Source organism: Ferdinandcohnia sp. QZ13 (assembly GCF_031324165.1).
In the GTDB taxonomy this organism is placed as follows: Bacteria; Bacillota; Bacilli; order Bacillales; family Bacillaceae_L; genus Ferdinandcohnia.
This window is the reverse complement of record NZ_JAVIVW010000015.1, coordinates 815,001-930,343: the sequence shown is the minus strand read 5'-3', so window position 1 is coordinate 930,343 and position 115,343 is coordinate 815,001. Positions and strand designations below refer to the sequence as shown.

Annotated in this window: 117 protein-coding genes, 1 tRNA gene, 2 rRNA genes, 2 pseudogenes and 3 riboswitches (2 of these 125 cut by a window edge); of the genes and pseudogenes, 80 read left to right on the top strand and 42 right to left on the bottom strand. The window is 38.2% G+C overall.

From position 1 onward, the window contains the following. The 24 genes from RGU12_RS18385 to RGU12_RS18270 form a co-directional block, all read left to right on the top strand. Positions 1-248: the end of a 3-hydroxyacyl-CoA dehydrogenase/enoyl-CoA hydratase family protein gene (locus RGU12_RS18385; RefSeq protein WP_309537315.1), read on the top strand. It extends 2,137 nt beyond the left edge of the window; the window shows 248 of its 2,385 coding nt (coding positions 2,138-2,385); the start codon falls outside the window, past its left edge; it ends in the stop codon at positions 246-248. 69 nt (positions 249-317) lie between these two features. Continuing rightward, a complete protein-coding gene (locus tag RGU12_RS18380; RefSeq protein ID WP_309537314.1) occupies positions 318-1,496 on the top strand; it encodes an acetyl-CoA C-acetyltransferase in 1,179 nt (392 codons plus the stop codon). A gap of 60 nt (positions 1,497-1,556) precedes the next feature. Then, positions 1,557-3,341 (top strand): acyl-CoA dehydrogenase FadE, encoded by a 1,785-nt coding sequence (locus RGU12_RS18375; protein WP_309537313.1) that lies wholly within the window; start codon positions 1,557-1,559, stop codon positions 3,339-3,341. A gap of 161 nt (positions 3,342-3,502) precedes the next feature. Next, the gene (locus RGU12_RS18370) at positions 3,503-3,862 is read left to right on the top strand and encodes an arsenate reductase family protein (RefSeq protein ID WP_309537312.1); all 360 of its coding nucleotides are present in this window, start codon (positions 3,503-3,505) and stop codon (positions 3,860-3,862) included. Positions 3,863-3,961: 99 nt separating this feature from the next. Then, complete coding sequence (gene gcvH / locus RGU12_RS18365) at positions 3,962-4,345, top strand: glycine cleavage system protein GcvH (RefSeq protein ID WP_116352922.1); 384 nt, start codon at positions 3,962-3,964, stop codon at positions 4,343-4,345. Between the two features lie 144 nt (positions 4,346-4,489). Beyond that, positions 4,490-4,735, top strand: coding sequence for a YusG family protein (locus tag RGU12_RS18360; protein ID WP_309537311.1), 246 nt, complete (start codon positions 4,490-4,492; stop codon positions 4,733-4,735). 153 nt (positions 4,736-4,888) lie between these two features. Then, entirely contained in the window at positions 4,889-5,239 is a 351-nt protein-coding gene (locus RGU12_RS18355) for a toprim domain-containing protein (protein WP_116352924.1), read from the top strand. Between the two features lie 83 nt (positions 5,240-5,322). Beyond that, complete coding sequence (locus tag RGU12_RS18350; RefSeq protein WP_309537310.1) at positions 5,323-5,628, top strand: thioredoxin family protein; 306 nt, start codon at positions 5,323-5,325, stop codon at positions 5,626-5,628. A gap of 95 nt (positions 5,629-5,723) precedes the next feature. Next, complete coding sequence (locus RGU12_RS18345) at positions 5,724-7,001, top strand: MFS transporter (RefSeq protein WP_309537309.1); 1,278 nt, start codon at positions 5,724-5,726, stop codon at positions 6,999-7,001. Between the two features lie 186 nt (positions 7,002-7,187). After that, a riboswitch (SAM riboswitch) is annotated at positions 7,188-7,289 on the top strand. A 297-nt stretch (positions 7,290-7,586) separates the two neighbouring features. Beyond that, positions 7,587-8,909, top strand: a complete 1,323-nt coding sequence (locus RGU12_RS18340) for an O-acetylhomoserine aminocarboxypropyltransferase/cysteine synthase family protein (protein WP_309537308.1) — start codon at positions 7,587-7,589, stop codon at positions 8,907-8,909. Between the two features lie 109 nt (positions 8,910-9,018). Then, positions 9,019-9,127, top strand: a riboswitch (SAM riboswitch). 125 nt (positions 9,128-9,252) lie between these two features. Continuing rightward, a complete protein-coding gene (locus RGU12_RS18335; protein WP_309537307.1) occupies positions 9,253-10,278 on the top strand; it encodes a methionine ABC transporter ATP-binding protein in 1,026 nt (341 codons plus the stop codon). Further along, positions 10,271-10,975, top strand: coding sequence for a methionine ABC transporter permease (locus RGU12_RS18330; protein ID WP_309537306.1), 705 nt, complete (start codon positions 10,271-10,273; stop codon positions 10,973-10,975). The genes RGU12_RS18335 and RGU12_RS18330 overlap by 8 nt, the downstream gene beginning before the upstream one ends. A 14-nt stretch (positions 10,976-10,989) precedes the next feature. Continuing rightward, positions 10,990-11,832, top strand: a complete 843-nt coding sequence (locus RGU12_RS18325) for a MetQ/NlpA family ABC transporter substrate-binding protein (protein WP_309537305.1) — start codon at positions 10,990-10,992, stop codon at positions 11,830-11,832. Between the two features lie 279 nt (positions 11,833-12,111). Further along, positions 12,112-12,252, top strand: a complete 141-nt coding sequence (locus RGU12_RS18320; protein WP_309537304.1) for a YuzK family famiily protein — start codon at positions 12,112-12,114, stop codon at positions 12,250-12,252. 397 nt (positions 12,253-12,649) lie between these two features. Then, entirely contained in the window at positions 12,650-13,435 is a 786-nt protein-coding gene (sufC, locus tag RGU12_RS18315; protein WP_116352931.1) for a Fe-S cluster assembly ATPase SufC, read from the top strand. A gap of 17 nt (positions 13,436-13,452) precedes the next feature. Next, complete coding sequence (gene sufD, locus RGU12_RS18310; protein WP_309537303.1) at positions 13,453-14,760, top strand: Fe-S cluster assembly protein SufD; 1,308 nt, start codon at positions 13,453-13,455, stop codon at positions 14,758-14,760. Further along, positions 14,760-15,980, top strand: a complete 1,221-nt coding sequence (locus tag RGU12_RS18305; RefSeq protein ID WP_309537302.1) for a cysteine desulfurase — start codon at positions 14,760-14,762, stop codon at positions 15,978-15,980. Before sufD ends, RGU12_RS18305 begins: the two co-directional genes overlap by 1 nt. After that, positions 15,970-16,416 (top strand): Fe-S cluster assembly sulfur transfer protein SufU, encoded by a 447-nt coding sequence (sufU, locus tag RGU12_RS18300; RefSeq protein ID WP_309537301.1) that lies wholly within the window; start codon positions 15,970-15,972, stop codon positions 16,414-16,416. The genes RGU12_RS18305 and sufU overlap by 11 nt, the downstream gene beginning before the upstream one ends. Positions 16,417-16,472: 56 nt before the next feature. Further along, positions 16,473-17,870, top strand: a complete 1,398-nt coding sequence (gene sufB, locus RGU12_RS18295) for a Fe-S cluster assembly protein SufB (RefSeq protein ID WP_309537300.1) — start codon at positions 16,473-16,475, stop codon at positions 17,868-17,870. 576 nt (positions 17,871-18,446) lie between these two features. Further along, a complete protein-coding gene (locus RGU12_RS18290) occupies positions 18,447-19,682 on the top strand; it encodes an ABC transporter substrate-binding protein (protein ID WP_309537299.1) in 1,236 nt (411 codons plus the stop codon). Positions 19,683-20,100: 418 nt separating this feature from the next. Then, entirely contained in the window at positions 20,101-20,961 is an 861-nt protein-coding gene (locus RGU12_RS18285) for a branched-chain amino acid ABC transporter permease (protein ID WP_309537298.1), read from the top strand. Beyond that, entirely contained in the window at positions 20,962-21,954 is a 993-nt protein-coding gene (locus tag RGU12_RS18280; RefSeq protein WP_116352938.1) for a branched-chain amino acid ABC transporter permease, read from the top strand. Beyond that, on the top strand, positions 21,951-22,706 hold the full coding sequence (locus tag RGU12_RS18275; RefSeq protein ID WP_309537297.1) for an ABC transporter ATP-binding protein: 756 nt from the start codon (positions 21,951-21,953) through the stop codon (positions 22,704-22,706). Before RGU12_RS18280 ends, RGU12_RS18275 begins: the two co-directional genes overlap by 4 nt. Next, on the top strand, positions 22,699-23,409 hold the full coding sequence (locus tag RGU12_RS18270) for an ABC transporter ATP-binding protein (protein WP_116352940.1): 711 nt from the start codon (positions 22,699-22,701) through the stop codon (positions 23,407-23,409). The genes RGU12_RS18275 and RGU12_RS18270 overlap by 8 nt, the downstream gene beginning before the upstream one ends. Positions 23,410-23,516: 107 nt before the next feature. On the opposite strand, the gene RGU12_RS18265 is transcribed toward RGU12_RS18270, so the two are convergent. Next, a complete protein-coding gene (locus RGU12_RS18265) occupies positions 23,517-23,639 on the bottom strand; it encodes a hypothetical protein (RefSeq protein WP_309537296.1) in 123 nt (40 codons plus the stop codon). 35 nt (positions 23,640-23,674) lie between these two features. After that, positions 23,675-24,469 carry an IclR family transcriptional regulator gene (locus RGU12_RS18260; RefSeq protein WP_116352941.1) on the bottom strand — a complete coding sequence of 265 codons (795 nt, stop codon included), beginning with the start codon at positions 24,467-24,469 and terminating at the stop codon, positions 23,675-23,677. 531 nt (positions 24,470-25,000) lie between these two features. Between RGU12_RS18260 and RGU12_RS18255 the strand changes: the two genes are divergently transcribed. From RGU12_RS18255 to RGU12_RS18215, 9 genes are all read left to right on the top strand, one after another. After that, on the top strand, positions 25,001-25,999 hold the full coding sequence (locus tag RGU12_RS18255; protein WP_309537295.1) for a VOC family protein: 999 nt from the start codon (positions 25,001-25,003) through the stop codon (positions 25,997-25,999). Positions 26,000-26,041: 42 nt separating this feature from the next. After that, a complete protein-coding gene (locus RGU12_RS18250) occupies positions 26,042-27,058 on the top strand; it encodes an amidohydrolase family protein (RefSeq protein WP_309537294.1) in 1,017 nt (338 codons plus the stop codon). A gap of 298 nt (positions 27,059-27,356) precedes the next feature. Continuing rightward, positions 27,357-28,205 (top strand): DUF72 domain-containing protein, encoded by an 849-nt coding sequence (locus RGU12_RS18245; RefSeq protein ID WP_309537293.1) that lies wholly within the window; start codon positions 27,357-27,359, stop codon positions 28,203-28,205. A 39-nt stretch (positions 28,206-28,244) separates the two neighbouring features. Further along, positions 28,245-29,648, top strand: coding sequence for a bifunctional metallophosphatase/5'-nucleotidase (locus tag RGU12_RS18240; RefSeq protein WP_309537292.1), 1,404 nt, complete (start codon positions 28,245-28,247; stop codon positions 29,646-29,648). A 110-nt stretch (positions 29,649-29,758) separates the two neighbouring features. Next, positions 29,759-30,061 carry a YunC family protein gene (locus RGU12_RS18235; protein ID WP_309537291.1) on the top strand — a complete coding sequence of 101 codons (303 nt, stop codon included), beginning with the start codon at positions 29,759-29,761 and terminating at the stop codon, positions 30,059-30,061. A 171-nt stretch (positions 30,062-30,232) separates the two neighbouring features. Beyond that, positions 30,233-30,946: a sporulation protein YunB gene (yunB, locus tag RGU12_RS18230; protein ID WP_309537290.1), complete on the top strand. Its 714-nt coding sequence runs from the start codon at positions 30,233-30,235 to the stop codon at positions 30,944-30,946. A 92-nt stretch (positions 30,947-31,038) separates the two neighbouring features. After that, positions 31,039-31,222, top strand: a riboswitch (Lysine riboswitch). A 139-nt stretch (positions 31,223-31,361) separates the two neighbouring features. Beyond that, positions 31,362-32,945 (top strand): Na+/H+ antiporter NhaC family protein, encoded by a 1,584-nt coding sequence (locus tag RGU12_RS18225; protein WP_309537289.1) that lies wholly within the window; start codon positions 31,362-31,364, stop codon positions 32,943-32,945. 249 nt (positions 32,946-33,194) lie between these two features. Beyond that, entirely contained in the window at positions 33,195-34,736 is a 1,542-nt protein-coding gene (locus RGU12_RS18220) for a sodium-dependent transporter (protein WP_309537288.1), read from the top strand. Further along, entirely contained in the window at positions 34,733-34,849 is a 117-nt protein-coding gene (locus tag RGU12_RS18215) for a MetS family NSS transporter small subunit (protein ID WP_116352958.1), read from the top strand. The genes RGU12_RS18220 and RGU12_RS18215 overlap by 4 nt, the downstream gene beginning before the upstream one ends. A gap of 375 nt (positions 34,850-35,224) precedes the next feature. Here RGU12_RS18215 and RGU12_RS18210 read toward each other — a convergent pair whose 3' ends face one another. Further along, complete coding sequence (locus RGU12_RS18210) at positions 35,225-36,160, bottom strand: M23 family metallopeptidase (protein WP_309538286.1); 936 nt, start codon at positions 36,158-36,160, stop codon at positions 35,225-35,227. A 298-nt stretch (positions 36,161-36,458) separates the two neighbouring features. Here RGU12_RS18210 and lipA point away from each other — a divergent pair, with 298 nt between their 5' ends. After that, positions 36,459-37,361, top strand: a complete 903-nt coding sequence (gene lipA / locus RGU12_RS18205; protein ID WP_309537287.1) for a lipoyl synthase — start codon at positions 36,459-36,461, stop codon at positions 37,359-37,361. Positions 37,362-37,582: 221 nt separating this feature from the next. Here lipA and RGU12_RS18200 read toward each other — a convergent pair. Beyond that, positions 37,583-38,227, bottom strand: a pseudogene (locus tag RGU12_RS18200) (YhcN/YlaJ family sporulation lipoprotein); the annotation flags it as partial. 107 nt (positions 38,228-38,334) lie between these two features. Between RGU12_RS18200 and RGU12_RS18195 the strand changes: the two are divergent. Then, on the top strand, positions 38,335-38,622 hold the full coding sequence (locus tag RGU12_RS18195; RefSeq protein ID WP_309537285.1) for a YutD family protein: 288 nt from the start codon (positions 38,335-38,337) through the stop codon (positions 38,620-38,622). A gap of 25 nt (positions 38,623-38,647) precedes the next feature. Here RGU12_RS18195 and RGU12_RS18190 read toward each other — a convergent pair whose 3' ends face one another. Next, positions 38,648-38,878: a cytosolic protein gene (locus RGU12_RS18190; protein ID WP_309538285.1), complete on the bottom strand. Its 231-nt coding sequence runs from the start codon at positions 38,876-38,878 to the stop codon at positions 38,648-38,650. 112 nt (positions 38,879-38,990) lie between these two features. Beyond that, positions 38,991-39,257 carry a DUF3055 domain-containing protein gene (locus RGU12_RS18185; protein WP_116352962.1) on the bottom strand — a complete coding sequence of 89 codons (267 nt, stop codon included), beginning with the start codon at positions 39,255-39,257 and terminating at the stop codon, positions 38,991-38,993. A gap of 157 nt (positions 39,258-39,414) precedes the next feature. On the opposite strand from RGU12_RS18185, the gene hepT reads away from it, so the two are divergent. Together hepT and nucF are read left to right on the top strand one after the other, a co-directional pair. Beyond that, complete coding sequence (gene hepT, locus RGU12_RS18180) at positions 39,415-39,852, top strand: type VII toxin-antitoxin system HepT family RNase toxin (RefSeq protein WP_309537284.1); 438 nt, start codon at positions 39,415-39,417, stop codon at positions 39,850-39,852. An 18-nt stretch (positions 39,853-39,870) separates the two neighbouring features. Next, positions 39,871-40,641 carry a 5' nucleotidase NucF gene (gene nucF / locus RGU12_RS18175; RefSeq protein ID WP_309537283.1) on the top strand — a complete coding sequence of 257 codons (771 nt, stop codon included), beginning with the start codon at positions 39,871-39,873 and terminating at the stop codon, positions 40,639-40,641. A gap of 23 nt (positions 40,642-40,664) precedes the next feature. Here the strand turns inward: nucF and RGU12_RS18170 are convergent, their stop codons facing one another. Both RGU12_RS18170 and RGU12_RS18165 read right to left on the bottom strand, forming a co-directional pair. Next, positions 40,665-40,874 (bottom strand): hypothetical protein, encoded by a 210-nt coding sequence (locus RGU12_RS18170; protein ID WP_309537282.1) that lies wholly within the window; start codon positions 40,872-40,874, stop codon positions 40,665-40,667. Positions 40,875-40,968: 94 nt separating this feature from the next. After that, the gene (locus RGU12_RS18165) at positions 40,969-41,469 is read right to left on the bottom strand and encodes a phosphatidylglycerophosphatase A family protein (RefSeq protein WP_309537281.1); all 501 of its coding nucleotides are present in this window, start codon (positions 41,467-41,469) and stop codon (positions 40,969-40,971) included. Positions 41,470-41,609: 140 nt separating this feature from the next. Between RGU12_RS18165 and yutH the strand changes: the two genes are divergently transcribed. From yutH to thrB, 5 genes are all read left to right on the top strand, one after another. Further along, positions 41,610-42,623: a spore coat putative kinase YutH gene (gene yutH, locus RGU12_RS18160; RefSeq protein WP_309537280.1), complete on the top strand. Its 1,014-nt coding sequence runs from the start codon at positions 41,610-41,612 to the stop codon at positions 42,621-42,623. Positions 42,624-42,667: 44 nt separating this feature from the next. Further along, on the top strand, positions 42,668-43,657 hold the full coding sequence (locus tag RGU12_RS18155) for a 2-hydroxyacid dehydrogenase (protein ID WP_309537279.1): 990 nt from the start codon (positions 42,668-42,670) through the stop codon (positions 43,655-43,657). A gap of 226 nt (positions 43,658-43,883) precedes the next feature. Beyond that, positions 43,884-45,182, top strand: coding sequence for a homoserine dehydrogenase (locus tag RGU12_RS18150; RefSeq protein ID WP_309537278.1), 1,299 nt, complete (start codon positions 43,884-43,886; stop codon positions 45,180-45,182). Then, positions 45,179-46,246: a threonine synthase gene (thrC, locus tag RGU12_RS18145; protein WP_309537277.1), complete on the top strand. Its 1,068-nt coding sequence runs from the start codon at positions 45,179-45,181 to the stop codon at positions 46,244-46,246. Before RGU12_RS18150 ends, thrC begins: the two co-directional genes overlap by 4 nt. Then, positions 46,236-47,153: a homoserine kinase gene (thrB, locus tag RGU12_RS18140; RefSeq protein ID WP_309537276.1), complete on the top strand. Its 918-nt coding sequence runs from the start codon at positions 46,236-46,238 to the stop codon at positions 47,151-47,153. The genes thrC and thrB overlap by 11 nt, the downstream gene beginning before the upstream one ends. Positions 47,154-47,259: 106 nt before the next feature. Here the strand turns inward: thrB and RGU12_RS18135 are convergent. Next, a pseudogene (locus RGU12_RS18135) lies at positions 47,260-47,481 on the bottom strand (NifU family protein); the annotation flags it as partial. A 215-nt stretch (positions 47,482-47,696) separates the two neighbouring features. On the opposite strand from RGU12_RS18135, the gene RGU12_RS18130 reads away from it, so the two are divergent. Further along, the gene (locus tag RGU12_RS18130; protein ID WP_309537275.1) at positions 47,697-48,026 is read left to right on the top strand and encodes a YuzD family protein; all 330 of its coding nucleotides are present in this window, start codon (positions 47,697-47,699) and stop codon (positions 48,024-48,026) included. A gap of 779 nt (positions 48,027-48,805) precedes the next feature. Here the strand turns inward: RGU12_RS18130 and RGU12_RS18125 are convergent. After that, positions 48,806-49,873 carry an NAD(P)/FAD-dependent oxidoreductase gene (locus RGU12_RS18125; protein WP_309537274.1) on the bottom strand — a complete coding sequence of 356 codons (1,068 nt, stop codon included), beginning with the start codon at positions 49,871-49,873 and terminating at the stop codon, positions 48,806-48,808. Positions 49,874-50,072: 199 nt separating this feature from the next. Here RGU12_RS18125 and RGU12_RS18120 point away from each other — a divergent pair, with 199 nt between their 5' ends. The 5 genes from RGU12_RS18120 to spsC all read left to right on the top strand — a co-directional run bounded on the left by RGU12_RS18120 (position 50,073) and on the right by spsC (position 53,981). Continuing rightward, on the top strand, positions 50,073-50,309 hold the full coding sequence (locus RGU12_RS18120; protein WP_116352975.1) for a YuzB family protein: 237 nt from the start codon (positions 50,073-50,075) through the stop codon (positions 50,307-50,309). A gap of 249 nt (positions 50,310-50,558) precedes the next feature. After that, positions 50,559-50,924 carry a HesB/IscA family protein gene (locus tag RGU12_RS18115; RefSeq protein ID WP_309537273.1) on the top strand — a complete coding sequence of 122 codons (366 nt, stop codon included), beginning with the start codon at positions 50,559-50,561 and terminating at the stop codon, positions 50,922-50,924. Between the two features lie 342 nt (positions 50,925-51,266). Then, a complete protein-coding gene (locus RGU12_RS18110) occupies positions 51,267-52,493 on the top strand; it encodes an NAD(P)/FAD-dependent oxidoreductase (RefSeq protein ID WP_309537272.1) in 1,227 nt (408 codons plus the stop codon). A gap of 321 nt (positions 52,494-52,814) precedes the next feature. Further along, entirely contained in the window at positions 52,815-53,141 is a 327-nt protein-coding gene (locus RGU12_RS18105) for a YuiB family protein (RefSeq protein WP_309537271.1), read from the top strand. 156 nt (positions 53,142-53,297) lie between these two features. Then, complete coding sequence (gene spsC, locus RGU12_RS18100) at positions 53,298-53,981, top strand: stationary phase survival protein SpsC (protein ID WP_396232393.1); 684 nt, start codon at positions 53,298-53,300, stop codon at positions 53,979-53,981. Positions 53,982-54,012: 31 nt separating this feature from the next. On the opposite strand, the gene RGU12_RS18095 is transcribed toward spsC, so the two are convergent. Next, the gene (locus RGU12_RS18095) at positions 54,013-54,483 is read right to left on the bottom strand and encodes a divergent PAP2 family protein (protein ID WP_309537270.1); all 471 of its coding nucleotides are present in this window, start codon (positions 54,481-54,483) and stop codon (positions 54,013-54,015) included. Positions 54,484-54,680: 197 nt separating this feature from the next. On the opposite strand from RGU12_RS18095, the gene RGU12_RS18090 reads away from it, so the two are divergent. Further along, the gene (locus tag RGU12_RS18090; protein WP_309537269.1) at positions 54,681-56,189 is read left to right on the top strand and encodes a leucyl aminopeptidase; all 1,509 of its coding nucleotides are present in this window, start codon (positions 54,681-54,683) and stop codon (positions 56,187-56,189) included. A 183-nt stretch (positions 56,190-56,372) separates the two neighbouring features. After that, complete coding sequence (locus RGU12_RS18085; RefSeq protein ID WP_309537268.1) at positions 56,373-57,710, top strand: Na+/H+ antiporter family protein; 1,338 nt, start codon at positions 56,373-56,375, stop codon at positions 57,708-57,710. 40 nt (positions 57,711-57,750) lie between these two features. On the opposite strand, the gene RGU12_RS18080 is transcribed toward RGU12_RS18085, so the two are convergent. After that, positions 57,751-58,362 (bottom strand): biotin transporter BioY, encoded by a 612-nt coding sequence (locus RGU12_RS18080; protein ID WP_309537267.1) that lies wholly within the window; start codon positions 58,360-58,362, stop codon positions 57,751-57,753. Positions 58,363-58,662: 300 nt separating this feature from the next. Between RGU12_RS18080 and RGU12_RS18075 the strand changes: the two genes are divergently transcribed. Then, positions 58,663-59,430: a sulfite exporter TauE/SafE family protein gene (locus RGU12_RS18075; RefSeq protein ID WP_309537266.1), complete on the top strand. Its 768-nt coding sequence runs from the start codon at positions 58,663-58,665 to the stop codon at positions 59,428-59,430. A 108-nt stretch (positions 59,431-59,538) separates the two neighbouring features. Continuing rightward, positions 59,539-59,997: a helix-turn-helix transcriptional regulator gene (locus RGU12_RS18070; RefSeq protein WP_309537265.1), complete on the top strand. Its 459-nt coding sequence runs from the start codon at positions 59,539-59,541 to the stop codon at positions 59,995-59,997. 144 nt (positions 59,998-60,141) lie between these two features. Here the strand turns inward: RGU12_RS18070 and RGU12_RS18065 are convergent, their stop codons facing one another. From RGU12_RS18065 to RGU12_RS18055, 3 genes are all read right to left on the bottom strand, one after another. Continuing rightward, the gene (locus RGU12_RS18065) at positions 60,142-60,303 is read right to left on the bottom strand and encodes a hypothetical protein (RefSeq protein ID WP_309537264.1); all 162 of its coding nucleotides are present in this window, start codon (positions 60,301-60,303) and stop codon (positions 60,142-60,144) included. Positions 60,304-60,413: 110 nt separating this feature from the next. Next, positions 60,414-60,845: a YuzC family spore coat inner layer protein gene (locus RGU12_RS18060; protein WP_309537263.1), complete on the bottom strand. Its 432-nt coding sequence runs from the start codon at positions 60,843-60,845 to the stop codon at positions 60,414-60,416. 80 nt (positions 60,846-60,925) lie between these two features. After that, positions 60,926-61,780: an oxidoreductase gene (locus tag RGU12_RS18055; protein ID WP_309537262.1), complete on the bottom strand. Its 855-nt coding sequence runs from the start codon at positions 61,778-61,780 to the stop codon at positions 60,926-60,928. 106 nt (positions 61,781-61,886) lie between these two features. On the opposite strand from RGU12_RS18055, the gene RGU12_RS18050 reads away from it, so the two are divergent. The 3 genes from RGU12_RS18050 to RGU12_RS18040 are packed head-to-tail and all read left to right on the top strand — an operon-like array spanning position 61,887 to position 63,973. After that, positions 61,887-62,489: a DedA family protein gene (locus RGU12_RS18050; RefSeq protein WP_309537261.1), complete on the top strand. Its 603-nt coding sequence runs from the start codon at positions 61,887-61,889 to the stop codon at positions 62,487-62,489. Between the two features lie 15 nt (positions 62,490-62,504). Continuing rightward, positions 62,505-63,566: a PQQ-dependent sugar dehydrogenase gene (locus RGU12_RS18045; RefSeq protein ID WP_309537260.1), complete on the top strand. Its 1,062-nt coding sequence runs from the start codon at positions 62,505-62,507 to the stop codon at positions 63,564-63,566. Between the two features lie 23 nt (positions 63,567-63,589). After that, complete coding sequence (locus RGU12_RS18040; RefSeq protein WP_309537259.1) at positions 63,590-63,973, top strand: hotdog fold thioesterase; 384 nt, start codon at positions 63,590-63,592, stop codon at positions 63,971-63,973. Positions 63,974-64,007: 34 nt separating this feature from the next. Here the strand turns inward: RGU12_RS18040 and mnhG are convergent, their stop codons facing one another. The 7 genes from mnhG to RGU12_RS18005 are packed head-to-tail and all read right to left on the bottom strand — an operon-like array spanning position 64,008 to position 69,765. After that, a complete protein-coding gene (mnhG, locus tag RGU12_RS18035) occupies positions 64,008-64,373 on the bottom strand; it encodes a monovalent cation/H(+) antiporter subunit G (protein ID WP_136381305.1) in 366 nt (121 codons plus the stop codon). Further along, positions 64,357-64,641, bottom strand: a complete 285-nt coding sequence (locus tag RGU12_RS18030) for a Na(+)/H(+) antiporter subunit F1 (RefSeq protein ID WP_309537258.1) — start codon at positions 64,639-64,641, stop codon at positions 64,357-64,359. The genes mnhG and RGU12_RS18030 overlap by 17 nt, the downstream gene beginning before the upstream one ends. Then, positions 64,641-65,117, bottom strand: coding sequence for a Na+/H+ antiporter subunit E (locus RGU12_RS18025; RefSeq protein ID WP_309537257.1), 477 nt, complete (start codon positions 65,115-65,117; stop codon positions 64,641-64,643). Before RGU12_RS18025 ends, RGU12_RS18030 begins: the two co-directional genes overlap by 1 nt. 5 nt (positions 65,118-65,122) lie before the next feature. Then, positions 65,123-66,604, bottom strand: a complete 1,482-nt coding sequence (locus RGU12_RS18020; RefSeq protein WP_309537256.1) for a Na+/H+ antiporter subunit D — start codon at positions 66,602-66,604, stop codon at positions 65,123-65,125. Beyond that, positions 66,597-66,938 carry a Na(+)/H(+) antiporter subunit C gene (locus RGU12_RS18015; protein ID WP_116352994.1) on the bottom strand — a complete coding sequence of 114 codons (342 nt, stop codon included), beginning with the start codon at positions 66,936-66,938 and terminating at the stop codon, positions 66,597-66,599. The genes RGU12_RS18020 and RGU12_RS18015 overlap by 8 nt, the downstream gene beginning before the upstream one ends. Continuing rightward, positions 66,938-67,363, bottom strand: a complete 426-nt coding sequence (locus tag RGU12_RS18010) for a Na(+)/H(+) antiporter subunit B (protein ID WP_116352995.1) — start codon at positions 67,361-67,363, stop codon at positions 66,938-66,940. The genes RGU12_RS18015 and RGU12_RS18010 overlap by 1 nt, the downstream gene beginning before the upstream one ends. Next, positions 67,360-69,765, bottom strand: coding sequence for a Na+/H+ antiporter subunit A (locus tag RGU12_RS18005; RefSeq protein WP_309537255.1), 2,406 nt, complete (start codon positions 69,763-69,765; stop codon positions 67,360-67,362). Before RGU12_RS18005 ends, RGU12_RS18010 begins: the two co-directional genes overlap by 4 nt. A gap of 257 nt (positions 69,766-70,022) precedes the next feature. Here RGU12_RS18005 and RGU12_RS18000 point away from each other — a divergent pair, with 257 nt between their 5' ends. Then, entirely contained in the window at positions 70,023-70,241 is a 219-nt protein-coding gene (locus RGU12_RS18000) for a hypothetical protein (protein WP_309537254.1), read from the top strand. Positions 70,242-70,272: 31 nt separating this feature from the next. Here the strand turns inward: RGU12_RS18000 and RGU12_RS17995 are convergent, their stop codons facing one another. Continuing rightward, positions 70,273-70,842, bottom strand: coding sequence for a hypothetical protein (locus RGU12_RS17995; protein ID WP_309537253.1), 570 nt, complete (start codon positions 70,840-70,842; stop codon positions 70,273-70,275). A gap of 420 nt (positions 70,843-71,262) precedes the next feature. On the opposite strand from RGU12_RS17995, the gene RGU12_RS17990 reads away from it, so the two are divergent. Further along, positions 71,263-71,820: a DUF5366 family protein gene (locus tag RGU12_RS17990; RefSeq protein ID WP_309537252.1), complete on the top strand. Its 558-nt coding sequence runs from the start codon at positions 71,263-71,265 to the stop codon at positions 71,818-71,820. 15 nt (positions 71,821-71,835) lie between these two features. On the opposite strand, the gene RGU12_RS17985 is transcribed toward RGU12_RS17990, so the two are convergent. Both RGU12_RS17985 and RGU12_RS17980 read right to left on the bottom strand, forming a co-directional pair. Then, positions 71,836-73,701, bottom strand: coding sequence for a transglycosylase domain-containing protein (locus RGU12_RS17985; protein WP_309537251.1), 1,866 nt, complete (start codon positions 73,699-73,701; stop codon positions 71,836-71,838). 69 nt (positions 73,702-73,770) lie between these two features. Beyond that, entirely contained in the window at positions 73,771-74,952 is a 1,182-nt protein-coding gene (locus RGU12_RS17980) for an MFS transporter (RefSeq protein WP_309538283.1), read from the bottom strand. Positions 74,953-75,202: 250 nt separating this feature from the next. On the opposite strand from RGU12_RS17980, the gene kapD reads away from it, so the two are divergent. Further along, positions 75,203-75,826 carry a 3'-5' exonuclease KapD gene (gene kapD / locus RGU12_RS17975; RefSeq protein WP_309537250.1) on the top strand — a complete coding sequence of 208 codons (624 nt, stop codon included), beginning with the start codon at positions 75,203-75,205 and terminating at the stop codon, positions 75,824-75,826. Between the two features lie 129 nt (positions 75,827-75,955). Next, complete coding sequence (locus RGU12_RS17970; protein ID WP_309537249.1) at positions 75,956-77,278, top strand: C40 family peptidase; 1,323 nt, start codon at positions 75,956-75,958, stop codon at positions 77,276-77,278. 471 nt (positions 77,279-77,749) lie between these two features. Here the strand turns inward: RGU12_RS17970 and kapB are convergent, their stop codons facing one another. Continuing rightward, positions 77,750-78,169, bottom strand: coding sequence for a kinase-associated lipoprotein KapB (gene kapB / locus RGU12_RS17965; RefSeq protein WP_309537248.1), 420 nt, complete (start codon positions 78,167-78,169; stop codon positions 77,750-77,752). 168 nt (positions 78,170-78,337) lie between these two features. Between kapB and RGU12_RS17960 the strand changes: the two genes are divergently transcribed. Together RGU12_RS17960 and RGU12_RS17955 are read left to right on the top strand one after the other, a co-directional pair. Further along, positions 78,338-78,547: a hypothetical protein gene (locus tag RGU12_RS17960; protein ID WP_309537247.1), complete on the top strand. Its 210-nt coding sequence runs from the start codon at positions 78,338-78,340 to the stop codon at positions 78,545-78,547. Between the two features lie 16 nt (positions 78,548-78,563). Then, positions 78,564-78,824, top strand: a complete 261-nt coding sequence (locus RGU12_RS17955; protein WP_309537246.1) for a DUF1871 family protein — start codon at positions 78,564-78,566, stop codon at positions 78,822-78,824. Positions 78,825-79,295: 471 nt separating this feature from the next. Here RGU12_RS17955 and RGU12_RS17950 read toward each other — a convergent pair whose 3' ends face one another. Continuing rightward, on the bottom strand, positions 79,296-80,099 hold the full coding sequence (locus tag RGU12_RS17950; protein WP_309537245.1) for an alpha/beta fold hydrolase: 804 nt from the start codon (positions 80,097-80,099) through the stop codon (positions 79,296-79,298). A 166-nt stretch (positions 80,100-80,265) separates the two neighbouring features. Here RGU12_RS17950 and RGU12_RS17945 point away from each other — a divergent pair, with 166 nt between their 5' ends. The 5 genes from RGU12_RS17945 (at position 80,266) to RGU12_RS17925 (ending at position 85,770) form a co-directional block, all read left to right on the top strand. Continuing rightward, the gene (locus RGU12_RS17945; protein ID WP_116353006.1) at positions 80,266-80,766 is read left to right on the top strand and encodes an Lrp/AsnC family transcriptional regulator; all 501 of its coding nucleotides are present in this window, start codon (positions 80,266-80,268) and stop codon (positions 80,764-80,766) included. Further along, positions 80,763-81,932 carry an aminotransferase gene (locus RGU12_RS17940; RefSeq protein WP_309537244.1) on the top strand — a complete coding sequence of 390 codons (1,170 nt, stop codon included), beginning with the start codon at positions 80,763-80,765 and terminating at the stop codon, positions 81,930-81,932. Before RGU12_RS17945 ends, RGU12_RS17940 begins: the two co-directional genes overlap by 4 nt. Positions 81,933-82,380: 448 nt before the next feature. Beyond that, a complete protein-coding gene (yugI, locus tag RGU12_RS17935; RefSeq protein WP_116353008.1) occupies positions 82,381-82,767 on the top strand; it encodes a S1 domain-containing post-transcriptional regulator GSP13 in 387 nt (128 codons plus the stop codon). A gap of 133 nt (positions 82,768-82,900) precedes the next feature. After that, entirely contained in the window at positions 82,901-84,064 is a 1,164-nt protein-coding gene (locus RGU12_RS17930; protein WP_309537243.1) for an iron-containing alcohol dehydrogenase, read from the top strand. A 359-nt stretch (positions 84,065-84,423) separates the two neighbouring features. Beyond that, entirely contained in the window at positions 84,424-85,770 is a 1,347-nt protein-coding gene (locus RGU12_RS17925; protein ID WP_309537242.1) for a glucose-6-phosphate isomerase, read from the top strand. A 43-nt stretch (positions 85,771-85,813) separates the two neighbouring features. On the opposite strand, the gene RGU12_RS17920 is transcribed toward RGU12_RS17925, so the two are convergent. After that, positions 85,814-86,806 (bottom strand): potassium channel family protein, encoded by a 993-nt coding sequence (locus RGU12_RS17920; RefSeq protein ID WP_309537241.1) that lies wholly within the window; start codon positions 86,804-86,806, stop codon positions 85,814-85,816. 39 nt (positions 86,807-86,845) lie between these two features. Beyond that, positions 86,846-87,094, bottom strand: a complete 249-nt coding sequence (locus RGU12_RS17915) for an atypical membrane-integrating protein (Mistic protein) (RefSeq protein WP_116353012.1) — start codon at positions 87,092-87,094, stop codon at positions 86,846-86,848. Positions 87,095-87,219: 125 nt separating this feature from the next. Here RGU12_RS17915 and RGU12_RS17910 point away from each other — a divergent pair, with 125 nt between their 5' ends. The 3 genes from RGU12_RS17910 to RGU12_RS17900 all read left to right on the top strand — a co-directional run bounded on the left by RGU12_RS17910 (position 87,220) and on the right by RGU12_RS17900 (position 88,850). After that, complete coding sequence (locus RGU12_RS17910; protein WP_309537240.1) at positions 87,220-87,399, top strand: H-type small acid-soluble spore protein; 180 nt, start codon at positions 87,220-87,222, stop codon at positions 87,397-87,399. Between the two features lie 467 nt (positions 87,400-87,866). Further along, positions 87,867-88,025 (top strand): DUF2639 domain-containing protein, encoded by a 159-nt coding sequence (locus tag RGU12_RS17905; RefSeq protein ID WP_116353013.1) that lies wholly within the window; start codon positions 87,867-87,869, stop codon positions 88,023-88,025. A 102-nt stretch (positions 88,026-88,127) separates the two neighbouring features. Beyond that, on the top strand, positions 88,128-88,850 hold the full coding sequence (locus RGU12_RS17900) for a CBS domain-containing protein (RefSeq protein ID WP_116353014.1): 723 nt from the start codon (positions 88,128-88,130) through the stop codon (positions 88,848-88,850). A 355-nt stretch (positions 88,851-89,205) separates the two neighbouring features. Here the strand turns inward: RGU12_RS17900 and RGU12_RS17895 are convergent, their stop codons facing one another. After that, positions 89,206-89,850, bottom strand: coding sequence for a VTT domain-containing protein (locus tag RGU12_RS17895; protein ID WP_396232392.1), 645 nt, complete (start codon positions 89,848-89,850; stop codon positions 89,206-89,208). 212 nt (positions 89,851-90,062) lie between these two features. On the opposite strand from RGU12_RS17895, the gene mprF reads away from it, so the two are divergent. Beyond that, a complete protein-coding gene (gene mprF / locus RGU12_RS17890; RefSeq protein ID WP_309537238.1) occupies positions 90,063-92,609 on the top strand; it encodes a bifunctional lysylphosphatidylglycerol flippase/synthetase MprF in 2,547 nt (848 codons plus the stop codon). A gap of 104 nt (positions 92,610-92,713) precedes the next feature. Here the strand turns inward: mprF and RGU12_RS17885 are convergent, their stop codons facing one another. After that, positions 92,714-93,181 carry a CD3072 family TudS-related putative desulfidase gene (locus RGU12_RS17885; RefSeq protein ID WP_309537237.1) on the bottom strand — a complete coding sequence of 156 codons (468 nt, stop codon included), beginning with the start codon at positions 93,179-93,181 and terminating at the stop codon, positions 92,714-92,716. Next, a complete protein-coding gene (locus RGU12_RS17880; protein WP_309538282.1) occupies positions 93,171-93,725 on the bottom strand; it encodes a CD3073 family putative ECF transporter S component in 555 nt (184 codons plus the stop codon). Before RGU12_RS17880 ends, RGU12_RS17885 begins: the two co-directional genes overlap by 11 nt. Positions 93,726-93,912: 187 nt before the next feature. On the opposite strand from RGU12_RS17880, the gene RGU12_RS17875 reads away from it, so the two are divergent. Next, positions 93,913-94,251, top strand: coding sequence for a DsrE family protein (locus tag RGU12_RS17875; RefSeq protein ID WP_309537236.1), 339 nt, complete (start codon positions 93,913-93,915; stop codon positions 94,249-94,251). Between the two features lie 92 nt (positions 94,252-94,343). On the opposite strand, the gene RGU12_RS17870 is transcribed toward RGU12_RS17875, so the two are convergent. The 3 genes from RGU12_RS17870 to RGU12_RS17860 form a co-directional block, all read right to left on the bottom strand. Continuing rightward, entirely contained in the window at positions 94,344-95,024 is a 681-nt protein-coding gene (locus RGU12_RS17870) for an SIMPL domain-containing protein (protein ID WP_309537235.1), read from the bottom strand. Between the two features lie 97 nt (positions 95,025-95,121). Beyond that, positions 95,122-95,886 carry a CPBP family intramembrane glutamic endopeptidase gene (locus RGU12_RS17865; protein WP_309537234.1) on the bottom strand — a complete coding sequence of 255 codons (765 nt, stop codon included), beginning with the start codon at positions 95,884-95,886 and terminating at the stop codon, positions 95,122-95,124. 106 nt (positions 95,887-95,992) lie between these two features. Then, on the bottom strand, positions 95,993-96,721 hold the full coding sequence (locus tag RGU12_RS17860) for a glucosaminidase domain-containing protein (RefSeq protein WP_309537233.1): 729 nt from the start codon (positions 96,719-96,721) through the stop codon (positions 95,993-95,995). Positions 96,722-96,973: 252 nt separating this feature from the next. Between RGU12_RS17860 and RGU12_RS17855 the strand changes: the two genes are divergently transcribed. The 3 genes from RGU12_RS17855 to RGU12_RS17845 all read left to right on the top strand — a co-directional run bounded on the left by RGU12_RS17855 (position 96,974) and on the right by RGU12_RS17845 (position 99,055). Then, positions 96,974-97,495 (top strand): GNAT family N-acetyltransferase, encoded by a 522-nt coding sequence (locus RGU12_RS17855; protein ID WP_116353022.1) that lies wholly within the window; start codon positions 96,974-96,976, stop codon positions 97,493-97,495. Positions 97,496-97,630: 135 nt separating this feature from the next. Continuing rightward, positions 97,631-98,365, top strand: coding sequence for an NUDIX domain-containing protein (locus tag RGU12_RS17850; RefSeq protein WP_309537232.1), 735 nt, complete (start codon positions 97,631-97,633; stop codon positions 98,363-98,365). 75 nt (positions 98,366-98,440) lie between these two features. Further along, the gene (locus RGU12_RS17845) at positions 98,441-99,055 is read left to right on the top strand and encodes a YitT family protein (protein WP_309537231.1); all 615 of its coding nucleotides are present in this window, start codon (positions 98,441-98,443) and stop codon (positions 99,053-99,055) included. Between the two features lie 234 nt (positions 99,056-99,289). Here RGU12_RS17845 and RGU12_RS17840 read toward each other — a convergent pair whose 3' ends face one another. From RGU12_RS17840 to RGU12_RS17830, 3 genes are all read right to left on the bottom strand, one after another. Continuing rightward, a complete protein-coding gene (locus RGU12_RS17840; protein ID WP_116353025.1) occupies positions 99,290-100,774 on the bottom strand; it encodes an aldehyde dehydrogenase family protein in 1,485 nt (494 codons plus the stop codon). 228 nt (positions 100,775-101,002) lie between these two features. Then, positions 101,003-102,136, bottom strand: a complete 1,134-nt coding sequence (locus RGU12_RS17835) for a thermonuclease family protein (protein WP_309537230.1) — start codon at positions 102,134-102,136, stop codon at positions 101,003-101,005. Positions 102,137-102,267: 131 nt separating this feature from the next. Further along, positions 102,268-102,339 (bottom strand) — tRNA-Ala (locus RGU12_RS17830). A 185-nt stretch (positions 102,340-102,524) separates the two neighbouring features. Between RGU12_RS17830 and plsY the strand changes: the two genes are divergently transcribed. The 4 genes from plsY to RGU12_RS17810 all read left to right on the top strand — a co-directional run bounded on the left by plsY (position 102,525) and on the right by RGU12_RS17810 (position 107,694). Then, entirely contained in the window at positions 102,525-103,094 is a 570-nt protein-coding gene (gene plsY, locus RGU12_RS17825) for a glycerol-3-phosphate 1-O-acyltransferase PlsY (protein ID WP_309537229.1), read from the top strand. A 16-nt stretch (positions 103,095-103,110) separates the two neighbouring features. After that, on the top strand, positions 103,111-104,709 hold the full coding sequence (locus tag RGU12_RS17820; protein ID WP_309537228.1) for an aminotransferase class V-fold PLP-dependent enzyme: 1,599 nt from the start codon (positions 103,111-103,113) through the stop codon (positions 104,707-104,709). A gap of 92 nt (positions 104,710-104,801) precedes the next feature. Continuing rightward, positions 104,802-106,700 carry a beta-propeller domain-containing protein gene (locus RGU12_RS17815; RefSeq protein ID WP_309537227.1) on the top strand — a complete coding sequence of 633 codons (1,899 nt, stop codon included), beginning with the start codon at positions 104,802-104,804 and terminating at the stop codon, positions 106,698-106,700. Between the two features lie 82 nt (positions 106,701-106,782). After that, positions 106,783-107,694, top strand: a complete 912-nt coding sequence (locus RGU12_RS17810) for a DMT family transporter (protein ID WP_309537226.1) — start codon at positions 106,783-106,785, stop codon at positions 107,692-107,694. Between the two features lie 44 nt (positions 107,695-107,738). Here RGU12_RS17810 and RGU12_RS17805 read toward each other — a convergent pair whose 3' ends face one another. The 4 genes from RGU12_RS17805 to RGU12_RS17790 form a co-directional block, all read right to left on the bottom strand. After that, complete coding sequence (locus RGU12_RS17805) at positions 107,739-108,695, bottom strand: processed acidic surface protein (RefSeq protein WP_309537225.1); 957 nt, start codon at positions 108,693-108,695, stop codon at positions 107,739-107,741. Between the two features lie 160 nt (positions 108,696-108,855). After that, on the bottom strand, positions 108,856-109,470 hold the full coding sequence (locus RGU12_RS17800; protein WP_309537224.1) for a hypothetical protein: 615 nt from the start codon (positions 109,468-109,470) through the stop codon (positions 108,856-108,858). Then, positions 109,448-109,993, bottom strand: a complete 546-nt coding sequence (locus RGU12_RS17795) for an RNA polymerase sigma factor (RefSeq protein ID WP_309537223.1) — start codon at positions 109,991-109,993, stop codon at positions 109,448-109,450. Before RGU12_RS17795 ends, RGU12_RS17800 begins: the two co-directional genes overlap by 23 nt. 136 nt (positions 109,994-110,129) lie before the next feature. Further along, a complete protein-coding gene (locus tag RGU12_RS17790; protein ID WP_116353034.1) occupies positions 110,130-110,327 on the bottom strand; it encodes a hypothetical protein in 198 nt (65 codons plus the stop codon). 446 nt (positions 110,328-110,773) lie between these two features. On the opposite strand from RGU12_RS17790, the gene RGU12_RS17785 reads away from it, so the two are divergent. Both RGU12_RS17785 and RGU12_RS17780 read left to right on the top strand, forming a co-directional pair. Then, positions 110,774-112,325, top strand: a 16S ribosomal RNA gene (locus RGU12_RS17785). Positions 112,326-112,733: 408 nt separating this feature from the next. After that, positions 112,734-115,343 (top strand): 23S ribosomal RNA (locus RGU12_RS17780) (it continues 322 nt past the right edge of the window). Together the 16S and 23S rRNA genes form the textbook arrangement of a ribosomal RNA operon.

Here is a 115,343-nt window from a genome sequence, read left to right as displayed (position 1 = left end):
GCTATGCAACCCTCCTTTTAGGTGCACAAGCAATGAAATATTCAGGCTATATTTCAGATCATGATCTTAAGATTGCGAAGAAGCTTGCATGGGTTATAGCAGGTGGAAATGTTCCATATGGTACCGAGGTTGATGAGCAATACTTACTTGACTTAGAACGTGAAGCATTCCTAAGCCTTGTTGGTGAACCAAAGACACAGCAAAGAATGCAACACATGCTAGTAAAAGGAAAACCGTTACGTAACTAAACCCACATGCTTGAAGGAGATTGAAATCTTCAATCTCCTGCTGCGGTTAAAAAGTTAGGAGGGAATATATTGAGAGAAGCAGTCATCGTTGCCGGAGCGAGAACCCCGGTTGGAAAAGCGAAAAAAGGAACTCTTGCAAATGTAAGACCGGATGATTTAGGAGCATTGGTTGTTAAAGAAACATTAAAGCGTGCAGGGAATTATGAAGGAAATATTGATGATTTAATTATAGGATGTGCCATGCCTGAGGCAGAACAAGGCTTAAATATGGCACGAAATATTGGAGCATTAGCAGGACTACCGCATACAGTTCCAGCAATCACTGTGAATCGTTATTGTTCTTCAGGACTCCAATCAATTGCCTATGCTGCAGAAAAAATTATGCTCGGTCACTCCGATACAGCCATTGCGGGTGGAGCAGAGTCGATGAGTTTAGTCCCAATGATGGGGCATGTGGTTCGCCCCAATGCAAAGCTTGCCGAAACAGCACCTGAATACTATATGGGGATGGGTCACACTGCTGAACAAGTTGCGGTCAAGTATGGTGTTAGCCGTGAAGACCAAGATGCTTTTGCAGTAAGAAGTCACCAAAAAGCTGCAGCTGCTATTAAGGCAGGTAAATTTGTAGATGAGATTGTTCCAGTGGACGTTACTCTTCGACAAGTTGGTTCCAATCATAAATTGGTAGAAAAGCATGTTCAATTCTCACAGGATGAAGGGGTACGTGAAGATACGAATCTTGAAGTATTAGCAAAATTAAGACCAGCATTTTCAGTAACTGGTTCAGTTACTGCAGGTAATGCATCACAAACGAGTGATGGTGCAGCAGCAGTAATGGTGATGGATCGTGAAAAAGCGACTAGCTTAGGATTAACACCATTCGTGAAATTTAGATCGTTTGCTGTAGCAGGGGTACCACCTGAAGTAATGGGAATCGGTCCAGTAGCAGCTATTCCAAAAGCTCTTAAAATGGCAGGTCTTGAGCTTTCTGATATTGGCTTATTTGAATTAAACGAGGCCTTTGCATCACAATCACTTCAAGTAATTCGTGAACTTGGCCTTAATGAAGAGATCGTAAATGTAAATGGAGGTGCGATTGCACTTGGGCATCCACTTGGGTGCACAGGAGCAAAATTAACACTTACATTAATGCATGAAATGAAACGCCGCAACGTACAATTTGGTGTGGTCACGATGTGTATCGGTGGCGGAATGGGAGCAGCCGGAGTCTTTGAATTATTAGCATAAGGATAGTGGCTAACCATATCATGGTTAGCCTCCAATGAATACTTTTTAGGGGGAAACAATATGTCAAATGCAACTGATAAAGTCGTTTTAGGTGGAGGCTTTTTAATCGAAGAACTCGAAGCAGACCGTGTCTTTACACCTGAAGATTTCAAAGATGAACATAAAATGATTGCAAAAACAACAGAGGACTATGTAGCAAACGAGGTTCTTCCACAGATTGAACATCTTGAAAATCATGAGTTTGATCGTTCGGTAACATTATTAAAAAGCGCAGGCGAGCTTGGTCTTTTAGGAGTAGACGTACCAGAAGAGTATGGCGGGCTAGGACTAGACAAAGTAAGCTCTGCATTAATTGCTGAAAAAATGGCAAGAGCTGGAGGATTCTCTATTTCTCACGGAGCACATGTTGGTATTGGCTCTCTACCAATTGTTCTTTTTGGAAATGAAGAGCAAAAGCAAAAGTACCTACCTAAATTAGCAAGTGGTGAGTTACTTGCAGCTTACGCGTTAACAGAGCCGGGATCAGGTTCTGATGCGCTAGGTGCAAAAACAACTGCTAAATTAAATGCAGAAGGTACTCATTATGTACTAAATGGTGAAAAACAATGGATTACGAACGCCGGTTTTGCGGATGTGTTCGTTGTATATGCAAAAATTGACGGTGATAAATTCTCAGCATTTATTGTAGAACGCGAATTTCCTGGAGTATCAACTGGTGCGGAAGAAAAGAAAATGGGAATCAAAAGTTCATCCACTCGTACATTGATTCTTGAGGATGCACAGGTCCCAGTTGAAAATCTTTTAGGTGAAGTGGGCAGAGGACACGTGATTGCATTTAACATCCTAAACATTGGACGTTATAAGCTAGGTGTAGGTGCAGTTGGTGGCGCTAAGAGTGCATTCGAGCTTGCAGTTAAATATGCAAATCAACGTCAGCAATTCAAAACGCCAATCTCAAAATTCGGATTAATTCAAGAAAAATTGGCGAACATGGCAGCAAAAATTTATGCGGCTGAATCTAGTGTGTATCGTACGGTCGGGTACTTTGAAGATCGCATGGGTCAATTATCAGACGAAGAAGTAAAGAATGGTAAAGAAGTAGCGAAGTCAATTGCCGAATATGCAATTGAATGTTCAATCAATAAATTTTTCAATACAGAAGTATTAGATTATGTTGTGGATGAAGGTGTTCAAATCCACGGTGGATATGGATTCATGCAGGAATATGAGATCGAAAGAGCATACCGTGATTCACGTATTAACCGAATTTTCGAAGGTACAAATGAAATTAACCGTTTACTTGTTCCTGGAACGTTTCTTCGTAAAGCATTAAAAGGAGAATTACCATTACTTGAAAAAGCAACACAGCTTCAAGAAGAACTTATGATGCTAATGCCTGAAGAAGTGGGCGAAGGCGTTCTAGAACAAGAGAAGTACCTTGTTCGTAATGCGAAGAAGGTAGGATTAATGATTGCTGGACTTGCTGCCCAAAAATTCGCTCCAAAGCTTGAAAAAGAGCAAGAAATTCTTGCGAATATTGCAGATATCGCAGCAAATGTTTATGCGATGGAATCAGTCGTTCTTCGCACGGAAAAAGCAATCAAAAAATCAGGTGAGGATAAGAATCAGCAAAAGATCCTTTATACACAAGTATTTGTTCAAGAAGCATTTAATGAAATTGAGGCACATGCAAAAGAAACTCTTGTTGCGACAGAAGAAGGTGATGTATTACGCATGATGAGATCGGCATTGCGTAAATTAACTCGCTTTACTCCTGTAAATGTGATTGCGAAGAAACGAGAAATTGCAGCAACCCTAATCGAGGCTGAAAAATACACAGTATAATTACAAGTACCAAGAAGCTCCTTTTTAGAAGGAGCTTTTTTTCTTCTTTTTTTTGCAGGATAAACTGGAATTAAGTCGAAATTAATCAGTGGAACATTGAAAGGTTTTTCATTCAAAATTTAATATGTTAAAATATTCTTGATAGATAAGGTGGTGAGAATATGGCATTAACATTTTATTGGTATCCGAAATGTGGAACTTGTCGTAAAGCAAAAAAGTGGTTAGAGGAGCATCAGGTTGCCTTTGAGGAAATACATATTGTAGAGAATCCACCTTCAAAAGAGCAATTAAAAGAAATGTACCAAAACAGTGGATTAGAATTAAAGAAATTCTTTAATACAAGTGGTCAAAAATACCGCGAACTTGGGTTGAAGGATAAAATCAGTTCTGCATCAGAGGATGAATTGCTAGACCTGCTTGCATCAGATGGAATGCTTATAAAACGCCCACTTACTACGGATGGAAATAAGGTAACAGTTGGATTTAATGAAGCGAATTTTGAAGCGAATTGGACAAATTAAATCGGATGAAAGCCTTTTTAAGGTCTTTTACATAAACACTTGTTGAGCAATTTCAACAAAAATGTATTTCATAAAATCGAATTAAATGGAGGGTACAAAATGAGCACACCTAAAGATTTACGTTATTCTGAAGAACATGAATGGGTGAAAGTTGAAGGGGATAAAGTACGTATCGGAATTACAGATTTTGCACAGTCTGAATTAGGAGATATCGTATTCGTTGAACTACCAGAGGTTGGCGACGAAATCCAAGCAGACGAGCCGTTCGGTAGTGTTGAGTCAGTTAAAACGGTATCTGAGCTTTATGCACCAATTAGTGGGAAAGTTGTTGAAATCAACGAAGACCTTGATGATAGTCCAGAATTCGTAAACGAATCTCCATATGAGAAAGCATGGATGATTGTTATTGAACCTGCAAATGCTGGAGATGTAGAGAACCTAATGACAGCCGAGCAGTACGAAGAAATGATAAAAGAAGACTAATTCAAAACGCGAGAGCCAGTAAAGGAGCATTCCTAACCTGGCTCTTTTTCAATTGTAACTAACTTATTGAGAATAATACCAAGCCGAATGAAGTTCTTCTTAATGGACATTCTAAAATTAAATACCAAGGGAAGGGTGTTTATTATGGTATTGAAACATACTCGAATTGATGTGACTGATCGAGTAATTGGAAAGCTTGGAAATAACGGAATGAATCTATTTGTTGAAAAAGAACCTATAGGTAAAATTCGCTTTACGAACGAAGGAGCTCAATTTGAGTTAAACCAGGGATATGAGCAAGAAGAGAGTAAAATTTTCACTTATGCAGATGTTCCTACTTCCCCAGATATGAAATATGTTGATTGTGACGATGAAAATGGATGGTGTTGAAGACAGTGGATACCCACTGTCTTTTTTTCCACAACTTTTTCAGTATTTATCACCAAAATGAATCTTCACGATAAAATGAAGGAAAAGCAGTTATATACATCGAATAGAAGGAATAGGCAGAAAAATGTACACTTGAAATAAGGTGATGAAATGGTGGCTTTTGACGATTTAGAAAAAGTAATCATTGTCGAGGGAAGAACAGACAAAAAGAAGATTGAAACGGTTGTAAATGAACCAGTTGAAATCATTTGTACGAATGGAACGATAAGTATTTCGAAACTTGATGAGTTGATTGAACATTTATTTAATAAAGATGTTTATATTTTAGTGGATGCCGACAGTGCTGGGGATAAACTAAGGAAACAGTTTAAACGGGAATTCCCTGAAGCACGGCATTTGTTTATCGATAAAACGTATCGAGAGGTTGCGACAGCACCCGAACATCATATTGCAACCGTACTTCTTTCAGCAAATATTGATGTTCACGCAGAATTTTTATTGTAAGTAGTTAAAGCTTTTCATCATATGTCTTTTCAAAAATCATGTTACAATAAGAGATAATTAAGAAAATAAAGGTTGTAGTAGACATGAAAGAATGGCAAGAGCAAGACATTGACTTCAAACTCACCAATAAGCATGAGTTTTGGCTTTATTTATATACACCGATGTGTGGAACATGCCAAGTGGCATCAAAAATGATAAAGGTAGTTGATGAAATACTGCCACACGTAACCATTGGAAAAAGCGACCTCAATTATTTACCTCAAAAAGCAATGGAATGGCAAATCGAGAGTGTCCCTTGTTTACTGCATATGAAAGATGAGAAAGTGATAGAAAAATACTATGCATTCCACTCGGTTCCCTATTTGCTTGAAATAGTTTCAAAAGACTGAACAACGCGTGATATTTCGCGTTGTTTTTTATTGCAATTTTTTAGAAAAGTTGTATGATATTTAGGGAATCGAAATATTCAAACATGGGAGTGCATATGAGCAACATAGTGACAGAATGGAAAACACAATACAAATCATACAATCAAAATATTAAACTATTTATTTTAGCGACCATTTTTACACAGCTTGGCATGGGTATGTTCACCATCATGTATAACTTTTATGTGCGTGAACTGGGGTATTCTGAACAAACAAATGGAACTATTATCGCTATGACAGCTTTGGCATCGGCAATTATTCTAGTCCCCGCAGGTCTAATGAGTGATAAATTAGGCAGAAAAAAAGTGATGGTGCTGGGTGTTGCTGTTTCAACAATAGCCTTCTTTGCTAGAAGTATATTAGATGCTGAACAGCTACTGATTGCGACGGCATTTTTAACGGGATTGTCGACGGCTTTTATCCAGGTTTCCGGTGTCCCATGGTTAGCCGAAAACTCGTCATCTTCACAAAGAGTACATCTTTTTAGCTTTCATTCGGCAATCATGATGATTGCTCAGGTTGTTGGAAACATTGCAGGTGGGGCATTGTCAGACACCTTCCAATTTGTTTTTCATATGAGCGGACTCTGGAGTGTAAGAATTACGCTTTTAATTGCAACGGTCATCTATGTTGCAGGTATTTTACCAATCATTAAAATGAATGAACAACGTAGACAACAATCAGAAATGAAAAAAGTAGAATCCATTGGTCAAAAATTAAAAGCAAATAAATCGCAAATCAAATTAATTGCTATGTTTGCCTTCGCACAAATGATCATTGGGTTCGGTTCCGGATTAGTCATTCCTTATCTGAATTTGTATTTTGCGGATCGCTTTCTAGCAAGCAATACAATAATCGGATTGATTCTCTCATTGGGACAAGCGGCAACTGCTATTGCAATGATTATTGGTCCCATTATTGTGAGTAAGGTTGGAGAGGTTCGTGCAGTGGTGTATTTGCAGTTATCCTCGCTTCCATTCCTTTTGTTAACCGGGTATACAGAAAATCTTTACATAGCAGCCATTGCATTTTTATTTAGGCAAGCATTAATGAATGCGGGTAACCCGATACAAGCATCTCTTGTTATGGGACGAGTGAACGATTCAATGAAGGGTCTTGCTAATTCAGTGAACCAAATGGTGTTTTCATTAGGATGGGCACTAATGGGGCCAGTATCGACGTCGATTGTAATGATGCATGGAGCTTATTGGGGCTATGCTTATGTGTTTACAATTACGTCAGTCTTGTATTTAATCGGGTCGCTATATTTCCTACTTGTATTCAGTAGAAAGTCCTTTCGTAATGAGAAGAAACAAGTAGCAAAAATATCGTAATATGTCATATTTCCCGGGAAAAAAGAAGTAAATAAACGATATGTGTTTAAATTTGTTCCATATATGTGTCGAAATAAAACACGAAATTTCAAATTGCTCATTTTTTCTAAAAATTCTTATTGACATATTTTAGAATAAGAGTTAGCATGATATTAACTTGTTAAAGTAATAAATTTCATATTTAAAATCTTATCTAGAGTGGTGGAGGGAATGGCCCTATGAAGCCCGGCAACCGGTAATTTACACGGTGCTAATTCCAACAGGCATTTTTTGTCTGAAAGATAAGAAGAGATATCGTACATACACCTCTTCTTATCGAAGAGGTTTTTATTTTGGCTATTTTCGTAACTTAGTTGTTTTTGGATATGATTGTGCGAAGGGAAATAGTACCTATTGGCCTTCATGTGATTTCAGCGGATAGTACGAGATGCCAGCGGGCGGGAATAGCGAGCCAAGCGAGGAGGCTTGCGAATCGCCCGCGGAAAGCGAGTACCAGGAGCGAAAAATCAACCTATGTTTTAAAAACAACAATCTTTTAGAAATAAGCCTATATTTTTTATAAACAAAACAGAGGGAGAGATTCAAATGAGTGAGAAACAAAAAAACTATAGACCAGAGACAATCGCAGTCCATGGAGGTCTTGAAGCAGATCCTGTAACAGGGGCTAGAGCGGTACCAATCTATCAATCTAATGCGTTTAAATTTAATACAACTGAACATGCAGCAAATCTATTTGGGCTAAAGGAAAATGGTTATATTTATACTCGAATTCATAACCCAACAACAACTGTTTTTGAAGAAAGAGTAGCACAATTAGAGGGTGGAGTTGGTGCATTAGCTGTTTCTAGTGGGATGGCCGCGATAACAACAGCTATTCTAAATATTGCTGGTGCAGGAGATGAGATTGTATCTGCTTCTACACTTTATGGTGGAACGTATAACTTATTCGCAAACACACTACCTAAATATGGAATTAAGACGCACTTAGTAGAACCTACTAATCCGGAAAACTTCCGTCAAGCCATAACGCCAAATACAAAGGCGATTTTTGCTGAAACAATTGGAAATCCAAGCTTGGATATTCTTGATATTGAAGCAGTAGCAAATATTGCTCATGAAGCAGGAATTCCATTAATTATTGACAATACATTCGCCACACCTTATCTATGTCGTCCAATTGAGCATGGAGCTGATATTGTTGTTCATTCTGCTACTAAGTGGTTACTAGGTAATGGAACAACAATGGGAGGTATTATTGTTGACGGTGGTAAATTTGATTGGAATTCACCAAAATTCCCTGGATTTACAACACCAGATCCTAGCTATCATGATTTAGTGTTTGCTGATGCTTTAGGACCCGTAGCTTATATCATTAAAGCCAGAGTCCAACTTCTTCGTGATTTAGGTCCAGCTTTAAGTCCTTTTAATTCATTCCAATTTAACCTAGGTCTTGAAACATTACACGTTCGTATGAAAGAGCATATTGCAAATACGAAAAAAGTTGTTTCATATCTTAAAAACCATCCTGGGGTTGAATGGGTACTGTATCCTGGTGAGGACGATCACCCGAACAAACAATTAGCTGATAAATACTTACCAAAAGGTGCAGGTTCAGTCATAGTATTTGGTATCAAAGGTGGAAGAGAAGCGGGTGAGAAGCTAATTAATAATGTTGAGCTTTGGTCACATGTTGCAAACGTAGGTGACGCTAAGAGTTTAATTATTCATCCAGCAAGCACAACACACCAGCAATTAAGTCCGGAAGATTTAAAGTTGTCTGGCGTGTCAGAAGACTTAGTTCGCTTATCTGTTGGAATCGAAAATATTGAAGATATTTTAGAAGATTTAGAGCAAGCCATTAAAGCAGCAAATGGAACAAGTTCAGTTTCACCATTGCCTACAGCTTAAGCTTTACTTTGGTACATTAGTCACAACTTTTTCATTGACACCTTAAATGACAGATGATAATATAAGTCTCGTGTTATTTAGGACGATATAAAATGTAAATATATGATGACTCTTATTTAGAGCGGTGGAGGGATGTGCCCGATGAAACCCAGCAACCGTCAACATATTTGTTGAAAAGGTGCCAATTCACACAAAGCTAAAGCTTTGGAAGATGAGAGGAAGGAATTACTGAATTGTGCCTTTCTGCTCGCTTGTGCAGAAAGGCTTTTTCAATTATTTGCGTTAATTATTTACTATATCGCATAAACTAAACATAGTTTTCTGGAATAGAAGGTGTGACTACGTGATAACACTAAAAAAAGTGTCAAAGATATATAAAACAAAAGCCAATTCTGTTACGGCTGTTAATGATATTGATTTAGAGATCAATGAAGGTGAAATTTTTGGTATCATCGGCTATAGTGGAGCAGGAAAAAGCTCACTTATTCGTTTGCTGAACGGACTTGAAACGCCAACTGAAGGAACAGTTTCAGTTGCCGGTCATGATATCACTTCCATTAAAGGAAAATCGTTGCGTGATGCGCGTAAAGAAATAAGCATGATTTTCCAACATTTCAACCTTTTATGGTCGCGAACCGTGAGAGAAAATATTTCATTTCCCCTTGAAATTGCAAAAGTCCCAAAAGCCAAACGGGATGAACGAGTTACAGAACTTATTAAGTTGGTTGGTTTAGAAGGAAGAGAAGTTGCATATCCTTCACAGCTTAGTGGTGGTCAAAAGCAAAGGGTAGGAATTGCACGAGCACTCGCTAACAATCCAAAGGTTTTGCTTTGTGATGAAGCAACATCTGCGTTGGACCCACAAACAACTGACTCGATATTGGACTTGCTTGTCGATATCAATGAACGTTTAGGGTTAACGATTGTGTTAATAACACATGAAATGCATGTTATACGTAAAATCTGTCACCGTGTTGCCGTGATGGAAAATGGAAGGATTGTTGAGAAAGGCCGAGTTCTGGATGTATTTAAAAAGCCACAAGCTCATATAACAAAACGTTTCGTGCAACAAGTGACAGAGCCTGAAGAAACAAAAGAAATGATTGAGCATTTGCTTGAACGTTATCCAAATGGAAGAGTGGTTCAACTCACTTTTGTTGGGGAAGATGCTGAAAAACCATTGATAACTACTTTAATCCGAGACTTTAAAATAGAAGTGAATATTTTACAAGGAAAGATTTCACAAACCCAAAATGGCTCTTATGGTACATTATTTATTCATCTTGCTGGTGAACTGAATGAAGTCACTTCAGCCATTGAATTTATTCGGGAACAACGAGTAGAAGCTGAGGTGATTGAAAATGCTTGAACAATTCCAAGAGCTTCTTAAGTGGGAAAAACAGGTTAAAGATTATCAAGCATTGAATTGGGGAAATCTCTGGGAAGCAACCCAAGAGACCTTATATATGACCGGGATTTCGGTGCTTGCAACCTTTATAATTGGTCTATTTTTAGGCTTGGTTCTCTTTTTAACGGATAAAGGGAATGCGTGGGAAAATTCTGTGGTAAATCGAATTGTATCTGCACTTGTTAATATTTTTCGATCCATACCATTTATAATTCTTATTGTATTATTAATACCTTTTACGAAAATTGTAATGGGGTCAATGCTAGGACCTAATGCCGCATTACCATCTTTAATTATAGGTTCCGCACCGTTTTACGCAAGAATGGTTGAAATTGCTTTGCGTGAGATAGATAAAGGTGTAATTGAGGCTTCTCATTCTATGGGAGCAACTAACTCGACTATTATTTTTAAAGTATTAATTCCAGAATCCCTACCAGCCTTAATATCAGGGATTACAGTTACTGCGATTTCATTAGTAGGCTTCACTGCGATGGCCGGTGTTATTGGTGCTGGTGGATTAGGTCATTTTGCTTATCTATATGGTTTCCAAAGTAACAAACCAGTCATTACATTTATTGCCACTATTGCGATATTAATTTTGGTATTTATCATTCAATTTGTGGGTGATTACTTTACAAAACAAACAGACAAGAGATAACAGGAGGAACACAAATGAAAAAATTATTGTTTGTATTATTAATTGGACTACTAACCCTTACATTAGCTGCTTGTGGATCAAGTGATGAGTCAAACGAAGGTGGCGACACAAAAAATGCAGAAGGCAATAAAGAATTAGTCGTTGGTGCATCAGCAGTTCCACATGCCGAAGTACTTGAACAAGCAAAACCTTTATTAAAGGAAAAGGGAATTGACCTTAAAATTGAAGTGTTTACAGATTACATTTTGCCGAACGTAGCACTTCATGAAAAAGAACTTGATGCAAACTACTTTCAAACACCAGGTTATTTAGAGTTACAATTAGAGGAAAATCCAGATTTTGATTTTGTAAGTGTTGGAGAAATTCATAAAGAGCCAATTGGAGTTTATTCTAAAGAATATAAAAGTTTAAAAGAGCTTCCTGATGGAGCAAAAATTATCATGAGCAACTCATTCAGTGACCATGGTCGTATTTTACCGATTTTTGAAAGAGAAGGTGTCATCAAACTTAAAGAGGGTGTTGGTAACCAAGCAAGGGTTGAAGATATTGTCGAAAATCCAAAAAATCTAGATTTCTCAACATTGATTGAAGCAAAGCTTCTTGCAACTTCATTTGAAAATGGTGAAGGCGACGCGGTTGTAATTAACACAAACTATGCACTTGAGGGTGGCGTAAATATCGCGGAGGACGGCATTGCCTTTGAAGGAGATGATGTGGTCCCTGCAAACTTAGTCGTTGTTAACAAAGGTGACGAAAACCGCGATGAAATTAAGGCATTAGTTGAAGTATTGAAATCTGAAGAAATTCAGAAATTCATTGAAGAAAAATATGCTGGTGCGGTTACTACAGTAAAATAATTTTTGAAAAAAGCTTGCCAATTGGTAAGCTTTTTTCAATTCTTGAATATTCGGGAGGAATACAAAGGAATCTGCCTTAATTCTTTATCTCGTGTTTATCATAAACCCAAACAGCTAAATAAGAATGGGTAGCTTAAAATACTGCGTTTTCTCGTCATTGTGGTAAAAAATTGGTAGTGTTACCATTGTAACTGTGTTAACATAACACGACAAAAAAGAAGGGATTGGTTCATTATCAATCGAATCCGTTTAAATTATACGGGCGAAATGGAAAAGGCAATGCATCAGGCACATGGAATTGGTTATGAGGACTACTGTCGAAAGTTCAAGGAACGTTTACGGGTCGAGAAAAACCGTGAACAAGAATATAAACAAGGTCGAATGATTGTAGCTCAACTTGACCGAAAAGTTCATTTTTAAATAGATAATCGGACGAAGAACCCAGTGCCCAACACTGGGTTTTCATATAGAATGAATTCACTAAATGAGTGAAAAATAAACCAAGGGGTAAAAGCGAAAGCGGTAATCCCCTTCTTCCTTACATATCTTATTAATTTATGTTATCTTAATGATGGACAAGTTTTAAGGAAGAAACATCTTACTTAAGGACTTATTATCATTCTCAAAAAATGATTGAAATTCATAATCAATAATCAATCATCTCATTATCAAAAATGTAATCTTATTCCCAATGTGTAAAGGTTGATAACACTTTGAATTTGTTATAAGATTGTAATGAGAATAAAATGAGAATAGAGTTTTGACGTTATTTGTCAATTCTATACAAAATATTTTTTGTCTAATGGAGGTAGTAGTTATGGCAGGATCTACTTTAGTAATAAAAGATCTTCATGTCGAAATCGAAGGCAAGGAGATTTTAAAGGGAGTAAACCTTGAAATAAAAGGCGGAGAAATTCACGCAATCATGGGACCGAATGGTACAGGTAAATCAACATTATCATCTGCAATCATGGGTCATCCTAAATATGAGGTTACAAGTGGTAGCGTTACTTTAGATGGAGAAGATGTATTAGAAATGGAAGTTGATGAGCGTGCACGTGCTGGTCTTTTCTTAGCCATGCAATATCCAAGTGAAATCAGTGGTGTTACAAATGCTGACTTCCTTCGTTCTGCTATTAATGCACGTCGCGAAGAAGGCGATGAAATCTCACTAATGAAATTCATCCGTACGATGGATAAAAACATGGAGTTCTTAGAGATGGATCCTGATATGGCTCAACGTTATCTAAACGAGGGCTTCTCAGGTGGAGAGAAGAAACGTAATGAAATCCTACAATTAATGATGATACAGCCTAAAATTGCAATCCTTGATGAGATTGATTCAGGGCTTGACATTGATGCATTGAAGGTTGTTTCTAAAGGAATCAATGAAATGCGCGGAGAAGAGTTTGGTTGCTTAATCATCACTCACTACCAACGCTTACTTAACTATATTACACCAGATAAAGTACATGTTATGATGCAGGGACGTATTGTAAAATCTGGTGGTCCAGAGCTTGCACAACGTCTAGAAGCAGAAGGATATGATTGGATCAAGAAAGAACTAGGAATTGAAGATGAAACTGTAGATCAAGAAGCGTAAGCGTTAGGAGGATTATTATGACAATCGATACGAAATTACCATTTGATAAAGATTATGTCAGAGGTTTTTCGTCTTCTCTTGGTGAACCAAGTTGGCTACAGGATCTTCGCTTACAGGCTCTTGAAAAAGCAGAAGACCTTCCAATGCCAAGACCAGATAAAACAAAAATTGATAAATGGAACTTTACACAATTTGCAAATCATGTTGTAGAAAGTACTCCATATCAATCAATTGACGAATTACCTGAAGAAATTAAATCTTTAATTCATGTTGAAGAAGAAAAGAATATATATATTCAACGTAACAATACACCAGCGTTTATATCTCTTACTGAGGATGTGAAAGCAAGTGGCGTTATTTTCACAGATATTCATACAGCTGCTCGTGAACACGGTGAACTTCTTCAAAAATACTTTATGACAGAAGCTGTTAAGGTTGACGAACATCGCCTTACTGCATTACATGCTGCATTAGTAAATGGTGGTGCATTCGTTTACGTACCTAAAAATGTTGAAGTATCCGTTCCAATTCATGCTGTATTTATTCAAGAAAATGGTGACGCGGCTACTTTTAACCATGTAATTGTTGTGGCAGAAGATAATAGTTCCGTTACTTATGTCGAAAACTATATTTCAACAACAGACTCTGCTAATACAGTTGTAAATATTGTATCTGAGGTAATTACAGGTGCAAATGCGAAAGTAACCTATGGTGCTGTTGATGCTTTAGCTACTGGAAATACAACTTATGTTACTCGTCGCGGAGTAATCGGTCGTGATAGCAAAATTGAATGGGCTCTTGGGCTCATGAATGATGGTGATACGATCTCAGAAAACATCACGAATTTAGTTGGTGATGGTTCGTTAGCGGATACGAAGACAGTAGTTGTTGGACGTGGTGAACAAAAACAAAACTTCACTACAAGAATTACACACTATGGTAAAAATTCAGAAGGATATATTTTAAAACATGGTGTTATGAAAGACAGCGCCAGCTCGATCTTTAACGGTATTGGGCATATTGAACATGGTGCTTCCAAATCAAATGCAGAACAAGAATCAAGAGTATTGATGCTTAGCGAAAAAGCTCGTGGAGATGCAAACCCAATTTTACTTATTGACGAAGATGATGTAACAGCAGGTCACGCTGCATCTGTTGGTAGGGTTGACCCAGTACAATTATATTATTTAATGAGCCGTGGTATTCCGCAGAAGGAAGCTGAGCGCTTAGTTATCCATGGTTTCCTTGCACCAGTTGTAAATCAACTTCCTATTGAAGGTGTTAAAAAGCAACTAGTTGAGGTAATCGAAAGGAAAGTAAGATAATGAATATCCAAGATATTCGTTCCATGTTCCCTATCTTAGATCAAGAAGTAAATGGAAAGCCACTTGTCTATTTGGACAGTGCTGCTACATCTCAAAAACCAGTTCAGGTTATTGAAACGATGGATCGCTACTATCGAGAATATAATTCGAATGTACACCGCGGGGTTCATACCCTTGGAACAAAAGCAACTGATGCTTATGAAAATGCGCGCGAAAAGGTTCGTAAATTCATCAATGCATCCTCTATTCAAGAAATTATTTTTACCCGGGGAACCACAACTGCAATGAATACAATTGCAGAAAGCTATGGGCGTGATAATCTAAAAGAGGGTGATGAAATTGTCATCACCTACATGGAACACCATGCCAATATTATTCCTTGGCAGCAAATTGCAAAACGCACTGGTGCAAAATTGAAATACATTCCTTTACAAGAGGATGGCTCAATTGATTTGAAGGATGTTGAAGCCACTGTTACAAATCAAACGAAGATTGTATCAGTCACAATGGTTTCGAACGTTTTAGGAGCAATCAATCCTATTAAAGAAATTACCGAAATTGCACATCGAAACGGAGCAATCATGGTTGTTGATGGTGCACAAGCTGCTCCTCATATGAAAATTGACGTGAGAGATCTAGATTGTGACTTTCTTGCTTTTTCAGGTCATAAAATGTGTGGACCAACTGGCATCGGTGTTTTATACGGAAAGAAAGCTTTACTCGAAAAAATGGAGCCAGTTGAAACTGGCGGTGAAATGATCGATTTCGTTGACCTTTACGAATCGACATGGAAAGAGCTTCCTTGGAAATTTGAAGCTGGAACACCAATCATCGCTGGAGCAATTGGATTAGGTGCTGCAATTGACTTTTTAGAGGATATTGGTCTTGATCAAATCCAAGAGCATGAGCATAATCTAGCAAATTATGCAATGGAACGATTGTCTCAAGTTGAGGGTCTAACGATTTATGGACCTAAACATCGTGCAGGACTCGTCACCTTCAATATTGATGATGTTCATCCACATGATGTTGCAACAGTCTTAGATGCAGATGGTATCGCGGTAAGAGCAGGGCATCACTGTGCGCAGCCTTTAATGAAATGGTTGAAGGTATCAGCTACAGCTCGTGCAAGTTTTTACCTCTACAATACAGAGCAAGAAATTGATAAACTAGTTGAAGGACTCATAAAAACAAAGGAGTATTTCAGCAATGGATTATAACATAAATCTTGATACCTTGTACCGACAGGTGATAATGGATCATTATAAAAAGCCGAGAAATCGTGGAGTTATTCAAGAGGGTGCATTAACAATCGACATGAACAACCCAACCTGTGGAGACCGTATTCATCTTACTTTAAAAGTGGATGATGGGATTGTTCAAGACGCAAAATACGATGGTGAGGGATGTTCGATCTCTATGTCATCCGCATCCATGATGACTCAAGCGATTAAAGGTAAAAAAATTGAAGATGCATTAAAGATGTCACAAATCTTCTCAGAAATGATGCTTGGAAATGAATATGATGAAAGCATTGATTTAGGAGACATTGAAGCACTTCAGGGCGTTTCAAAATTCCCAGCACGTATAAAATGTGCAACCTTAGCTTGGAAAGCAATGGAAAAGGGATTTAAGAACGAGCAAAATGAATCGTAAGTGACCCCTCGTAGATTTATTTCGAAAGTCACTTACAGAGAATGGAGTGAAGTAGAATGGCAAAGAAAATGCCTGAAATTGGCGATTATAAATATGGCTTTGCAGATAAAGACGTTTCCATCTTCCGTTCAAAACGTGGTTTAACAAAAGAAATTGTTGAAGAAATTTCCCGCATGAAGGAAGAGCCACAATGGATGTTAGACTTCCGTCTTAAATCCTTAGAGCATTTCTACAGCAAACCAATGCCACAATGGGGTGGAGACTTAAATAGCTTAAACTTTGATGAGATTACGTATTACGTAAAACCATCTGAGAAATCTGAAAAGTCTTGGGATGAAGTACCAGAAGAAATCAAAGCTACTTTTGATAAATTAGGTATTCCTGAAGCTGAACAAAAATACCTTGCTGGTGTTTCTGCTCAGTACGAATCAGAGGTTGTTTACCATAACATGAAGGAAGACCTTGAAGCTCTTGGAATCGTATTTAAGGATACAGATTCAGCTCTTAAAGAAAATGAAGATATTTTCCGTGAGCATTGGGCAACTGTAATTCCTCCAACTGATAACAAGTTCGCTGCATTGAACTCAGCTGTTTGGTCTGGTGGCTCATTCATCTACGTACCACCTGGTGTCAAAGTTGATACACCACTTCAAGCTTACTTCCGTATCAACTCTGAAAACATGGGTCAATTTGAGCGTACATTGATCATCGTTGATGAAGGTGCAAGCGTACACTATGTTGAAGGTTGTACAGCACCTGTTTACACAACAAACTCACTTCACAGTGCGGTAGTTGAGATTATTGTTAAAAAAGATGCGTATTGCCGTTATACGACCATTCAAAACTGGGCAAACAATGTTTACAACTTAGTTACAAAACGTACTGTTGTTGAAGAAAATGGAACAATGGAATGGATTGATGGTAATATCGGTTCTAGGTTAACTATGAAATACCCAGCATGTATCCTTAAAGGTGAAGGAGCTCGTGGTATGACACTTTCTATCGCGATCGCTGGTAAAGGCCAACACCAGGATGCTGGTGCAAAAATGCTGCATCTTGCGCCAAATACGACATCATCGATTGTCTCGAAATCAATTGCAAAACATGGCGGTAAAGTAACTTACCGTGGTGTTGTCCACTTTGGTCGAAGAGCAGAAGGTGCGCGTTCAAACATCGAATGTGATACATTAATTATGGATAATCAATCTACTTCTGATACAATTCCATATAATGAAATTTTAAATGATAATATTTCATTAGAGCACGAAGCAAAGGTATCAAAAGTATCTGAAGAACAATTATTCTATCTAATGAGCCGTGGTATTTCAGAACAAGAAGCGACTGAAATGATTGTAATGGGCTTCATCGAGCCATTTACAAAAGAGCTTCCAATGGAATACGCTGTTGAAATGAACCGTCTTATCAAGTTTGAAATGGAAGGTTCTATCGGATAACAAACACGTTCCACAAGGCAAGGGGAAACCCTTGCTTTTTTGTAAGATAGTATAAATTTTTGGGTCTACCACGGTCATTTGGACTGTGGATTTTTTTATGGAATGGAAAATTTATTTGCTGCATGGATTTATTAACCGGTGTTGCAGGTTGATCTTGTACCAGTTATTAAAGAACCGCATTGATAGTATTTTTGATTTTTGCCGGATTATCGTTTCATTTATTCTAGTAAGTAAACCTGACCTGTTTTTTATTTTACCCAGCCTTTGCTAGAGTTGCGGACTGATAGAACAAGGAAATTGCTATAGAAATTTGAAAAATCACCTTTAATATCAAGGTGGTTTTTTAATTTTTTTTATAAAAAAAAATTAATAAGTTGCGTATAGCGGAACAAGGGTGTTGCAGTAGGAACAAAGTCAGATTAACATCGAGTTAGATAGAAAAATCAGAACATTTCGAGAAAGGTGTTGAAAGCAAAAAGGAGGTATTGTCATATTTCATAAAACAAACATGTAAGCGTTTTAAAAGGTAGTTTTGAAATAGTAACCAATTTTAAATCACATAAGGGGGAATTGAAAATGGAGAAAAAGAAAACGAACTCAAAATGGAAATTAATTTGCCTGCTCCTTGTAACAATGATGCTTTTTGTTGCAGGCTGCGGAGGGGAAAAACAAAAATCTACCTCAACTGGGGAGAAACCTCAATCAACGGAAGGAGAAACAATTAAAATTGGTTTTGTCCTTTCCTTTACAGGTCCATTGGCACCATTATCCGACAGTATTAAAGAAGGGTTCGAACTATATTTAGAGGAACATGGTGGAAAATTAGGCGGTAAAAATGTAGAGCTTAAATTTGAAGATGACGAAGGAAATCCACAAGTTGGTTTAAGAAAATATCGCCAATTAGTTCATAGTGAAAAAGTAGACCTTCTAGTTGGAACAACTAACTCATCTATCGCTCTTGCATTACGTGATGAAGTAAATAAAGACCAAATTCCAATGATTATACCAAACGCAGCAGCAGATGATCTTAACTGGGGTAAAAAGAGTGATTATGTATACCGTGTATCTTGGTCTAACTGGCAAAATGGATACGCTCTTGGAGAGTATGTAGCAGAAAATGTTGGTAAAAAAGCGGTTATTATGGGTTCAGATTTCCCTGCTGGTATTGAAGTGTTAAGATCCTTTAAGGCTGCCTATGAAGAAGCGGGCGGTGAAGTAATAAAAGAACTTTATCCGAAATTAGGGACAAATGACTTTTCTACTTATTTACAGGAAGCATCTAGTCTGGAGCCAGATGTAATCTATTCCTTCTTTGCTGGTAGTGACGGTATTCGTTATATTCAACAATACAAGGAATTTGGTTTAAAAGATAAAATACCAATGTCTGGAACATTAGAGTTTGGTGATTTACTAATGTTAGAGCCTACTGGAGATGGTTCGGAAGGATATCTTGCTGGAACAGTATACTCACCTTGGTTGGAGAATGATTTAAACAAAAAATTTGTTGAAGCTTATGAAAAGAAATACGGAAAGCTTCCAAATACGTTCTCTGTTAATGGATATGACTCAGCAACTGTTATTGACAAAGCTCTAACTGCAGCAGGCAGCGTAGAAGCAGAAAAGTTAATCAAAGAATTACCAGGTATTTCTTATGATAGTCCACGCGGACCAAGTACAATTGATGAAAAAACGCATAACATTATTCAGAATATCTATATTACAAAAAATGTGATGAAAGATGGAAAACTTGTTCCTGAGGTAATTGAAACAAAAGAAAAAGTAACAATGCCGGAAACATCACCATTTGAATAATGGTTACTAAAAAATTCCGATAAACTAAATAAATGGGGCTGTCCAAAAAGACAACCCCATTTATTCATTAAGTCTGTTTTCGTAAACTTTGTTGTTTTTTGATATCAATGTACGAAGGGATTAGTAATTATTATCCTCCCAGTGATTTCAGCGGATGGTACGAGATCCTCGAAAATGCAGGCATTTTCTTCGTGCGGTGAAGTTTCAAGGAAGCAAACTCAACGTCCTGCGGGAATAGCGAGCCAAGCAAGACCCCGCAGTGAGGTACGAGCAAGGAGGCTTGCGGATCGCCCGCGGAAAGCGAGTACCAGGAGCGGAAATCACCCTATGTTTTAAAAACAACAATCTTTTAGATATAAGCCTTCATTAAAAAACTGATTATTCTACTACATTTTTAAAGGAAGAGAGGGGAGAGTCCTTGGATATAATTCTAGTTCAACTTATAACAGGTATTGCATATGGAATGCTGTACTTTATGATTGCAGCAGGGCTAACGATTATTCTAGGCGTTATGAATGTTGTCAATCTATCTCATGGAGCACTATTTATGCTAGGATCCTATTTGGCCTTTACCTTTATCAGCAATGGGATTAACTTTTGGTTTGCACTACTATTATCCGCTATTTCAGTAGGGATATTTGGTTTTATCCTTGAAAAAGTATTAATCAAACGTGTTTATGGAAAAGTGCTGCAGCAGGTGTTGCTGACATTTGGTTTAATGCTAGTTATTGCAGACTCAGTTAAGTGGATTTGGGGAACAGAAATGCAATTAATTCCAGCACCTGCATTTCTTAATATGTCCATCCCAATTGGGGATATGGCATTCCCGGTATTTCGTTTATTTGTTGTATTTGTTGGTATTTTATTAGCCGTTTTACTATGGTATTTAGAAGCAAAGACACGTGTAGGGGCAGTCATTCGTGCAGGGGTAGATGACCGCGCAATGGTTAGTGCTCTTGGTATTAATGTAGGATTTGTATTTACAGGTGTATTTATCTTTGGAGCAGCCTTAGCTGGATTTAGTGGTGTATTAGGTGGACCACTTTTAGGTATGTATACAGGAATGGATGCTGAGATCCTTATCACATCCTTAATAGTTGTTGTTATAGGTGGTTTAGGTTCATGGAAGGGATCGTTTATTGGTGCATTAATTATTGGGGTATTAGAAATATTTGGAAAAGTTTGGTTCCCATCCCTATCCATGCTCATTGTATTCTTAATCATGATGGTTATATTAATCATTCGCCCTCAAGGTCTATTTGGAAGAGAGGTGGCATAATTGAAGAAAAATATTCTTTATGCTGTATTACTTCTCCTCGTCGTTTTCATAGTGCCGCAAGTACTTTCTGATTTTGGAACGAATTTAACAACTGAAATTTTTATTATGGCAATGTTCGCCATGAGTTTGGGCTTAATTATGGGTTATGCTGGTCTAGATTCGTTAGGGCATGCTGCCTTTTTTGGAATTGGTGCCTATTCTGTTGCATTAATCGGGCAGTTTGTGACTAATACGTATTTAATCATTATTATCGCGGTTCTAATCGCTGGATTGCTTGCATTGATTACTGGGGCAGTATTTATTCGTACTTCTCAATTCTATTTTCTTATGATTACGCTTGCCTTTAGCCAATTAATATTTACTCTATTTTGGCAAATGAAGGATATAACAGGTGGAGCGGATGGGATGACTGTTTCCGCTATTATGAATCTGGGGTTTGGTGACATATTTGATCCGCAAACGATGTATTATGTGATGGGAATTATTTTTGTCGCTGTCTTTATTTTACTAAGATTATTCGTTGAATCTCCAGCAGGAAAAATCACGAAAGGCGTCATGGAAAATGAAGGACGTATGAGGGCACTTGGCTATGACGTTCGTGTTTATAAACTATTAGCCTATACCCTTTCTGGAGCATTAGCAGGGTTTGCTGGATCACTTTATTCCTTCTATAACGTTTTCGTCTCTCCAGAGTTATCTGGTTGGCTGTTCTCTGGTCAAGTAATGATCATGGTTATCATTGGGGGCGTAGGAACATTGCTTGGACCTGCGATTGGAGCAGGTGTATTCATCTTTCTACAAAACTTTATCAGTACCTATACGGAAAGATGGCCATTGATTTTGGGTGCCATTCTCATCTTCCTTGTCCTACTTGGAAAAGGCGGAGTCATCCAGTGGTTGAAATTAGGTGTCGATATGATTTTTAAAAGAAAACCCAAAAATAATCAGGTTTCCTCTACTAATCAATCAGAAAAGGAGGAGGTTATCAGTTGAGCTTACTAAAAGTAGATAAAATCAATAAATCATTTGGAACCCTACAAGTACTACATGATGTATCATTGGAAGTAGAGCCAGGCGAACGCCATGTTATCATTGGTCCAAATGGTGCTGGGAAAACAACTCTTTTTAATTCTATTACAAACCATCTTCCGATTACTTCGGGAACGGTGCATTTTGAAGGGAAAGATATTACAAATCTTCCTGCCCATAGATTAGTTCATTTGGGGATGTCACGAACATTTCAAAAGAATAATTTATTTGGTGATTTAACGGTGGAAGAAAATATTCATCTTGCCTTGGCAGCCAGGAAAAAATATCGTCATGATATATGGTTTTCCCTAACTAGTCGTTCTGATATAAAAAAAGAAACAAATGAGATATTAGAAGAATGGAAGATAACTCATCGCCGTGATGTAAAAATAAACAATTTATCCTATGGGGAACAACGTTTACTAGAAGTACTATTGGCGATGGCTAGTAAACCAAAGCTTCTTTTATTAGATGAACCAACATCAGGAATGTCTCCAGCAGAAACAACTCAAACTTCTGAGATGATTCAAAGACTGCCACGCTCGATGGCGTTAGTAGTAATTGAACATGATATGGACGTAGTCTTTGCGATTGCAGATCGAATTACTGTACTTCATCATGGCGAGCCAATTTTAACTGGTGCTCCTGAAGAAGTTAGAAATAGCGAAATGGTAAAGGAAATTTACTTCGGTGGAGGGGCGAAAAAACATGCTTGAGTTACAAGATGTTCATTCCTATTATGGAACAAGTCATATCCTTCAAGGGGTTACATTTAACGTGCCAGAGGGAAAATGTGTCGCACTTTTGGGGCGAAATGGAGCAGGAAAAACAACAACGATTCATACTATATCTGGTCTCGTCAAATCAAAACGCGGTACCATCACTTTTAAAGATAAACAAGTACAAGCATTACCAACACACCAAATTACTCGTCATGGCATTGGCTTAGTACCACAAGGAAGAAGAATATTTCCTTCCCTCACCATTAAAGAAAATTTAACGATGCCTGCTCGGAAAGGAAAAGGAAATAGTAAAGCAGTAAACTGGGATATCGATAAGGTTTATGAACTATTCCCAATTCTTAAGGAACGCGAAAATAATATGGGTACGCAGCTATCAGGTGGACAGCAACAAATGCTGGCAATTGGACGGGCATTGATGACTAATCCGCAGTTTCTTTTAATGGATGAGCCATCTGAAGGACTCGCCCCGGTTATTATTGATCAAGTGGGTGAGATTGTGAGTAGGCTAAAAGAGACCGGACTTTCGATATTAATGGTTGAGCAAAATATTTCACTTGCCTGCCAGGTAGCGGATGAGATCTTAATCATGAACAAGGGTACGATTGTTTGGAATGGTACACCAGATGAATTGTTAGAAAATAAGGACATTCAGCATAAATATTTGGGAGTTTCGTAGCTTCCACAAAAGGTAGACTCAATCTTGAGTCTACCTTTTGAATAATGTATTCCTTATTTCTTCGAAGACAATAATCATAGATCCTTATATATTGGACAGAATGTCGACTAAAAACTTAAATAGATACCACAATCAACATCTTCTATAGAAAATTGGCGAGTACTGGCTTTACCAATTCCTCCACTGCCTCCTGGAATAGACGCTTTATTACCAACTAACTGCAAATCCATAAAGCACCCCTATAGATAAGAGACGTTCTATAAATCTACCTGATCTCAAGAAACCGCTTATCATATCCTAATCGTTCAGATGCTTCATTGCTTGCATTCACAACTTTTTTTGCAATATCAGGTACCTTATAGTCTGGCATACGTTGAAGAGGCCCAACTACATTTATAGCAGAGACCACTTTCCCTGTATAATCACGGATAGGTGCTGACACGGATCTTGTTCCTTCGGTTAATTCCTCAGTACTGATTGCATATCCTCTTTCTCGGATTACCTGCATTTCTTTCCGCAACTCATCGGGATCTGTAATACTTTTGCTTGTATAAGCATGCAGCCCACGTTCGATTACCTTTTCGACAAGATTACTTTCATTATAAGCAAGTAGGACTTTCCCTGAGCTCGTGCAGTAAGCAGGGTTTTTTCTTCCAAGATGGGTAAGGATTCGAACTGGATGACTGCATTCCTCCTTATGAATATAGATTGTATCCGTACCATCCAGAATGGATAAATGTGCGGTTTCCCCGGTATCGTTCACTAATTTATGTAGCAGGGGGGCTGCTTCTTTATGAATTTCCAAGTGATTCGTAACAATCCCACCTAATGTTAATACGGATAGTCCAAGTTTGTACTTTCCAGTGCTTTTTTCTTTTACTACAAAACCTTCATGGGCTAGTGTAGTAAGCAACCGACTTACTGTGCTTTTCGCTAGACCGAGAGATTCTGAAAGATCACTTACCTTTTGTGTTGGTTCAAAAGTAGAAAAGCTTTTGAGAATACGTAGTGCATTACTGACGGATGAGAGAATTTGTGGATTATTTCTTTCCTTAGACATTTTCCAATCCCCTTTCGTGAGCAGTTCCATATAGTGGAAGTTTTATGTGAGTAATTATGCTGAGATAAAATTGTTTATGTTCTAAATATTCTATCATTTATAGTTGGTTGTGTACATGAAAACGGTAACATTTAAGATTTTTTAAAGGGATTTTCTTTCTTTTTTTAAAACAATCTCATCTGTCCCACATAGAGGGATTTAGCACATTGTGATAGGGAATCGGGTTTGGTGGTGGCTTTATACCGAAACTCGTTCTTTTTTGCATGTAAGAGAGACAAATGAATAAACCAAGGAAATAATTTTTCGAGTTGTTTTAATTTTTTAACTATTGTTCCACATAGAGGAATCTAGCGCTTTTGTTTGCATTTTCACGGCCATATAATAGGAACTAGAACAGGAACAAAATCCTGCAAGCCAAAAAATCTATATTTTTGTCTGATAAATTATTTGAATTATGGCAGAAAAATGTAAGCGATTTCCATTCTGATAATTTATCCAAAATCTAAAAAGAAAAATGGGAGGTATAAAATTATGACTTTATCAAATGCAAAACAAAAAGAGGTAGAACTTACTGAACTCGATTTGAAATTATCGAATGTTGCACACATTGGTCACGCATCAATCAATGTGACTAACCTTGAAAGATCCACATGGTTTTTCACTGAGGTTCTCGGGCTGCATGTATCCGCAGAAGAAAAAGACAAGGTTTATCTTCGAGCATGGCAGGATTGGGACCATCACACATTAATTCTCAATAAGTCCGAAACATCCGGTCTAGACCATTTTGGTTGGCGAGTTAACTCAGAAAAGTCGCTTTATGCATTCGAAAAATCGTTAAAAGAATCAGGAACAGACTATGAGTGGATTGAAGGTGGTACTGAACTAGGACAGGGGGATGCTATCAAATTCCACAGCCCAGCTGGTATTCCTGTTGAGCTATATTGGGAAATGGAAAAGTACTCTAACCCACTAACAGCCTCTAAATTGCCAAGTCACCCAATGAAATACACTGGAAAAGGTGCAGCACCTCGCCGTTTTGACCATGTGAATGTAATGGTGAATGATGTTGCAAATGAACAGGAATGGTGGACAAATTTCCTAGGAATCCATCATCGTTACTATATCCAAAATGAAGTAGATGTTCGCCTAGGCTCATGGTTAAGCAAAACAAATATTGCACATGAAATTGCACTCATGCGTAACAGTAATCAAACAGGTGCACTTCTTCATCACGTAGCTTATTTCTTGGATTCCCCTGATGAATTGCTGCGTGCACTGAATATCATGGCTGAAAATGACATCAAAATCGAGTGGGGACCTGGAAAGCACGGTACAAGTGGAGCACAATTCCTTTATGCCTTTGAACCTTCTGGAAATCGAGTTGAACTGTGGACAGGTGGAATGCTTATTTTTGCACCAGACTGGGAGCCGATTGAATGGCAATCAGGAACGGGGCAGTTTGGACTTGATATGTGGGGAAGCACACCACCGAAAAGCTATTTAACTTATGGTACGGAAATTAAGAAATAGAATGATTGTTTGTTTAATTTTAAGAAAGGAGGTTTTATAGCTTTGACAAAAAAATTACGAGTTGATTTTCATACCCACATCATTTCGGAAGATTTCCCTGACTTGGCAGCAAAATATGCAGATGAACGGTTTCCGGTTTTACACAATACCTGCAGCTGTGGTGCTGAAATTAAGATACAGGGTAAAACGTTTAGAAAGATAACCGACCAGACATGGGATCCTGAAAAACGGATTGAAGACATGGATAAGGAAGGTGTGGATATTCAGGTACTGTCACCGATTCCTGTTACCTTCGCCTACTGGTCAGATTCACAAGCCGGATTAGAGCTTGCCCAGTCACAAAATGATTTCATCGCTTCAGTGGTTAAGAAATACCCGGATCGATTTATTGGAATGGGCACAGTCCCACTACAAGATGTACAACAGGCGATAGCCGAGATGGAGAGGGCTATTAATGAACTAGGACTGAAAGGAATTCAGATAGGATCGAATGTCAACGGACAGAATCTAGATGACAATTCCCTGTATCCTTTTTTTGAAGCGGCAGCAGAATTGAATGTTCCACTTTTTGTCCACCCATGGGCAACACTAGGGAAAGAAAGGCTGCAACGTTTCAATTCCATGTATACAGTCGGAATGCCATCAGAGACAGCTCTAGCGGCAGGAAGCATTATTATGAGCGGGATGCTAGATAAGCTTCCAAATCTTAAAATTTGCTTTGCACATGGTGGGGGCTCCCTTCCATATATCCTTCCAAGAATGGATAAAGGCTGGGAAGTCTGGCCGAATACCAGGAATACAGAAAAACCTCCGAGCTTTTACGCCAAAAAACTGTATTATGATTCACTCGTTTACGATTCGGATAATTTGAAACTTATGATTGATCGATTTGGGACAAAGCAAATTATTGCAGGATCTGATTATCCATTCCTACTACGTGAAAAGCCGGTTGGAAAGGTTATTGACAGCCTTGAGGATATTTCAGAAGAGGATGCAAAATTAATGCTTGGACAAAACGCATTGGATTTTCTTGGATTAAACAAATTGGTAAAAAATTGATTGTAAAACGAGGGTAGATCATGTACTAGCAGGACCTGTGCTGTTAATTGTAAGCAGAAGTGCTATTGATTTGATTTAACACAACGCTAGTTTTCCTTACATGAAATCTAAGGTTTTTATATAATGAAAGTATTAGCTTGAAATGCACCATGCGGACGAAACCGTATGGTGCATTTTATATTTTAGTAGATTTGGTCATGGTGCCCAAAAGCGATCTGAGTTGTATTAACAAACTTCCTCTAAGTGTTAAAATATATGATATAGTTGCTGATTATATAAGAATAATGGAGGTGAACCCATGATCTACATTGGTGTAACTGGATGGGGAGATCATGATAGCCTATATGCTGCAGGGACCTCGCCAAGGGATAAACTTAAGGAATATGCTGGTCATTTTCCAATCGTCGAGGTGGATGCGTCCTTCTACGCGATACAGCCTAAACGGAACGTAGAAAGGTGGGTAAAAGAGACACCAGATTCCTTTCAATTTATTGTAAAGGCCTATCAGGGGATGACAGGCCATCAGCGTGGCGAAATTCCATTTGAATCAAGAAATGACATGTTTGATGCCTTTCATTTGTCACTTGAACCGTATCAGCAAGCGGACAAGCTCGCTATGGTTTTATTTCAATTTCCACCATGGTATGATTGTAAACGTGAAAATGTGGACTATCTGCGGTGGTGTAAGCAACAAATGGGAGATATCCCAGTTGCTCTTGAATTTCGCCATCAATCTTGGTTCTCACCACAGCTACATGATCAAACCTTATCGTTTATGAAACAAGAAGGGTGGATCCATAGTATATGTGATGAACCACAGGCTGGCTCTGGTTCGATTCCACTGGTCCTTCACCCAACAAATCAACAGAAAACACTTGTGCGTTTCCATGGTCGTAATGTTCACGGATGGACTAAGCCGAACGAAGGCAATTGGCGTGATGTCAGGTACTTATACAAGTATAATAAGAAAGAGCTAGAAGAATGGGTTGATCACATACAACAACTTAACAAAGAAAGTGAAACCATTTATGTGTTATTTAATAATAACTCAGGTGGAGATGCAGCTGACAATGCCAAACAGTTTATTGATATGCTCGGAATCGAATACCTAGGTCTTGCCCCACGGCAATTAGACTTTTTTAGTTAATACGAATATTTAACCAGGTTTTTAAAGGAGGTGAGAGGATTGATTGAAACAGTACATATTTATCATACAAACGATCTCCATAGCCATTTTGATCGATGGCCGAAAATCACAAAATATATAACAGAAATGAGACAGCTTCACCAACAAAACAATGAAGAAATGTTATTAATGGATATCGGAGACCATATCGATCGCTTTCACCCGATTTCAGAGGCTTCCTATGGAAAAACGAATGTTAAGCTTTTAAACCAGCTACAATACGATTATGCAACCATCGGCAACAATGAGGGAATTACAATGTCCTATGAACATCTTGATTCTTTATATGAAGAAGCTGAATTTAAGGTATTGCTTGCAAATCTTTTTGACCAAAACGGAAGGCTTCCAAATTGGGCTCGTCCCTATGATATCTACGTCTTACCAAGCGGTTTTAAAATTGGAATGATTGGTTTAACGGTTCATTATATTGGTTTATATAAGCTGCTTGGCTGGAATATAAAAGACGCACTTGTAGTTTTAAGGGAAACACTTGATGAACTAAAAGATCAGACAGATATGATTCTGTTATTGTCTCATTTAGGGATTAATGAAGATGAACAAATTGCAAGCCGCTTCCCAGAAGTTGACGTTCTACTTGGTGGGCATACCCATCACCTTTTAGAAAACGGAAAACGAATTAACAATACATTGCTATGCTGTGCACAAAAATATGGGAATTACATCGGTCATGTCACACTTAAAATTGATACAGAACAAAAAAAGCTTATTGAAAGTACAGCAAATGTAATCCCAACAAAATCGCTTCCAGACAGCAAAAAAACGAATGAAATCCTTTCACACTATTTATTGGAAAGTACTCAACTTTTAAAAGATGATGTTATCGCGGTAATTGACGAACCATTACTAAGCAATTGGTTTGCTGAAACGTCATTTTCTAAACTTTTAGCCGAAGTGCTCCGTGAATGGTGTGATGGAGATTTATCAATGGTTAATGCTGGCCTATTGCTTGATTCGCTTCCAGTCGGAAAAGTAACAAGAGAAGACCTACATCGAATCTGCCCACATCCAATCAATCCTTGTAAGGTATGGGTAAAAGGTGATGAACTGAAGGAAATCATTTTGCAGGCCAATACAGATGAAATGGAAAACCTTAGAATTAAAGGTCTAGGCTTTCGTGGAAAGGTAATGGGCAAAATGGTGTATGACGGGGTTCAACTCGAAACTAAAAAGCTCTCAGATGGAGTAGACCATATCACGAATATAAAAATTAATGGTGAAGAGATAGATCCTGAAAAAACATATTCCATCGCAACAATTGATATGTTTACATTCGGATTGCTTTTTCCAGTCATCAGGGATGCAAAGGAGAAAAAATATTATATGCCAGAATTTTTGAGGGATCTTTTAGCAGAAAAAATAAAATCAATTGGTAAAAAGGTCTAAAGAATCCTAGCCAAAAGAAGTACGTTAAAGATAGGTCTATGACAAGTACCTATTTCTAACACAATTCCTTTCTCTATACATAAATTAGTAAGGAAAGGAGTGTGCTAGGAATGGTCTCAATGACACCAATCATAATTGATAATCATCAATTTACAGCCATTACCGTTAAACTACCTAAGACAAACTTTATGGCAGTCACAAATGAAAATGGCTACATTATGTGTGGTGCTCTCGACGTTGCACTATTAAATGAAAAACTTAAAGATCGAGGCATTATTGCTGGTAGGGCAGTTGGTGTTCGTTCAATCGAGCAATTACTGGATGCCCCCCTTGAATCAATCACATACGAAGCAGAGAAAAGAGGCATTTCAATAGGAATGAAAGGCAAAGACGCCTTATTAAAAATGATCTAAACCAAACACCTGAGAAGGTATTCAATATAAATAAGAAGCAATTACAAACAGAATATTGTTAAAAAAATAATTATCGTACATCCTCCCTTACTTGCATACATATAGCATGTAAGGGGGGATTTTCTTTTGGCAAAATACAGACGTCGCCTACAACCAAGAAGGAAAGGGCCCTTGCCTTTTCGTTACGTCATTTTAATAACCATTGTCTTTTTTATCTTCTCGACGTTACTCGGATTATTTATTATTAATAAAGCAATTGAACCTGCGCTCATGGCATATGCTGAAAATGAAACAAAAAAGGTTGCTGCTACTGTTATCAAAAATGCGATAAACCAACAAATAAATGAGGAAGCATTAGTTCAAGAGGAATTAAGTATTGTCCAAACAGATGAAACGGGAAAAGTCATTAGTTACAACACACAGATCGTTAATAAAATGGCGACAGAGACCCTAGGAAACATTGAAAAATACTTAAAGTATGTAAATGAGGGTGACATTCAAAAACTTGAATACCCAAATTTAGAACTTGAAAAAGATGATGCAACAGGGCAAACAGGATTTGTTTTTAAAGTACCGCTAGGTGAAGCATCAAACAATGCTATCTTAGGTAATTTAGGTCCGGAAATTCCAATTCGATTTCATATGGTCGGTTTTGGAGAAACAACGCCACAAGGAAGAATTGATGAGTGGGGAATTAATAATGGATGGTTTCAATACAATGTATTAGCCACTGTGACCATGCAGGTTATTTTACCATTTTCAACAGGCGAGGTTGAAATCGAAACCATTATTCCTGTGATCAATCAAAATATATTGCACGATGTTCCTGAATTCTATAACAATGGTAGTGATTCTTCACCTTCTATTGAAATTCCAACAGATTAACAAAAAATGCTATATTAGAATAATTGATTTATAGAGTGTAATGAATTATACTACAAAAGGAAATCAAAAATGAATAAACCACCTTATCGGATCGATGAGGTAGAGGTGCGGAATATATGAGTATACTATGTGAGGATGACAACGAGGATCATAGTTGAAAGGATTTTTCGCCGAAGCAAAAATAAACTTGTCAATGTTATTTTTGTTGGGGTTGCCTTGAAAAAGGGTAACACTGTCATTATAGAGTCGAATCTATAATGGAGGGCTACTGATCGTGATGGAGGATAACATAACATTACTGGGAGTAATGATAGTTATTTTCTATCATTACTCTCTTTTTATTTGTATAAAATATCTCTATCACCACGTACAAAGAGCCCTCTGTGAATTATCAAGTTTTTTGGAGGATCATATTATGTCAGGAACTATTTATTCAATTATCCCACCAATCATTGCTCTTCTTATGGTTGTCTTAACTCGGAAAGTACTACTTTCACTTGGAGTCGGAATTGTGTCGGCTGCCGTCGTTCTACACGGAAAAATTTTACTAAATGATGGAATCGGTGCGTGGCTGCAAAACATTATTCTCACCATTTGGAATAGCTTTAAAGCGGTCTTTGTTTCAGAAGGTGCACTAAATACATGGAATGTATATATTATCTTATTTTTATTCCTACTAGGTATTATCACGGCCTTCATTTCAATCTCAGGAGGAAGCCGCGCCTTTGGTGAATGGGCTCAAACAAAGGTTAAAACAAGAACAGGTGCACAGCTGTTAGCTGCAGTTTTAGGTATTATTATTTTTATTGATGATTACTTTAATGCGTTGGCTGTTGGACAAGTGAGCAGACCTATTACAGATCGGAACAAGGTTTCACGTGCAAAACTAGCCTATATTATTGATTCAACATCTGCACCAATATGTGTGGTCTCACCGATTTCAAGCTGGGGTGCTTATATTATTGCAATCATTGCACCAATTCTAGTAACACATGGGATATCTGAAGTTTCACCATTATCAGCTTTTATACAAATCATCCCCATGAATTTATATGTAGTATCAGCGATGTTAATGGTCATTGCGGTTGCAGTATTTAATATTAATATCGGAAGTATGAGGGTTCATGAAAATCGAGCAATGACTACTGGAGAGGTTATGGATCCCCAAAAGCCAGTACTTGGAGAATTAAAACAAGAATTGCCTCAAAGTGAAAAAGGCTCTGTAGGAGATTTAGTTTGGCCAATCATGGCATTAGTTATTGGTACTGTCGGTTCCTTATTTTGGACAGGCTATAAAGCTTCAGAAGGTAATGTAACGATTTTTTCAATTTTGGAAAACACAGATGTAACTGGATCTCTATTATACGGTGGCTTATTTGGAATTATGATCACCGTACTATTATTCCTTGTCCAAGTCTATGCAAAAAATGCAGTTAGTATAAGTCTTCTCCCTAAGGGGATCATTGAGGGAATTAAATCAATGCTTCCTGCTGTCTATATTTTATTATTTGCATGGGTGATTGTTGATTTAATTGGGCAGATTGAAACGGGAAAATATTTGGCTGGTCTTGTTGAAAAATCTAATATAAATATTGCCTTTTTACCTGTTATCCTATTTGTTGTAGCAGGTATCATGGCATTTGCTACAGGAACATCTTGGGGAACTTTCGGAATGATGCTCCCAATCGCTGGGGATATCGTAGCCGCGTCAGACCTCAATTTAATGCTTCCTGCTCTTGCTGCTGTATTAGCTGGTTCTGTATTTGGTGATCACTGTTCACCAATTTCGGATACAACCATTCTTTCATCAACAGGTGCAGGCAGTCATCTTATTGATCATGTGATAACCCAACTTCCATACGCCATCATTTCTGCTGTTTTCGCAGCAATTGGTTATGTCGTATTAGGTCTAACTGGCAATACCATGTTAGGATTGCTTACGACTGTCGTATTATTTGTTCTCTTTGTAATTACAATAATAAACATGAAAAAGGCATAAAAATACTATTCGATTTTTGCTTAGTGAATGTAAATAATATGTATGAGACAAGGGAAATAGAACCTTTGTCTCTTTTTTATAAAAAATAAATCGAATCTTAAAATAACTTTTGACACGGGAATAAAGACTGGCTATACTAATAGATAGATTATAGACAATAATCTGAATATATTAAAATTTCCAACTTCAGTCTAGTGCTAAAGGGCTACCACGGTAATGGACTAAAGTGGAAAAGGGGAGGTTTGTTTTATGGATAATCGTCCACAATGGGGGACGCGGGCAGGCTTCGTATTAGCCGCTATCGGTTCTGCGATTGGCCTGGGTAATATATGGAGATTTCCATATGTTGCTTATGAAAATGGAGGAGGTGCTTTCTTTCTACCATACTTATTTGCCATTTTAACAGCAGGAATACCGATCCTAATTCTCGAATTTACAATTGGACAAAAATTTAGAGGATCAGCCCCTTTGTCATTTTTCCGTTTAAATAAGAAGATGGAATGGCTCGGTTGGTGGCAAGTATTCATATCCTTTGTCATTGCAACCTATTATGCAGTCATTATCGCATGGGCAATATCCTATACATTCTTCTCGTTTAATAAAGCATGGGGTGAGGATACAGGAGGCTTCCTATTCTCTAAATACTTGCATTTAGCGGAAACACCTGGAGATGTCGGTGCACCAGTTCTTGGAGTTTTTGGACCATTGGTTGTTGTTTGGGCAATTACTCTATTTATTCTATTTAAAGGTGTTAAAAAAGGAATTGAAAAGGCGAATAAAATCTTTATTCCAACATTATTGGTGATCTTTACAATCATCGTAATTCGTGCTGTAACACTCGAAGGAGCAAGTGCAGGTTTAAATGCATTCTTCCAACCTAACTGGGATGCCATCATGGATGGGAAAGTTTGGGTTGCCGCATACGGGCATATTTTCTTTAGTTTATCAATTGGTTTTGCAATTATGATTACTTATGCAAGTTATTTACCTAAGAAGTCCGATGTAGTGAACAACGCATTTATTACTGGTTTTGCAAACTCAGGATTTGAATTATTAGCGGGTATTGGTGTATTTGCAGCTCTAGGTTTCATGGCAGCACAGTCAGGGGTACCTGTAGATAAAGTGGCAACCGCAGGTGTTGGTTTAGCATTTGCAGTTTTCCCACAAATTATTAACCAAATGCCTTTTGGCGAGTTTTTCGGAGCTTTATTCTTTTTATCTTTAGTATTTGCCGGATTAACATCCCTTATTTCAATCTGTGAGGTATTCATTGCCGCAGTTCAAGACAAATTTAAAATTAGTCGTAATAAATCTGTGATATACGGTGCTGGTTTAGCATCCCTTATTTCGATCCTGTATTCAACAAATGGGGGCTTATACTTCCTAGATGTTGTTGACTACTTTATCAACCAATTCGGTATTGCAGTTGCAGGATTAGTTGAAGTTATTCTAATTGCATGGGTCTTCAAGCAAATGAATCCATTGCAAGCACATGCGAATGCCGTTTCAGATATGCGTGCTGGCGGATGGTGGAAGTTCTGTCTGGGAATTGTAACACCAGTCGTATTAGGATATATGATGTTTGACTTATTCAAGCAAAATATTCTTCAACAATTCGAAACTGACTCTGGAAACTATGAAGGGTATGTAACTTCATTCATCCTCTTCCCGGGTGCATTTATTGCTGTTGGAGTCATTGTACTCGGAATAATCGTATCGCTCAAAAAATGGAGTCGTGCCACATTAGAGGAGAATTATTCTTCTAGTAGCGACAAGGGGGTAGGACTATGACCGGTGGAGCAATTGCAATGATGATTATTGGAATGGTTATTCTTTGGGGAGGTCTTGCAGCAAGTATCGCATATGCTGGAATAAAGGCGAAACAAGCAAAGCAAGCAGAGTAAATTATAAAAAGAGGGTCAAAATAGATCGGAAAAAAGGCTGTGGTATTATTTTCACCACAGCCTTTTTACTTTTGGTTTAGGAAATTATAAAGTTTATCATTGTGGATAACTTTAATTGGGTGTATCCTAGTCCAGCTCCAGCACCTAGCCCCTCGAGGTCATAAGCCAATCGCTTCGGAAGGCAAAAAGCGCCTTCTGTCAGCGCTCGTCTTATTGCTTGTCGGACTTGCACAGGACAAGGAAAGCTTCGACAGCATGATCCTCGCACGAAGAAAATGCATAGCATTTTCGAGGAAGTGCTGACATCGACGTTTGCCACAGGACGTGGCAGTAGTTAGTCGATGGTCTATTTCAAGGCGCTTGCGCTTTTGTGCTTCATCTTTTTCTTGCTTTTCGTTCTGCTCTTTCCCATGCACGTAAATGAGGGTATGGGTCAAAAGACCATTCTGTAAAACCATTGTCCTTATACATACCGTAATGTAGATGGGGCGGGAATTTTCCGGCTGTTCCTGGTGGTCCGTATCCAGAGCTACCAACTGAACCGATAATTTGACCTGGCTCTACAACTTGGCCAATTGCAATATCCTTTGCAAATCCGTTTAAGTGTGCAAAGTAGTGATACGTATTATTGACGTCTCGAATTCCGATCCTCCATCCACCAAAGCGGTTCCAACCTTTCATTTCAATTACCCCATATGAGGTTGCACGAACAGGTGTACCGTAGCTTGCGAAAATATCCGTACCTTCATGCATTCTTCGACCGCCCCAGCCACGGGCATCTCCCCACGTGTTTTTATAGCTGTGATTATAGCCGAGAGGAACCGGAAAAGCATGCTTATCTAAATCTAAGGTTCCATATATTGAATAGATTTTGGCGATTCCCATGATAAGGGACACAGATTTATCACGCTTGTAATAATTCCATAAGCCAATTTTAAAATTATCAGGGTCTGATCCATACGCTAAAATTTGCTCTGATATCGTGAAGAGGATATCTTCGTCATTTGTCTGGTCCGCAATTCCATCTCCGTTTCCATCTAAACCAATTCCTCCAAAAAGCTGTATACTGAGTGGGTTCGTATCATTTAAATTTGGATTTAAAGCACCTGCCCAAACTTCGGGCTTAATATAGATCCCAATCAACCCTGTTTCCTTCGGTATATCTTTACGGGCACGGCGAATACTTCGTTCATATTGATCAATAGCCGCATAATAATACCAAGGAATCTGGGTTAAAGCTTCCATCTTAGAATAAAGATACATTCGTTCCTGAAAAACATCTTGATTACCCTCTGCTGCATTTGCAACCATCGGGATTCCCGTGAAAAACAAACAAATAACAACAACTATTCCAAATACTTTTTTCACGCAGACAAATCTCCTTTCTCAAAAATTGCAAGGATATTTTATTGTTAAAGACATCTATGTTCACGATTAAGACAATTTATATTTTTTCAAAAGAACTCTTCTTTGTTAGTTTGGTAAAACATTTTATTTTCATAATAACTAATTGTTGGAAGCTTGACATTTTACGAATTATGCTAATCCTTGGATTCTTCATTACTTTAGGAGTATAATAGGGATAGCCTTTGCAATGGAGTGATAAAGTATGTCTAACAAAGAGGAATATCTACGAAAGCCTGAATGGCTAAAAATAAAACTGAATACGAATGAAAGCTACACTGGTTTAAAGAAAATGATGAGAGAAAAGCAATTACATACCGTTTGTGAGGAAGCAAGATGTCCAAATATTCATGAATGTTGGGCTGTTCGTAAGACGGCTACATTTATGATTTTAGGTGATACGTGTACTCGTGCTTGCCGCTTTTGTGCGGTTAAGACTGGGCTTCCTAATGAATTGGACTGGAAAGAACCTGAGCGCGTTGCTGATTCTGTCGCTACAATGGGATTAAAGCATGTCGTAATTACAATGGTTGCACGTGATGACTTGAAGGACGGGGGAGCAGCGGTATTTGCTGAAACCGTACGTGCGATTCGCAGAAAGAGTCCATTTACTTCAATCGAAGTATTGCCATCTGATTTGGGTGGGGTGTACGATAACTTAAAAACGTTAATGGATGCAAAGCCGGACATTCTAAATCATAATATCGAAACTGTTCGACGTTTATCTGACCGCGTTCGTGCAAGAGCAAAATATGAGCGTTCACTCGAATTTTTACGTCGTGGAAAAGAAATGTATCCAGATATCCCAACAAAATCAAGTATTATGATTGGTTTAGGTGAAACGAAGGAAGAAATCATTGAGACAATGGACGACCTTCGTGCAAATAACGTAGATATCATGACAATTGGTCAATATCTACAACCAACGAAGAAACATTTAAAAGTTCAAAAATACTACCATCCTGATGAGTTTGCTGAATTAAAAGAGATTGCCTTAAGTAAAGGATTCAGCCATTGTGAAGCTGGTCCACTTGTACGTTCTTCTTACCACGCAGACGAACAAGTAAATGCGGCAAAAGCAAATCAACAACTTAAACAACAAGCATAAAAAAAGGGGGAGCCCCCCTTTTTTTGTTGTTGAAGAACAAGAACAAGCTTCGAGTCCTTCATCAATTTTTCGGCCTACTGGGACCCTTTTCTTAAAAGGTCTCTTCCATCATCCCTCTTTTGATCCTCATTTCCTTTATTTCCAGTTGTACCTCTATTTCCGGTGTCGTGGATATCTCCACCTTCAGTACCGGTGCTTGGATTTTTTAGGAAGTCTTGATTTTCCCTAGCCTTACGCTCATATTCAGGGTTTAATCCACCTTCCATTTCACCATTTTCATTTTCTCCATCACTTACCTTGTAACCTTGTGGAGATTTTATCATTTGTTGGATTGTAGATGTTATAATCTGATCGACATTGCGACTGTCAGAATCAAGTCTTCCGAATCTTTCAATTTGACTCATCATGTCCGGATCATCTGAAACGTATACATGATAAAACCGTGGGACAACGGAAAGCGCAGAACGTTTTACTTGGTCTGCCGTTAAGTTGCGGTCCTTTGAATCGGTATCATATACAACAAGAACCTCTTCATCTGTAACTAGTGTCGCTACGTCATTAACATCCGGAATGTAGGTACAGATTTTACTAATCAAATCCGCTACTTTTTCTCGATTCATTGCTGGCATATTCGTGTAAACATTTGCCTTACCAGGGATTGGATTTTTTTGGTGACGAACATAGCCAAAGTTCGTCATTTCCTTGCCATTGTTTTTAACTCCGTTTTTATTGTATAGCTCATTTTGGTCAATACGATTGATGGTATTTCCACTTTCATGGAACACTCCTGCATTATCGTCAGAAGCACCACAGCCTGTTAATGCTGATAAGGCAATTAAGCCTGAGATGATTGTATACTTTTTCAATCTTGACACCCCCTCAATTGTAGGTTGACCAATTCAACGAAAATTTCGCATAGTAATTGATGGGTTGATTGGCTATAATGGATATATAATAAGGGGTGTGAACAAAAGTGATTAGTATCAATAACAGTACATATGAGCTTGTGGATGAGCTAAAAGACGGATTTAATGAAGAGGCCTTCCGGGCAAGATATAGCGACATCCTTGCGAAATATGATTATATAGTCGGAGACTGGGGTTATGAACAGCTTCGTTTAAAAGGATTTTTTGATGATAAAAACCAAAAAGCATCCTTTGATACAAAAATCAGTACCCTTTCCGAGTATTTATACGAGTATTGTAATTTTGGTTGTGCCTATTTTGTTTTAAAAAAGGTAAAAAATAAAGTACAGGCATAGTACCTGTACTTTTTTCATGCAGTTATTAATCATAAGGGGGTTCGGCATTTTCATCCTTGTCATCATGTGTAGGATGAGCACCTGGAAATTGGCGTGGTAAGTCTTGGTGAAGAGACTTAAATTCGTAATTAAACGGTGTATAATACCGTTGACCCTTTTTCCAAGGGGTACTTTTGTTTTCAACAGGTGTTTCCTCACCGCCTGGAGCACCAGCAGGACCTTCAGGAAATTCCTCAGAAGTGAGAAAGTCTCTCATCGTCTCCACATTCGAAAAGTCCGTATACCTTATTTCTTCCTTATCTTTTTCAGTCACCTGTAAAACACCTCACTTTTTATCTATAGTGTTTTCAGGGATTTCCACAAATATGTTAGACAATTTCATACAGAAAAGAGCGTAATTCCTCCGCTTCTTCCTCTGAGAGTTGGAAAGCGTGTTCAATATAACCAGGTTCATCTAGATCATCTCTGCCGATAATGGCAAAGCGATTACTTAAAATATTTAATACAATATGCTTACCATAATAACGATCAGACTGAATAATCGCTAAATCATAACGTTGGTTTTCTCCCATAAAGCTTATAAATCGTGTTTGGGTGTCAACCGTGTCATCATATAAGAAAAAACGTTCAGACATAATGGATTCTCCTTTTAAAACAGTCGTTTACATTATCATAACAAAGGTATAGCAATTAGAAAACGAATTATTAAATCTCGTATACCATGATTGATGATGAACTTTATGGTAAAATAATATGTGGTGTAATAAAGGATTATTAATAGAAGGTGATACTGTGTATTTTGTTGACCGGAAAAAGATTGAGAAGACCCTTCTTTTTTACGAAGAAAATGTAGATTTATTAGAAGCGAAAACAAATTGGACAAGCACAATTGAAAAGAAGGCATTAGAGAGGATTTCCCAGCTTTTAATTGAAGCGATTTTAGATGTTGGGAATTCAATGATTGATGGCTTCATCATGCGTGACCCTGGTAGCTATGAAGATATTATTGACATCCTTGAAGATGAAAAGGTGGTTACAACTCAGGTTGCAAATGATCTAAAAGCAATCATTCGTTTCCGCAAAGTAATTGTTCAAGACTACCTTGAAATCAATCATGAAGAGATCATTTCAAGTTTCCAAAATCATAAACAAAGTCTAAACAGCTTTCCAGAAGCTGTTAGATCCTATTTAGAAAATGAACTAGGGCCTGTTTCGGCATTTAAAAATTAACAAAAGGTGATAGAAGTAGTGAAAACATACAAAGGATATTTATTCGACCTAGATGGTACAATGTACCGTGGAACTGAGCGCATTCAAGAAGCATGTGATTTTGTAAATGCGCTAAATGAAAAACAAATTCCATATTTATTTGTCACCAATAATTCTTCAAGAACACCAGAACAGGTTGCAGCAAAGCTTCGTGATTTTGATATTGCCTGTACAGAGGATCAGGTATTCACAACAAGCCAAGCAACTGCAAACTATATGTACGATTTAAAGCAGGGTGGAACGGTGTATGTGATTGGGGAGGAAGGAATTCGCCAAGCACTACAGGAAAAAGGATTCACAATTCAGGAAGAGAATCCAGACTTTGTTGTTGTCGGAATCGACCGTTCAATTACTTATGAGAAATTTACTCTTGCTTGTTTGGCTGTCCGCAATGGAGCAACCTTTATATCAACAAATGGTGATATAGCAATTCCAACTGAAAGAGGACTTTTACCAGGCAATGGTTCCTTGACTTCAGTTGTCGCTGTTTCAACAACCGTTCAACCGATATTTATCGGAAAACCGGAAAAAGTGATTATGGAGCAAGCCCAAAAGAAATTAGGAATTGCAAAAGAAGATACATTGATGATTGGTGATTATTATGACACTGACATCATGGCAGGCATGAATGCAGGTATTGATACACTTCTTGTCCATACAGGCGTGACAACTGCTGAACTTTTAAAAGGATATGACCGTCAACCTACTTACGCAATTAACAGCTTAAAAGAATGGATGGAACGAATTTAAAAAGCGCTCAGGTTGAGCGCTTTTTACATGGAAAGAATAAGCCCTGTTATGACACAAATGCATCCAATCCCCATCAGAATTGTTGATGTTCTGTAGCGTCTCGTCCAGCGGTTCACAATACTTCTATGTAGAACTTGGCTTTCAAGATTTTTTGCTTCTTTTTTTAATGAAAAGGTGATCATTAGCGCAATTGCTATAAAAATAAGGCCTAGAATTTTAAAAAATATGTCCATACCACACCTCATTCTAACAAAACAGTTTGTAAATTAAATATACCATTATTATCCAATATAAAATGACCAAATCGTTACGATTTGGTCATTTCAATTAATTCGTATTTGCTGCTCTATGTGCTAATCGACTTGATGCAGCAGCTGCGATTGCTCCCACAATATCATCTAAAAATGTGTGACATTCGCCAGTTGATTTGTCATTTAGCCGCTCCAAGATACCTGGTTTCTTCTTATCGATGTATCCGTAATTTGTAAAACCAATTGAGCCATATACATTTACAATCGAAAAGGCCAGGATTTCATCTACACCGTAGAGTCCCTCATCAACCTTAATAGTGGAAAGTAGAGGTTCCTCAAGTAAACCTTTTTCAGCAAGTTTATCTAATTGGATTCCTGTTAAGATTGCATTTTGAATTTCACGTTTCGTTAAAACGCGATCAACATTATGCACACATTCCTCCATTTTTAAGTCTGGATGATATTTGCTTTGTAAAAAGTATACGAGTTCGGCAATATCCTGAATGGTAACGCCTCTTTCCTCTAACCATTTTCTGGCAGTTCTTTCGATTTCGTTTATTTTATTTTCTTCGCTCATCTGAATTCACCTAATTTCTAAGAATTTCAAAATAATTTGCTAATATTTACTAGTTTACCACAAGTAATAACGATTTGTTTCATATAGATGTTTTAAAGACTATTACGTAGTTACATAGTATGTGCGAGGGGTGATGATTTATGAAGGATATACTTAATGAACGATACAAAATAAAGGTGGACCGGTTCATAAAAGCATTTGGTTATGATGCAATCATCTATCGAAATATAATATATTGTATTGTGCCAATACCATATGTGGAACAGGAAGAACTGTATGAAATCAAACATCTTAGCGATTATATGATTCAAAAAGGTGATATACGTGTAGGTTCTATTTTACCTACAACAGATGGGAATTTAAGCACAACTATTCATGATGAAGAGGTTGTGCTGATTAGAATCCCTGTTTATAGCCATCGGATTACAAATACAGTTGGGTATGAATTGGCTCGTTTTCATAATCGAGGCAGGAGCTTCCCTTATCGGGTCAATAAGGTAAATCGAATTGGGCAATGGAAATTCCTTTGGGAGAGAAGATTGGATCAAATGGAGTTGTTCTGGAAGGAAAAAGTGAAACAACATCCACAGAACCGTTTTGAATCCTTATTTGTTGAAGCTTTCCCATATTATATAGGGTTAACGGAAAATGCAATTCAATACCTCGTTGATACGGAAATGGACGAAACACCTTCAGCAATCGATTCAGCGACGATTTGTCATCATCGTTTTTCAGAAATGGCATGGGATAAAGAGTCATTTACGAAGCTCCCAACAGACTGGGTGTTTGATCATTGCACAAGGGATTTGGCTGAATTTATCCGTGATCAATATGCCAGTGGTGAAACAAGACAAAATGGGCAAATCCTCCATTTTATGAAAGAGTATGAGCGAGTCAGTCCGCTTTCTCCCTTTTCGTGGAGACTTTTATATGCCAGACTATTGTTTCCACTCCATTTTTTCGAATGTATCGAAGGATATTATATGACAGAATCGGAGAACAAAAAGGAAATCCAATTACAAAGATTGGATTCAATGCTAAAGCATTCAAGTGATCATGAACGCTTTTTAGCCACCTTTTTATCAAATGTAGGAGTAGAACGAAAAAGACTAACAATTCCGAACATCAGTTGGCTTCAAAATAAAAATATATGATACTATAGAAACAGCACATGAATAATCTATATAAGAGGTAAAAAATGATGAAGCCATATGTTTTTATTACAAGAAAACTATCCAATGAAGCTATTCAACCACTCATGGACATAGCTGAAGTACATATGTGGAACGAGGAAGAAAAGGCCGTTCCAAGAGAGGTACTTCTTGATGAAGTAAAAAAGGCTGATGCTCTGTTAACCATGTTATCAGAAAAAATCGACAAAGAACTTCTAGATGCAGCACCAAAGTTAAAAGTAATTGCAAATCTTGCTGTTGGTTTTGACAATATTGACGTAGAATATGCGAATCAAAAGGGTATCGCTGTATGTAACACGCCAGATGTTTTAACCGACACAACAGCTGATTTAACCTTTGCTTTGTTGCTCGCAACTGCAAGAAAAGTCGTTGAAGCAGCAGAATTTGTAAAAAATGGTGAGTGGAAAAGCTGGAGTCCATTATTACTTGCTGGTCATGATGTTCACCATAAAACAATTGGGATTGTAGGAATGGGCAAAATAGGCGAAGCAGTAGCAAAGCGGGCGACTGGTTTTGAGATGGATATACTTTATCATAATCGTTCTCGGAATGTAATGGCGGAGGAACGTATCGGTTGTTCCTATGCAACCTTTGACGAGGTGATTGAGAACTCGGATTTTATCGTATGTTTAACACCACTCACAGAGGAAACTAGAGGCTTATTTAATCAAGAAAGCTTTAAGAAAATGAAAAAGTCTGCTGTGTTCATAAACGTTTCAAGAGGACCAGTCGTTGATGAAGAAGCACTGTATCAAGTATTGGTTGATGGTGAGATTGCAGCAGCTGGTTTAGATGTGTTCGCAACGGAACCTGTGGATGCTGGTCATCCATTATTGACTTTACCAAATGTCGTAGCATTGCCTCATATTGGCTCTTCAAGTACGGAAACTCGAGTAGCCATGATGGAGCTCTGCTGTAAAAATATTGAGCTTGTTCTATCCAATAAACAACCAAAGACTCTTGTTAACAAAGAGTGGGAACTGTCTGTAAAATGAAAAGATTTTCAAGGGCACCTTCGCGATGAAGGTGTTCTTTTTTATAGATGGAATGTTTTGAAAAGAATCTTTATTATAAAAAAATATCCTTTTATATCAGTCTGTTAAGCGTTTTCATAATGAATGCATGAAAAAAAGTACTTGTAAAAACAAAGTATCACTACTATAATGTCTTTTATAGGAAGACAAATGTATTTCTGGGGAATACAAGAGAGGCGGTAAGTAAATGAAAAGTATATCGGTTGGACTATTAGGATTAGGTACGGTTGGTAGTGGGGTTGTAACGATTTTAAAAAATCATCAAGATAAATTAATGCACCAAGTTGGTTGCCCAATAGAAGTAAAGAAGGTATTAGTTCAAGATATTCATAAACACCGATCAGTAGAAATTGATCCTTCATTCTTGACTACAAATCCAAATGACGTGATTGAAGATCCTGAAATTGATGTAGTTATAGAGGTAATGGGTGGAGTGGAGGACACAAGACAATTAGTGCTTCAATCTCTACGTAATAAAAAACATGTTGTAACGGCTAATAAGGACCTAATGGCGTTATATGGCCCAGAACTTTTAAAAGTTGCAACTGAAAATGGTTGTGACTTGTTCTATGAAGCTAGTGTTGCTGGTGGGATTCCAATCCTCCGGGGTTTAGTCGATGGCTTTGCGTCTGATCGAATCATTAAAATGATGGGAATCGTGAACGGAACTACGAACTTCATTTTAACAAAGATGAGCAAGTTTGGCAGTGCCTATGAAGAGGTATTGAGAGAAGCACAGGAACTTGGCTATGCGGAAGCCGACCCAACATCAGATGTGGAAGGACTTGATGCAGCAAGAAAGATGGCAATTTTGGCGTCTTTAGGATACTCAATGAATATCGAACTTAAAGATGTTCGTGTTCAAGGAATTTCGTCTGTAACAAGCGAGGATATTGAATATAGTAAACGTTTAGGCTATGTGCTTAAGTTAATTGGTACGGCCCATCGTAAGGGAGAGAAGGTTGAGGTAAGTGTTCAACCAACACTACTTCCAGAATCACACCCACTTGCTGGAGTGAATGACGAATATAATGCGGTATATGTGTATGGAGAAGCAGTCGGTGAAACAATGTTCTATGGACCTGGAGCAGGTAGTTTACCAACTGCAACATCCATTGTTTCTGATTTAGTAGGGGTTATGAAAAATATGCGACTTGGGGTAAATGGTCGCAGTGCTGTATCACCTCAATATGAGAAAAAATTAAAAGAAGACTCTGAGATTTTCTCTAAATATTTCTTACGTATTCACGTAAAGGATCAGGTTGGAGCATTTGCAAAAATTACATCCCTATTCTCTGAACGTGGTGTAAGCTTTGAGAAAATTCTTCAATTACCGTTAAAGAATAAAAATGTAGCTGAAATTGTTCTTGTTACTCATGAAGCATCATTAAGAGACTACGAGGAAATTTTAGTGCAGCTTAGAGATTTACAAATTATCCAAGAAGTGAAAAGCTCTTATCGAGTTGAGGGAGGAAACCAGGCATGAGATGGCAGGGTCTATTACAACAATTTCGCGAATATTTACCGGTAAATACAAATACTCCAATGCTTTCATTAAATGAAGGAAATACACCATTAATTCCACTTCATTCTATTTCAGAAGAGCTTGGTGTTGAATTATATGTAAAAGTAGAAGGGGCTAACCCGACTGGCTCTTTTAAGGACCGTGGAATGGTTATGGCTGTTGCAAAAGCGATTGAAGAAGGCAGTGACACCATTATCTGTGCATCAACTGGAAATACATCGGCAGCAGCGGCGGCATATGCAGCACGTGCTGGTCTTCGCTGTATCGTTGTTATTCCTGAAGGGAAAATTGCAATGGGGAAATTAGCCCAGGCAGTTATGTATGGTGCAGAGATTATTTCAATCGAAGGAAATTTCGACCATGCCTTAAAGATGGTTCGTAATATTAGTGAAACTGCACCTATTACACTTGTAAACTCTGTAAACCCATATCGAATTGAAGGTCAAAAAACAGCTGCGTTTGAAATTTGTGTACAGTTGGACGGAGCTCCTGACGTATTGGCAATACCGGTTGGAAACGCTGGGAATATTACAGCATACTGGAAAGGGTTTAAAGAATACCATGAGCGTCATAATACAGGACTTCCTGAGATGCGAGGTTTTGAAGCAGAAGGTGCAGCAGCAATTGTAAAAAATAAAGTCATTGAAGAGCCTGAGACAGTTGCAACTGCGATTCGAATTGGAAACCCTGCAAGCTGGGATAAAGCCGTTGTAGCTGCAAGTGAGTCGAATGGAAAAATTGATGAAGTGTCAGATGCAGAAATCCTGGAAGCCTACCAATTATTAGCACGAAAAGAAGGCGTGTTTGCAGAACCAGGCTCTTGTGCATCAATTGCAGGCGTCATCAAGCAGGTTCGCAGTGGTGAAATTAAAAAAGGTAGCCGGGTAGTTGCTGTCTTAACAGGTAATGGATTAAAGGATCCAAATATCGCAATTGAAGCAACTTCAATCAAGCCTGTTGTATTACCTAATGATGAAAAGGCTGTTTATGATCATATACGAGGAGCCGTTTTACATGAAGTTTGATCAAGCCTTTCAAATCAAAGTACCAGCAAGCACAGCAAATCTCGGACCTGGATTTGATTCATTAGGATTGGCGGTCAATCGTTTTTTAACTCTTCAGGTCGAACCAAGTAATCAGTGGGAGTTTGTTCTGCAAACAGAAGAAATTGCTGACACACCAACAAATAACGAAAATTTTATCTATCAAATAGCAGCGAAGGTGGCTACCATTTTCTCATGTGAGCTACCTCCCTGCAAGGTTCATGTACACAGCAATATTCCGTTAGCGAGGGGCCTTGGGAGTAGCGCAGCTGCCATTATCGCGGCAATTGAGCTTGTAAATGAGCTTGGTCAACTTCAATTAACCAATCAACAAAAGCTTGAATTAGCTTGTGATTTTGAAGGACATCCTGATAATGTAGGGGCTTCTCTATATGGGGGGTTAGTCATTGGAAGTCATCGTGGAAGCGAGGGCACCGATCTTATTCATGTGAGTGATCTATCTTTTGATATGGTCGTTGTCATTCCTCCATATGAGTTGAAAACGAAGGATGCTCGTAGTGTGCTTCCAACAGAATTATCTTATCAAGATGCCGTAAAAGCTAGCTCTATCAGCAATGTGATGGTCGCAGCCCTTTTAACAAAGAACCTTGAGTTAATAGGGAAAATGATGGATATGGATTTATTCCATCAAGCATATCGGGCAAAGCTGATTCCCGAATTCAACAGCATTCATCGAGTTGCTAAGAGAGCAGGGGCATTTGGTGTTGCCATTAGTGGAGCAGGACCAACTGTGATTTGTTTTACCGAAAGTGGACGAGGAAAGCAGTTGAAAGCAGACCTATCCCTTGTATTTGAAGGATATCAGGTAGAGGAAGTATCGATTGAGAAAAACGGCAGTAAATTAACTTCACTGTCGCTACATGAATAAAGAAGCGAAACCAACTAGGTTTTCGCTTCTTTGAATTATTATTCCCGCTAACATTTAAAAGCAAAAAAAAACGCCTCAAAATCTGAGGCATCGCATGAATTATTTATTAAAAAACTTGTTCAACTTCGACTACACCTGGAACTTCTTCTAATAAGGCACGTTCAATTCCAGCTTTTAGTGTAATTGTAGAGCTTGGGCAGCTTCCACAAGCACCTAATAAACGAAGCTTAACAACACCGTCTTCTACATCAACTAAATCGCAGTCTCCGCCATCACGAAGTAAAAATGGACGAAGTTTATCTAACACTTCTTGTACTTGCTCTTTGATATCCATTCGATTGACTCCTTTCCTCATACCTTTATAATTATTATAATCTGTTTACTGGAAAAAATCTATTAAAACCAAGTAATGCTTTTTTCCAATATTTAATTACATACGTATATTGAGAAAATCCATGATGAATTCTTAATTACTTTCTATGTCCATATTACCAGATTTTTAGTACAATGAAAAAAGATACGATTCGGGAAAGGGTGAAAGTGATGGAAAAGCAAAAAGTCGAAATCTGTGTATATGGTGCAGAAGTACTTTGCCCTAGCTGTGTAAATCTTCCTTCTTCAAAGGAGACGTATGAATGGCTCGAAGCAGCATTGAGTAGAAAGTTTCCAAACCAACCCTTCGATATTACACATATTGATATTTTTGATCCACCAGGGGACGAAGGGAAAAAAACATTTGCCACTCGAGTGATTGAGGAGGATATGTTTTATCCTGTCGTTGTCTTAGAAGGCAATATTGTCGGAGAAGGTAGTCCCAAACTAAAAACGATTTATGCTGAGATGGAGAAATACGGGTATAAAGCAGCTGAATAAATGAAAGAAAGTAAGGGAGACGCGATCTTCCTTGCTTTTTTTGTAGGGTAAAAAATGATTGAAGAACAAATTACTGCTCAATGAGTAGAACCTGTCTCCGAGGCGGGTTGTCAAAGACAAAAAGCTGATGTAAGAGTAATGAAATGTCCCTGAAGCTTACTCTCGAAGACAAATCACAGAAGCGAATGATCTGAAATGTCTCAGAGTCGGGTTGTCAAAGACAAAAAGCTGATGTAAGAGTAATGAAATGTCTCTGAAGCCTACTCTCGAAGACAAATCACAGAAGCAAAAGACCTGAAATGTCTCAGAGGCGTACTCTCGAAGACAAAACACAGAAACGAATGATTTGAAATGTCTCAGAGGCGTACTCTCGAAGACAAAACACAGAAGCGAATGATTTGAAATGTCTCAGAGAGGGGTTGTCAAAGACAAAAAGCTGATGTAAGAGTAATGAAGTGTCCCTGAAGCCTACTCTCGAAGACAAAACACAGAAGCGAGAACACCTAAAAGTCTCTGAGACAGGTTGTCAAAGACAAAAAGCTGATGTAAGAGTAATGAAAGGTCTCTGAAGCCTACTCTCGAAGACAAATCACAGAAGCAATAGACCTGAAATGTCTCTGAGGCGTACTCTCAAAGACAAAACTCAACTGAAAAAATACTCAAATGTCACTGAGGAGCTTAAAGGCTAAAGCTAGTCAAAACGGAACTGGCCCAGAACAGCGTTTTCCTTAACAAAATAGAAATCGCGGTACCAAATGGTACCGCGATTTTACAATTAATTATCCATTATGATACTTATACATCCATAGTACCCCGGATTTTAACATACGTGGCACACGTCCTGTGAGTGCACGTTCTGCTACTAAACCAAAGCCTTCTTTTTTACCTAAGGAACCTAGTACACCTTTTAGCTTGATTCTAGGAAACTCCGTTGGTGGGGCTTCCCCTTTCCAGCGCTTTAAAAGAACCTGAACAATTTGCTCTGCCTGGCCTTCAGCAAGCTGGGCACTTGGTGCGTGAGGTAGACTTGCACAGTCCCCAACGACATAGACATGTTCATCATTCGGCAGGTTATGTTGTGGAGTTAAAACCACACGACCACTGCCGTCTTTTTCAACATCTAAGTCACGAACAACTTTATTTGGCTGAATGCCAGCGGTCCAAACAACAACATCACTTTGAACAGGCTGGTCATTATTAAATAAGACGTTTTCTTCAACTCTCGTTATATTTGAGTTATTAATGATCTCAACCTCGTTTTTATCAAACCAGTTTTCAACGTACACACTCAATTTTTCCGGGAAAGCCGAGAGAATATGCTGTCCTCTATCAAAAAGCTTAATTTGCAAGTCCGGTCTGCTTTCATAAAGTTCACTTGCTAGTTCAACCCCACTTAAACCTGCTCCTACAATCGAAACGGTTGCACCTGCGGGAAGATTATTGAGTTTTTGATAGGTGGCCCTCGCATTGTCAATTGATTGAATGCTATAAGTGAATTCCTTGGCACCAGGTACATTGTGATATTTATCCTCACAGCCTAATCCAATTACTAGGTCATCATATTGTATTGGTTCTTCATCTTTCATATGAACCAGCTTTTCATTCATATCAATGCCTGTAACTTCCCCGAATTTTACGTGCAAACGAGGGTGCTCAGGAAATGTTACACGAACATGTGAATCGGAAATGGTACCTGCGGCAAGTGCGTAAAATTCTGTTTTCAAGCTATGATAAGGTGCTCGATCAATTAAGGTGATTTTAAAACCATCGGGTAATTGATTGGGCAGCAAGCGATGTAAAATTCGCATTCCACCATACCCTCCACCAAGTATAACAAGATTTTTCATGATGATTATCCCCTTTTGTTCCTCTCTTTAGTTGAAACGATTTCATACTTTACATACATTATATATCTGAATCTGTAATCCTTTTCAAAGACACATAAAGTATAGCGAAAATGTGACAAAATAACAACAGATATCAGCAAAATTGACGTATGGATGAAAAGAGAGTACGATAGGTAGTTGTAGTGAGGTGAAAAAACCAGTGAATCCTATCATTGAATTTTGTGTTAGTAATTTGGCGAGTGGCTCCGAGAAGGCAAAGGAAATCCTCGAACAGGATCCGAATCTTGATGTGATTGAGTATGGATGCCTAAGCTATTGTGGTCAGTGTTTTGAGTCACTTTATGCTCTTGTAAATGGGGATGTAGTTACTGGTGAAACAGCAGAAGAGCTAGTTAAAAATATTTATACCTATTTAGAAGAGAACCCAATGTTCTAACATTATATATATTTCGGAAAAAGCAGTCACCATACTGCTTTTTCTTGTTTTTGGCAAAAAGAAAACCCTCCATTAGATAATGAAGAGTTTCTAAAAAAACGGGGGATAGTCTCATTGTGGTCAAAAAATTCTTGTTTTAAACTTAAAGAAAAAGAAAATTTTGTACGAAACGGATTATTTGTGTCAAATTCAATTTAACATTATACTTATAGTAATAACCTGATTTTAAAAAAGAGGGAGGTTACGAGGATGACAGATCGTGTCGTTAATATTTCCGAGGCAGCAGCTTTCCAAATTAAAGATATGATGAAACAAAATGAAGAAGAAGGATCCTTCTTACGTGTTGCTGTTAAAGGTGGCGGTTGTAGTGGGCTTTCATACGGAATGGGCTTTGAACAAGAAGAAAACGAACAAGACCTTCATGATGAACAACATGGAATTAAGATCCTTATCAATAAAGAAGATGCTCCGATTTTAAACGGTGTAAAAATAGACTTCAAACAATCCCTAATGGGTGGCGGATTTACCATTGATAACCCAAATGCTATTGCTTCTTGTGGTTGTGGTTCTTCCTTCCGTACTGCTAAAGTAGCTGGAACACCTGAAAATTGTTAAATAAAAAGTTAGGCTTAATCCGAGCCTAACTTTTTTTATTCCAAATATGGCAATTTTTAGTCGATAAAATGACTTTTTTCTTACAAAGGTCAAAAACTATTGTTTTTTTAATATTCTTAAGTTTTAAAATGCCCCTGAAGTACTTGAAATATCAATATAAAAGTCCTATTATAGGATATGGATATTAAATAGTAAAACTTTTTGACAAATGTCGTAATTTTTTATGTCCAATCATGGTATCTTACGTGAAAGATATCACAAACTATTTTATCAATAAAATCAGAGCTTGCAGTTGAAAATAGGAATAAGCTAAATTTTTACTGCAAAAAAGAAAAGGTGGGCGTGATTACAGTGAGAAAGCCAAAAATCGTCGTTTTAGGAGCAGGATACGGTGGATTAACTACTATCGTTAACCTACAAAAAACATTAGGTGTAAATGAAGCGGATATTACACTTGTTAATAAAAATGATTATCACTATGAAACCACTTGGTTACATGAAGCATCTGCAGGAACTTTACATGCGGATCGCGTACGTTATCAAATTGAAGATGTAATTAGTGGACATAAAGTTAAGTTTGTAAAAGGCTCTGTAGCAAAGATTGACACTGAAGGAAAGCGTGTAATCCTTGAAGATGATTCACAGGTTGAATACGATTATTTAGTTGTTGCATTGGGCGGAGAATCTGAAACATTTGGTATTAAAGGTTTAAAAGAATATGCATTTACGATTTCAAACGTAAATACTGCTCGTCAAATTAGAGAGCATATTGAATATCAATTTGCAACTTATAATACAGAAGAGGAAAAAGACGATAGGCGTCTTACAATCGTTGTTGGTGGAGCAGGATTTACTGGAATTGAGTTTTTAGGAGAACTAGTTAACCGAGTTCCTGAGCTTTGCCGTGAATATGATGTTGATCAAAATAAAGTAAGAATCATCTGTGTGGAGGCTGCTCCAACTGCGCTACCAGGCTTCGATCCTGAATTAGTTGAATATGCAGTTAACCACTTAGAGAAAAAAGGCGTAGAATTCAAGATTGGTACTGCAATCAAAGAAGGAACACCTGATGGAATCATCGTTGGGAAAGATGATGTGACTGAAGAAATTAAAGCTAGTACTGTCGTTTGGGCAGCAGGTGTTCGTGGAAACAGCGTAATCGATGCATCTGGTTTTGAAGCAATGCGTGGACGTGTGAAGGTTGACAAGCAGCTTCGCGCACCAGGACATGACAATATCTTCTTTGTTGGTGACAGCTCATTAGTTATTAACGAAGAAATCAACCGTCCATACCCACCAACTGCACAAATTGCTATGCAACAAGGTGCATTAGTGGCGAAAAACATTGCAGTTCTTGTTCGTGGTCAAGGTGAGCTTGGTGAATTTACGTTCGATAATAAAGGAACAGTATGTTCACTTGGCGAGCATGATGGAATCGGAGTTGTATTCGGTAGAAAGATTTGGGGATCCAAAGCAGCATTCATGAAGAAAGTAATCGACAATCGTGCACTCTTCATCGTTGGTGGACCATCACTCGTTCTTAAAAAAGGTAAATTGAAATTTTTATAAGATAATCTAAAAGGAATGTGGGGAGACTCGCATTCCTTTTTCACTATTTGTCCATATAATCAGAGTAAAATCAATTGACTTACGTTCCATCCCTTTAGTACACTAGGAAGGGATTTGTGCGTCCAGCTCCAGCGCCTAGCCCCTCGAGGTCACAAGCCAATCTGTCAAGAAGGTCAAAGTACAACCTTCCAGCCATCTCGTCTTGTGCTTGTCAGACTTGCACAGGAAGTGCTGACATCGACGTTTGCCACAGGAAGTGGCGGTATTTAGGCGATGATTCGCTTTAGGCGCTTGCGCATTTGTTACTGGAGGAGAGGTACCATGTCATTCAGTTTTTTACCGATATTATTAATTTCGATGCTGTTGTTTTTCGTTTTATTTTTTGGAATTGGATTTATTCTTAACATGCTTTTAAGGATGTCGTGGATTATGGCTATTATCTACCCGGTAATTGGGTTGGCCATTATTCAAGAGGTTTCCTTTCTCAACTATTTTACATCACCAGGAACTGCTTTTCGCTCTTTAGGGAATAGCATCATGACTTTAGCTCCTTTAGATATTGCGATTTTACTTAGCGGTCTTGCTGGTGCAGTTTTATCGGGAGTAGTCATTAAGCTCCTTCGAAAAAAAGGATACAGAATGTTTTAGAAAACCATTTCCATATAATTGTGTTGAAAGAGACGTAAGGATTCTGTGATAGAAATCCTTACGTCTCTTTTTTATACATGAATTATTTTCCACCCCAAAACGAATAATTTCTAACCGAATTGGAAAGAAATAGAGTCGTGAGAGGAGTGGAAAAATGTGTTTGATCTAAACACAATTATAAGAAGAAGTGTAATGACGGTGTTAGTTACATTCGCACTATTCACTACGTTCCAATCTTTTTCCGGAGTGCAGACGAAAGACCTTTCAAACTGGGCAAGCGACCAAATGAAAAAGAAATCGCAAACAGTTGTAATCAAAAGTGTCGGATTGGCCTCCAAATTGATGTTGCGCATTCAAGGAAATAAAGTGGTCACAGCTTCGAGTGTTGAAAGTACACTACCAATCGAGGAAGCCATTGATTTTTCAAAATACCCGACCAAAACAGTTGTTGCGACTGGCTACACAGCGGGAGTTGAATCGACAGGTAAAGATGCCAATCACCCTTCCTATGGAATCACTTACTCTGGTGTAAAGGTCAAGCGTGATCTGTATTCTACCATCGCTGCCGATTTAAATGTCTTTCCAATTGGAACCATCCTGTTTATCCCTGATTATGGGTATGGTGTGGTTGCCGATAAAGGTGGGGCGATTAAAGGAAATAAAATTGATTTGTATTATGAAACTGTTCATGATGTTTATAATAAATGGGGGAAAAGAACCCTCGATGTCTATGTAATTAAAATGGGTGACGGTAAAATATCAGAAGAAGAAATTGCTGCCATGAATGAGGATAAATCCATGCAGGTATTTCGACAACAAATATTAGGTGAAAAAAGTTAAAGGCTAATCGCAATGATTAGCCATTTTTGTTTTATAAAACATAAAGTAAGAATGTTAATAAAATACCTGTCAAACCACCAAAGAATACTTCAATTGGTTTATGACCTAATAATTCTTTTAACTCACTTCGTTTTCTTTCATCATCAAGCCTTGGCCATAGCTTTGCATCCTCCGCAAATTTTTGAAAGTCTGCAACAAGTTTGTTGAGAACGGTAGCCTGTTCACCAGCGTGTCTGCGAACACCGGAAGCATCGAACATGACAATTACGGCAAAAACCGTAGATATTGCGAAAAAAGGAGAACCGACTCCTTGCTCAAGGGCAATTCCTGTTGTTAAAGCTGTTACAGCCGCTGAATGGGAGCTAGGCATACCACCAGTGCTCGTAATTAGGGACCAATCAACGTTTCTAGTCACAAAAAAATGTAGCGGGACCTTAACAAACTGCGCAAATCCAATTGCGGCAAGTGCGGCCCAAAGGGGGAAATTCGTAAAAAGCTCCATGTAAACTACGTCCTCTCATTAGAATGCACTTTTTCTCTTTAGTTGATAGGATAATCTTATAAAAATCAGCGTGTTCGCCAATTGTTACTGTTATTATAAAAGAATTTGCGAATGTCTGCAAAATGAATCTTCTTCAGATGAAATTTAGTGTCTCGAAGTTTATAATAAAAAGGTAAAAATAAGTTGGAGGTGTTAATGTGTTTACAGTAAAAAATGAAATGAAGGTACAGGATACTCATGAAGCAATACTCATTGGTTTATATGCGAAAAATCAAAAAACAACTGGGCTGACTCACGAAATCGATACATTAATGGACGGTCAAATTACAGTACTGTTAAAAGAAGGAGACATATCAACGAAGCAAAGTATTGTATCTAAAGTACATACATTAGGAAAGGCCCCCATTAAACGAGTGTACTTTCTCGGTCTTGGTAAGGAGGATGACCAATCCTTTGAATCACTCAGAGAAGCGTTTGGAAAGGCTGTTAAAGCAATCGATGAAGCAAAAATCGAAAGCTTTGCAGTTGAGTTAGATTCCTTTGTAACAGAAAAGCTAGAGGTTCATGATGTTGCACATGCATTTGGGGAAGCAATTGCATTGTCTACATATAAATTTGCAGATTATAAACAAAAATCAAATGAACCAGAAAAGAAAATTGAAGATGTAGTTGTTTACACGAAAGATGAAGCAGTTGAGGTCGAAGCAAGTTTAAAAGTAGGATTTACTTATGGACAAGGGACAAACTCTGCGAGAACTCTTGTAAATTTACCAGGTAATATGCTAACGGCTACAGATTTAGCAAATTATGCAACTGAACTTGGAATGAAATACGGGTTTGAAGTTGAAATCCTTGAAAAAGAAGAGATGGAAAAGCTAGGGATGGGCGCTCTTTTAGCCGTAAATAAAGGTTCTGTGGAGCCTCCCAAAATGATTGTCCTTAAATATCAGGGAACCGATAACTGGGAGGATGTCATTGGCCTAGTTGGAAAAGGGATTACCTTTGATACAGGCGGTTATTCCATTAAACCAAAGGACGGCATTGTTGGTATGAAATCAGACATGGGTGGAGCTGCTGCTGTTTTAGGAGCAATGGAGATTATTGGTGAACTAAAACCGGAAAAAAACGTCGTAGCTGTCATCCCATCAACTGACAATATGATCAGTGGAGATGCATTTAAACCAGATGATGTCGTGACATCGATGAATGGTAAAACGATCGAAATCCTAAACACAGATGCTGAAGGTCGTTTAGCGTTAGCGGATGGAATTACGTATGCGAAGTTCCACGGTGCCTCTTATTTAGTGGATGTGGCAACCTTAACGGGTGGAGTAATTGTTGCTTTAGGAAATGATATAACTGGCGCAATGACAAATAATGAAGTCTTTTTTGAAGTAGTGTTGGAAGCTTCATTAGAAGCCGGCGAGCCAATTTGGCGTCTACCAATTACAGAAAATCATAAGAAGCGTGTTCGGAAGAGCCAGGTGGCCGACTTGAACAATTCACCAGGAAGAGATGGACATGCCATTTTTGCCGGTACATTCCTTGGTGAATTCGCAGAGAGTACGCCTTGGGTACACCTTGATATAGCTGGAACGGCAACTACTACAAGTGCTCATAACTTAGGTCCTGCAGGCGCAACCGGGGTTATGGTCCGCACACTTGCAACTTTAGTAGAAAGATTTGGTATAACTGTAGAATCATAATTAGGAAGGAAGTCTACCGAGCGTAGGCTTCTTTTTTTCTTCTAAATGCACCTTCTTACGAAAAAAATACCATTGACGTTATCTCCCATCATATGATATTGTAGTTTAGGTATTTTAATTCTCTACCAATTTACCAGACTAAAGCAAAAAAATAATTAACTATTACTAGAAGGAGTTTTCATCATGAATGCAGTTGTTATAGCCGTTCTCGTTATGCTTATACTAAGCTTATTTCGTATAAATGTTGTCGTTGCTCTTGCAGTGGGGGCGATTGTTGGGGGACTTACAGGTGGCCTAGACCTTGCATCGACTGTTTCTACCTTTACAGATGGTTTAGGCGGTAATGCCACTGTAGCATTGAGCTATGCCTTGCTTGGTAGTTTTGCAGTTGCTATATCAAGAACTGGCCTACCAGATGCCATGGTAGCTTTAGCCATCAAAATGGTCGGTCAGCAAGGGGATAGTAAACGTAAAACTTATTCCAAGGTTTTAATCATTTTTATCATTTTAGCCATTTCTATTTCATCACAAAACCTAGTACCTGTTCATATTGCATTTATACCTATTTTAATTCCACCTTTATTAAAGGTTTTTAATGAGCTTGAAATCGATCGTCGATTGATTGCTTCTGTTATTACGTTTGGTTTAACAGCACCGTATATTGCACTCCCAGTAGGATTTGGAGAGATTTTCCACGGACTCTTACAGCAATATATGCTCGATAGCGGGCTGGAAGTTGCGAAAAAAGATATCCCTGTTGCTATGTTGATTCCAACTGCAGGGATGGTTGTTGGATTACTAATCGCAATCTTTTTTTCCTATCGTAAACCTAAAATATATAAAAATATTGAAATTGCAAATAAATCGAATTCAAAAGTAACTTATACTAAAAAGAGTATTGCTTTCGCTCTTATTTCTGTACTAGCTACATTAACCGTTCAGTTAACACTTTCACAAGTATTTGATGTAGATGGGATGATTTTTGGAGCTTTGGTCGGAATCATCGTTCTCTATTTCAGTGGCTCTATGAAAGTAAATCAAGCTGACGAAGTGATAACAGGCGGAATGAAAATGATGGCTTTCATTGGTTTTGTCATGATAACAGCATCCGGGTTTGCTGCTGTTATTAATGAAACCGGGGATGTGGAAGAGCTTGTTAAGCAATCAGCATCCTTAATGAATGGAAACCAAGCATTTGCTGCTTTAATGATGTTAATCGTCGGTCTTTTAATCACATTAGGAATAGGATCATCTTTTTCAACGATTCCAATTATCGCGACGATTTTTGTTCCTTTATGCATAGAGCTTGGGTTTAGTCCTATGGCGACAATTGCCATCCTGGGTTCCGCAGCAGCTTTAGGAGACGCAGGTTCACCTGCGTCAGATAGTACACTCGGTCCTACCGCTGGGCTTAATGTTGATGGTCAGCATAACCATATCTGGGATACTTGTGTACCGACATTTTTACACTATAATATTCCACTTATTATTTTCGGCTGGATTGCAGCCATTCTCCTATAAAACTGTACCCCCACGAACAAACGTGGGGGTATTTTCACTTTTAAGAGGCTTTTGTTGAAAGATGATTCACAGAGTTTTTTGTAACTGTGCGATAAATTCTTGGTGAAATAATTCCGGCAAAAATGGTGAATACAAGATCCTTCACTATGAACCAAGCCATAACTGTCCACGCTGCTCCATAGCTCATTTTAACCTCTAACCAAAAATTTAAGGCAAAGTACATATAGTTTGTGCCGATGAAATAGTTCATGAAGAGACCAACAAACGCAGCAACCATAAATGTTTTTAATGTTGGGGTCGCCTTTGAGTGTTCAACTACTTTACCAGCAAAATAGGCTGTTGGAATAAATGAAAAAATAAATCCGCCAGTGCTTCCAATGATAGGTGCGATTCCTGCCTCAAATCCTGAAAAAACAGGTGCTCCTGCAATCCCAATCAGCATGTAGACAATCATCGAAATGGCTCCTAATCGACTACCGAGTAGAAGGCCAGCTAATACGGCAAAAAAGGTTTGCATGGTTAATGGAACCCCAGCTACCTGTAAAAACGGTACCATTGAAGTAATGTTTGCACCTATTGCCATTAGCGCTGCAAACATCCCAACATATGTAATTTCTATTGCTCGAATTCGTGGTTTTGAAACTGCTGTCATTATATGTTAACCTCCGTAAATTTATAGTTAACAAAATCGTAAAACAAGAAAGATTATATGTCAACATAAAATTTAATGAAGTTAACAAATAAAAAGATGAGTCATATGCATTTAAAATGGTTGATAAACTAGTGGTAGATGATTTCCTTTTCAATGTGAAACCGTTAAATGAACATCCAGTCCTTTTTAAAAATTGTTATAGTTAAAAAATACTTTTTTTGTCCATTGCAAGAAAAATGTGTCAAAAAGGTAGTCCTGTAAATATAATGCCCATATCCGAAAATGTTGGGAGCGGTCGGAATGAGTATTGGAATTGTATTAATGGGCCTTTTTGTCGGGTTTTTGGTCGGATTAACAGGCGTAGGAGGAGCGGCATTATTGACCCCATTTTTAATCTTAATTGGTATCAATCCACTAATTGCAGTTGGAACAGATTTTCTCTATAACTCCATCACCAAATTCTTTGGATCTGTTCAGCATTTTCGGCAGAAAACAATCAATTTTAAGCTTGTGAAATATTTGGCTTTAGGTAGTGTTCCAAGTAGCATTATAGCCGTTACTACATTACACTTTGCTGGTGGAGATAAACTCCTGCAAGGAGAAATTGTGAAGCATGCCCTCGGTTATGTCCTTATGATGGTTGCTATTGCGACTGTAGTAAAGACATTATTTAGCTCTCGTTTTTCACAAAGCTCCTACAGTATAAAGCCCATTGAAGATAAAGCAAAAGCCACAATATTATTAGGGGCAATTCTTGGATTTATTGTCGGATTAACCTCCGTTGGTTCTGGTTCGCTTTTTGCACTTGCGATGTTGTTATTTTATCAATTACGAGCCTCTGAGTTGGTTGGAACAGACATTGCACATGCATTTATTTTAGTTACAGTTAGCAGCATTTTTCATGTGGGTTTTGGGAATGTTGACTTTCTTTTAGTGACGAATTTGCTATGTGGTTCAATCCCTGGAGTAATTATTGGTAGCTCTTTATCCGCAAAGGTTCCGATGAAACCACTACAAACGGTGATAGGAATCATCATTTTTATAAGTGGTTTGAAATTGATCTATTAAGTCGAAACACAAAAAATTGCGAATTTGTAGACCTTAGTGTAAAATTACACTAAGGTTTTTGGCTTACTCTTAGGAAGAAAAGCTTAATGATTAAAAAGGTGATTATATATGGATAAGGAACAATTGACTCAGATACTCTCCGAAAAAATGAAGCTAATTCGAACTGAAAAAGGATATACACAGGATAAAATGGCTGAGATTTTGGGGATTTCAAAAAAGACATTGGTGCAAATTGAAAAAAGAAGAATTGAAGCGGGATGGACAATTATCGTAGCTGTATGTGCACTATTTCGCGATAGTGAGATTGTCCAAACAACTCTAGGCGGTGACCCTATCGATGTCATTGAAATTATTGGACGAAATGGGATTGATCGTGCAAAAGAACGTACAATGGGCGGTAAAATATGGTGGAAGGATCTCGAAAAGGAAGGTAGGTTTCGTCTCCAACAAAATATGATAAGCCAACATTATCGTATCCTAGATGACGCCAATTTTAGATGGTACTCATCGTTCAATAAAGAGGAAGCCTATAACAGGTTAAAAGAAATTTCGATTGAAGCAAACTAGAAACGGGGCACAACCTATTTGGCCCCATTTTTCTTCTTCGCCGTTTTGTTTTTTGAATACGTAGATGAAGTTAAGTTGTTATTTACTGCAGCTTCTTCGTTAAGTCTTTCTTTTTTCGCCATCTAACTTCCTCCATGAATTCTTTTAATGATCGAGAGAATAATCCTCGTAGCGCTCGTTTAAATATTCATTTTCGCCAGTTGCGAAATTTATATTACGAAGGTCTAACTCTGGATCCAGCTGATTCACGAGTTGTTCTTCTTTGCTTTGTACATATCTTAGTGTATCTCTATTTCTATCTTCCATTTAATTTACCTCCTCGTGTTTTTATCATGTCCTAAACCGTCAGAATTTCATTCTTGTAATCAAAAAAGAACGATAGGCAAATTTTTACCTTCGTTCAAATTGGTTGTTCTTTATCGCCATCTTAATGCAATAGTTAACACACTGGATTTAGAGCCTTTTACACTTGCTTCTAAGTGAAGATTTAAACCATCAGGATTAAAGGTTGCTTTAACTTTCGACTGAATGCCTGTTGTTTTCAGCAGTCGATCTACTTCCTGGTCATTTGATGCCTGTGCAGCAGCCATTACTTTTTTCGCAAACTCTTTAGAATCAGCTAATTTAGCCAATATCAGGCTTGCATCCTTCATGAGAATTCTCATTTCTTCTGCGGATTCCTTAAATAAAGTTGGGTCAACTTCTGGAAATTGACGATAATATGAGTATGGGTAATATGACACTGAGTCAGGAAAAACAGAATGTCTTGTAAGGTTTGAGTAGTATCCGGGATACAAAACAGTTCTTGGCGGTCCTTGACGTCCATAGATAAACGGATGATGATACAACGGTAGACCTCCCTTATCGAAATTCCCTTACAATATATGTAATTCTTGGGATAAGGGTGCATTCCAAGGGTATTAAAGCCCTACTTCCTTTCAAATCCTAACATCTTAAAAACAATTCCTTCCCACATCTTCCAAGGAAGTAAATTTTTTAGGAAAATGGTCAATCTTGTTCCTTTCCCTACGGGGTAGCGAAGTCTAGTGAGGGAGGGCTTTGTAGCAAGCTTAACGATGAATTTGGCTACTTCAAGTGGGTCACCGTAAGACGCTTGGTTTTTTTCAAGTCTTGTTTCAATTTTTTTCATCAATTCTTGATAGGGAGATGTCGGGAGCATCGACTTTTCTGCTACCTTTTTACCACTGCTCCATATATTGGTTTGAAATGATCCTGGCTCAATAATCGCGACATCGATACCAAATGATCTTACCTCAAGTTGCAATGATTCAGACCAGCCTTCTAATGCATATTTAGATGCAACATAAGGAGAGATGGCTGGAAATCCAATCTGTCCACTTATGCTGCTAAGGTTCATGATTTTACCAGCTTTTTGCTTTCTCATAAATGGTAGCACAAGCTTAGTCACTTCAATCAACCCGAAGAAGTTCGTGTCAAACTGGGTCTTGTATTCCGAAATTGAAATTTCCTCGGCAAAACCACCTGTAGCAAAGCCTGCGTTATTTAGTAAAATATCGACTCGACCAAGGGTTTGAAGGGTTGCTTGAAATGCATGTAAAGAATCAGCATCGGTCACATCCAACCAACAAAATTGGAGACTATCCTCTAAATTCGGATTATTTAGTTGACGTAAAATGTTTTCTTTTTTTTGTAGATTTCTCATTGTGGCGACAACAAAGAATCCTTTTTTTAAAAACTCAATTGAACTTAGAAGACCAAATCCACTTGATGCCCCGGTAATGATTACAATGGGTTTGTCCACACTTTCCTCTCCCTTAAATAAAATGGTTTCTAATATTATCCATTTAATCTTATAATAGAAAAAGGTAAGTATCTAGAATAACGTACCCGATGAAGGCGGGATAAAATTGCAGATAAATGAAGTAGTATCAATAATTCAAGAACATGGTTACCTCGGACTTTATTTATGGCTGTGGGTGGGAGCATTTGTGATTCCAATTCCAAATGAAGTCATTGTATCAACAATCGGTTTTTTTGCGGCAGAGGATGTTTTTGTACCTTGGAAGATTTTTTTTGTAACATACTTTGGAATTCTAGCTGCCGTTACCACAAGCTATGTATTGGGACGCTTCGCTGGAAATGCCATGGTCTTCCTCATGAATAAACAAAATAAAATGCGAAGAAAAGTCGAACGTGCTTTGTTAATCATTGAAAAATACAATACGTTTGCATTAGCATTTTGCTATTTCTTGCCCGGCTTTCGAGTTCTATTTCCATTCTTATTCGGGTTTAGTAAATTTTCATTTTTAAAATTTGCATTAACCCTTTATACCACTATTTTTATATGGGTTTCCATTGTCTTTTCAGTCGGTTATTTTGCAGGGGAAGAGTTCATTGAAGCGTTTATTAAATACTACGATATATTCGTTGGTGTAGCTGTTACGGCGTTGATGCTGTATGTATTGATTAAGATAAGAAGGAGGAGAAAGCTACGAAAGTTTTCACACTGAGAGGGTGTACAGATCATGAAAAAGCTGTCTTTGTTTCTCATTTTCACTATCATTGTCGGCTGTTCACAGGATGAAACCCTTGATGGACCAGTAAAAGAAACGGTTTCAAACCCCTCTATTATTGCTACAAATCTAACGATTCCATGGATGGTCACAAAAACAGATGGAATCATCTTCATTCCAGAGCGGATTGGAAAACTATCCGAAATAGAGGAGGCATCTGGAAAGGTGAAGCCCCAACAATTAAAGCTTCATAAAGAAATCCCGCATCAAGGGGAAGGGGGCCTATTAGGGTTTACACTAGCCCCCGATTTTCAGACCTCGAATGAAGCATTTATGTATCATACATATCTAGAAGAGGGCAACATTTTAAATCGCGTCATCCTTGTAGAAAGAAATGGGTCTACCTGGGTGGAAAAGGCGGTATTACTTGAAGGTATTCCAGGAGGAAGAATTCATAATGGTGGTCGTATTAAAATTGGCCCTGATGATAAGCTTTACGTTACTGCTGGAGATGCAGGGGTTCCAGAAAATGCACAAGATTTAACAAGTCTAGCAGGGAAAATTTTACGCATGAACCTCGATGGCTCTATTCCAAATGATAATCCATTTCCTAACTCGTATGTCTACACATACGGTCACAGGAACCCACAGGGGCTTGCCTGGGATGAAAAAAAAACGTTATACAGCACCGAGCATGGACAAATAGCGCACGATGAGATTAACCTAGTTGAACCAGGGAAAAATTATGGCTGGCCAATTATTGAAGGGAGTGAAACAAAGCCAGACATGGTCACACCTATTTATCAAACAGGTGAGGACACATGGGCTCCTTCTGGTATCGATTATGCAAATGGAAAGCTATATATCGCCACATTACGTGGCTCTATGGTAAGAAGCTATGAAATTGAGTCGGGTAGGATTGAAGTAGTCCTTGATATCAATAGCCGGATGAGGGATGTCTACATAGAAGACAGCACGCTCTATACAATCACAAATAACAAGGATGGTCGAGGAAACCCGAAGGAAGATGATGACAAACTTCTATCGATTTCATTGTCGGGCATTCGAAAATAAGTAGGGAGCTTAGGAGGAGAAAAATGGTAGAAAATACATTAGTCCAAGCATTGGGTATTACACTTGAAGAAGTGACACCTGAACGGGTAATAGCTACTATGCCAGTTGATGAGCGTACCCGCCAGCCATTTGGAGTTTTACATGGTGGTGCATCTGTTGCTTTAGCGGAAACTGTTGCAAGTATCGGTACATACAATCTGGTAGACAAAGAATCGGAAGGATGTGCCGGACTCGAAATTAACGCCAATCATATTCGTGCAAAAAGGGACGGTGTTGTAAAAGCAATCGGTACCCCTCTTCATAAAGGCAAAACAACAATGGTCTGGGACATCAAAATTGTCGATGAAGAAGAAAATCTCATTTGCGTATCGCGCTGTACCATGGCCATTTTGAAATTAAGGAAATGAAAAAAGCGAGGACCACAATTGTCCTCGCTTTTTCTCATTGACTCATATTTTCTTTTGCATGTTTTTCTTTATCCTTTAAGTCGTCACGAGCGCTTTTTTCCCAAAGTGGAACCTTTGAGTTATAAGCAGCACGGCTGATTAAATGACCAGAAACAGGTGAAGTCATAAAGAGGAAGACAAATCCTAAAATCACCCTAAAGTTCATATAACCTTCAATGATCCAAAAATATAAAAATGTTCCAAGTAGGATCGACAAAACTCCTAGTGTCGCACTTTTTGATACCGCATGATTTCTTGTGTACACATCAGGTAATCGAACAATCCCAATTGCACTTAATATGCTTAAAAGCGCTCCAAACAAGATCATAACTGCAAATAAAATTTTAAGCATCTCGGTCATGTTCAATTACGACTCCTTTCTCAAGGAACTTTGAAAAAGCGACGGTACCAACAAATGCGACAATCGCTATTAATAATATAACTTCAAGGAACGAATTGGAGCGTAAGATAATGGAAATAATCGCAGTGATTCCCACTAAATTGACCCCGATTGCATCAAGGGCTATGACTTTGTCAGGGATCGATGGCCCTTTTATCACACGGTATATATAAGCAATTGTTGAAACCGATAAGAAGACTAGAGCGAGATTAAGTAAAATTTCAAACATTATCGGCTCACCTCCATAATTGCTTTTTCAAATGAATTTTTAATTGAATCAATGGCTTCATCTACGTCTTGTATGTCCATTGCATGGACGTACAGTGTTTTTTTATCATCTGAAATATCAACAACCAGTGTTCCAGGTGTTAATGTGATCAGATTTGATAGCGTTAGGATTTCCCAATCTTTTGTGAGTTCAGTTGGCATCGCGAAAATCCCTGGTTTCACATCAAGCTTTGGCTTTACAACCACTTTCATAATTGCATAGTTTGAAAGAATTAACTCTCTAAAGAAAATCAAGATCAGCTTAATTACTGCCCACACATTATGAAGGTAAAAACGATGTGAGAAGGAACGACGTAAAACAAAAATAAGTAATAGCCCAATCAAATATCCGCCAAAAAAGGCACTAAAGTCATAAGAATTCGAAATAAACATCCACGAAACGGCAATAAAAATATTTAAAACTAATTGCAACAACATAAGATCTACTCCTTTAAAACAGCTTGGATGTAGATGGATGGATCCGTCAAGTCTTGAGCTGCTTGAGAGATATACGGATAGAACCATTCAGCACCAAATCCAAGTGCAATTGAGAGTGAAAGTAGAAGAGTAATCGGAATTAGCAGTCCTTTTGTTGATCCTTTTTCTTCATCTTTCCTAAGTTTTGCTTCACCCCAGAATCCGTTAATGAAGATTTTCATTACCGAATATAGGACAAGAAGACTTGAAATTAAAATTGCCGCAACCAGTACATAATGCTCCGCAGCAAGGCTTCCTTTTACAATTAGAAGCTTCCCAACGAATCCGCTAAATGGAGGGATTCCTGCAAGTGAAATAGTAGCTATAAAGAACATCCAACCTAAATATGGATGATGGTTAATTAAGCCTCCCATTTTCTTTAAATTGCTTGTACCAGTTATCACAATCATGGCACCGACTAAAAGGAAGAGGGCAGCCTTGATAATCATGTCATGAATTAAATAGTAAATCGATCCAGTTAATGATGTTGGTGTTAACGTTGCAACACCCACTAAAATAACACCAACTGCTGTTAATATATTGTAGATAATAATCTGTTTAACATCCCAATACGCAACAGCGCCGATTACTCCTACACCAATTGTAAATCCAGCAAGAATCCCAATTAAGGTATGTGTAAAACCAGTATCATGGTAGAAAATAATCGTAAATGTACGAATGATGGAATACACGCCAACCTTTGTTAACAATGCTCCAAAAAGGGCCGTTATCGGTGTTGGAGGAGCATTATAGGAACCCGGTAACCAGAAAAATAACGGAAAGATGGCACCTTTTAATCCAAATACCACTAAAAATAAGATGGAGATTACAGTAACAATACCAGGTTGTCCTAGTTCACTTATTTTTGCTGATAGATCTGCCATATTAACTGTTCCTGTCACTGCGTATAGGTAAGCAACCGCAATAACAAATAGGGCAGATGAAATCACGTTCACCAAAATGTATTTAATGGATTCACGTAATTGCGGCTTTGTCCCACCGTGTACAATTAGAACATAGGAAGCCATTAGCATGACCTCGAAAAATACAAAGAGGTTGAAAATATCCCCTGTTAAAAATGCACCTAGTACCCCAACCATTAAGAATTGTACAGCAGCATAATAAAAGAAACGTTCTCTTTCTTTTCCGATGTTCTTAAATGAATAGATAATACATGCTAAGACAACGATGCTACCTGTTGTAACAAGTAAAGAAGCAAGCATATCTGCTACTAGTACAATACCGAAAGGAGCATCCCAGTCTCCGAGGTTAAGGGTTTGAATCCCATTATTATAGACCTGATTGACAAGTATTAATGACAGGATGACTGTCAGAATTGTAGATAATAAGCTTATCACTCTTGATGCTTTCGTATATTTATTTACAAATATGAGTATGATTCCCGTCAGGAGAGGAATCAGTATTGGAAGGATTACAAAATTATTCATTGCTATCATTTCCCCTTAATTTATCCATGTTATCCGTTCCAAGCTCCTGATAGGATCGATACGCGAGCACTAGAATAAACGATGTTACCCCAAAGCTAATTACGATCGCAGTTAAGATAAGGGCTTGGGGAAGTGGGTCAACATAAGCCTTCGTCCCTTCTACTAATATGGGAGCAGCACCTTGCTTCAACCCGCCCATTGTTAAAATCAATAAATGGGCTCCATGACTGAGCAAACCTGTCCCAATAATCACTCGAATAAGACTTTTCGAAAGCATCAAATACGTCGCTGCCGTAAAAAGAATTCCGATGACAATTGCCATTAAAATCTCCATTAATCATCATCCTCCCCGATTGTTTGAATAATGGTCAAGGTTACTCCAACAACAACTAAATAGACACCGGTATCGAATAATACGGCAGTGGCAAGTTCCGTTTCCCCGAAAATTGGTAAATCAAAGTAACCAAAGGTATGACTTAAAAAGGGTACATTGAATAAGAAAGAACCCATTCCTGTTAATGCTGCTATTAATAAACCAAGAGCAGCGACCTTTTTAAAGTCGAAAGGCAGAGCTTTTTTAACTGTTTTCATATCAAATGCTAAAAGGAAAAGGACGATCGCCGCTGCCGAAATCAGTCCACCGATAAATCCTCCGCCTGGCGTATTATGCCCTGCAAAAAAGAGATTCAAGGAATAGGCAAGAATGATGAAAACAGTTATTTTTGTAGCTGTTTGTAAGATTAAATCATTAGTCTTCATCCTTCTTTCCTCCTTGTTAAGCGTAATTTGATCATTGTGAAAATACCAAGTGCAGCTATGCCTAGTACAGTAATTTCAAACAATGTATCGAAGCCACGGAAGTCTACTAAAATGACGTTAACGATATTTGTACCTCCGCCTTCCTTATAGCTGTTTTCGACAAAATAACTTGAGATGGAATCAATCAATCTTGTACTATTTGCGGAAATTGCAAGTAAAGTTACAATTGTTCCGACCCCTAATGAAATAATTAGGTTTGTTAAACGAAAACGCATCGGCTTTTCCTTTTTCTGAAGCTTCGGAAGGTGATAGAAGCATAGTAGAAATAAGGCTACAGAAACGGTCTCAATTACTAGCTGAGTCAACGCCAGATCCGGAGCGCGGAAAAGCACAAAGAATAATGAAACTGAATATCCAACTGCACCAAGTGCAATAATTGCGGTCAGTCTTGACTTAGCAAAAATCGTTGTGGCAACCCCACCAACAAGAACAAATGCTAGTACTGCTTCAAAAAGTCGAACCGGCGCAACATGTGTTAAATCAAAGGCAAATCCATTTTTAATAATGAGTGAACTTCCAATTGCCAAGATAAAAAACGCAAACATAATAACCAAATAGTCGCGAATAACTCCGGTCATATAAAAGCCATTAAGCTTTGAAGCTGACCGCTCCATTGTGACAAGCCCTTTGTCATAGAGATTGTTTAACGTTAACCGCTTGGAAAAGACATTATAAATGCCTGTCCATTTTGCAAGTGTGAGAAACATAAGTGTTCCTAACACAATGACTCCAATTGACATAAAGAGTGGTGCGTTCCATCCGTGGAAATACTCAAAGTGAACATGATAGCTTGAACCGCCATCAAGTAAGCTTGGAAGAATGGATGCCACAGCAGGCTCGATTACGCTTGGCGCCAATATGTTTGAGAAAAACCCAAATATTATGACAAGGGAAGCTAGAATAATAGGTGAAATTAACATCCCAATCGGTGCTTCGTGTGGTTTTTTATCGAGTTTTTCAAACTGTGCTTTACCAGTAAAGGTTTTAAAGACAAGAATCATACTGTAAATGAAAGTAAATACACTAGCCACCCAACCGAGAATTGGGAAAATAACGCCGAATGTTTCCATATTAAAAACATCAAGTGTTGTTGCATTTACAATTGCTGTAAAGAATGCTTCTTTACTTAAGAAACCATTAAATGGTGGTAATCCAGCCATCGAAAATGCACCGATGGCAGCCAATGTAAAGCTAATTGGCATAACGGTCATTAATCCACCGAGCTTGCGAATGTCACGCGTACCTGTTTCATGGTCGATAATTCCAACAACCATGAATAAGCTACCTTTGAAAGTTGCATGGTTAATTAAGTGGAAAATTGCAGCGACTATGGCAGCCAGATAAATATTTGAATCAAGATGATCATAGTGAAGAGCTGCTGAACCAATTCCGAGTAACGACATTATCATTCCAAGCTGACTGACCGTTGAAAACGCAAGGATTCCTTTTAAATCGGTTTGTTTAACCGCACTAAACGATCCCCAGAACAAGGTAACAATTCCAAAGGTCGAAATAATCCAAAACCATTCACTTGAACCAGCAAAAATAGGACTCAAGCGCGCAACTAAATAGATACCTGCTTTTACCATTGTTGCAGAGTGTAGATATGCACTGACTGGTGTTGGTGCTTCCATCGCATCTGGTAACCAGATATGGAATGGAAATTGTGCTGATTTTGTAAAAGCACCTAATAGAATTAACAGCATCGCAGGGATGAAGAGTGGATTTGATGGTAATGTATCCACTTGTCCAATCATTTCACGAATACTAAATGTATTTGTCATGATTGATAGTAAAACAAATCCTGCTAGCATTGCTAATCCACCGAAGACGGTGATTAACATTGATTTTTGTGCACCATATCTTGATTTTTCACGATTGTGCCAATATCCGATTAATAGAAATGAAGATAGACTTGTTAATTCCCAAAATGTATAAAGCACAATCACATTATCTGAGAGAACAACTCCAAGCATAGCACCCATGAAACAGAGTAAGTACACATAAAAGTTGTGTAAGGATTCCTTTTCTTTCGAAAGGTAATAGATTGAGTAGAGGACTACTAATGCCCCTATGCCTGTAATCAATAAAGCAAATAAGAGTCCTAATCCATCAATGTACGCTGTGAAATTTACGCCAATGGAAGGCATCCATTCTGCAGTACGGATTATCGGGTTTCCATTCATCGTATCCTTTACGAATGGAAAGAAATAAGAGAATAGGACTACAGGTAGAATGAGTACAAACCAACCTGTATGAATCCCTCGCAAATATTTGCGGAAGAAAGGAATAAAGATAGCCATTATAAATGGAGATAAAATGGCCCAATGTACAAGTGACAAAACAGTACCCCCTTGTTATTTTTTATCTTCTAGAATTATATAACAATTATAAAGAAGTTGCATGCCTTGCAACTTCTAGTGTCACCAAGTTTTTCAGTTGTTATTAAATATGTAGAGACGCGTCTTTTTGGCCTAAAAAATTTTTCTATAAAAGTCACTAACTAGTTAAAATTCAGTCGGAATTACCTACTTGTATTTGAAAAAACTGTATAAAATATCCTATTAAGTCTAATGCTAATAGCAAGAGGTGAGATCTTGTGAACGTAAAAAAAGGAATTGTGGCAATCGCTATTTTTACCTTTCTGTTTATAGGAGCATGGGTGATTCATGAACAAACGAAGAGAGAGTATGGAGAAAGCCAACTAGAAAATCAACATCAATTTCAAATCCAAACCATCAATTCTCCAGAAACACCAGAGAAACCTAAGGTTTATCCAAAATTCAAGCCGCGTGAGTATATTCGGATTGAGCACTAAAATAAAAAAGGATGAGACGGGACATCTCATCCTACATGACACTATTATTTCTTACCATTGGAACTGGAATGGCTTTATTATGAAACATCATGATTAACGTAGGAACAGCAAGAAATGCAAGGAGTGCAAATAAAGTGAACAATAAGTTTGATGTTAATGAAATCCCAGCTTTATGCCCTGCATCCATATACTCCTTAAAAAGAGCATTAATTTCTTCATCTTCAGGGAAATTTCCTAGCATTAAAAATTCCTGATTGTCGACATCATAATAAAAGAATTCATGCTTTTGGATATAGAAAATGCTGTCACGCTTTAGTTTATATGCCACATGCCCCACAACGACATTTGCTTTATACGTATCAATTTCCTCTTCGTTTTCCTTTGTCTCCGGATCATCAGATGTAACAACCTTTGTAATTTCAGCTTCCTTTGAGATGGAATTGACTATTTCTGCAGAGCCGTTCGCATAATAATTGATTTCCTTCAATTTTTCATTGACCGCTTTTGTAAAATCTGAATCCCCAGCAGCACTAGCCGAACTTAAAAAGGTAAAAAATGCAAAACAACTAATGAGCAACATTAACAAGAACCCTTTTTTCATAGAATCCCTCTTTCCTCTAAAATTGTAGCCTTTAATCTATATGTATTTTCAAAAAAGAGATTTACTACTAAAAATGTATGTTAAAATTGAAAAAGGTATTTCTAGAAGATGTTCAAAAAGTCCGGTGAATATGACGCATCGAATTTCTGCGATTATTGCTTCGAGAACAGGGTTAATAACTGGGTTATGCGCTTGCGTCTACTAGATTATTCTGGGATGTCAATTCCTCAGCGCAAGGCAGCAAGATGTTAACTCAAGCAGTTGCCTCGCTGCAGTACTCAAAGCTGCGCCGCCTTGAAATTTCGACGCACAGGACGTTCTAGTGTCGACAAGACATAAGGAAGTGGCGCTTTTGTCGACTCGGTCCTCTTCATCCTCCTTTTTGAACTTATATTTTAACTAAAAATTTGAGGAAACAAAATGAAAAATACATATTTTACAAGCTACTTTCCGCTCATTTCTATTATTCTATTTAGTGTTTCATTAGCGATTCTGACGGAATTGAAAACATTGGAGTTGTTAAAACAAATTGGCATTTATCGTGGAATGCAGGAATTTTTTTCGCCAACGTGGATTAATTTTGCGATTTTCTTTGTTTTTTTCTTACTCTATTTCATGGTGTTTGCGGCCTTAAAATTAATTGCTAATACATTACTTGAGCTTTCTTTATTGTTCTTCACCAAGGATAGTAATGGAGAAAGTCTGCGGAAAATAAGAGCGGGATCGTTTTTCTATTTAGGAGGAGGGACACTTTCATTAGTGTTTGTCCAATCCTTTTACGGCATTGTGATCGTTCTTTTATTAGCCACACTTGGCTATTTTATATTTTTCGTTTATAAAATTCAGGATACATTAACCTTTGGCGGATTAATTGGGCTTGTCTTTTTTCATACACTTAGCTGGTTTACCTTTCTTATGACGGTAACCTATGTTTGCCTTCAGCTATACAACAGTATCATCGCAAGTTTACCAATCTAAAAAGCGAGCCCATTATCATTTGCGGCTCGCTTTCATCATATCCTTCCAAATATACATTTGAGGTTTGCGTGACTCCATATAGGAGATGCTCTTATTTTGGTCATTTCCAACCCATACACCAGCCGTATATTGATCAGTGAGACCAATAAACCAAAGGTCTTTTACATCATTCGTCGTTCCTGTTTTTCCACCAATATAACTCGTTGAAAAATAAGCTTCTTTACCAGTTCCCGACTTTACAACATCCTCAAGTAAGATTCTTACCTTTTGATTAGCAGATTCACTCCACACCACTACAGGTTTTTCATCCCATTCATATAGGATGTTGCCTTGTAAATCAGTCACTTTGGTAATTCCACGAGCTTGTATATATTGACCGTTGTTCGCAAATGTTGCGAAGGCATTTGTCATCTCAAGTGGAGACATTCCATAAGTGAATCCACCAATGGCTGCTGGCAAACTATGGTCTTCTTTTACTACATTGGAAAAATGAAGCTTGTCTAAATAGGAAAATGCGTGTTCAATCCCAACTCTTTCAAACAACCGAACAGCAGGGGTGTTGTAGGAATACTTAAAAGCTGTTCGTAGGGTAACATTACCATATTGTCCGCCCCCATAATTTCGCGGGCAATACCCATTTTTACAATAGTTATTGGCATTAATTGTTTGTGAAATAGAAGCACCCGTTTGATCAAAATAAGGCGCATAAACAAGCAAAGGCTTAATCGCGGAACCTGGTTGTCGAAAGGCTTGAAAGGCACGATGAAACGTAAACTTTTGATAGTTTTTTCCGCCAGCGATTGCGACAATTCGATTCGTCGTGTGATCGATAACGGCAGCTGCTCCTTGTACATTTGCATTCGGTAAATAGCGATCCAAAGCTTCTACAGCTTCTTGTTGTATACTCGGGTTTAACGCTGTTTCAATCATGATTCCAGATTCGAGAACTTCGTTTACCTTTTGATTCAAGCGTTTTTGAAGGTCTTTCTTTACGTTGTCAGTTGCTGAATGTAACTTTTCATTAAAGCCTTCTTTTTCAGCAATTAATTCTTCAAACTCTTGATAAATATAGGTTGAATAATCAGGATACTGGTCGACACGATCACTCATCATAAGTTCAATCGGTTCCTGTACCGCTTTATCATATTCTTCAGTTGAGATTTTACCTGCCTCTACTAATCTTTGTAAAATACGTTCTTGTCGTTTCTTCGTATTCGAAAAATTCGTTATTGGATTGTAGAGGGATGGGTTATTCGGGATGGCACTTAAAAATGCGATTTTCGCTAGTGTAGCATCCTTGATAGACTGGTTAAAATAGAGCTGGGATGCCGTTTCAATTCCATATGCCCCATTTTGAAAATAAATGGCGTTCATGTACAACGTTAAAATTTCCTCTTTCGTAAGAGTTCGTTCCAATTGATACGAATACAAGAGCTCACTTAATTTACGATTATAGGTCTTTTCATTTGTTAAGTATAGATTTCGTGCAAGCTGCTGGGTGATTGTACTGCCACCTTGATCAATCGAGTCATTTTCTAGATTGATGAGGGCTGCTCGACCAATCCCGGTAATATCGAATCCTAGATGCTCATAAAAATGCTGATCCTCAATTGTTATAAACAAATCCTTCACAATTTGTGGAATTTCTTCAGCAGGAAGAATTGTTCGATTTTCACCCTGGCGGATCTCCGAAATCACGTTTCCAGTGCTGTCTTTAATGTAGCTTGTTTGTGGTAACACAACATCACCGATTGGAATTTCTTCATCAAGTACAGTAGAGAAGCTTCTTGTAGCTTTCAACTCGCTATGTACTTGGAATAACACAAACATAAACACTAAAAAAAGAATAAAGGTGATGAAATACCCTGTTTGTCTTCTCATATATAACACTCTCTCAAAGATTACTATTCTCTCATTATATAAAAAAACAGACGGCATTTGCCATCTGTTTTACGCAGCTTGTTGAGTTGATTTATCAGAATGTCGAACAACACTTAGCCTTAAAATAATCGCCCCTGTTAAAAAGAGTCCACTTGTTACGAAAAAAACAGTAGAGATACCGAAGAAACCACTAAGGATTCCACCGGATATCGGACCAATCACATTTCCTAAAAAACGAAAACTGACATTATAGCCTTGGACTTCCCCCTGCATCGAAAGAGGGGCAACTTGGCGGATATAGGCTGTCATACACGGAATTAATCCGCCGACTGCCATGCCGAATAAAAATCTACATAGAACAAGCTGCCATAATTCGCTTACAAGACCTTGCGGGATAAACAAAATGGAACAGGCAAGGAGAAGGAGTGTTAAAATCTTTTCATGCCCCATTCGGTCACCTAATTTCCCCCATTGTCTCGTAAATAATAAGTTTCCAAATCCAGTCGCTGAAAACGCCATTCCAGCTAAAAATACAATATTACTACTGTCGGTTAAGTGAGTCACATATAATGCTAGTAAGGGCTGGATACTGAAATTCGCTACTTGAATGAGTGTTGATATAAACATGACGGTTAATAAAACAGGGTTCTTGAAGATATGAATTAATACCTCTTTACGTGTATATTTTTTTACCGTCGTACTTGTTTCATTTAACCGTACTTCTTTAATACCAATCCCCACTAGAATAACTGCACCTAAAATCACCACTGCGGTAATAACAAAGGTATACTGAAAACCAACGGCATCAGCAAGCAATCCACCTAATAATGGACCAAATAATGCTCCTGAAACATTTCCCATTTGAAGAGTCCCTAATGTTTTTCCTGCAATTTCCTTCGGGGTTTGTGCGGAAATGAGGGCTAGGGAGGTAGGAATAAACCCAGTAACAACACCCATAAAGAGCCTCAAGACAAATAATTGCTGAACTGTATTCACATAACCCATTAAAAAGATGCTAAAGGCAATGCCAGTTCCTGTAATTAATAGAATCTTTTTGTAGCCATTTCGGTCACCAAAACGTCCCCAAATCGGTGAAATAAAAAAAGCAGTGACAAAGGTTGCGGCAAAGACCAAGCCGGCCCACCGTTGCACAAAGCTATCTGAGTAATCACCGAAAGTTTCGATGTATAAAGACAGAAATGGCATAATCATTGTTGCACTAGCTGCAACAAAAAAATTGGCAAACCACATAATAACCAGATTACGCTTTGTTGTTTGAATGGATAACACCTTCTCAATTCGGATATTTCGGTTTGCTAAATATTATAAAATATTATCTTACTTTATTAAAGGTAAAAAAGCATATATATTATAAATATATTCTGAAAAATAAAAGGAACCATGTTATAATATTTAAAAAAGATGTTCGTCTAAGTTAACTATTTTTAGCAGAAGTTAGTCACTTCTTTGGTAGGAGAATTATGACAAAGGAGGTTTAGGTGTGGATAATCAGCATCAATATTTATTCATTGATTTTGAATTTACAATGCCTGAGGGAAAAAGCAACCCCCATGGATTTTATCCCGAGATTATTGAAGTTGGGCTTGTATCTGTGAAGAATCAGAAGATAATCGACCAATACTCATCCTATGTAAAACCGATAAAATTTCCTACACTAACTGAACGGTGCAAGTCTTTTTTAAACATATCCCAAGAGCAAGTAAATTGCGGAATATCGTTTCATGAACTGGTGAACAAGCTATCTGAATATGAAAAAACATCCTCAAGCACTATTATTACCTGGGGAAATATGGATATGAAGGTCCTTCGTCAAAATTGTCAAAAGGCTGGAGTTCCGTTTCCTTTTAAAGGAAAACAACGGGATCTGTCAATGGAATATAAACGTTTTTTCGGAGACCAAAACCAAACAGGTCTTTGGAAGGCAGTTCAGGAATACGGTAAGGAAGGGACAGGTAAACACCATTGTGCCCTCGATGATGCACTTACAACCTTTAATATATTCAAATTAGTTGAAAATGATAAACGCTATTTAGCAAAACCAGAGCCAACAACCATTGGCGATCGTGTTGATTTTTCAAAAGTCCTAAATAAATTTGCCTTATAAAAACCAATTCACTCCAAATAGTGAATTGGTTTTTATTTTTACTGAAGATCACTGTCGAATATTTACAATGGATTTAAAAAATAATCGCATCCCGATAGGATATCCTAATTGGAAAAGGAGGGATGCCCAATGTTTATAGGTCATAAAATCGAAACTCCACAAACCATTACTTTATATATTGATCCAGGGTTTCAGGAATTTTCCAGTGAACTTGGTACACAAGAACAAGGGAAAAAGCTTCATTTTAACGAAAGTATCCGAATATACCTAAAAGAAAAAGTCCCCAACCTAAATCCAAATATCGTTAAAGTTATGATGGGAACAATTGTCGTTGCTACTGTTTCAATGGTGGGGGGGAATCATACGTCAACCGTAGAAGCAGCAAGTAATGGTCAAGTCCAAAATCACTCTAAACATACAGTGGCAAATGGAGATACCTTATATGGAATTGCAAGGCAATATAATTTGACCGTCTCTCAATTAAAGCGGCTGAACCATCTAACTGGAGATATGATCTATCCTGGTCAAACACTTGTGATTAGTGAGACACCACCACCTAGAACAACCGCGACATATACGGTAAACCGCGGTGATACCCTTTATTCTATTGCAAACTCGTATAACATGAGTGTTGACCAATTGAAGCAATTAAATAATTTAACATCAAATACGATTCAAGTAGGGCAAACCTTACAAGTAATTGGTACTGCACCAGAGTCCTCACAGATTCAAGCACAAACATACACGGTTCAACCTGGTGATTCGCTATATTCGATTGCCCAGCGAGCTAACACAACCGTTGACCAAATTATGAAAAACAACCAATTAACCTCATCAATCATTTATGTTGGCCAAACACTACAATTAGGAAATGCAAAATCGACTCCACCACAAAATGTAGCAAGTGCTACATATACCGTTAAAGCTGGAGACACCTTATATGGTATAGCACGCACTTATAATATGAGTGTTACGGAACTTAAAAATATCAATAATCTAACAAGCAATACCCTTTCAATCGGACAAGTTATAAACGTGACCGGAAACGCAAAAGCTGAATCAAATGTTCAAAATAGGGAGCAAGTTTTGAAAGATTTAGTTTCGGATAGCTATAATTTTATCGGGATCCCCTATCTTTGGGGCGGAAGGACAACGGCTGGGTTTGATTGTTCAGGATTTGTTTCGTTTATGCATGCTAGACATGGAATAGACATTCCAAGGAACACATCAGCTGGTTACTACACAATGGGGACCTCTGTCTCAAAAGCAAATCTCCAACCAGGTGACCTTGTGTTTTTTGCTGTCAATAATCCAGGCCAAATTTCACATGTCGGTTTTTATGTAGGTAATAATGAGTTTATATCTGCCACATCCTCGAAAGGAATCGCGGTGGTGTCAATGGATAATTCGTATTGGTCGAAGTATTATGTTGGTGCCAAACGGGTTTACTAATATGAAAAACCTCCGGACATGGTATTCCGGAGGTTTTTCAGTCTAAAATGGCTTTATTTAAATTTACGGTCAATCATAATTAGTTATGACTGATAGGGTAAAAATATGGCCAATAAAATCAATTTATAGCCAATAAATAAAATTTATGGCTAATAGCAAAATGTAAGCAAGACTTATTTAAAATGGCTCTTTTCTAAAAGATTGTTGCTTTTGGATAAAACAAAAATATTGATTGAAGCGGAAGGTGGCGACTCCTCGAAAATGCATTCACATTTTCTCCGTGCGTGGGTTATTTCAAGGAGGAAATCCAAAGTCCTTCTGGAAAAGCGTGAGACTTGAGACCCCACAGGAGCGAACAATAGAACGAAGCATAAAAACGCCACGTCCTGTGGCAACGGCTTCGTGCCCTACATCGTGTATGCCTGAGGAGGCTCAAGCCACGCCCGAGGAAAACGTCACCTACAGCTGAAATCAATTGTGGTAAAAACAACAATGTTTGCGAAAACAGCCTTTAAAATAATCCATCTCTAATACTTTCATGTTTTCCAGGCTACGCTTTGCCCATTCGGAGCCTTCTGTTTCTAACTCAGTCTTTGTTTTTTCCACAGCTTCCTTTAATGAAGCCTTATATTCTGGAATATCTCCTGAAAAGGCGCGAACCATCTTTTTCGGTACATTGGTCTGTTCATTAAAAGCAAGTGCTCTACGCTCTTGGAAAAACGGCACATTAGCGTCCCTCGGTGAATGAATGTCCCCTTGCATTGGATGCTTTAGGACAGCCTTTACCTTCACTAGATAGTGTTCAGGCTTAATCGCTGTAATTTCCCCAATATATTTTCCTGTCTTATAAATTCCTGTTACAATGTCACCGACTTTGAATTCAGTAGACATGATAATCACTCCCTTCGCAAATGACTACACAATCACTCCCTTCGCAAATGACTACACAATCACTCTCTTCATTATAACTGACCACATTCGAACAAGCATCTATAACACGTCCAAAGGATTGTGTTATAATGATGAAAGCTATTATTTATCGGTGAAAGGTGTGTAGTAATGCTGTTTTTACCAATTTTAAATCTGTTTCTATATTTTCCTGAGGATAAATCAGAATATATTCCAGCTGCCATAAAATTAGTCATTTGCATCATTATCGCGGTTGTCGTGTTTCGTTTAATCATCAAGCATTCAAAGAAAGAACAGGCAAAAGCTGAAGAGCTCGAAAAGCAAATAATGAATCAAGATAAAAATAATACTTTGAAGTAAATCTCCAGGTGATTATATGGAAAATCAACAAGCAAATTTACAAATGATGATCCTGCTTCAAGAATGGGATCCACTTGGATATGGGATTGGCTCCTATGAAACGGAAGCAGTAGATGTATTACAGGTCGCTTATCAATTTGATGACCCAGGAAAATTGGCTAGAAAAATTCAGTCCATTTTCGAATTCTCCTTTGAGGAAATCATTGCACTTAAAGAATGTGAGAATATGGCCCTACAGTTATTAACCATTAAAAATAATGCAGCATGTGAACTTTAAAAAGATGGGGGCTATGGGCTACCTATCTTTTTTGTTAGCAGGGAAAATTCGACCGGAGTAATGGAAAATTGTTATATCAAGTCCAAATACCGTCCTATTTGGACAGAAGGGCTTGGAAATCTCAATTTGACGGGAGTCCAAATACCGCTATGATTTTGACAACAAGAGTAAGGAATCCCCCATCCGAGTCAAAATAAAAGGGTGAATTGGACAGGAAAAGCGAGAAATTCCCCACCTGAGTCCAAATACCGCTATGATTTTGACTCCAAGAGTAAGGAATCCCCCATCCGAGTCAAAATAGAAGGGTGATTTGGACAGGAAAAGCGAGGAATCCCCCACTGGAGTCCAAAAGCAAGCCGCCATGATTTGGACACTAAAAGCAAGGAATTCCCCACCCGATTCCCAATGCCACTTTAATTCCAACATATCAACAAGAATTTCTTATAAACAAGTCCCAAAAACCTTTTCTAGCTAAATAAACTTTGTAATATACGTAGCTACCTTTTCAGGACATTCCTCAGGGACCAAATGGCCTGTATTCTTGATTGAAACGAATGTAGAATGAGGTAAATCTTGATGAAGCATTTTCCCCACAGAAATCGGAACAACCCGATCTTTTTCACCCCAAATTAACAATACAGGATGCTTGATTTGTTTTAATTCCTCAGATGATAAATCACCTTCGCGATGACGGATCATCCTAGTTAACCCCATAAAAATTCGATTGTCTAAGAATGGTTCCGTATACCCATCAATCATCTCTTGATCAATAAGCTCATGATTGTGAACGACATTTCGCAAATTATGTAATACACCTTGCTTTGCAAGCTTTTTCTTTACGATAAAGTGAAAATAGGGAAGATAGGAAGAATAGATTAGAGATCTTGGCATCCTTTTCATATAACCAGAGCTGCACAACAAAACTAATTTATCGACTAAAGATGGTGTTTGTTTAGCAATGTATAAACAAATCTGGCCTCCCATCGAATGTCCTACTAAATTGATTTTTGTGAAATGAAAAGAACGAATTAACTCACTTACTACCCATGCAATATTTGAATACGAGTATGTGAACCTTGTTGATTTTTCACTCTTTCCAAATGGAGGCAGGTCCACTGATAGAATCGTATAGTTTTTTGAAAGGACTGGGATAAGCCTTCGAAAGCTGAAAGATGATGATAAAAAACCATGCAATAACACGAGAACCGGTTTCTCTTTATTTTGTTGGTATAACTCATAATGAAGCTTTATTCCCTTAATTTGTATTGTATCCATCGATGGAAAATCCACATCCTAATTAAATGATTTATCCCTATTTTTACCAAAGGGAAAAGAAAAACTCATAAAGTTTTGAATGAATTAAAAATTTTTCAATATACTGTCCATTTATCTGATATAATAAGTGACAAAAATTATTTCAAAAAATCTAGGGGTGACCGTTATGCAATTACAGGAAAATGAAATTGAGATACTCGAAATTATTGAAAATAATGGACGACTTCCTGTAGAAACAATCGCAAAATTAGTTGGCAAAAGTGTCGATGAAGTCGATGCTATTATTCGTAAGCTAGAAGAACTAAAGATTATTGTAGAATATAACACAATTGTTGACTGGAAGAAAGTTGCAGGTCACGAAGGTGTAACAGCCATGATTGATGTCAAGGTAACCCCGAAAAAAGGTGTTGGCTTTGATGAAATTGCAAAGCGTATCTATCACTTTAAGGAAGTAAAATCAGTTTATTTAATGTCTGGTGCATATGACTTGTCAGTTGTCATTGAAGGAAAAACGATGTCAGAGGTTGGATCTTTTGTATCTGAAAAACTTTCAACTCTAGACTCAGTTCTGTCAACAACCACACATTTTATTTTGAAAAAATATAAGCATGATGGAACCATTTTTGACCAAGGCGAAGATGATAAACGGATTGTGGTGACACCATGACTACCCACTATCTTTCTAAAAAAGTACAAGAGTTAAAGCCTTCAGGAATCCGTAGATTCTTTGATTTAGCCGTTACGATGGAAGGAGTTATTTCCTTGGGCGTGGGCGAACCGGATTTTGTAACACCTTGGTCAATTAGAGAAGCAAGTATTCAATCCATTGAAGCGGGGATTACTTCGTACACTGGAAACGCTGGATTGCTTGAATTACGACAGGAAATTTCGAGTTATTTAAATAAGTCCTTCGGTGTTGATTATTCACCAAGTAATGAGATTATTGTCACTGTGGGTGGTAGTCAAGCAATTGATTTAGCGATTCGAGCACTTATTGACCCAGGTGATGAGGTTATTATTGTAGAACCAACTTTTGTTGCCTACAGCCCTATCGTTTCACTTGCAGGGGGAATCCCAGTACCTGTGAATACAAAGGCTGAGAATGAATTCAAGTTACAGCCTGATGAAATTGAAAAAGTTGTATCAGACCGTACAAAAGCCATTATTATCTGCTCACCAAATAACCCAACAGGTACGATGCTGAAGAAGGAAGAACTTGAAGCCATTGCGAAAATCGTGGAAAAGCACGATTTGGTTGTCATTTCAGATGAAATTTATGCAGAGCTCTCTTATGAAGGTAAGTACACCAGCTTTTCAAGCATCCCGGGGATGTTTGATCGTACCATCCTAGTTTCAGGATTTTCTAAGGGATTTGCGATGACGGGGTGGCGCTTAGGGTATTCAGCGGCTCCAAGAGAAATTTCTGAAGCAATGCTAAAAATTCATCAATATACGATGATGTGTGCCTCTACAATGGCACAGTATGGGGCTATCGAAGCTCTTCGAAATGGTCTTTCTGAAGTAGAGTATATGAGAAAAAGTTATCGCCAGCGCAGAAATTTTTTCGTTTCTTCCCTACAGGAAATTGGCTTATCATGCCATGTGCCGGGGGGAGCGTTTTACGCTTTTCCATCCATTAAAGAAACAGGGCTTTCATCAGAGGAATTTGCACATCGTTTATTAATGGAGGAAAAAGTCGCGGTAGTTCCCGGTAATGTCTTTGGAGAAAGTGGCGAAGGTTATATTCGTTGCTCTTATGCCTCATCCCTTGAACAACTTCAAGAAGCCGTAAAACGGATGGGACGATTCCTGAAAAATAATAACCTCGTGTAGTATAAAAAAATGGACAAAACCAGTTTGGTTTTGTCCAACATACAAAAGGGGGAATACTAGAAAGCCTTTGAAACTAGTTTACCCATACATCTCCTTTTTTAAACACCGTATAACATCTCTTCTCTTAACAGTGAGTAATTATTACCTGCTTCATAATTTCAATCCATAATGGCAACTATAATGAATGTAAAAAGAATCATTTTTGAATATCTGACCATTTTGTGTTATAATTTTTTATTGCGTATATAAAAGTGTGAAGTTCAATCAGGAGGGTGAAAAAGGACCGAGTATTTCAAGGTGGCTCAGCATAGAGTACAGAGCGTATGCAGTTAATACGTGAGGAACTCAAGAAACAAGCCAACTCAGAAATTCGATACGTCATTTTTGACCAAGTTTTTGAACATCCTCTAAAAATGTGTATAAATTAAAGTTTTAGGAGTTGGGTAGCATGACAGAAAAATTTGAAGTAGGAAGTGTTGTTAAGGGTAAAATTACAGGAATTCAACCTTATGGCGCATTTGTTGCATTAGACGAAAATACACAAGGTTTGGTTCATATTTCAGAAGTAACCCACGGTTTCGTTAAAGATATTAACGAGCATGTAAAGGTTGGCGACGAAGTAGAAGTTAAAATTTTATCAATTGATGAAGCAGCAGGCAAAATCGGACTTTCTATTCGTGCAACACAAGAGGCACCAGAAAAGCCAGCAGCGCAAAGAACTGCTAAACCGAAAAAACGTCCAGCACAAGCACAACCAGCTAATTCTGACACACAAGGTTTCAACACGTTAAAGGATAAGCTAGAAGAATGGATTGAACAATCTAATTTCAACTAAAAACAACGAGAGAAGAGGCGATTATTGAAATTGTCTCTTTTTTTTTACATGCACTGACTGTAAAGGTAAATCTATAAAAGCCTATTTTACAAAATAGAGTGATTTGGCATAATTTTTTCAGGAGGCGAGTATTATGGAAAACTTTACATACTATAACCCAACGAAGCTTATATTCGGAAAAGGACAGATACAAGAGCTGAAGAATGAAATTCCACAATACGGCAAAAAAGTACTGCTTGTTTACGGTGGGGGAAGCATCAAACGAAATGGATTATATGACCAGGTCATAGATCTATTAGCTGAAATCGGTGCGGAGGTTCACGAACTACCTGGTGTTGAACCAAATCCACGTTTATCAACAGTCCGAAAAGGCATTGATATATGCCGTAAGGAAGGAATCGAATTTATACTTGCAGTTGGTGGTGGTAGTGTCATTGATTGTACAAAAGCAATCGCAGCCGGTGCAAAATATGATGGAGACGTATGGGATTTTATGTCCCGTAAAGCGGTTGCTACTGATGCTCTTCCATTAGGAACCGTGTTGACGATTGCTGCGACTGGTTCGGAAATGAATTCAGGCTCTGTTATTACAAATTGGGAAACGAATGAAAAATACGGATGGGGAAGTCCAGCAGTATTTCCTAAGTTCTCTATTTTAGACCCAGTTAATACGTTCTCGTTACCAAAAGATCAAACTGTCTATGGCATGGTGGATATGATGTCACATGTGTTAGAGCATTATTTCCATCACGTTCCAAATACATTAACACAGGATCAGTGGTGTGAATCGATTCTACGCACGGTTATTGAAACAGCACCAAAGTTAATCAATGACCTTCAAAACTATGACTACAGAGCAACCATTATGCTTAATGGAACACTTGCTTTAAATAAGATGTTAAACATGGGATATAGCGGAGATTGGGCAACGCACAATATTGAACATGCAGTTTCTGCTGTATATGATATTCCACATGGTGGAGGTCTTGCGATTTTATTCCCAAATTGGATGAAACATGTACTAGATGAAAATGTAGGTCGTTTCAAACAATTGGCAGTTCGTGTTTTTAATGTCAATACTGAAGGAAAAACAGATCGAGAAGTTGCGCTCGAAGGTATCGAGAATCTTAGAGAATTTTGGAGCAGCATCGGAGCACCGTCAACACTTGCGGATTATGGTATTGGTGAAGAAAGTCTTGAACTTATGGCTGAAAAAACAGTTGTTTTTGGAGAATTCGGCCGCTTTAAAGTACTTAATAAACAAGATTCCCTTGAAATTTTACGGGCATCTCTATAATTGCAAAAAAACATTCCTATATTCTAACAAAAAGGCTCATACTACTTGTGTGAGCTATTTTTAACTTTATTTAGCAGTAGCTGAATAAAGTTAAAAAGCCTCCGGCGGATGCCACAGATTTTTAACGGAAACTTTTCGAGCTTAAGTTCAAAGACTAAGAACGCCACTTCCTGTGGCAACGTCTTTGTGACCCACCTCGTGTGGGCCTAAAAAATCTGGGCGCAAATACACCAAGGCGTATTTGATTAAACAAAAATTTATTTGGTTACGCTTACAGTAGGTCGGCAGTATTGATTTTGCGGAAAAGTTTGGGTACAGTGGAAAGAGACTTTGAAAATACAAGGGTGGAGGTATAGCAAATGACACATGTTCGTTTTGATTATTCAAAAGCTTTAACTTTTTTTGGAGAACATGAAATTACATATCTGCGTGATGCGGTAAAGGTCGCTCACCATTCTATACATGAAAAAACAGGCGCAGGTAGCGATTTCTTAGGATGGGTAGACCTTCCTTCAGAATATGACAAAGAAGAATTTTCACGCATTCAAAAGAGTGCTGAAAAAATCAAATCAGACTCTGATATCTTACTTGTCATTGGAATCGGTGGTTCTTATTTAGGTGCAAAAGCTGCAATCGACTGGTTAAACCACTCCTTCTACAATGCACTATCAAAAGAACAACGAAAGACACCACAAATCGTATTTGTTGGAAACAACATTAGCTCAACTTATATGAGAGACCTAATGGATTTACTAGAAGGAAAAGACTTCTCAATTAATGTCATTTCTAAATCTGGTACAACAACTGAACCAGCACTAGCATTCCGTATCTTTAGAAAAATGTTAATTGAAAAATACGGAAAAGAAGAAGCTCGTGGTCGCATCTTTGCAACTACTGACAAAGCTCGTGGCGCATTGAAAACATTAGCAACTGAAGAAGGCTATGAATCATTCGTCATTCCAGACGATGTTGGTGGCCGTTATTCTGTATTAACTGCTGTTGGTTTACTCCCAATTGCTGTTAGTGGTGCAAATATTGAAGAAATGATGAAGGGTGCACAAGCTGCAAGTGTTGATTTCTCTAAATCAGAGCTTGAAGAAAACCCTGCATACCAATATGCTGCAGTACGTAATGCTCTTTACAACAAAGGGAAGACAATTGAAATGCTCATCAACTATGAGCCAGGACTTCAATATTTCTCTGAATGGTGGAAGCAATTATTCGGTGAGAGTGAAGGGAAAGACCAAAAGGGAATTTACCCATCATCTGCAAACTTCTCAACCGATCTTCATTCTCTTGGACAATATGTACAAGAAGGTCGACGTGATTTGTTTGAAACAGTCATTAATATTGAAAAATCTCGTCATGAGCTTATTGTAGAAGCAGAGGAGAACGATCTTGATGGATTAAATTACCTAGCTGGTAAATCCGTTGATTTTGTAAATAAAAAAGCATTTGAAGGTACAATGCTTGCGCATACTGATGGCGGAGTACCAAATCTAATTGTTCATGTACCAGAAATGGACGAGTATTCATTTGGATATCTTGTGTATTTCTTTGAAAAAGCATGTGCAATGAGCGGTTATTTACTAGGTGTTAACCCATTCGACCAACCTGGTGTTGAAGCATACAAAGTGAATATGTTTGCATTACTAGGTAAACCTGGCTTCGAAGAAAAGAAAGCTGAACTAGAAAAACGCTTATAATATAAATATTTAAAAAAGGGATTCCGATGAGTTGGAATCCCTTTTAGCTTTTTAATATCAAGATTTGATCGTTTTTACGTATTTCAAGAGATAGTGGAGGGTTAATGGTTATTCCTTCGTTCCGCTTTATCCCGATTAAAATCTTACCTTCTTTTAATAAGGTCTCACTCGCCTTTTGGAACGTCATCCCAATTAAATCAAAAGTAACATCCAAGAACTGCAATTTTACGCCTTTTAAATCCACTAACATTGAGAGTAATGCATCAGATACTCCATGAGATAAAATACTATTTACCATGACTAAACTTGAAATCCGATTTGTTTGAATAATTTCGTCAGCACCGCCACGCTTTGCATTTTGGATCTGATGAGTAGTAAGGATTTCCACAATCGTATATACAGTGGGATTTAGACCCTTTATAGCCAATAACGTAAGGATGGAAATCATATCAGCGTGTATTTCGTCTTTTCCTTGGTCGGCTGTCACGAGGACCATTTCCGCATCTTGAATATTAGCTTGTTTTAATATCTCATCACGGGTTGGATCTCCTTTAATAAAATGAAAATGATTGCCTGGCATCGGGTTTTTTTCTAATGAATCATCGATTAACAGAATTTCAAGGACTGATCCAGGAGTTTTAAGAAGCGAAATTGTTTCTCTGACACGTTCATTCCAACCGATGATGATAATATGTTTTTTACCATGAAATCCGGAAGTTCCTTCAAGATACGCATTTTGGGTAACGAAAGTTGAAGTCGAAATGGCAGCAAAATACCTTGTTACAATCCCAGCACCGATAAAGATAAGTAACATACCTACTATTCTTCCAAAGAAGGAGGTTGGCGCATAATCACCATATCCAACCGTTGCTGCGGTAACGATTGCCCACCAAACCCCATCAAAAATAGTTGGAAAGTTCTCAGGCTCGATTAAGTGAATAATTGCCCCAAAAATGATGATGACCAATAATACAATTCCAATTAGCTTTGCAATCAAAAAGCGCTTAAAAAAAGAAGATAAGATACTTGATATCAAATTGACTACTCCTTTCGAAAAGATGATGTTCTGATGTTTTTATTTTTTTTCATCTTTTGGTAGGAAGGCAAATATCTCTTTAATAATCGTATTAATTCTTCGAGTAATTTCTTCATCCCCAAAGGTTTGTTTTGCTTTTTCGATGGCGTCTATGACTTCATCATCAAATTGGATGATTGGTTTGTCTTCTTCTGCTTCGTTGTAAAGCTGTATAACTACATCTAAGCCTTCATTTAATTTATCAATCGAATCACTAAGTACTTTTTTCTCATTTTCATTTAGCTTCATACCTACACTCCTCTACCTTGATTCTTTCCTTTTAGTGTGTTCAATACCTAACTTTTTTTTGCATAAAATTCCTATAGAGTCGGAAACTATTGGAAGGAAAGAAAATGAAAATTGGAGTGAGAAAGATGGATATTCGTAGAGCGAAGCAAATTTTATCTTCTTCGAATGATGTAACCGTTCATTATCAAGGAACCTCTGTATGGATCGACAGCTGTGATGAACAAGGGAATATGTGCACCGTACACTTGAGAGGCCGGGAGCATGAAAAAAATACCGTTCCAGTAGCCGAATTAGAAGAATTATAAAAGCAGAAGCTCCCATTTTTACGCAAGGGAGCTTTTTTAATCCCAAAACCCACTAATAAATTTGGCGAAAATATCAGAACTGAAGTAAAAGAATGAGCATAGGAAAAAAGCTATTACAAGTCCAGTTAGTACCCAACTAAGTATCTCCTTTTTCACACACAAGCACCTCCTCCAAAATACCATTTGCAATATTGTACTGTTTCATACAAAGGAAAAGGCCCCTAGGAAACCCTAGGGACCTTTTCGCTATATAAATGATAGGGGGGACATGAAAAAACGCCTCTAATTATGAGAGAGTAATTAGAGGCAAGAGAGAAATGAAAACTTCATAGAATTAGACGCAGAATTTCAAAATAGGTTACACGTTTATTTTAAATTTTTTCATAGAATCTATTCATTCTATGAGTCATTCTTTTCCACTTAGTAGCATACATTTAGGACAAGCGAAAAAAGAGGGGGAATGGAATATGGCTTATCCAGGATCAAAGGGTTGGTATGTCAAACAACTCAAAGAAAAAGGAATTCATCAACATCCAGTTGAACGTAAAAAACTAGAAACATACAAAACCTATATTCTGAGGCAATTATATTTTGAACTTGTTGTTGATAAAGAAGCAAAAAAATAAAAAATGGATAAAAAAGCAGCCTTGGCTGCTTTTTTTGTACAATTTTCTCCAACTCTAGTCATTTTTAAAATATAATGATAGAAGAGTAGGAGGGTTATAAAAGTGGAAACTGTTGAAATAGATTTATCAGAACGTTTTGAGATAGCCTTTAATCGAATTCATAAAGCGTTAAGTAAGATGGTCAAGAATGTACAAGGGGATATTTTTAGTCAATTAGTTGCGCATGGCGCGAAAAGGCATGCTATTATCCGTTCATATAAAGATGAACTTTTTCAATTCGCAAAGCTCCGAAATGCCATTGTCCATGAAAAATTACGGGCTGATTTTTATATCGCAGAGCCGCACCAAGATGTGGTTGAGCGAATTGAAGAAATTGCAGAACTTTTGGAACGACCAGTTACAGCATTTTCTATTTCGAGTAACCCTGTTATCTATTTTAATTATCACTCAACAATCAAAGACGTCATCCTGGCCATCCATAATAATACGTATACAAAGTTTCCTATCTATAAAGATGGTTCATGTGTGGGAATATTAACGTCTGGTGCCGTCTTAAAATGGATGGCGAAGCATTTAGCTAATGATGAGATTCATTTAGCTGATATTCGTGTGGGGGACGTAATGCCATACGAAACAAAACATCTCATTGATTTCGTAGATAAAGATCGAGATATATTTAATGTCGAGGAAATGTTTGAAAAACGACATGCCCATGGAAAAAAACTAGAGGCTGTTATCATCACTGAAAATGGTCAAATAGATGAAAAACCATTAGGAATCATTACATCATGGGATTTAATTGAAATTGATTATATTGTGAATTGAAACGGCAGAAATCCAATAGCGGTACAATATTTAGACTTGTAAATAACATAAAAAGTAAAAATTAAACTGTGCACTCTAATAGGGTGCACAGTCTAGTTCATTAGTAACTAGCAATACTAGTCAGTATAACCATCTGTGAAACGGAAACGGCTTTAACTAGTCATCACTCTCTTAGATAGCGGCCTTTCAAAAAATATAAGAATAAGGGCTAAAAACCTGACCCTCAACTTAGTAACACGGAAAATTATGAGGGACAGGCACGGCTTTCAACCAAAAACAAGCCCTCAGCCAAAAATGTTCATCTAATTAAAAATGCACCTTCCAATATAAGTGGAATGGTGCTTTTTTGGGACTTTCACCCTTTCTTCAATTGCCCCCGAATCACGCCGATAATGGCTGGCAGCACAGAAATGAAGATAATTGCTAAGAGAACTGTTGAAAAGTTGTCTTTGACAATTGGGATATTGCCAAAAAAATAACCTAAGATTGTACAGATACCCACCCACAATGCGGCACCCACCACATTATAAATCAAGAAGTAGCGATAGTTCATCCGGCTCGCGCCAGCAATAAAAGGAATGAACGTGCGAATAAACGGCATAAAGCGCGCGATCAAAATTGTTTTTCCCCCATGTCTATTAAAGAAATCCTCCGCTCTCATCATTTTTTCTTGATTAATCAATCTCCCCATTAAACTTCCATTTGAGAGAGTATTCCCCACTTTTTTACCAATATGATAGTTTACAGTATCCCCAATTACCGCAGCTAAGAAAAAGATAAGGAATAATAGAGTAATATTAAATGCCCCCATCGCGGCAAGAGCCCCACTAGCAAATAGTAATGAATCACCTGGTAAGAAAGGGAAAATCACAATTCCCGTTTCCACAAATACGATTAAAAATACAATTCCATATGACCACCCGCCAAAGTTTTTGATGATTTCTACTAAATGTTCATCAATATGGAGGATGAAATCAATGATATTTTGAATGATAGTCAAATTAATACCCACTTTCATCAATTACAAACTAAATCATAAAAAGTATACCAAAACAACAATCTTTAAAACAACAGTCTACTTATAAAACAACCATTTCGTGGTTACTTTATTGACAAATGCCAATGTGAAAAGTACGATTCACTTATTATGCTTTAGAATTATTATTTGAAATTAGCAAATAGTTAAAAAGGCACCTGGGGAGGGAAATTTAATTGAGTAAGCATGATTTAACGGAAAAATCTGTTCGTATTTTGAAAATTATTTTTCCTCTTATATTATTAGTTTTAGCAACAATAGAAATTAATAAATTCACTATGGAACTCAACATACAATTGCTCCAGCATGAAATAAGTCAGATTCCGATTGTTTTATTAGTTGTTGTCTTACTCATTATCATTGGAGCAATTTCACCAATGTTTTTTTATGATGCAGTTATCACCAAAATATTGGGGATTAAAATACCAAAAAAACTGTTTGTTAAACAATCACTAGTCGCCAATTCCTTTTCAAATTTGATTGGTTTCGGTGGTATTTTTGGAGTAATGCTTAGAACTTTTTTCTATCAAAAAGAAGAATTTGAGAAAGGGAAGTTATTAAAAACCATAACCGTTGTTTCTTTATTTTTTCTTACGGGTATATCCTTCCTTTCCTGGATTACCCTATTGGGATATAGAAATATTCCCCTGTTAGTAAATACTAAATGGCTTTATATGGCTCTTATTGGTGTTGCGTTGTATCTCCCAACTTTGATGATCATTACTTTATGGAGAGACAAAAAGGCCCCTAATCCATCCATCACAATTAAAATGAAATTTTTACTGATATTCATTTCAATCCTAGAGTGGTCAGCTATCTTTATTGTTTTTTGTCTGTTAAATTCTGTTATGAGTATTTCCATTCCATATGGAGATTTATTTGCTATTTTTACCGTTGCATCATGCGCTGGAATTGTGAGCCTGATTCCAGGTGGTCTCGGATCTTTTGACCTCGTTTTCATATGGGGAATAGATTATTTAGGTGTACAGGATGAAAAAGTTGTTGTGCTTCTGCTGCTATATCGGATAGGCTACTTCATTATTCCATTTCTTATAGGTGCTTTCCTGTTTATTAAAGCCTATTGGGGGAAGTGGAATAATAATTGGGGGAATTTGCCAAACGCATTTATACAACGTATCAGCCATTGGATGCTAACCATTTTGATCGTTATTTCTGGTTTAATTCTGCTTCTTTCTGCAGCTTCGCCTGGCATTATTGAAAGGTTAAAAATTGCTGAAGACATTTTTACTCTCCCTATAATTAGTTTATCTCATCAACTTTCCGTTGCAACAGGCTTGCTTCTTCTTGGATTATCAAGGGGAATTCAATACAAAGTAAAACGTGCCTATTATCTAACAATTGTAGCGCTATCCTTTGCTGCGATATTTTCTCTCTCTAAAGGATTTGACTATGAAGAAGCCATCTTTTTGCTCGTAGTCGCTTTGTTACTTCGACTATCTAAGGCCCGTTTCTATCGGGAAAGCTATGTTTTGACTTGGGGAAAGATGGCATTTGATATTTTCATCATTCTTCTCATTATTTTTATGTATTTATTGATCGGGTATTCTAATTTGCCTACATCTAAAATCAGTATTCCAACAAAGTTTTTGCCGTATATCATTACTGATTACCAAGACTTGTTTTATAGTGCATTCATTGGGCTCGTTATCGCCATTTTTATTTTTTGGATTGGGAATTTTTTAGGGAAATCTCTGAAATGGTCAATGGAGTCATCGGAAAATCAAGAGGGGAAGATTTACGAACACATTACTAAATATAAGGGAAATGTGCTAACACATTTAATCTTTTTGCATGATAAATATATTTTTTGGAATAGTAAAGAAAATGTTTTATTTCCTTTCCAAGTTTATGCGGACAAAGTTGTGGTGCTTGGTGATCTTACTGGAGAGAAATCTGAATTTCCTCGTGCGATAGAAGAGTTCCTAACCATTTCCGATTTATATGGGTATACGCCTATTTTTTATGAAAGTAGTAATGACATGCTTCCAATTCTTCATGAAAATGGTTTCGACTTTTTTAAACTTGGGGAGGAGGCATTTGTCGATTTAGAGAGTTTCTCTATCTCAGGTAAAAAAATGAAAGCAATGAGGGCCATCAAAAATAAATTTGAGCGGGAACATTTTGTTTTTGAAATCATTAAACCGCCATTAAGTTATGAGTTGATTCAAGAGCTTAAAACAGTATCAAATGAATGGCTTGCAGGTAGAAAGGAAAAGGGATTTTCACTTGGATATTTTGATGAAGCTTATCTAAATAAATCTGAAATAGCCATTTTGAAAAACAAAAATGAGGAAGTTATTGGCTTTGCCAGTTTAATGCCTGTCTATGATAATAATCAAACAATATCCGTGGATTTAATGCGCTTCAAACCTGGTTCACCCTCAGGAACAATGGACTATATCTTTCTTTCGTTACTTGAATGGGCTAAAGAACAAGGGTATAGCCAATTTAATTTAGGAATGGCCCCACTTTCCAATGTTGGGCTTTCCAAATTTTCATTTTTTAGTGAAAAGGTTGCTGCCCAGATTTATTTACATGGACAGGTCTTCTATCACTTTCAAGGCTTAAGAAACTTCAAGGAAAAATATAATGTTACATGGGAGTCCAAATACCTTGCATTTAGGAAAAAGTCCTCACTGCCCATCACAGTGGCTCAAGTAACGATAATGATTGGTAAAAACAAAAAAGTTAAGAACAATTAGGATAGTCCACTCGATTTCACCAAAAAGGGGACAATGAACAATTAAGCCAAAAATACCATATTTTATAGGATGGGTGTTTTTGGCTTAAATTGTATAAGGGGGGATTAGTTTACAATATAATGTAAATTGCTATTAAAAATTGGATTACGATCATTAGGCAAATACCACAACGTTTTCATATTAATCTCATTAGCTGCAAACAAGGCAATCAATTCTTCCATGAATATTCCCTTAGATGGGTCGCATGAAGGACTGCTTTTGATTCCTAATATACCTGCTATTTCGTAGCCATTTTTTAAATACTCTTTTGCTTGATAAAGGACGGGTTCGAGGATTACTTTGCAATGTTTCCTATATTCAGGAGTATTATATTGATCGTAGGTCATGGGCGGTCGGCTTAAACCTAGAAACGTGAATTCAGGGCAAGGTAGCTGCAAAAATCCAAATCCTTCTTTCATTGCCCAATCTATAGCGGACATAATAGCCCCATCAGCTCTTGCTTCGTTTTCAATCACCGTATTCTGATTTAAGATACAATGAGAAACTAGTAAAATCTTTTTACTACGCTGCATGGTTCTTCCCCTTATTCATTATTTTTGTAAAACCTGGAAGACGTACGATTAAAAACATAACTAGCATGCAAGTGATAATTTTATCAATAAAGTTCCCAGTTATTCTTGAGATAAAGGTCGATGCAAAAACACTTTCACCAGAAGCTCTTAACCACAAAACAATCAAATCCATCCCACTTCCATTAAGTCCACCATAGACCGCGATAGCAATTGGCGTTCCTATTAAAGGTGCGATGATAGACACAAGAATTCCCGCGGAAATAGCAACGTACCATTTTGTAAAGTCAAACTTGCGCGCCATAAACCCAACGACTAATGCAATGGCTATATTGACAAGACCAAAGAAAATAGCGGAGGCACCCGTTGTTGTTCCTAATACAACATTCGTTAAACCCCCCGTTAAGACTCCCCACCAAGGACCAAATAGAACGGAAATCAACACTGTTCCAATCGTATCTAGAAACAACAGTGGAATTTTCATCCAGGATACCACCGTGCCTAATACCACGTTTAGTGCGATTCCCATTGCTGAATAGGCTAAGATGATTGTTTTGCTAGTTTCATTAATTTTTTTCCCCTCCCCAAATTGTTTAATTCAAGCCCCTTTCTAATATATTGTGAATTCATTATCTGTATTTCTTTTTTTAAAATTTAAATTACAATTTATAACATTATTGGTTCAGGCTTCAAATATGCTAACATAAAATGAATAAATCAGTGAGGTGGAAATAATGAAAAATAAAGTTATTTTACTTGCTTCCGATCAGCTTGGCAAAGGAGAAAAAGAACTAGGCGAAGGGATACTAGAAACTTTCTTCACCCTTCTTAAACAAAAGGAAGAATTGCCTGCAGCGGTTTTTTGTATGAACCGCGGTGTGTTTACTTTAACTGAAAGTTCGCTTGTTTCTTTACAATTAAAAGATCTGGAAGAAAAGAAAGTTGCGGTTCTTGCTTGTAAAACATGTGTTGACTATTATGAGCTAAATGAAAAGCTCACAGCCGGGCAGATAAGCGGGATGGACCAATTTATCGAATTAGCCTCAAAATATGAAGTAATTACGCTATCTTGAGGATAATGAGGTTTCGTAAAAAACATAGAGAAACTGCACCTATTGAGGTGCAGTTCATTATTTTGTTTTAAAAAATAATTCCTGTTCAAAAACTAAAATGTATAAGTGAAAGTCGCTTCAATCCTAGCCGTGATCGTTAGCTCCCCAGGTTGAATCGGTGTTGCTGCTTCACTTTTAGCAAACATCGCCGTTTGGAATGGGATGGGTGGCGATTGTTGTGATAATTCCTTGATATGAAACGGGATTTCTTGTAGCTGAACCTTTAATGTATTAGCGATTGTACGTGCCTTGCCCTGAGCATCCTTAATAGCATTTTCAAGCGCTTTTGCGTAATAAACTTGAGGATTCGAAACAGTAAAATGAATACTTGTAACGGTGTTGGCTCCGTTTTGAACAGCCGTATCAACTACGCTACCGGTTGCTTGAATATCTACATCTGAAATTTGCAGCATGTGAATAACTCTATAGCCTCTCAAAGTCTGCTTTGAATTTTCGAAATCATACAGGATTTCAATTCGAAATTCTACTGTTTTGATATGGTTTTTCGGTATTCCCAGCACAACCAGAGATTGAATAACATTATTCGTAATTTGATTATTTTCATTTTGAGCAGCCGAAACAGTACTGCCTTCAGTTATAACACCCAACGTAATTGTTGAAGAAGTCGGTGTTGCTGTGACAATTCCTTCCCCATTGACCTTCAATTTATTTGGATTTGCATGCTTACTTCTAATTTGCTGCGAGCGCATCATCCAAGGTTCATAATAATACATCGTGGAGCTCCTTCCCATATCTCTTTTGTTGTATTGTATTAGTTCTGGCATATTAGGTGTGTCAAACAAATATAAAAAGCCCACGAAACCTCGTGAGCTACTTTTCCATTCTTTTTCTAAATATCGGACCAAAAATGACATGTAAAAAGATATCGCCAGTAAAGTGAGCAATCATTGCAATTTCGATTCCATACTTCCAATATAAATAACCAAATAGGGTACCTGGGATTGCATTAAGTAAAATCGTACGTGTCACCACAAGATTGGATTTGCCGAATAGTCCGAAGGCAGCTGGTAAATGCCCAACCCCGAATAAAAGAGCGGCAAACAGAATCCCGATCCAATAGGAAGCATTCCCTAAACCCAAAAGGCTAGATACATAAACCACTCCCGTCATTATGAATAAACGGGTTAAAACTTCCTCTGAAATACCTCCATAAAATGAAGCTAATAAAGCCTGAAATCTTGAGGGCTCATCCATGTCAACCTTGGGCATTCTTTTCATAAATAAAAAGTCCAAACCGATGATAACAATTGAAGCAATGGCACCGACAAGCACGCTCAATAGAATCGTCCCGGAAATGGAATAAGGAACAGCCGTACCATATAACCATTGATCAATTAACCACCAATGTAAATCAACCTTTGGTGCCAACCAGGTCCCAATAAAAGCTGACACTCCCAAAAGTATAACGCTTTGTACAATACTGATTAGAATCAGCACGGGAGTGGGAGGAATCTTTTTGCTTGGATTCTTTTTAGCTTCTTCTTCAATCTTCCCTTTCAGCATTTTAAATTGATACGGCATAACGGCGATTGCCCCAATTGAAGCAGCTATCCAAAAAATGAAAAACTCTGTCATTGTTAACACCCTCATTCACATTTATATTCTGCAGATAATACGAATGAGATGATAAGAAAGTTCACTTTAAATTACAAAATAAAAAGGTACCATAATGGCACCTTTGCTAGGCTTGTTCAGCTTTTACATCGTTCATGATGGATACAATATTTTTTACCCAGTTATTATTTAAACCAGTGGCATCATTAGCAGCTTGACTTGGAGCATAAACTGTTTGGATTTCACCAATTGTTTCATTCCCATTTTCTACATAATATTGCTTTAAATAGGTCGCCTTAAAGCGAATACTATCCTCAATTGATAAAAACTTTTGCCAATTGGTTCCACCTTGTACTAATGCTTCACAACCTGGGTTAGGATAATCTTCGCCAAAGATATTTGAGTAAATATCAGGCATACACGTAATACCCCCAATATTATTCCATGGGGAACTAGCAATATCCGAATTGCCCCAACCGGTTTCCTGTGCAGCTAATGCAGCTAAAAAGACAGGGTCAATATCATGCTCTTCACCCGATTTTACAAAGTTTGGTCCAAGACCTTTTAAATTCCCCTTTAAATGCTTGTCCAGTTCAGGACCAGAGATTGTATTTTCCTGTTCAACATTATAATTTTTTGAAGCCATTTGAACGGGTTTGCTTTCAACAGGTTGAGTTGGTTGTACTTGATCATCTATTTTTTCTTTCTTTATTTCTTGTACTGGATTGTTGTTCTTTTCAATTGTTTGCGCATTTGAATGATGCATCGTAGCAAAAATGCTAGTACCCATAATAACTAAAGCCCCAATGAAATAGAGAAAAACTGTTTTCTTTTTTGTAAGAGTTGAGATTTTCAAAGTATCCTACCTCCTTCATAAGACCTTTTTCCTACTCTGGAAACTATCCTAACATAATAAAATGACAGCAATGTTACAAAGATGTTATGGCCAGTTTATAAAAATATGACAGTAAAGACAGATTTGCAAAAACGCTAGTAGTTTAGTATAATCGGAAACTGTATGTTTACTGTAAGAAACGTAAACATTTCCTATTTTTGTCATAAAAATGGAAATAAATTGCTTTTTGCAAAAAAATGAAAGGTGTTTGTGATGTATTTTCAAAGTTTGCTAATGAAAGAGGATCTGAACAAGAGCCCGTCAGAGGTCAAACAAGATTTAGAGGAATTGCAGTTCCAGATTTATCGTATGCAGGATAACATGAAAGAAATTTCAAAAAAACATCAAATCATCGGTATTGACCAATCGAAAGATGAAAAATGGGTAATCGTCTCAGCCTTTGATGATGGGAACCAATGCCAAATTATGGTGAACGACTGTGAAACAGCCTACAGAGGTAAATGGGATTTTTCACTTCATGCTCAGTACAAGGACGAGGATAATGCAATCCATATCGGTGATATTAAAGGACCTGCGAACCAAGGATATGGTTCAATCTGTATGAATCATTTAAAGGATATCGCTCGTGAACAAAATATTCCTGTGATTACAGGTGATATTGCAAAAAGAGACTGGGATCACGTTGACCGTCTCGTTTATTTTTATGAAAAACACGATTTCGAAGTTGAAATCGATCCTCAAACAAAATCGGGTGAAATCATTTGGAGAGACTAATCAAATTAAAAAAAGGTCTGCTTACCATAATAATAGGGTAAAGCAGGCCTTTTTATTTTGGAAAACATATCCCGTCCATACGAATTAAAACCTTTCGCGTATGATACATTATCTATGTCAAAAGGAATGATTTGTATGCTTTATAAAAGAATCACATACCGTGTCAAACCTGATCAAGTTTCTCAATGTGTTCGTTTTTTAAATGATCACTTTATTCCAATTCAAATAAAGAATGGAGCAAAACTAATTGGACAATGGCAAACGAAATCCATGGAGGAATTGATGTCGATTTGGGAGTATCCCAATATGGACGAGTATTTGCAGATTGAAAAGAGGGTTCAACAGGAAAAAATTGGAGAAGAATTTAAAAAACTGTACTTGGATTGTGACGAGGATTTCTTATCTTTAACAGGCACATACGAATCTCCACAGCATACGGTTAGTGTTAGTGGTTTTATAACAAATCAAAATCAAGAAACATTATTAGTTAAGACCTATTGGCGATCCGATACATGGGAGTTGCCTGGTGGAGCTGTTGATGAAGGGGAGACATTAGACAAGGCACTTTGTCGGGAAGTTTTTGAAGAAACGGGAATTCAAATAATAATACATGGTGTAATAGGAATTTATTCAAATGGGAGCACTATTTCAATTGTCTTTCGTGGCGAATCTGTAGGTGGAAATGTTAGAACCTCCAAGGAGACAAAGGAAGTAGCTTTTGTAAAATTAGATGAATCGAACATGAATGAATATATTAAAAGACAAAAGTTTAAACAACGTGTTCTGGATGCACTTAAAGGAGATTATGCACCATATGAAGCATTTAAAGTGAGGCCGTATGAGTTACTCGCAAGATATGATGGAGAATAAATGATTGTTTTACTGAGAAAAGGAATGGTACCATTGTGATAGAACCGCAAGGAGATGAATTAGGAGCTTAACATTATGAATACACTGAATAAAAGCTTAATACTTGGAATGGCAGCGTTGATTCAAGGATTTGCAATGGCAACTTTTCTTTTTCCTCATTTTATTCCAACAGGAGGAGCGGCAAGTGTTGCGGTATTGTTCAATTATGTAGCGGGTATTCCTTTTGATCGTACACTCTGGATACTAAATGCGGGTCTTTTATTTGCAGCGATAAAGTGGCTTGGAAAGGGAACTGCCATATGGACCTTGTATTGTGTCACAGTTACAGCAATCACCATTCGATTGGTTACTCCATTTATAACAAACCCGATTTCCTATGTAATCGTCGATTTACTTGTGGGATCGATCATCTTTGGAGTGGGGATTGGAATATTATTTCGAATGGGAGCTTCATCTGGTGGTATGGATATTTTAGCGTTAATCATTTCAAAATTAAAAGGATATTCACCAGGAAAAACTCTATTTGCGATTAATGGGACCATTTTGCTTACAACTGGAATTGTAGTAGATTGGAAAATCATTATTTTTGCGCTTGTAAGTCAATTTATTAGCACAAGGATAATCGATCTTATAAATAAGGTCAATTTGCCGACACCGCAAGCTCAAAAACAAAATTCAACTACTTATTAACGAAAAGGGCGAGAACCACCTAGGGGTTCTCGCCTTCTTTCTTTCTATGTCTAGCTTCAGCGCCTAGCCCCTCGAGGTCACAAGCCAATCCATCAAGAAGGTCAAAGAGCGACCTTCTCGCTGTCTCGTCTTGTGCTTGTCGGACTTGCACATGATGTGCTGACATCGACGTTTGCCACAGGACATGGCGGTACTTAGTCGATGTTCATCTTCAAGGCGCTTGCGCTTTTCTTATTAATTCATCGCAACCCAAACACTCTTCACTTCTGTGTAGTTATTTAGGGCATAGGATCCCATTTCACGACCAATACCTGATTGTTTGTATCCACCGAACGGAGAAGCTGCGTCAAACGCGTTATAGCAGTTCACCCATACAGTTCCCGCACGTAAATTATTTGCAATATAATGCGCTTTTCCTACATCTTGTGTCCACACACCTGCAGCAAGACCATATTCTGAATTGTTTGCACGAGCAATTAGTTCATCTAGGTCATCATATGGCATTGCCGAAATAACAGGACCAAAGATTTCCTCTTTTGCAATTGTCATTTCATCTTTTACGTTTGCAAAGATTGTTGGAGATACGAAGTAGCCTTCTTCAAATGGTTTTTGACCACCAACTACTAGTTCTGCCCCTTCATTAAGTCCTTTTTCAATATATCCTAAAACGCGATTTTGTTGTTCAATTGAAACAAGTGGTCCAATTTCTGTATCGGCATGAAGTCCTGCCCCTTGTTTAATCTTTTCAGCATGGCTTGCCATGTCCGCCACAACATTATCAAATTGTTTCTTTTGGATAAAGACACGTGAACCTGCACAGCATACCTGACCTTGGTTAAACATAACCCCATTTAATGCGCCAGGAATTGCTTTTGAAAGATCAGCATCCGGTAAAATAATATTAGGAGATTTTCCACCTAATTCTAATGTCACTCGTTTTAATGTTTTGGAGGCTCTTTCCATGATGCTTTTTCCAACTTCTGTTGAACCTGTGAAAGCAATCTTATCAACCAGTGGATGATCTACAAGTGGTTGGCCAGCTGTTTCACCAAAGCCAGGAACGATGTTCACAACCCCTGCTGGGAATCCCGCTTCTTCCATAAGCTCAGCTAAATAAAGAGCAGAAAGAGGAGTTTGTTCTGCAGGCTTTAATACAACAGTACAACCAGTCGCAAGAGCTGCACCAAGTTTCCACATTGCCATTAGCAGTGGGAAATTCCAAGGAATGATTTGTCCTACAACACCAACTGCTTCATGGCGAGTATAGTTAAAGAATGGTCCATTAACAGGGATTGTTTGTCCTACGATTTTCGTAGACCATCCTGCATAGTAACGCATATGTTCAATTGCCAGAGGAATATCTGCATTTGACGTTTCACGAATCGGTTTTCCATTATCCAATGTTTCCAATTGTGCTAGCTCATCTTTATGTAGCTCCATCAAATCTGCCAGTTTATACATGATACGGCTTCTTTGGGCTGCAGTCATTTTTTGCCAAGGGCCTTCATCAAAAGCTTTTCGGGCTGCCTTTACAGCTCGATCAATATCCTCTGGTCCTGCTTCACTTACAGTTGCTAATACCTCTCCTGTTGCAGGATTATAGGATTCGAAGGTTTTTCCAGAAGCACTTTCAACAAATTCTCCATTGATATAAAGCTTCTTTGTCCCGTTTAAAAATGACTCAACCTTTTCTCGTAATGCAAAAGTTAATTGGCTCATTTTTTTCCTCCTTTTTTTTATAAAACTAGTAATTCAGGCGATGTGGAAACGCCTACAATACTATGGTAACATTTTGAAACTAGTAATCAATCAACTTTTGGCAAAAGATTCCGACTATTTGCGACAACCTTTTTCGACATAAATAATAAGTAGCTTACATAACTTTTGAAGTGAAAAATCAAAATTAAACAAAAAAAGACCCAATCAAACTGATTGAGTCTGTATGCTCTATGAGGCCTTTTCGCATGCCCAATTATCTTTGTCTCGGTCATGTTTTGATTCATAAGCTGGATGTGTGGATGGAACACCTTCAGGATAGACTTTTCGAAGTTCTGTACAATTCTTATAGGATTCCTGACCATTACCTGTATTACTGTTAGAGCCACCACCTGTGGATGGTTTGTTAGCTGGTGGCGCAGGTTTTGAACTACCTGTATCGAGGTCTCCTTTTGTTGTTCCGTTTTCTCCGTATGCCCAAAGTCCAGTTCCGTTTGCTCGTGCTTCTCGCGCGAACTTGACAAAATAGTCGCTATAGGTGACATCAGGAGGGTAGGTGGATGGTTCTGCATACCCATTTAAGACCAGTTGTGCATTGAACATTTTGGAACGGATTTCTGATTCATTCATGACATTTGAAGGAACTGAAACCCAGATGAGACGTAAGTAACGATCATAGCGATCTTTATCGGATACATCCTTTTGAAGCCACACTTTTTTTCCTTCCAGTTGAGAGGTAGTATAATTACTTGCTTCTTTCCCATATACTTCATGTCTTGTTGTTGATTCAGGAGTATTTACTCCAACTAAACGAATCTTTCGACCATCAGAAAGCTCAACTGTGTCCCCATCTACAACCCGAGATACGATTACCGCTTCTAAGCCGATTGCCTGAGCCTGTTGATCAGTTGTTTGTTCCGCTTGTTCTTGTCGTTCCTTTTCTTCTTTTGCTTTTTGTTCGGCTTCTTCTTTTTGTCTAGCTTCTTCAGCCGCTTTTTGTTCTGCTTCCTTAGCCGCTTTTTCTTGCTCCGCTTTTTCTTTTGCTTGTTCCTTCGCCTTTTCCTGAGCGACTTGTTCATTGTCGTTCTCTACTTGATCTGCCACTTGTTCCTTTGCAACTTCGGTTTTAGTGTCTTCATTATTTGTAGAGAATCCAATAATAGCAAGGATAGCACCCGCGGCTATTAGGGTAATCGGAAGTTTCAATTTGCGCCCGTTTTTATGATATTTATAGGTCGTATAGATGCCAATAGCTGCTAACACAAGCCCTATAGTGGCGAATAGATTTGAGATGATCCATGAGATGATTGCGACAATAAGAGCAAGTAGGAGAATAATTCCTAGACACCCCAATAAATATTGCACCGTTTTTTTCCCCCTAGTAGAATATTTTTGTTTAGTGTATGTAATTTATTTTAAAATAAATGTTATCAAAGAATTTGCTGCACATACAAGAAAAAAGCCACCCTTGTTGAACAAGAGTGACTTTTACATAGTGGAGTTGATGGGAATCGAACCCACGACCCTTTGCCTGCCAGGCAAATGCTCTCCCCCTGAGCTACAACCCCGAATGAAATTAACCAAATTATATCATGAGCGTTTTTAATAGACAATCATTAAATACTTTTTGAATGAGGATAACCAAATGTTCATATATTTCTACTAAAAAAGGACTAAGCTAATCTACATTTTTAATGTGAACAGTTATAAAAAAATGGTAAAATTTGATTAAACCTAAAATGGTGGTGAACTCGTGATTTTTTTATATGTACTAGCCTCATATTTTATTGGAACGATTATGTCCGCCTATGTCGTAATGAAGTTTATGAAAGGTGAAGATATCCGCAAACTCGGAAGTGGAAATGTTGGAGCGAGAAATGCTGGTAGATTGCTAGGGAAAAAAGGATTTTTGTTAACAGCTTTAGGTGATGTGTTAAAAGGGTTACTTGTTGTTATGGGTGCAAAATACCTTGGATTTTCCTTAGAATATCAGATTCTATCATTGATCGCTGTTGTCGTCGGACATATTTGGCCAATTACGCTCAAATTTAAAGGTGGAAAAGGAATTGCGACAGCTGCAGGTGGTCTTGTTGTATTAGCATATCAGCCATTTCTAGTGTTTGGTGGAATCTTTCTCGTTTTATTAGCAATTTCGAGAAGCTTTACAATAGCAGGGATGACAGCTTTTTTTACGATGCCATTTATTTATTGGTTTATGGATTATTCCATCCTCGAATGTGCCCTTGTTTTTATTGTAATCGCATTATTATTATTTGCACATCGAGATAATTTAAAAGAAAGACTAGGAAAAGAAAATAAATAAGTGGAGTGAGCCCATCATGACATTTGTCTATAAAATTGCTCGGACAAAACAGGAGTTTAATCAAATTCACCGTTTAAACTATAAAACCTTTGTTGAAGAAATTCCTCAGCATGATAAAAATGAAGAAAAGATGTTAGTGGATAAATTTCATGATCAAAATACGTATTTGATTTGTGTAAAGGATTCAAAAGTAGTGGGAATGATTGCTGTAAGAGCCAAAAGACCATTCTCGCTAGATTATAAGTTACACAATTTAGATGAACAACTACCGGTAAAACCGAATAAACCATGTGAAATTCGATTATTATCGGTTGAAGAAGAATATCGTAGTAATGGTAGAATCTTTTTTGGACTTGCCCAGCTAATGTCTAATTTTTGCTTGAAAGAAGGCTATGATGTAGCCTTGATTTCTGGAACAACAAGACAAGAGAAATTGTATCGGCAGCTAGGGTTTATTCCATTTGCCTCTCTAACTGGAACTGAGGAAGCTTCGTTCTGGCCAATGTATTTAACGAAACAAACTTTTGATGAGTCACTGGCTGGAAGAATTCTAAAGGAACCGGTTAGTTTTTTACCTGGTCCCATTAAAATTCATGAAAATGTGTATGCGGGACTTAAGCAAGAGCCCGTATCACATCGTTCAAATGAATTTTTATTAAAAATGAGGTCTGTGAGAGAGAAACTTTGTAGCATGACAAACTCAAAGCATGTGGAAGTATTAGTAGGCTCGGGGACTCTTGCGAATGATGTAATTGCTGCTCAGCTTGCTGTAATAGGAGGAAAAGGCTTAATCCTAAACAATGGGGAGTTCGGGTCAAGGCTAATTGACCATGCCAATCGAGCGGGATTATCTTTTAAAAAGGTAGAAAAAGATTGGGGAGTACCTATCACTGAAACAGAGATTAAGAAAGAGCTTGGAACAGGTCATTATACATGGCTTTGGGCTGTTCATAGTGAAACTTCAACGGGGATGCTTACAAACATCCAGAATTTAAAAGAAATCTGTCTTTCAAACAAGGTGAACCTCTGTCTTGACTGTATCAGTACGGTCGGTGCAGTTAAACTAGATTTACAGGGTGTCTATTTTGCATCAGGAGTGAGTGGAAAAGCACTTGGCGGATATACGGGATTATCATTTGTCTTCCATAATCATGACATAAGACCAAACCCGTCCATACCAAGATATCTAGATCTCGGAATGTATGCAAATCATGACAGTATTCCATATTCCCATTCCTCAAACATGCTTGAGGCTTTATATGAAGCACTTAAAAAATATGAAAATGATGATTGCTATCAGAAAATTAAAGAACGATATAAGATGATTCGTGAGTACATTGAGGGTCTAGGATTGCAGATTCTAACCCCACCTGAATATTCGTCACCCGCAATCATGACGATTCTTTTGCCAGAACATGTATCTTCAAAGGATTTTGGAGATGACATGGCACTTCAAGGATATTACCTTCATTATGAAAGTCACTATTTACAAGAAAAGAAATGGATTCAAATCTCGTGTTTAAGCAGTCATGAAGAAAAACAAATTCTAAAAATGCTACGTACATTTGAACTTTTATTAAACCAATATGAAATAGCAGGTGAGCCTTCTGTATAGAGGGCTTTTCTTTTTTGTCGAGATGCAACAGGATTCTTATTTTTGTAACATTTCTTACCAGTTATCGTCTAAGTGGAAAAGGGGTGAAATGAATGAAGAAAAGATGGATTGTTTTTCTGGCCACGGTCATTGTGATAACTACTATGACGGCTATTTTTACTACTTCAAAGCCGGCAGTTGTTAGCCAAGTAGATCCTGAGATACAACCCGTTACAAAAGAAAAGCTAACAGAAATATTCCGTGATGCGATTAAGGAGGAAAAGCGTAATCAAAGGTTTCGTTTTTTCGCGAGAGATACTGCACAACAGGAAATGTCGGTGTCAACAGAATCTGCTGCAGGTGATAGTGCGGTAAAAGGTGGAAGCGAGCACTCAGAGACGAACACTCAAGTCCAAGGTGTTGATGAAGCAGATATCGTAAAAACCGATGGGGAATATATTTATCAACTTATTGATGGAAAACTAAATATCATTAAGGCAGTACCAGCAAATGTAATGCAGTTGATCACGACAATACCATATTCTCACTCATTTTCGCCGAACCAAATGTTCTTATACGAAGACAAACTAGTCGTGATTGGTCATACATTTCATGATAGTACGCCGGATAAAAATCAAAATCAACGTTCAATGATCTATCCGCCTCGACATTTTGAAGCAACAACAGCGATTGTTTATGATATACAGGACCCAAAAAATCCCGAGGAAATCCGTAGGGTAGAAGTTGACGGAAACCATGTGACATCACGTAGAATTGATAACTATATTTATCTGGTTGCGAATCACTACCCGAATTATTGGATTATGGAAGATACGAGAGAAGAGGATATCGATCTAAGGCCCCGTTTCTCAGATTCAGCAACTAGTGAGGAAAGTTCCTTGGTACCGTATGAAAAAATACAATATATTCCTGGTTCAAAAGAAACTAATTTTACCCTAATTGCTGCCTTTGACTTAAATACCCCTGATAAAGAAGCTTCAATTACGTCTTATTTAGGTAGTGGGAATTTAATGTATATGTCAAAGGAAAACATCTATATTGCAGTTGCAAATTATTATGCGATTCCATTTAGGGAGGGTGGCTCCGATTCCCCAGATACAAATGTCTACAAATTTACAGTAGAAGGGGACAAAGTCGAATTCCATAGTTCAACTGAAGTACCAGGAACCATTTTAAATCAATTTTCCATGGACGAATTCAATGGATCCTTCCGAGTAGCCACAACGAAAGGAGATACTTGGAATAACTCCAAACCATCTTCGAACAATTTGTTTATTTATGATGAAAATTTACAGCAAATTGGTTCATTAAGTGATCTGGCACGGGGAGAGCGAATCTATTCAGCACGTTTCATGGGTGAACGTATTTATATTGTCACTTTCAAACAAGTAGATCCATTATTCGTCATCGATGCTAGTAATCCAAAAGCACCAAAAGTCCTTGGAGAACTTAAAATCCCAGGCTTTAGCAACTACCTCCATCCATATGACGAAAATCATGTGATTGGCTTTGGACAAGACACAAAGGTTGTTGCTGATAATAAAACAAGTAATAGTGAGCCTATGGTTTATACAGATGGTGTTAAAATCTCGTTGTTTGATATTCGTGATGTAAATAATCCAAAGGAAAAGTTCACTGAAATCATTGGTGGCCGTGGAACATACTCCCCATTAAATTATGACCATAAAGCATTATTATTTAATAAGGAAAAAGGGATTTTCGCCTTTCCGATCACTGTTTATCAAAATCTAGAAGGAAAAATGTATGAGCAAAAATTCGAATTTCAAGGTGCATATGTATACGATATCCATTTAGAAGGAATTGATTTGAAAGCAAAATTATCACACGATACTGGACCATATGAAACGTGGGAGGGAGAGATACAACGTCTACTGACAATCGGTGACACATTGTATGCTATCTCACCGACTATGATTTCTGCATATGACATAAAAAATTATAATCAAACTGGTGAGGTCTCCTTACGATAAAAAGGGTAGAATTTTCTTCTATCCTTTTTATGCATTTATCTTATATACTATATAAGATTATATTTGAAATGAAGGGACATACATGAATCAACCAAAAATGAATCCATATTTCGTGTTGGCAATTGGTGTCGTTGCAGTATCGACATCGGCCATTTTTGTTAAATTAGCAAATGCACCCGCACCGGTTATTGCTTTCTATCGGCTGTTTTTCACAGTCCTATTAATGCTTCCTGTTTTTTTATGGAAGTATCGAAAAGAACTTCGGGTCATCACAAAAAAAGATTGGCTTTTTTCCACAATATCAGGTGTTTTTTTAGCTCTCCATTTTATCCTTTGGTTTGAATCGCTTAACTACACATCCGTGACGAGTTCAACTGTATTAGTAACGATGCAGCCCGTGTTTGCTTTCATAGGAACTTATTTTTTGTTTAAAGAAAAAATAAGTTTAGGGGCCATACTAAGCACCCTTCTAGCTTTATGTGGAAGTATAATCATTAGTTGGGGGGATTTCCGAATTAGTGGAAGTGCATTATACGGTGACTTCTTGGCAATCATTTCGTGCGTGATGGTTACAGCCTATCTACTATTTGGGCAAACAGTTCGAAAACGGATATCACTTGTCACATATACATTTGTTGTGTACAGCATTAGTACGATAACTCTCTTTTTATATGTAGTGATTTTTAAATATCCACTAGGTGGATACGCTAGTGAAGACTGGATGTACTTTTTACTATTAGCGATCGTCCCAACTTTGCTTGGTCATAACCTTTTCAATTGGTCATTAAAATGGGTAAGTACGTCAACCATTTCGGTCAGTATTCTATTTGAACCAGTAGGAGCGGCAATTCTAGCCTATTTTATCCTTTCTGAGAAAATCATTCAAACACAGCTTATTGGGGGAGTCATTATTGTTGTTGGGATTTGGCTCTACTCCATAGGCGAACGAAAGAAAAAACAAAGGGTATCCTTTTCAGAACAAAGTGTAGGATAAAAATGCAAAGCCAAGTCTACCAATTGTAGACCTGGCTTTATTTTTTAAGCATATTTACGAGTCATGAATACAGCACCAATCCCAAGTAATAGGAATAGGGTCCCGATTAATAGAAGGTTCGAATATGGACTAGCGGTAATTGGAAGTTTATTCCCCTGAACCTTCATACTCATTTCCGTTGCTAGTGTAGCAACAGTTAGAAGTTTTTCACCACGTTCAATGATAAAATCAGTAGCTAGCATTTCCTCTGAAAGCTTTAAATCGAGCAGGTATTCATCATTAGCTCGATATAGTTCAACAAGCAGTTCCGCACCATCAAGTGTGTCCATTTCAAGTAGCTTATTATAAGCAATAGCTTCCTTAGCACCATCCTTTAATAGATAGTATCTTGGCTGTAACTCAAAAACTTCGATCATATTATCGTACATCACTAGAAGCTCTTTTTGTTGCTCAGAAGACAGTCCTTCTGAATTATTATAGGAAAAGTATTGCTCTAAATTAGAGCTGATAGATTTCATCTTCTCTTCAAGATTTATATCATTTAAGCTTAAAAAGTGAAGAAATAATCCATCAATCTCGTCCTCTGTTAGCCCAACCTCAGACAGCATTCGCTCTGCTTCTACCAATACCTCGGCATGATTAAGATAGAAGTCAACAGTTGTGTCAAGGTCCTTAATGAATAAATAATCTTCTACTGACTCCCCAAATCCGCCCAGGATATGTTGTAATTCATCTTCATTTAGATTATGTTTCGTTAAAAGAGTCTGAATGGTCTCATTGTTAACAGGCTCTCCTAAATAGGAAACCAGTTCATTTACGTTTTCAAAATCCTTTAAGGACAAATCATAAACTGCCAGGTAATCCTCAAGATCATCTTCAGTCAAACCGGTCTCAGTTGTATATTTCTTTAAATCCTCTGTGGTAACCTCAGCAAACACATCTACAGACAAATACGCAAGCTGGAATAAAAAAAGTACCCCAACTAGTAAAAACTTCTTCATTCCTCTTCCTCCAAGCCATTATATTCATAGGTGTAGTATTTTCAACTTTTACCAAATAATGCATGTAAAGGAGGAATTTAATGAAATACTAAAAGATGAGGACTATGATGCACAATGAATACAAAAATATATGAAGGTCGTAAATTAACTTTTATTAGGTCTAGTTGAGTCGAAATGTCTTTGCTATCTCATGAATAATCTTTAAGTCTGCTTGGTAATCCGAACCACCGAAATAGCCGGGATTATTCGCATGAAAATACAAATCATAGATGACCTCTTGATCATTGGGTTGAATGAAATAATGGACCGTTTGAATGGCGTGCATTTCTTTAACATGGAAAAGGACTCGTTGAGTTGGTTCCTGAAAATCTTCCAACAAATCATCTTCAAATATCCCTGACTGAGACAATAGTTGCTGTTTTAATTTCTTGTTGATCTTCTTTACCCCACCAACCTCTGTTCCATTTTTTAAAAAAATATGTGAATCGCCTTGTTCCTCTATAGTAAATTCTTTTGGAAGATCAATTATAAATGATGAGACAGAATCTGCATGTAAGAGTTCCTCTTTAAAAATGGAATAATAAGAGTATGTTCCAATCCCAAATACAAGTAATAAAATAACCACACCTGATAGGAAGGGCATAATGAATCTGCTAGAAGAAAACCTATTCTCTTTCTTAGTTTTGCTTGTTCTGATTTGATTTACGATATGGGTTCTCTGTGCATTATTTAATTGAAATTTTGGAAATGATTTATTTGGGTAGGTATTCTTCATAGTCTTTTTCCTCTCCTTTGTTGATAGAGTTAAGATTTTTCTGTAAAGCTTTAACAGCACGATGGTAAGTCAAGGAAACTTTGTTAGTAGACCAGTTTAAAACGGTAGCTGTTTCTTCAACACTCAGTTCTAAAATTAATCTTGAAACAAGAACTTCTTTATAAGATTGTTTTAGGCGAAGGATTGCATCATGAATGTCAGAAAGAACTTCGTCTAAAAGTAGAGCTCTCTCCGGATTAGATTGATCAATTTGAATATGCCTTTTTCCTAGTAAGTCAAAAGGTTGAAATTTGATAAGCCTCTTTCGACGGTTTTTATCAATTACTAAATTCCTTGCAATTGAAAGTAACCATGTCTTAGGGTTGGAACGTTCCTCAAAGGTATGGAATGATCGGATTGCCTTCAAAAATACCTCCTGAACATAATCATCAACGTCGATTGACCCTGTATAGTAAATAAGAAAGCTATAAACATCATCCCCATACTCATAAAACCATCTCTCAATTTGACTAATATGTGCCAAGCGTCGTACCCCCTTTGTACTTACCTTTATATAATTAGACGATTAAGACATCAACTTCTTTCACATTTAAAGGAAAAAAATTCGAAAAAAAACTGACAACCTAATGGATTGTCAGTACTGAAAAAGGAATACCGCTTTAATAAAAAGAACTTGCAAAAAAACTAAAAACGAAAGCCATTACAATAGACGAAACAAAGGTAATGAAAGTACTTGCTTCAATTCTTCCTTCATTATTACTAATTCTTAAACCTTCTATATAAACAAATGAGAATAAAAATAAACACATCGCTAATGATAAAAACATGCCAACGGCTTGTAGAAACTCAAAAAACAAAATCTTTCCTCCTTCCAAATTTCTTTTAATAAAATATATGAGTAAATCTAGCAAATATGATTAAAATAATAGAGACATTAATTGAAAGATATAAAATGATTAAAGTATTTCATATAGAAACTATTTCTTGTATAATAATCTTATCTCTTCAATGACGAATTAATAGAGAGAAGATATTATTTTTTTGTACTTAAAAACTTTTTTTAAAAAAGGTCTTGTAAAAGGATATAAGAGATGGTATATTAATTTTTGTCGCCAAAACGAGTGACAAATTGAATGAGTGAGCAACAAAAACTTTTTAAAAGTAGTTGACACTCACAAGTGAAAATGTTATATTAGAAAAGTCGCTTCTGGGCGACAAACTAAAAAAGTTCTTTGAAAACTGAACACAATACAAGCGTCAACGTTAATTCTAAGTAACAAAACTTATTGAGCAATCAATACTCTTATTGGAGAGTTTGATCCTGGCTCAGGATGAACGCTGGCGGCGTGCCTAATACATGCAAGTCGAGCGAATCTGAGGGAGCTTGCTCCCAAAGATTAGCGGCGGACGGGTGAGTAACACGTGGGCAACCTGCCTGTAAGACTGGGATAACTTCGGGAAACCGGAGCTAATACCGGATAACATATGAGACCACATGGTCTCGTATTAAAAGATGGCTTTTAGCTATCACTTACAGATGGGCCCGCGGCGCATTAGCTAGTTGGTGAGGTAACGGCTCACCAAGGCGACGATGCGTAGCCGACCTGAGAGGGTGATCGGCCACACTGGGACTGAGACACGGCCCAGACTCCTACGGGAGGCAGCAGTAGGGAATCTTCCGCAATGGACGAAAGTCTGACGGAGCAACGCCGCGTGAGCGAAGAAGGTCTTCGGATCGTAAAGCTCTGTTGTTAGGGAAGAACAAGTATCGTTCGAATAGGGCGGTACCTTGACGGTACCTAACCAGAAAGCCACGGCTAACTACGTGCCAGCAGCCGCGGTAATACGTAGGTGGCAAGCGTTATCCGGAATTATTGGGCGTAAAGCGCGCGCAGGCGGTCCTTTAAGTCTGATGTGAAAGCCCACGGCTCAACCGTGGAGGGTCATTGGAAACTGGGGGACTTGAGTGCAGAAGAGGAGAGCGGAATTCCACGTGTAGCGGTGAAATGCGTAGAGATGTGGAGGAACACCAGTGGCGAAGGCGGCTCTCTGGTCTGTAACTGACGCTGAGGCGCGAAAGCGTGGGGAGCGAACAGGATTAGATACCCTGGTAGTCCACGCCGTAAACGATGAGTGCTAAGTGTTAGAGGGTTTCCGCCCTTTAGTGCTGCAGCAAACGCATTAAGCACTCCGCCTGGGGAGTACGGTCGCAAGACTGAAACTCAAAGGAATTGACGGGGGCCCGCACAAGCGGTGGAGCATGTGGTTTAATTCGAAGCAACGCGAAGAACCTTACCAGGTCTTGACATCCTCTGACACTCCTAGAGATAGGACTTTCCCCTTCGGGGGACAGAGTGACAGGTGGTGCATGGTTGTCGTCAGCTCGTGTCGTGAGATGTTGGGTTAAGTCCCGCAACGAGCGCAACCCTTGATCTTAGTTGCCAGCATTTAGTTGGGCACTCTAAGGTGACTGCCGGTGACAAACCGGAGGAAGGTGGGGATGACGTCAAATCATCATGCCCCTTATGACCTGGGCTACACACGTGCTACAATGGATGGTACAAAGGGCAGCAAAACCGCGAGGTTAAGCCAATCCCATAAAACCATTCTCAGTTCGGATTGCAGGCTGCAACTCGCCTGCATGAAGCCGGAATCGCTAGTAATCGCGGATCAGCATGCCGCGGTGAATACGTTCCCGGGCCTTGTACACACCGCCCGTCACACCACGAGAGTTTGTAACACCCGAAGTCGGTGGGGTAACCGTAAGGAGCCAGCCGCCTAAGGTGGGACAGATGATTGGGGTGAAGTCGTAACAAGGTAGCCGTATCGGAAGGTGCGGCTGGATCACCTCCTTTCTAAGGAAACTGAAGTTCTACGAACTTCATAAAAAGACGCTTTGTATTGTGGTCAGTTTTGAGAGTGCTTTTGTACTTTCAGAGGTCGATTTTTGCACAAACGCAAAAATCATTTGCACTTGCGTCTGCAAGATTAATCAAAGATGATTGATTCCTCAGCGCAAAGCTGCATGAAGATTACTCACTGATGCTTAATCATGATGTGATTGAAGTCAGTGGCTTCGTTCTTTGAAAACTAGATAACGTAACAAAACATTCATTGAAGTAAAGTTCTTTAAAACTTAAAGGTGAATGAGAAGCGAGAAGGTCGAGGAACCGATTGAGGAATTACCGGAGCGTACTTTAACGTACGTGAGGATGATGACGAATGAGGTGACGAAGAGATTCGACGCTAATCAAAGCCGAATAGGTTAAGTTATGAAGGGCGCACGGTGGATGCCTTGGCACTAGGAGCCGATGAAGGACGGTACTAACACCGATATGCTTCGGGGAGCTGTAAGTAAGCATTGATCCGAAGATTTCCGAATGGGGAAACCCACTGCTCGTAATGGGGCAGTATCCTTACCTGAATACATAGGGTAAGAGAAGGTAGACCCGGGGAACTGAAACATCTTAGTACCCGGAGGAAGAGAAAGCAAACGCGATTTCCTGAGTAGCGGCGAGCGAAACGGAAGATAGCCCAAACCAAGAGGCTTGCCTCTTGGGGTTGTAGGACACTCTATACGGAGTTACAAAAGAGCGAAGTAGACGAAGCGACCTGGAAAGGTCCGTCAGAGAAGGTAACAACCCTGTAGTCGAAACTTCGTTCTCTCTTGAGTGGATCCTGAGTACGGCGGGACACGTGAAATCCCGTCGGAAGCTGGGAGGACCATCTCCCAAGGCTAAATACTCCCTAGTGACCGATAGTGAACCAGTACCGTGAGGGAAAGGTGAAAAGCACCCCGGGAGGGGAGTGAAATAGAACCTGAAACCGTGTGCCTACAAGTAGTCAAAGCACATTTATGTGTGATGGCGTGCCTTTTGTAGAATGAACCGGCGAGTTACGATCCCGTGCAAGGTTAAGTTGAAGAGACGGAGCCGCAGCGAAAGCGAGTCTGAATAGGGCGACATAGTACGTGGTCGTAGACCCGAAACCAGGTGATCTACCCATGTCCAGGGTGAAGTTCAGGTAACACTGAATGGAGGCCCGAACCCACGCACGTTGAAAAGTGCGGGGATGAGGTGTGGGTAGCGGAGAAATTCCAATCGAACTTGGAGATAGCTGGTTCTCTCCGAAATAGCTTTAGGGCTAGCCTCGAGTATAGAGTCTTGGAGGTAGAGCACTGATTGGACTAGGGGCCCTCATCGGGTTACCGAATTCAGTCAAACTCCGAATGCCAAAGACTTGATTCTCGGGAGTCAGACTGCGAGTGATAAGATCCGTAGTCAAGAGGGAAACAGCCCAGACCACCAGCTAAGGTCCCAAAGTATACGTTAAGTGGAAAAGGATGTGGAGTTGCTTAGACAACCAGGATGTTGGCTTAGAAGCAGCCACCATTTAAAGAGTGCGTAATAGCTCACTGGTCGAGTGACTCTGCGCCGAAAATGTACCGGGGCTAAACGTATCACCGAAGCTGTGGATTGTTCTTACGAACAATGGTAGGAGAGCGTTCTAAGTGCAGCGAAGTCAGACCGAGAGGACTGGTGGAGCGCTTAGAAGTGAGAATGCCGGTATGAGTAGCGAAAGAGGGGTGAGAATCCCCTCCACCGAATGCCTAAGGTTTCCTGAGGAAGGCTCGTCCGCTCAGGGTTAGTCGGGACCTAAGCCGAGGCTGAAAAGCGTAGGCGATGGACAACAGGTTGAAATTCCTGTACCACCTCATTACCGTTTGAGCAATGGAGGGACGCAGGAGGATAGGGTAAGCGCGCTGTTGGATATGCGCGTCCAAGCAGTTAGACTGGTAAGTAGGCAAATCCGCTTACCGTAAGGTTGAGCTGTGATGGCGAGGGAAATATAGTACCGAAGTTCCTGATTCCACACTGCCAAGAAAAGCTTCTAGCGAGGTAGAAGGTGCCCGTACCGCAAACCGACACAGGTAGGCGAGGAGAGAATCCTAAGGTGATCGAGAGAACTCTCGTTAAGGAACTCGGCAAAATGACCCCGTAACTTCGGGAGAAGGGGTGCTTTTTAGGGTGAATAGCCCTGAAAAGCCGCAGTGAATAGGCCCAGGCGACTGTTTAGCAAAAACACAGGTCTCTGCGAAGCCGCAAGGCGAAGTATAGGGGCTGACACCTGCCCGGTGCTGGAAGGTTAAGAGGAGGGGTTAGCGCAAGCGAAGCTCTGAATCGAAGCCCCAGTAAACGGCGGCCGTAACTATAACGGTCCTAAGGTAGCGAAATTCCTTGTCAGGTAAGTTCTGACCCGCACGAAAGGTGTAACGATCTGGGCACTGTCTCAACGAGAGACTCGGTGAAATTATAGTACCTGTGAAGATGCAGGTTACCCGCGACAGGACGGAAAGACCCCGTGGAGCTTTACTGCAACCTGATATTGAATTTTGGTACAGCTTGTACAGGATAGGTAGGAGCCTTGGAAGCCGGAGCGCCAGCTTCGGTGGAGGCGTCGGTGGGATACTACCCTGGCTGTATTGAAATTCTAACCCGAAGGCCTTATCGGCCTTGGAGACAGTGTCAGGTGGGCAGTTTGACTGGGGCGGTCGCCTCCTAAAAAGTAACGGAGGCGCCCAAAGGTTCCCTCAGAATGGTTGGAAATCATTCGTAGAGTGTAAAGGCACAAGGGAGCTTGACTGCGAGACCTACAAGTCGAGCAGGGACGAAAGTCGGGCTTAGTGATCCGGTGGTTCCGCATGGAAGGGCCATCGCTCAACGGATAAAAGCTACCCCGGGGATAACAGGCTTATCTCCCCCAAGAGTCCACATCGACGGGGAGGTTTGGCACCTCGATGTCGGCTCATCGCATCCTGGGGCTGTAGTCGGTCCCAAGGGTTGGGCTGTTCGCCCATTAAAGCGGTACGCGAG

Excerpts from the sequence above, each read along its gene's own strand:
- RGU12_RS18345 (WP_309537309.1), top strand. The coding sequence starts at position 5,724 with ATGAGCAACATAGTGACAGAATGGAAAACACAATACAAATCATACAAT.
- RGU12_RS17970 (WP_309537249.1), top strand. The coding sequence starts at position 75,956 with ATGTTTATAGGTCATAAAATCGAAACTCCACAAACCATTACTTTATAT.
- RGU12_RS18320 (WP_309537304.1), top strand. The coding sequence starts at position 12,112 with ATGCATCAGGCACATGGAATTGGTTATGAGGACTACTGTCGAAAGTTC.
- RGU12_RS17855 (WP_116353022.1), top strand. The coding sequence starts at position 96,974 with ATGTATTTTCAAAGTTTGCTAATGAAAGAGGATCTGAACAAGAGCCCG.
- RGU12_RS18085 (WP_309537268.1), top strand. The coding sequence starts at position 56,373 with ATGAATGCAGTTGTTATAGCCGTTCTCGTTATGCTTATACTAAGCTTA.
- RGU12_RS17800 (WP_309537224.1), bottom strand. The coding sequence starts at position 109,470 with ATGAAGAATACCTACCCAAATAAATCATTTCCAAAATTTCAATTAAAT.
- RGU12_RS17985 (WP_309537251.1), bottom strand. The coding sequence starts at position 73,701 with ATGAGAAGACAAACAGGGTATTTCATCACCTTTATTCTTTTTTTAGTG.
- RGU12_RS18040 (WP_309537259.1), top strand. The coding sequence starts at position 63,590 with ATGGTAGAAAATACATTAGTCCAAGCATTGGGTATTACACTTGAAGAA.
- RGU12_RS18245 (WP_309537293.1), top strand. The coding sequence starts at position 27,357 with ATGATCTACATTGGTGTAACTGGATGGGGAGATCATGATAGCCTATAT.
- RGU12_RS17945 (WP_116353006.1), top strand. The coding sequence starts at position 80,266 with ATGCAATTACAGGAAAATGAAATTGAGATACTCGAAATTATTGAAAAT.
- RGU12_RS18360 (WP_309537311.1), top strand. The coding sequence starts at position 4,490 with ATGGTATTGAAACATACTCGAATTGATGTGACTGATCGAGTAATTGGA.
- RGU12_RS17865 (WP_309537234.1), bottom strand. The coding sequence starts at position 95,886 with ATGACAGAGTTTTTCATTTTTTGGATAGCTGCTTCAATTGGGGCAATC.
- RGU12_RS18105 (WP_309537271.1), top strand. The coding sequence starts at position 52,815 with ATGTCATTCAGTTTTTTACCGATATTATTAATTTCGATGCTGTTGTTT.
- RGU12_RS17925 (WP_309537242.1), top strand. The coding sequence starts at position 84,424 with ATGACACATGTTCGTTTTGATTATTCAAAAGCTTTAACTTTTTTTGGA.
- RGU12_RS17930 (WP_309537243.1), top strand. The coding sequence starts at position 82,901 with ATGGAAAACTTTACATACTATAACCCAACGAAGCTTATATTCGGAAAA.
- RGU12_RS17905 (WP_116353013.1), top strand. The coding sequence starts at position 87,867 with ATGGCTTATCCAGGATCAAAGGGTTGGTATGTCAAACAACTCAAAGAA.
- RGU12_RS18370 (WP_309537312.1), top strand. The coding sequence starts at position 3,503 with ATGGCATTAACATTTTATTGGTATCCGAAATGTGGAACTTGTCGTAAA.
- RGU12_RS18065 (WP_309537264.1), bottom strand. The coding sequence starts at position 60,303 with ATGGAAGATAGAAATAGAGATACACTAAGATATGTACAAAGCAAAGAA.
- RGU12_RS17915 (WP_116353012.1), bottom strand. The coding sequence starts at position 87,094 with ATGAAGCTAAATGAAAATGAGAAAAAAGTACTTAGTGATTCGATTGAT.
- kapB (WP_309537248.1), bottom strand. The coding sequence starts at position 78,169 with ATGTCTACTGAATTCAAAGTCGGTGACATTGTAACAGGAATTTATAAG.
- RGU12_RS18130 (WP_309537275.1), top strand. The coding sequence starts at position 47,697 with ATGGAAAAGCAAAAAGTCGAAATCTGTGTATATGGTGCAGAAGTACTT.
- yutH (WP_309537280.1), top strand. The coding sequence starts at position 41,610 with ATGAAGGATATACTTAATGAACGATACAAAATAAAGGTGGACCGGTTC.
- RGU12_RS17995 (WP_309537253.1), bottom strand. The coding sequence starts at position 70,842 with ATGAAAAAAGGGTTCTTGTTAATGTTGCTCATTAGTTGTTTTGCATTT.
- RGU12_RS17850 (WP_309537232.1), top strand. The coding sequence starts at position 97,631 with ATGCTTTATAAAAGAATCACATACCGTGTCAAACCTGATCAAGTTTCT.
- RGU12_RS17885 (WP_309537237.1), bottom strand. The coding sequence starts at position 93,181 with ATGCAGCGTAGTAAAAAGATTTTACTAGTTTCTCATTGTATCTTAAAT.
- RGU12_RS18185 (WP_116352962.1), bottom strand. The coding sequence starts at position 39,257 with ATGTCTGAACGTTTTTTCTTATATGATGACACGGTTGACACCCAAACA.
- RGU12_RS18075 (WP_309537266.1), top strand. The coding sequence starts at position 58,663 with ATGAGTATTGGAATTGTATTAATGGGCCTTTTTGTCGGGTTTTTGGTC.
- RGU12_RS18215 (WP_116352958.1), top strand. The coding sequence starts at position 34,733 with ATGACCGGTGGAGCAATTGCAATGATGATTATTGGAATGGTTATTCTT.
- RGU12_RS17815 (WP_309537227.1), top strand. The coding sequence starts at position 104,802 with ATGAAGAAAAGATGGATTGTTTTTCTGGCCACGGTCATTGTGATAACT.
- RGU12_RS18095 (WP_309537270.1), bottom strand. The coding sequence starts at position 54,483 with ATGGAGCTTTTTACGAATTTCCCCCTTTGGGCCGCACTTGCCGCAATT.
- RGU12_RS18235 (WP_309537291.1), top strand. The coding sequence starts at position 29,759 with ATGGTCTCAATGACACCAATCATAATTGATAATCATCAATTTACAGCC.
- RGU12_RS18170 (WP_309537282.1), bottom strand. The coding sequence starts at position 40,874 with ATGGACATATTTTTTAAAATTCTAGGCCTTATTTTTATAGCAATTGCG.
- yugI (WP_116353008.1), top strand. The coding sequence starts at position 82,381 with ATGACAGAAAAATTTGAAGTAGGAAGTGTTGTTAAGGGTAAAATTACA.
- mnhG (WP_136381305.1), bottom strand. The coding sequence starts at position 64,373 with ATGACCGAGATGCTTAAAATTTTATTTGCAGTTATGATCTTGTTTGGA.
- RGU12_RS18115 (WP_309537273.1), top strand. The coding sequence starts at position 50,559 with ATGACAGATCGTGTCGTTAATATTTCCGAGGCAGCAGCTTTCCAAATT.
- RGU12_RS18340 (WP_309537308.1), top strand. The coding sequence starts at position 7,587 with ATGAGTGAGAAACAAAAAAACTATAGACCAGAGACAATCGCAGTCCAT.
- gcvH (WP_116352922.1), top strand. The coding sequence starts at position 3,962 with ATGAGCACACCTAAAGATTTACGTTATTCTGAAGAACATGAATGGGTG.
- RGU12_RS17870 (WP_309537235.1), bottom strand. The coding sequence starts at position 95,024 with ATGTATTATTATGAACCTTGGATGATGCGCTCGCAGCAAATTAGAAGT.
- thrB (WP_309537276.1), top strand. The coding sequence starts at position 46,236 with ATGAAGTTTGATCAAGCCTTTCAAATCAAAGTACCAGCAAGCACAGCA.
- RGU12_RS17980 (WP_309538283.1), bottom strand. The coding sequence starts at position 74,952 with ATGTGGTTTGCCAATTTTTTTGTTGCAGCTAGTGCAACAATGATTATG.
- lipA (WP_309537287.1), top strand. The coding sequence starts at position 36,459 with ATGTCTAACAAAGAGGAATATCTACGAAAGCCTGAATGGCTAAAAATA.
- RGU12_RS18010 (WP_116352995.1), bottom strand. The coding sequence starts at position 67,363 with ATGAAGACTAATGATTTAATCTTACAAACAGCTACAAAAATAACTGTT.
- RGU12_RS18255 (WP_309537295.1), top strand. The coding sequence starts at position 25,001 with ATGACTTTATCAAATGCAAAACAAAAAGAGGTAGAACTTACTGAACTC.
- RGU12_RS17950 (WP_309537245.1), bottom strand. The coding sequence starts at position 80,099 with ATGGATACAATACAAATTAAGGGAATAAAGCTTCATTATGAGTTATAC.
- RGU12_RS18325 (WP_309537305.1), top strand. The coding sequence starts at position 10,990 with ATGAAAAAATTATTGTTTGTATTATTAATTGGACTACTAACCCTTACA.
- RGU12_RS17940 (WP_309537244.1), top strand. The coding sequence starts at position 80,763 with ATGACTACCCACTATCTTTCTAAAAAAGTACAAGAGTTAAAGCCTTCA.
- RGU12_RS18155 (WP_309537279.1), top strand. The coding sequence starts at position 42,668 with ATGATGAAGCCATATGTTTTTATTACAAGAAAACTATCCAATGAAGCT.
- RGU12_RS17910 (WP_309537240.1), top strand. The coding sequence starts at position 87,220 with ATGGATATTCGTAGAGCGAAGCAAATTTTATCTTCTTCGAATGATGTA.
- RGU12_RS18210 (WP_309538286.1), bottom strand. The coding sequence starts at position 36,160 with ATGGTTGCAAATGCAGCAGAGGGTAATCAAGATGTTTTTCAGGAACGA.
- RGU12_RS18020 (WP_309537256.1), bottom strand. The coding sequence starts at position 66,604 with ATGAATAATTTTGTAATCCTTCCAATACTGATTCCTCTCCTGACGGGA.
- RGU12_RS17810 (WP_309537226.1), top strand. The coding sequence starts at position 106,783 with ATGAATCAACCAAAAATGAATCCATATTTCGTGTTGGCAATTGGTGTC.
- RGU12_RS18030 (WP_309537258.1), bottom strand. The coding sequence starts at position 64,641 with ATGTTTGAAATTTTACTTAATCTCGCTCTAGTCTTCTTATCGGTTTCA.
- RGU12_RS17820 (WP_309537228.1), top strand. The coding sequence starts at position 103,111 with ATGACATTTGTCTATAAAATTGCTCGGACAAAACAGGAGTTTAATCAA.
- RGU12_RS17955 (WP_309537246.1), top strand. The coding sequence starts at position 78,564 with ATGGAAAATCAACAAGCAAATTTACAAATGATGATCCTGCTTCAAGAA.
- RGU12_RS18330 (WP_309537306.1), top strand. The coding sequence starts at position 10,271 with ATGCTTGAACAATTCCAAGAGCTTCTTAAGTGGGAAAAACAGGTTAAA.
- RGU12_RS17990 (WP_309537252.1), top strand. The coding sequence starts at position 71,263 with ATGAAAAATACATATTTTACAAGCTACTTTCCGCTCATTTCTATTATT.
- RGU12_RS18220 (WP_309537288.1), top strand. The coding sequence starts at position 33,195 with ATGGATAATCGTCCACAATGGGGGACGCGGGCAGGCTTCGTATTAGCC.
- sufC (WP_116352931.1), top strand. The coding sequence starts at position 12,650 with ATGGCAGGATCTACTTTAGTAATAAAAGATCTTCATGTCGAAATCGAA.
- sufB (WP_309537300.1), top strand. The coding sequence starts at position 16,473 with ATGGCAAAGAAAATGCCTGAAATTGGCGATTATAAATATGGCTTTGCA.
- RGU12_RS17875 (WP_309537236.1), top strand. The coding sequence starts at position 93,913 with ATGAAAAATAAAGTTATTTTACTTGCTTCCGATCAGCTTGGCAAAGGA.
- RGU12_RS18350 (WP_309537310.1), top strand. The coding sequence starts at position 5,323 with ATGAAAGAATGGCAAGAGCAAGACATTGACTTCAAACTCACCAATAAG.
- thrC (WP_309537277.1), top strand. The coding sequence starts at position 45,179 with ATGAGATGGCAGGGTCTATTACAACAATTTCGCGAATATTTACCGGTA.
- RGU12_RS17960 (WP_309537247.1), top strand. The coding sequence starts at position 78,338 with ATGCTGTTTTTACCAATTTTAAATCTGTTTCTATATTTTCCTGAGGAT.
- RGU12_RS18265 (WP_309537296.1), bottom strand. The coding sequence starts at position 23,639 with ATGGATTTGCAGTTAGTTGGTAATAAAGCGTCTATTCCAGGAGGCAGT.
- RGU12_RS18045 (WP_309537260.1), top strand. The coding sequence starts at position 62,505 with ATGAAAAAGCTGTCTTTGTTTCTCATTTTCACTATCATTGTCGGCTGT.
- RGU12_RS18225 (WP_309537289.1), top strand. The coding sequence starts at position 31,362 with ATGTCAGGAACTATTTATTCAATTATCCCACCAATCATTGCTCTTCTT.
- RGU12_RS18070 (WP_309537265.1), top strand. The coding sequence starts at position 59,539 with ATGGATAAGGAACAATTGACTCAGATACTCTCCGAAAAAATGAAGCTA.
- RGU12_RS18080 (WP_309537267.1), bottom strand. The coding sequence starts at position 58,362 with ATGACAGCAGTTTCAAAACCACGAATTCGAGCAATAGAAATTACATAT.
- RGU12_RS17840 (WP_116353025.1), bottom strand. The coding sequence starts at position 100,774 with ATGAGCCAATTAACTTTTGCATTACGAGAAAAGGTTGAGTCATTTTTA.
- RGU12_RS18150 (WP_309537278.1), top strand. The coding sequence starts at position 43,884 with ATGAAAAGTATATCGGTTGGACTATTAGGATTAGGTACGGTTGGTAGT.
- RGU12_RS18025 (WP_309537257.1), bottom strand. The coding sequence starts at position 65,117 with ATGTTGTTGCAATTAGTTTTAAATATTTTTATTGCCGTTTCGTGGATG.
- RGU12_RS18375 (WP_309537313.1), top strand. The coding sequence starts at position 1,557 with ATGTCAAATGCAACTGATAAAGTCGTTTTAGGTGGAGGCTTTTTAATC.
- RGU12_RS18290 (WP_309537299.1), top strand. The coding sequence starts at position 18,447 with ATGGAGAAAAAGAAAACGAACTCAAAATGGAAATTAATTTGCCTGCTC.
- RGU12_RS18270 (WP_116352940.1), top strand. The coding sequence starts at position 22,699 with ATGCTTGAGTTACAAGATGTTCATTCCTATTATGGAACAAGTCATATC.
- RGU12_RS18305 (WP_309537302.1), top strand. The coding sequence starts at position 14,760 with ATGAATATCCAAGATATTCGTTCCATGTTCCCTATCTTAGATCAAGAA.
- RGU12_RS17805 (WP_309537225.1), bottom strand. The coding sequence starts at position 108,695 with ATGAAGAAGTTTTTACTAGTTGGGGTACTTTTTTTATTCCAGCTTGCG.
- sufD (WP_309537303.1), top strand. The coding sequence starts at position 13,453 with ATGACAATCGATACGAAATTACCATTTGATAAAGATTATGTCAGAGGT.
- RGU12_RS18165 (WP_309537281.1), bottom strand. The coding sequence starts at position 41,469 with ATGAGCGAAGAAAATAAAATAAACGAAATCGAAAGAACTGCCAGAAAA.
- RGU12_RS18260 (WP_116352941.1), bottom strand. The coding sequence starts at position 24,469 with ATGTCTAAGGAAAGAAATAATCCACAAATTCTCTCATCCGTCAGTAAT.
- RGU12_RS18015 (WP_116352994.1), bottom strand. The coding sequence starts at position 66,938 with ATGGAGATTTTAATGGCAATTGTCATCGGAATTCTTTTTACGGCAGCG.
- RGU12_RS18190 (WP_309538285.1), bottom strand. The coding sequence starts at position 38,878 with ATGAGAGACTTTCTCACTTCTGAGGAATTTCCTGAAGGTCCTGCTGGT.
- RGU12_RS17845 (WP_309537231.1), top strand. The coding sequence starts at position 98,441 with ATGAATACACTGAATAAAAGCTTAATACTTGGAATGGCAGCGTTGATT.
- RGU12_RS18125 (WP_309537274.1), bottom strand. The coding sequence starts at position 49,873 with ATGAAAAATCTTGTTATACTTGGTGGAGGGTATGGTGGAATGCGAATT.
- sufU (WP_309537301.1), top strand. The coding sequence starts at position 15,970 with ATGGATTATAACATAAATCTTGATACCTTGTACCGACAGGTGATAATG.